This window comes from Pseudoalteromonas sp. JB197, assembly GCF_002332205.1.
GTDB classification, from domain to species: domain Bacteria; phylum Pseudomonadota; class Gammaproteobacteria; order Enterobacterales; family Alteromonadaceae; genus Pseudoalteromonas; species Pseudoalteromonas nigrifaciens.
The window spans coordinates 2,422,204-2,537,546 of record NZ_NRGZ01000001.1 but is presented as its reverse complement, the minus strand read 5'-3'; the positions used below and the strand labels follow the sequence as shown (position 1 = coordinate 2,537,546).

At 40.8% G+C, this 115,343-nt stretch carries 108 protein-coding genes, 4 tRNA genes and 3 rRNA genes (2 of these 115 only partly in view); 79 read left to right on the top strand and 36 right to left on the bottom strand.

Annotated elements, in window-relative coordinates; translation table 11 throughout:
- The 12 genes from gspD to CIK86_RS11980 form a co-directional block, all read left to right on the top strand.
- Positions 1 to 1,453, top strand: partial view of a type II secretion system secretin GspD gene (gspD, locus tag CIK86_RS12035; protein WP_086996702.1) — the 3' portion only. The gene continues 614 nt to the left of window position 1, outside the view; only the last 1,453 of its 2,067 coding nucleotides appear in the window; the start codon falls outside the window, past its left edge; its stop codon occupies positions 1,451 to 1,453.
- Complete coding sequence (gspE, locus tag CIK86_RS12030; RefSeq protein WP_058372373.1) at positions 1,446 to 3,011, top strand: type II secretion system ATPase GspE; 1,566 nt, start codon at positions 1,446 to 1,448, stop codon at positions 3,009 to 3,011. The genes gspD and gspE overlap by 8 nt, the downstream gene beginning before the upstream one ends.
- A gap of 2 nt (positions 3,012 to 3,013) precedes the next feature.
- On the top strand, positions 3,014 to 4,249 hold the full coding sequence (gene gspF / locus CIK86_RS12025; protein WP_086996699.1) for a type II secretion system inner membrane protein GspF: 1,236 nt from the start codon (positions 3,014 to 3,016) through the stop codon (positions 4,247 to 4,249).
- 65 nt (positions 4,250 to 4,314) lie between these two features.
- The gene (gene gspG, locus CIK86_RS12020; protein WP_041454317.1) at positions 4,315 to 4,737 is read left to right on the top strand and encodes a type II secretion system major pseudopilin GspG; all 423 of its coding nucleotides are present in this window, start codon (positions 4,315 to 4,317) and stop codon (positions 4,735 to 4,737) included.
- A 49-nt stretch (positions 4,738 to 4,786) separates the two neighbouring features.
- Positions 4,787 to 5,371, top strand: a complete 585-nt coding sequence (gspH, locus tag CIK86_RS12015) for a type II secretion system minor pseudopilin GspH (RefSeq protein WP_086996697.1) — start codon at positions 4,787 to 4,789, stop codon at positions 5,369 to 5,371.
- Positions 5,371 to 5,748, top strand: coding sequence for a type II secretion system minor pseudopilin GspI (gene gspI, locus CIK86_RS12010; RefSeq protein ID WP_086996694.1), 378 nt, complete (start codon positions 5,371 to 5,373; stop codon positions 5,746 to 5,748). The genes gspH and gspI overlap by 1 nt, the downstream gene beginning before the upstream one ends.
- Positions 5,749 to 6,423: a type II secretion system minor pseudopilin GspJ gene (gene gspJ, locus CIK86_RS12005; protein WP_011326955.1), complete on the top strand. Its 675-nt coding sequence runs from the start codon at positions 5,749 to 5,751 to the stop codon at positions 6,421 to 6,423. It abuts the gene before it with no gap.
- Entirely contained in the window at positions 6,423 to 7,409 is a 987-nt protein-coding gene (gene gspK, locus CIK86_RS12000) for a type II secretion system minor pseudopilin GspK (protein WP_086996691.1), read from the top strand. The genes gspJ and gspK overlap by 1 nt, the downstream gene beginning before the upstream one ends.
- Complete coding sequence (gene gspL, locus CIK86_RS11995) at positions 7,406 to 8,614, top strand: type II secretion system protein GspL (protein WP_011326957.1); 1,209 nt, start codon at positions 7,406 to 7,408, stop codon at positions 8,612 to 8,614. Before gspK ends, gspL begins: the two co-directional genes overlap by 4 nt.
- Positions 8,611 to 9,084 carry a type II secretion system protein M gene (locus CIK86_RS11990; RefSeq protein WP_011326958.1) on the top strand — a complete coding sequence of 158 codons (474 nt, stop codon included), beginning with the start codon at positions 8,611 to 8,613 and terminating at the stop codon, positions 9,082 to 9,084. Before gspL ends, CIK86_RS11990 begins: the two co-directional genes overlap by 4 nt.
- A 3-nt stretch (positions 9,085 to 9,087) precedes the next feature.
- The gene (locus CIK86_RS11985) at positions 9,088 to 9,846 is read left to right on the top strand and encodes a type II secretion system protein N (RefSeq protein ID WP_086996688.1); all 759 of its coding nucleotides are present in this window, start codon (positions 9,088 to 9,090) and stop codon (positions 9,844 to 9,846) included.
- 21 nt (positions 9,847 to 9,867) lie between these two features.
- Positions 9,868 to 10,455 carry a UPF0149 family protein gene (locus CIK86_RS11980; protein ID WP_086996685.1) on the top strand — a complete coding sequence of 196 codons (588 nt, stop codon included), beginning with the start codon at positions 9,868 to 9,870 and terminating at the stop codon, positions 10,453 to 10,455.
- 53 nt (positions 10,456 to 10,508) lie between these two features.
- Here the strand turns inward: CIK86_RS11980 and CIK86_RS11975 are convergent, their stop codons facing one another.
- Both CIK86_RS11975 and CIK86_RS11970 read right to left on the bottom strand, forming a co-directional pair.
- Entirely contained in the window at positions 10,509 to 10,715 is a 207-nt protein-coding gene (locus CIK86_RS11975; protein WP_011326961.1) for a hypothetical protein, read from the bottom strand.
- Positions 10,715 to 11,074, bottom strand: a complete 360-nt coding sequence (locus tag CIK86_RS11970) for a hypothetical protein (protein WP_011326962.1) — start codon at positions 11,072 to 11,074, stop codon at positions 10,715 to 10,717. The genes CIK86_RS11975 and CIK86_RS11970 overlap by 1 nt, the downstream gene beginning before the upstream one ends.
- A 280-nt stretch (positions 11,075 to 11,354) precedes the next feature.
- Between CIK86_RS11970 and ccoG the strand changes: the two genes are divergently transcribed.
- Genes ccoG through CIK86_RS11950 form a run of 4 tightly spaced genes read left to right on the top strand, consistent with a single transcriptional unit; the run spans position 11,355 to position 15,128 of the window.
- The gene (gene ccoG / locus CIK86_RS11965; protein ID WP_011326963.1) at positions 11,355 to 12,785 is read left to right on the top strand and encodes a cytochrome c oxidase accessory protein CcoG; all 1,431 of its coding nucleotides are present in this window, start codon (positions 11,355 to 11,357) and stop codon (positions 12,783 to 12,785) included.
- Between the two features lie 51 nt (positions 12,786 to 12,836).
- Positions 12,837 to 13,811 carry a serine/threonine protein kinase gene (locus CIK86_RS11960; protein WP_086996681.1) on the top strand — a complete coding sequence of 325 codons (975 nt, stop codon included), beginning with the start codon at positions 12,837 to 12,839 and terminating at the stop codon, positions 13,809 to 13,811.
- Positions 13,812 to 13,845: 34 nt separating this feature from the next.
- On the top strand, positions 13,846 to 14,469 hold the full coding sequence (locus CIK86_RS11955) for a thiol:disulfide interchange protein DsbA/DsbL (RefSeq protein ID WP_086996677.1): 624 nt from the start codon (positions 13,846 to 13,848) through the stop codon (positions 14,467 to 14,469).
- Positions 14,470 to 14,489: 20 nt separating this feature from the next.
- Positions 14,490 to 15,128 carry a thiol:disulfide interchange protein DsbA/DsbL gene (locus tag CIK86_RS11950; protein WP_011326966.1) on the top strand — a complete coding sequence of 213 codons (639 nt, stop codon included), beginning with the start codon at positions 14,490 to 14,492 and terminating at the stop codon, positions 15,126 to 15,128.
- Between the two features lie 63 nt (positions 15,129 to 15,191).
- Here CIK86_RS11950 and trmA read toward each other — a convergent pair whose 3' ends face one another.
- Complete coding sequence (gene trmA / locus CIK86_RS11945; RefSeq protein ID WP_086996674.1) at positions 15,192 to 16,295, bottom strand: tRNA (uridine(54)-C5)-methyltransferase TrmA; 1,104 nt, start codon at positions 16,293 to 16,295, stop codon at positions 15,192 to 15,194.
- 167 nt (positions 16,296 to 16,462) lie between these two features.
- Here trmA and CIK86_RS11940 point away from each other — a divergent pair, with 167 nt between their 5' ends.
- Together CIK86_RS11940 and murI are read left to right on the top strand one after the other, a co-directional pair.
- Complete coding sequence (locus CIK86_RS11940; RefSeq protein ID WP_011326968.1) at positions 16,463 to 17,590, top strand: DUF5610 domain-containing protein; 1,128 nt, start codon at positions 16,463 to 16,465, stop codon at positions 17,588 to 17,590.
- Positions 17,591 to 17,667: 77 nt separating this feature from the next.
- Positions 17,668 to 18,465 (top strand): glutamate racemase, encoded by a 798-nt coding sequence (murI, locus tag CIK86_RS11935; protein WP_011326969.1) that lies wholly within the window; start codon positions 17,668 to 17,670, stop codon positions 18,463 to 18,465.
- On the opposite strand, the gene CIK86_RS11930 is transcribed toward murI, so the two are convergent.
- Positions 18,428 to 18,907: an RNA-binding protein gene (locus CIK86_RS11930; RefSeq protein WP_086996671.1), complete on the bottom strand. Its 480-nt coding sequence runs from the start codon at positions 18,905 to 18,907 to the stop codon at positions 18,428 to 18,430. The genes murI and CIK86_RS11930 overlap by 38 nt on opposite strands.
- 634 nt (positions 18,908 to 19,541) lie before the next feature.
- Here CIK86_RS11930 and CIK86_RS11925 point away from each other — a divergent pair.
- From CIK86_RS11925 to rrf, 5 genes are all read left to right on the top strand, one after another.
- Positions 19,542 to 21,077: ribosomal RNA gene (locus CIK86_RS11925) — 16S ribosomal RNA — on the top strand.
- 76 nt (positions 21,078 to 21,153) lie between these two features.
- Positions 21,154 to 21,230: transfer RNA gene (locus CIK86_RS11920), tRNA-Ile, on the top strand.
- A 111-nt stretch (positions 21,231 to 21,341) separates the two neighbouring features.
- Positions 21,342 to 21,417, top strand: a tRNA-Ala gene (locus tag CIK86_RS11915).
- 306 nt (positions 21,418 to 21,723) lie between these two features.
- Positions 21,724 to 24,612: ribosomal RNA gene (locus CIK86_RS11910) — 23S ribosomal RNA — on the top strand.
- Between the two features lie 145 nt (positions 24,613 to 24,757).
- Positions 24,758 to 24,872 (top strand): 5S ribosomal RNA (rrf, locus tag CIK86_RS11905).
- Together the 16S, 23S and 5S rRNA genes with 2 tRNA genes alongside form the textbook arrangement of a ribosomal RNA operon.
- Before the next feature lie 398 nt (positions 24,873 to 25,270).
- Here rrf and rnk read toward each other — a convergent pair.
- From rnk to CIK86_RS11885, 4 genes are all read right to left on the bottom strand, one after another.
- Positions 25,271 to 25,684 carry a nucleoside diphosphate kinase regulator gene (rnk, locus tag CIK86_RS11900; RefSeq protein WP_041454318.1) on the bottom strand — a complete coding sequence of 138 codons (414 nt, stop codon included), beginning with the start codon at positions 25,682 to 25,684 and terminating at the stop codon, positions 25,271 to 25,273.
- A 234-nt stretch (positions 25,685 to 25,918) separates the two neighbouring features.
- Positions 25,919 to 27,562 carry a chaperonin GroEL gene (gene groL, locus CIK86_RS11895; RefSeq protein ID WP_086995379.1) on the bottom strand — a complete coding sequence of 548 codons (1,644 nt, stop codon included), beginning with the start codon at positions 27,560 to 27,562 and terminating at the stop codon, positions 25,919 to 25,921.
- Between the two features lie 48 nt (positions 27,563 to 27,610).
- Entirely contained in the window at positions 27,611 to 27,898 is a 288-nt protein-coding gene (locus tag CIK86_RS11890; protein ID WP_011326973.1) for a co-chaperone GroES, read from the bottom strand.
- A gap of 107 nt (positions 27,899 to 28,005) precedes the next feature.
- The gene (locus CIK86_RS11885; RefSeq protein ID WP_086995376.1) at positions 28,006 to 28,482 is read right to left on the bottom strand and encodes an FxsA family protein; all 477 of its coding nucleotides are present in this window, start codon (positions 28,480 to 28,482) and stop codon (positions 28,006 to 28,008) included.
- A gap of 179 nt (positions 28,483 to 28,661) precedes the next feature.
- Between CIK86_RS11885 and cutA the strand changes: the two genes are divergently transcribed.
- The 5 genes from cutA (at position 28,662) to accC (ending at position 33,346) form a co-directional block, all read left to right on the top strand.
- Complete coding sequence (cutA, locus tag CIK86_RS11880; RefSeq protein WP_011326975.1) at positions 28,662 to 28,982, top strand: divalent-cation tolerance protein CutA; 321 nt, start codon at positions 28,662 to 28,664, stop codon at positions 28,980 to 28,982.
- Positions 28,982 to 30,793, top strand: coding sequence for a protein-disulfide reductase DsbD (locus CIK86_RS11875; protein WP_086995373.1), 1,812 nt, complete (start codon positions 28,982 to 28,984; stop codon positions 30,791 to 30,793). Before cutA ends, CIK86_RS11875 begins: the two co-directional genes overlap by 1 nt.
- 226 nt (positions 30,794 to 31,019) lie before the next feature.
- The gene (gene aroQ, locus CIK86_RS11870) at positions 31,020 to 31,472 is read left to right on the top strand and encodes a type II 3-dehydroquinate dehydratase (protein ID WP_011326977.1); all 453 of its coding nucleotides are present in this window, start codon (positions 31,020 to 31,022) and stop codon (positions 31,470 to 31,472) included.
- A gap of 33 nt (positions 31,473 to 31,505) precedes the next feature.
- On the top strand, positions 31,506 to 31,979 hold the full coding sequence (gene accB / locus CIK86_RS11865; RefSeq protein ID WP_086995371.1) for an acetyl-CoA carboxylase biotin carboxyl carrier protein: 474 nt from the start codon (positions 31,506 to 31,508) through the stop codon (positions 31,977 to 31,979).
- 26 nt (positions 31,980 to 32,005) lie between these two features.
- Positions 32,006 to 33,346 carry an acetyl-CoA carboxylase biotin carboxylase subunit gene (accC, locus tag CIK86_RS11860; protein WP_086995368.1) on the top strand — a complete coding sequence of 447 codons (1,341 nt, stop codon included), beginning with the start codon at positions 32,006 to 32,008 and terminating at the stop codon, positions 33,344 to 33,346.
- 39 nt (positions 33,347 to 33,385) lie between these two features.
- Here accC and CIK86_RS11855 read toward each other — a convergent pair whose 3' ends face one another.
- Positions 33,386 to 34,711, bottom strand: a complete 1,326-nt coding sequence (locus CIK86_RS11855) for an IS4 family transposase (protein WP_096317099.1) — start codon at positions 34,709 to 34,711, stop codon at positions 33,386 to 33,388.
- Between the two features lie 202 nt (positions 34,712 to 34,913).
- Between CIK86_RS11855 and tsaE the strand changes: the two genes are divergently transcribed.
- The 10 genes from tsaE (at position 34,914) to CIK86_RS11805 (ending at position 45,909) form a co-directional block, all read left to right on the top strand.
- Complete coding sequence (tsaE, locus tag CIK86_RS11850; RefSeq protein WP_011326980.1) at positions 34,914 to 35,390, top strand: tRNA (adenosine(37)-N6)-threonylcarbamoyltransferase complex ATPase subunit type 1 TsaE; 477 nt, start codon at positions 34,914 to 34,916, stop codon at positions 35,388 to 35,390.
- 52 nt (positions 35,391 to 35,442) lie between these two features.
- Positions 35,443 to 36,786: an N-acetylmuramoyl-L-alanine amidase gene (locus CIK86_RS11845; protein ID WP_086994868.1), complete on the top strand. Its 1,344-nt coding sequence runs from the start codon at positions 35,443 to 35,445 to the stop codon at positions 36,784 to 36,786.
- Between the two features lie 37 nt (positions 36,787 to 36,823).
- A complete protein-coding gene (gene mutL / locus CIK86_RS11840; protein WP_086994864.1) occupies positions 36,824 to 38,680 on the top strand; it encodes a DNA mismatch repair endonuclease MutL in 1,857 nt (618 codons plus the stop codon).
- A 10-nt stretch (positions 38,681 to 38,690) separates the two neighbouring features.
- Positions 38,691 to 39,608, top strand: a complete 918-nt coding sequence (miaA, locus tag CIK86_RS11835) for a tRNA (adenosine(37)-N6)-dimethylallyltransferase MiaA (protein WP_086994861.1) — start codon at positions 38,691 to 38,693, stop codon at positions 39,606 to 39,608.
- Between the two features lie 81 nt (positions 39,609 to 39,689).
- Positions 39,690 to 39,953, top strand: a complete 264-nt coding sequence (gene hfq, locus CIK86_RS11830) for an RNA chaperone Hfq (protein ID WP_011326984.1) — start codon at positions 39,690 to 39,692, stop codon at positions 39,951 to 39,953.
- Between the two features lie 16 nt (positions 39,954 to 39,969).
- Entirely contained in the window at positions 39,970 to 41,259 is a 1,290-nt protein-coding gene (gene hflX, locus CIK86_RS11825; protein ID WP_086994858.1) for a ribosome rescue GTPase HflX, read from the top strand.
- Between the two features lie 101 nt (positions 41,260 to 41,360).
- Positions 41,361 to 42,530: an FtsH protease activity modulator HflK gene (hflK, locus tag CIK86_RS11820; protein ID WP_086994855.1), complete on the top strand. Its 1,170-nt coding sequence runs from the start codon at positions 41,361 to 41,363 to the stop codon at positions 42,528 to 42,530.
- A 5-nt stretch (positions 42,531 to 42,535) separates the two neighbouring features.
- Complete coding sequence (hflC, locus tag CIK86_RS11815) at positions 42,536 to 43,414, top strand: protease modulator HflC (RefSeq protein WP_011326987.1); 879 nt, start codon at positions 42,536 to 42,538, stop codon at positions 43,412 to 43,414.
- Between the two features lie 211 nt (positions 43,415 to 43,625).
- Entirely contained in the window at positions 43,626 to 44,939 is a 1,314-nt protein-coding gene (locus tag CIK86_RS11810) for an adenylosuccinate synthase (protein WP_011326988.1), read from the top strand.
- Between the two features lie 331 nt (positions 44,940 to 45,270).
- The gene (locus CIK86_RS11805) at positions 45,271 to 45,909 is read left to right on the top strand and encodes an SEL1-like repeat protein (protein ID WP_086994853.1); all 639 of its coding nucleotides are present in this window, start codon (positions 45,271 to 45,273) and stop codon (positions 45,907 to 45,909) included.
- Positions 45,910 to 45,989: 80 nt separating this feature from the next.
- Here CIK86_RS11805 and CIK86_RS11800 read toward each other — a convergent pair whose 3' ends face one another.
- Positions 45,990 to 47,837 carry a sodium:proton antiporter gene (locus CIK86_RS11800; RefSeq protein WP_058372400.1) on the bottom strand — a complete coding sequence of 616 codons (1,848 nt, stop codon included), beginning with the start codon at positions 47,835 to 47,837 and terminating at the stop codon, positions 45,990 to 45,992.
- A gap of 863 nt (positions 47,838 to 48,700) precedes the next feature.
- On the opposite strand from CIK86_RS11800, the gene proB reads away from it, so the two are divergent.
- A complete protein-coding gene (gene proB, locus CIK86_RS11795) occupies positions 48,701 to 49,807 on the top strand; it encodes a glutamate 5-kinase (RefSeq protein WP_086994850.1) in 1,107 nt (368 codons plus the stop codon).
- Positions 49,804 to 51,051, top strand: coding sequence for a glutamate-5-semialdehyde dehydrogenase (locus tag CIK86_RS11790; protein ID WP_086994847.1), 1,248 nt, complete (start codon positions 49,804 to 49,806; stop codon positions 51,049 to 51,051). The genes proB and CIK86_RS11790 overlap by 4 nt, the downstream gene beginning before the upstream one ends.
- A 236-nt stretch (positions 51,052 to 51,287) precedes the next feature.
- Here CIK86_RS11790 and CIK86_RS11785 read toward each other — a convergent pair.
- A tRNA-Ala gene (locus tag CIK86_RS11785) sits at positions 51,288 to 51,363 on the bottom strand.
- Between the two features lie 167 nt (positions 51,364 to 51,530).
- On the opposite strand from CIK86_RS11785, the gene CIK86_RS11780 reads away from it, so the two are divergent.
- Together CIK86_RS11780 and CIK86_RS11775 are read left to right on the top strand one after the other, a co-directional pair.
- On the top strand, positions 51,531 to 51,917 hold the full coding sequence (locus tag CIK86_RS11780; protein WP_086994844.1) for a hypothetical protein: 387 nt from the start codon (positions 51,531 to 51,533) through the stop codon (positions 51,915 to 51,917).
- Position 51,918: 1 nt separating this feature from the next.
- Complete coding sequence (locus CIK86_RS11775) at positions 51,919 to 52,419, top strand: prolyl-tRNA synthetase associated domain-containing protein (protein ID WP_086994841.1); 501 nt, start codon at positions 51,919 to 51,921, stop codon at positions 52,417 to 52,419.
- On the opposite strand, the gene CIK86_RS11770 is transcribed toward CIK86_RS11775, so the two are convergent.
- The gene (locus CIK86_RS11770) at positions 52,386 to 53,534 is read right to left on the bottom strand and encodes an MFS transporter (RefSeq protein WP_086994838.1); all 1,149 of its coding nucleotides are present in this window, start codon (positions 53,532 to 53,534) and stop codon (positions 52,386 to 52,388) included. The two genes, CIK86_RS11775 and CIK86_RS11770, sit on opposite strands and share 34 nt — an antisense overlap.
- Positions 53,535 to 53,798: 264 nt before the next feature.
- Between CIK86_RS11770 and CIK86_RS11765 the strand changes: the two genes are divergently transcribed.
- From CIK86_RS11765 to CIK86_RS11750, 4 genes are all read left to right on the top strand, one after another.
- The gene (locus CIK86_RS11765) at positions 53,799 to 54,338 is read left to right on the top strand and encodes a DUF2058 domain-containing protein (protein ID WP_058372404.1); all 540 of its coding nucleotides are present in this window, start codon (positions 53,799 to 53,801) and stop codon (positions 54,336 to 54,338) included.
- A gap of 175 nt (positions 54,339 to 54,513) precedes the next feature.
- Positions 54,514 to 54,837, top strand: coding sequence for a c-type cytochrome (locus tag CIK86_RS11760; protein WP_011326998.1), 324 nt, complete (start codon positions 54,514 to 54,516; stop codon positions 54,835 to 54,837).
- 142 nt (positions 54,838 to 54,979) lie between these two features.
- A complete protein-coding gene (locus CIK86_RS11755; RefSeq protein WP_011326999.1) occupies positions 54,980 to 55,747 on the top strand; it encodes a class II aldolase/adducin family protein in 768 nt (255 codons plus the stop codon).
- A 27-nt stretch (positions 55,748 to 55,774) separates the two neighbouring features.
- A complete protein-coding gene (locus CIK86_RS11750; protein ID WP_011327000.1) occupies positions 55,775 to 56,950 on the top strand; it encodes a mandelate racemase/muconate lactonizing enzyme family protein in 1,176 nt (391 codons plus the stop codon).
- Between the two features lie 70 nt (positions 56,951 to 57,020).
- Here CIK86_RS11750 and CIK86_RS11745 read toward each other — a convergent pair whose 3' ends face one another.
- The 9 genes from CIK86_RS11745 to zapB all read right to left on the bottom strand — a co-directional run bounded on the left by CIK86_RS11745 (position 57,021) and on the right by zapB (position 64,321).
- The gene (locus CIK86_RS11745) at positions 57,021 to 57,404 is read right to left on the bottom strand and encodes a hypothetical protein (protein WP_011327001.1); all 384 of its coding nucleotides are present in this window, start codon (positions 57,402 to 57,404) and stop codon (positions 57,021 to 57,023) included.
- A 3-nt stretch (positions 57,405 to 57,407) separates the two neighbouring features.
- Positions 57,408 to 58,973: a S41 family peptidase gene (locus CIK86_RS11740; RefSeq protein WP_086994835.1), complete on the bottom strand. Its 1,566-nt coding sequence runs from the start codon at positions 58,971 to 58,973 to the stop codon at positions 57,408 to 57,410.
- 49 nt (positions 58,974 to 59,022) lie between these two features.
- Entirely contained in the window at positions 59,023 to 59,862 is an 840-nt protein-coding gene (locus CIK86_RS11735; RefSeq protein ID WP_086994831.1) for an amidohydrolase family protein, read from the bottom strand.
- Positions 59,859 to 60,587 (bottom strand): SDR family oxidoreductase, encoded by a 729-nt coding sequence (locus CIK86_RS11730; RefSeq protein WP_058372409.1) that lies wholly within the window; start codon positions 60,585 to 60,587, stop codon positions 59,859 to 59,861. The genes CIK86_RS11735 and CIK86_RS11730 overlap by 4 nt, the downstream gene beginning before the upstream one ends.
- Before the next feature lie 31 nt (positions 60,588 to 60,618).
- Positions 60,619 to 61,113 (bottom strand): peptidylprolyl isomerase, encoded by a 495-nt coding sequence (locus CIK86_RS11725; protein WP_086994827.1) that lies wholly within the window; start codon positions 61,111 to 61,113, stop codon positions 60,619 to 60,621.
- Positions 61,114 to 61,183: 70 nt separating this feature from the next.
- The gene (locus CIK86_RS11720; RefSeq protein ID WP_086994824.1) at positions 61,184 to 62,653 is read right to left on the bottom strand and encodes a transglycosylase SLT domain-containing protein; all 1,470 of its coding nucleotides are present in this window, start codon (positions 62,651 to 62,653) and stop codon (positions 61,184 to 61,186) included.
- A gap of 56 nt (positions 62,654 to 62,709) precedes the next feature.
- Positions 62,710 to 63,726: an MBL fold metallo-hydrolase gene (locus CIK86_RS11715; protein ID WP_011327007.1), complete on the bottom strand. Its 1,017-nt coding sequence runs from the start codon at positions 63,724 to 63,726 to the stop codon at positions 62,710 to 62,712.
- Positions 63,727 to 63,785: 59 nt separating this feature from the next.
- Positions 63,786 to 64,091 (bottom strand): cell division protein ZapA, encoded by a 306-nt coding sequence (locus tag CIK86_RS11710; protein ID WP_011327008.1) that lies wholly within the window; start codon positions 64,089 to 64,091, stop codon positions 63,786 to 63,788.
- Complete coding sequence (gene zapB, locus CIK86_RS11705; RefSeq protein WP_011327009.1) at positions 64,091 to 64,321, bottom strand: cell division protein ZapB; 231 nt, start codon at positions 64,319 to 64,321, stop codon at positions 64,091 to 64,093. Before zapB ends, CIK86_RS11710 begins: the two co-directional genes overlap by 1 nt.
- Positions 64,322 to 64,559: 238 nt before the next feature.
- On the opposite strand from zapB, the gene rlmJ reads away from it, so the two are divergent.
- Positions 64,560 to 65,399 (top strand): 23S rRNA (adenine(2030)-N(6))-methyltransferase RlmJ, encoded by an 840-nt coding sequence (gene rlmJ, locus CIK86_RS11700; RefSeq protein WP_086994820.1) that lies wholly within the window; start codon positions 64,560 to 64,562, stop codon positions 65,397 to 65,399.
- A gap of 56 nt (positions 65,400 to 65,455) precedes the next feature.
- Here the strand turns inward: rlmJ and CIK86_RS11695 are convergent, their stop codons facing one another.
- The gene (locus CIK86_RS11695) at positions 65,456 to 66,283 is read right to left on the bottom strand and encodes an META domain-containing protein (protein WP_086994817.1); all 828 of its coding nucleotides are present in this window, start codon (positions 66,281 to 66,283) and stop codon (positions 65,456 to 65,458) included.
- Between the two features lie 147 nt (positions 66,284 to 66,430).
- Positions 66,431 to 66,997 (bottom strand): alkylphosphonate utilization protein, encoded by a 567-nt coding sequence (locus tag CIK86_RS11690; RefSeq protein ID WP_086994814.1) that lies wholly within the window; start codon positions 66,995 to 66,997, stop codon positions 66,431 to 66,433.
- A gap of 241 nt (positions 66,998 to 67,238) precedes the next feature.
- Here CIK86_RS11690 and CIK86_RS11685 point away from each other — a divergent pair, with 241 nt between their 5' ends.
- From CIK86_RS11685 to CIK86_RS11660, 6 genes are all read left to right on the top strand, one after another.
- Positions 67,239 to 67,847 (top strand): paraquat-inducible protein A, encoded by a 609-nt coding sequence (locus CIK86_RS11685; RefSeq protein WP_011327014.1) that lies wholly within the window; start codon positions 67,239 to 67,241, stop codon positions 67,845 to 67,847.
- Between the two features lie 137 nt (positions 67,848 to 67,984).
- Positions 67,985 to 68,356, top strand: coding sequence for a hypothetical protein (locus tag CIK86_RS11680; RefSeq protein ID WP_011327015.1), 372 nt, complete (start codon positions 67,985 to 67,987; stop codon positions 68,354 to 68,356).
- A 91-nt stretch (positions 68,357 to 68,447) separates the two neighbouring features.
- Complete coding sequence (locus CIK86_RS11675) at positions 68,448 to 69,773, top strand: TolC family protein (RefSeq protein ID WP_011327016.1); 1,326 nt, start codon at positions 68,448 to 68,450, stop codon at positions 69,771 to 69,773.
- Entirely contained in the window at positions 69,763 to 71,511 is a 1,749-nt protein-coding gene (locus tag CIK86_RS11670; RefSeq protein WP_086994810.1) for an efflux RND transporter periplasmic adaptor subunit, read from the top strand. The genes CIK86_RS11675 and CIK86_RS11670 overlap by 11 nt, the downstream gene beginning before the upstream one ends.
- 8 nt (positions 71,512 to 71,519) lie before the next feature.
- On the top strand, positions 71,520 to 74,636 hold the full coding sequence (locus CIK86_RS11665) for an efflux RND transporter permease subunit (protein ID WP_086994807.1): 3,117 nt from the start codon (positions 71,520 to 71,522) through the stop codon (positions 74,634 to 74,636).
- A 141-nt stretch (positions 74,637 to 74,777) separates the two neighbouring features.
- A complete protein-coding gene (locus CIK86_RS11660) occupies positions 74,778 to 75,233 on the top strand; it encodes a hypothetical protein (RefSeq protein WP_011327019.1) in 456 nt (151 codons plus the stop codon).
- A gap of 266 nt (positions 75,234 to 75,499) precedes the next feature.
- Here the strand turns inward: CIK86_RS11660 and CIK86_RS11655 are convergent, their stop codons facing one another.
- On the bottom strand, positions 75,500 to 76,006 hold the full coding sequence (locus CIK86_RS11655) for an ACT domain-containing protein (RefSeq protein WP_011327021.1): 507 nt from the start codon (positions 76,004 to 76,006) through the stop codon (positions 75,500 to 75,502).
- Positions 76,007 to 76,363: 357 nt separating this feature from the next.
- On the opposite strand from CIK86_RS11655, the gene CIK86_RS11650 reads away from it, so the two are divergent.
- The 7 genes from CIK86_RS11650 (at position 76,364) to CIK86_RS11620 (ending at position 85,011) form a co-directional block, all read left to right on the top strand.
- The gene (locus tag CIK86_RS11650; RefSeq protein ID WP_086994804.1) at positions 76,364 to 78,598 is read left to right on the top strand and encodes an ABC transporter permease subunit; all 2,235 of its coding nucleotides are present in this window, start codon (positions 76,364 to 76,366) and stop codon (positions 78,596 to 78,598) included.
- A 14-nt stretch (positions 78,599 to 78,612) separates the two neighbouring features.
- The gene (pstA, locus tag CIK86_RS11645; RefSeq protein ID WP_011327023.1) at positions 78,613 to 80,262 is read left to right on the top strand and encodes a phosphate ABC transporter permease PstA; all 1,650 of its coding nucleotides are present in this window, start codon (positions 78,613 to 78,615) and stop codon (positions 80,260 to 80,262) included.
- Positions 80,263 to 80,284: 22 nt separating this feature from the next.
- Positions 80,285 to 81,112: a phosphate ABC transporter ATP-binding protein PstB gene (gene pstB, locus CIK86_RS11640; RefSeq protein ID WP_011327024.1), complete on the top strand. Its 828-nt coding sequence runs from the start codon at positions 80,285 to 80,287 to the stop codon at positions 81,110 to 81,112.
- Between the two features lie 42 nt (positions 81,113 to 81,154).
- Positions 81,155 to 81,856 (top strand): phosphate signaling complex protein PhoU, encoded by a 702-nt coding sequence (gene phoU, locus CIK86_RS11635; protein WP_086994801.1) that lies wholly within the window; start codon positions 81,155 to 81,157, stop codon positions 81,854 to 81,856.
- Between the two features lie 148 nt (positions 81,857 to 82,004).
- Positions 82,005 to 82,682 (top strand): TIGR00153 family protein, encoded by a 678-nt coding sequence (locus tag CIK86_RS11630; protein WP_086994798.1) that lies wholly within the window; start codon positions 82,005 to 82,007, stop codon positions 82,680 to 82,682.
- Positions 82,683 to 82,721: 39 nt separating this feature from the next.
- Entirely contained in the window at positions 82,722 to 83,990 is a 1,269-nt protein-coding gene (locus tag CIK86_RS11625) for an inorganic phosphate transporter (protein WP_041454322.1), read from the top strand.
- A gap of 82 nt (positions 83,991 to 84,072) precedes the next feature.
- The gene (locus CIK86_RS11620; RefSeq protein WP_086994795.1) at positions 84,073 to 85,011 is read left to right on the top strand and encodes a hydrogen peroxide-inducible genes activator; all 939 of its coding nucleotides are present in this window, start codon (positions 84,073 to 84,075) and stop codon (positions 85,009 to 85,011) included.
- Here CIK86_RS11620 and CIK86_RS11615 read toward each other — a convergent pair.
- Entirely contained in the window at positions 85,008 to 85,220 is a 213-nt protein-coding gene (locus CIK86_RS11615) for a hypothetical protein (protein ID WP_011327029.1), read from the bottom strand. The genes CIK86_RS11620 and CIK86_RS11615 overlap by 4 nt on opposite strands.
- A 239-nt stretch (positions 85,221 to 85,459) precedes the next feature.
- Between CIK86_RS11615 and CIK86_RS11610 the strand changes: the two genes are divergently transcribed.
- On the top strand, positions 85,460 to 86,596 hold the full coding sequence (locus tag CIK86_RS11610) for an ISAs1 family transposase (RefSeq protein ID WP_008466968.1): 1,137 nt from the start codon (positions 85,460 to 85,462) through the stop codon (positions 86,594 to 86,596).
- 46 nt (positions 86,597 to 86,642) lie between these two features.
- On the opposite strand, the gene CIK86_RS11605 is transcribed toward CIK86_RS11610, so the two are convergent.
- A complete protein-coding gene (locus tag CIK86_RS11605) occupies positions 86,643 to 89,174 on the bottom strand; it encodes an EAL domain-containing protein (RefSeq protein WP_086995939.1) in 2,532 nt (843 codons plus the stop codon).
- 200 nt (positions 89,175 to 89,374) lie between these two features.
- Between CIK86_RS11605 and queA the strand changes: the two genes are divergently transcribed.
- The 6 genes from queA (at position 89,375) to CIK86_RS11575 (ending at position 96,784) form a co-directional block, all read left to right on the top strand.
- Positions 89,375 to 90,406: a tRNA preQ1(34) S-adenosylmethionine ribosyltransferase-isomerase QueA gene (gene queA / locus CIK86_RS11600; RefSeq protein ID WP_011327031.1), complete on the top strand. Its 1,032-nt coding sequence runs from the start codon at positions 89,375 to 89,377 to the stop codon at positions 90,404 to 90,406.
- Positions 90,407 to 90,556: 150 nt separating this feature from the next.
- On the top strand, positions 90,557 to 91,684 hold the full coding sequence (gene tgt / locus CIK86_RS11595; protein ID WP_011327032.1) for a tRNA guanosine(34) transglycosylase Tgt: 1,128 nt from the start codon (positions 90,557 to 90,559) through the stop codon (positions 91,682 to 91,684).
- A 26-nt stretch (positions 91,685 to 91,710) separates the two neighbouring features.
- Positions 91,711 to 92,046 carry a preprotein translocase subunit YajC gene (gene yajC / locus CIK86_RS11590; RefSeq protein WP_086995936.1) on the top strand — a complete coding sequence of 112 codons (336 nt, stop codon included), beginning with the start codon at positions 91,711 to 91,713 and terminating at the stop codon, positions 92,044 to 92,046.
- 19 nt (positions 92,047 to 92,065) lie between these two features.
- Complete coding sequence (gene secD / locus CIK86_RS11585; protein WP_011327034.1) at positions 92,066 to 93,925, top strand: protein translocase subunit SecD; 1,860 nt, start codon at positions 92,066 to 92,068, stop codon at positions 93,923 to 93,925.
- Positions 93,926 to 93,934: 9 nt separating this feature from the next.
- Positions 93,935 to 94,882 carry a protein translocase subunit SecF gene (gene secF, locus CIK86_RS11580; protein WP_086995933.1) on the top strand — a complete coding sequence of 316 codons (948 nt, stop codon included), beginning with the start codon at positions 93,935 to 93,937 and terminating at the stop codon, positions 94,880 to 94,882.
- A 120-nt stretch (positions 94,883 to 95,002) separates the two neighbouring features.
- A complete protein-coding gene (locus tag CIK86_RS11575) occupies positions 95,003 to 96,784 on the top strand; it encodes a GGDEF domain-containing protein (RefSeq protein WP_086995930.1) in 1,782 nt (593 codons plus the stop codon).
- Positions 96,785 to 96,855: 71 nt separating this feature from the next.
- Here CIK86_RS11575 and suhB read toward each other — a convergent pair whose 3' ends face one another.
- Both suhB and CIK86_RS11565 read right to left on the bottom strand, forming a co-directional pair.
- Positions 96,856 to 97,659: an inositol-1-monophosphatase gene (suhB, locus tag CIK86_RS11570; protein ID WP_011327036.1), complete on the bottom strand. Its 804-nt coding sequence runs from the start codon at positions 97,657 to 97,659 to the stop codon at positions 96,856 to 96,858.
- A gap of 270 nt (positions 97,660 to 97,929) precedes the next feature.
- Positions 97,930 to 98,595, bottom strand: a complete 666-nt coding sequence (locus CIK86_RS11565) for a LiaF domain-containing protein (protein ID WP_086995927.1) — start codon at positions 98,593 to 98,595, stop codon at positions 97,930 to 97,932.
- 314 nt (positions 98,596 to 98,909) lie between these two features.
- On the opposite strand from CIK86_RS11565, the gene CIK86_RS11560 reads away from it, so the two are divergent.
- The 5 genes from CIK86_RS11560 (at position 98,910) to CIK86_RS11540 (ending at position 101,188) form a co-directional block, all read left to right on the top strand.
- On the top strand, positions 98,910 to 99,473 hold the full coding sequence (locus CIK86_RS11560) for a BON domain-containing protein (RefSeq protein ID WP_086995925.1): 564 nt from the start codon (positions 98,910 to 98,912) through the stop codon (positions 99,471 to 99,473).
- Between the two features lie 72 nt (positions 99,474 to 99,545).
- Positions 99,546 to 99,704, top strand: coding sequence for a YqaE/Pmp3 family membrane protein (locus CIK86_RS11555; protein ID WP_011327039.1), 159 nt, complete (start codon positions 99,546 to 99,548; stop codon positions 99,702 to 99,704).
- A 306-nt stretch (positions 99,705 to 100,010) separates the two neighbouring features.
- Positions 100,011 to 100,087 (top strand) — tRNA-Ile (locus tag CIK86_RS11550).
- A 169-nt stretch (positions 100,088 to 100,256) separates the two neighbouring features.
- Positions 100,257 to 100,781, top strand: a complete 525-nt coding sequence (locus CIK86_RS11545) for a hypothetical protein (protein ID WP_096317098.1) — start codon at positions 100,257 to 100,259, stop codon at positions 100,779 to 100,781.
- Positions 100,778 to 101,188, top strand: a complete 411-nt coding sequence (locus tag CIK86_RS11540; RefSeq protein ID WP_086995919.1) for a hypothetical protein — start codon at positions 100,778 to 100,780, stop codon at positions 101,186 to 101,188. Before CIK86_RS11545 ends, CIK86_RS11540 begins: the two co-directional genes overlap by 4 nt.
- A 564-nt stretch (positions 101,189 to 101,752) precedes the next feature.
- Here the strand turns inward: CIK86_RS11540 and CIK86_RS11535 are convergent.
- Complete coding sequence (locus CIK86_RS11535; protein ID WP_011327042.1) at positions 101,753 to 102,082, bottom strand: 5-carboxymethyl-2-hydroxymuconate Delta-isomerase; 330 nt, start codon at positions 102,080 to 102,082, stop codon at positions 101,753 to 101,755.
- A gap of 254 nt (positions 102,083 to 102,336) precedes the next feature.
- Here CIK86_RS11535 and CIK86_RS11525 point away from each other — a divergent pair, with 254 nt between their 5' ends.
- The 6 genes from CIK86_RS11525 to CIK86_RS11500 all read left to right on the top strand — a co-directional run bounded on the left by CIK86_RS11525 (position 102,337) and on the right by CIK86_RS11500 (position 107,002).
- Entirely contained in the window at positions 102,337 to 102,813 is a 477-nt protein-coding gene (locus tag CIK86_RS11525; RefSeq protein WP_083497484.1) for a CreA family protein, read from the top strand.
- 3 nt (positions 102,814 to 102,816) lie between these two features.
- The gene (locus tag CIK86_RS11520) at positions 102,817 to 103,590 is read left to right on the top strand and encodes a hypothetical protein (protein ID WP_086995912.1); all 774 of its coding nucleotides are present in this window, start codon (positions 102,817 to 102,819) and stop codon (positions 103,588 to 103,590) included.
- Positions 103,591 to 103,603: 13 nt separating this feature from the next.
- On the top strand, positions 103,604 to 103,873 hold the full coding sequence (locus tag CIK86_RS11515; RefSeq protein ID WP_086995909.1) for a LysE family transporter: 270 nt from the start codon (positions 103,604 to 103,606) through the stop codon (positions 103,871 to 103,873).
- A 34-nt stretch (positions 103,874 to 103,907) separates the two neighbouring features.
- Entirely contained in the window at positions 103,908 to 104,402 is a 495-nt protein-coding gene (locus CIK86_RS11510; RefSeq protein ID WP_086995906.1) for a gamma-glutamylcyclotransferase family protein, read from the top strand.
- 21 nt (positions 104,403 to 104,423) lie between these two features.
- Positions 104,424 to 105,965 (top strand): serine hydrolase, encoded by a 1,542-nt coding sequence (locus CIK86_RS11505; protein ID WP_086995902.1) that lies wholly within the window; start codon positions 104,424 to 104,426, stop codon positions 105,963 to 105,965.
- Between the two features lie 116 nt (positions 105,966 to 106,081).
- The gene (locus CIK86_RS11500; RefSeq protein ID WP_086995899.1) at positions 106,082 to 107,002 is read left to right on the top strand and encodes a histone deacetylase family protein; all 921 of its coding nucleotides are present in this window, start codon (positions 106,082 to 106,084) and stop codon (positions 107,000 to 107,002) included.
- Here CIK86_RS11500 and CIK86_RS11495 read toward each other — a convergent pair.
- A complete protein-coding gene (locus tag CIK86_RS11495) occupies positions 106,985 to 107,275 on the bottom strand; it encodes a DUF4144 family protein (RefSeq protein ID WP_011327050.1) in 291 nt (96 codons plus the stop codon). The two genes, CIK86_RS11500 and CIK86_RS11495, sit on opposite strands and share 18 nt — an antisense overlap.
- 82 nt (positions 107,276 to 107,357) lie before the next feature.
- Here CIK86_RS11495 and CIK86_RS11490 point away from each other — a divergent pair, with 82 nt between their 5' ends.
- The gene (locus CIK86_RS11490; RefSeq protein WP_086995896.1) at positions 107,358 to 109,886 is read left to right on the top strand and encodes an EAL domain-containing protein; all 2,529 of its coding nucleotides are present in this window, start codon (positions 107,358 to 107,360) and stop codon (positions 109,884 to 109,886) included.
- Here CIK86_RS11490 and CIK86_RS11485 read toward each other — a convergent pair.
- From CIK86_RS11485 to purH, 6 genes are all read right to left on the bottom strand, one after another.
- A complete protein-coding gene (locus CIK86_RS11485) occupies positions 109,883 to 110,692 on the bottom strand; it encodes a DUF2797 domain-containing protein (RefSeq protein ID WP_011327052.1) in 810 nt (269 codons plus the stop codon). The genes CIK86_RS11490 and CIK86_RS11485 overlap by 4 nt on opposite strands.
- Before the next feature lie 22 nt (positions 110,693 to 110,714).
- A complete protein-coding gene (locus CIK86_RS19140; RefSeq protein ID WP_162010629.1) occupies positions 110,715 to 110,888 on the bottom strand; it encodes a hypothetical protein in 174 nt (57 codons plus the stop codon).
- A 55-nt stretch (positions 110,889 to 110,943) separates the two neighbouring features.
- Positions 110,944 to 112,170: an RNA-guided endonuclease TnpB family protein gene (locus tag CIK86_RS11480; RefSeq protein ID WP_096317084.1), complete on the bottom strand. Its 1,227-nt coding sequence runs from the start codon at positions 112,168 to 112,170 to the stop codon at positions 110,944 to 110,946.
- Positions 112,171 to 112,473: 303 nt separating this feature from the next.
- Positions 112,474 to 113,763 (bottom strand): phosphoribosylamine--glycine ligase, encoded by a 1,290-nt coding sequence (purD, locus tag CIK86_RS11475; RefSeq protein WP_086996650.1) that lies wholly within the window; start codon positions 113,761 to 113,763, stop codon positions 112,474 to 112,476.
- Positions 113,764 to 113,779: 16 nt separating this feature from the next.
- Entirely contained in the window at positions 113,780 to 114,604 is an 825-nt protein-coding gene (locus CIK86_RS11470; protein ID WP_086996661.1) for a class I SAM-dependent methyltransferase, read from the bottom strand.
- A 103-nt stretch (positions 114,605 to 114,707) separates the two neighbouring features.
- Positions 114,708 to 115,343, bottom strand: the final stretch of a protein-coding gene (gene purH / locus CIK86_RS11465; RefSeq protein ID WP_086996647.1) for a bifunctional phosphoribosylaminoimidazolecarboxamide formyltransferase/IMP cyclohydrolase. The gene runs 951 nt beyond the window's last position; 636 of the gene's 1,587 nt are visible here — the last part of the coding sequence; its start codon lies beyond the right edge, outside the window; it ends in the stop codon at positions 114,708 to 114,710.

The window sequence follows — 115,343 nt, the reverse complement described above, 5'->3', positions numbered from 1 at the left end:
ATTTGCTACCGCAGATGATGTGGTATCTGTAGTTGATAATATTTATAAAGACAGCGGAAAAGGCAGTATTCCAGAATTTTTAATACCTAAAGTGGTTGCCGATGGCCGTACTAACAGCGTTATTGTTAGTGGCGAAGGCCAAGCACGCACCCGTGCTATTGAGCTTATTAAGCGCTTAGACGGTGAGCTTGAAAGCCAAGGGAACACTAAAGTATTTTATCTAAATTACGCAAAAGCAGAAGATTTAGTTAAAGTATTGCAAGGTGTTAGTAAGTCGCTAACAGATGACACTCAAGGCGGCAGCGCAACCAAAACACGTACTCGCAGTAACAACGACACCAGCATAGAAGCCCACCCCGATTCAAACTCATTAATTATTACAGCACAACCCGATACCATGCGCTCGCTTGAGTCAGTTATAGAGCGTTTAGATATTCGCCGTGCGCAAGTATTGGTTGAAGCAATTATAATTGAGGTAATGGAAGGCGACGGTATTAACTTTGGTTTGCAGTGGATTTCTGAGCAAGGCGGTATGCTGCAGTTTAATAATGGCACAACTGTACCGGTTGGTGCGTTAGCTGTAGCGGCTGAGCAAGCACGCGATACTACCGTATCTAAAAATATAATTGGTACCGAAACCGGCACTGTTACTCAGGTTGATGAAACCACTCAGGGTGATTACGGTCCATTAGCATCATTACTCGGTGGCATTAATGGTTTAGCCATGGGGGTGATAAAAAATGATTGGGGCGCAATTGTTCAAGCCGTTTCGACCGATAGTAATTCAAACATTTTGGCGACCCCCTCTATTACTACTATGGATAATGAAGAAGCATCTATTTTGGTCGGTCAAGAAGTACCTATAATTACTGGCTCGCAAACCGGGAGTAATAACACCAACCCATTTCAAACCGTTGAACGCCAAGAAGTGGGTATAAAGCTTAAAGTAACCCCGCAAATTAACGATGGCTCTGCTGTGCAGTTAACTATTGAGCAAGAAGTGTCGAGTGTAAGTGGTGCTACTGCTGTTGATATTTCAGTTAATAAGCGTTCAATTAAAACCACAGTAATGGCCGATGATGGCGGTATGGTGGTACTTGGTGGCTTAATAGATGAAGACGTACAAGAAAGTGTGTCTAAGGTGCCACTACTAGGCGACATTCCTATTTTAGGTCACTTATTTAAATCAACTAATACCACACGACGTAAGCGTAACCTTATTGTATTTATTCGCCCGACTATTATTCGCGACGGAATTAGTATGAATAAGTTGAGCTTTAATAAATATAATTTTATTCGTGGCGAGCAATTTAAGCAGCGCGAAGATGGTATAGAGTTAATGCCAAGAACCGACACTCCTATTTTACCCGAGTGGAATGATGAGCTAATACTGCCACCTACGTATGAAGAGCATTTACGTAAACAAAATGCACAAGAGCGTAAAGATGACTAAGGCGATTGAAGAGATAAACCAAGATGTGGTTCATCCTAATACGCATCATCCGGACGAGCTATTAACCAGTGACGACTTAGTTGAGTTACCCGCTAAACGTTTGCCTTTTTCATACGCACGGCGAGCCGGTGTACTGCTGAGTAAAAATAAAGAGCAGCGCATAGTGTATTACCGTGGCGAACTTGATATTGACGTACTGTTAGAAGTACGCCGTATTGCAGGGCATGGTTTTACGCTTGAGCAGCTTGCTGATGACAAGTTTGAGCTACTGCTAGAGGCTTCGTATCAGCGAGATAGTTCTGAAACGCAACAAATGATGGAAGACATTGGCAACGAAGTTGACTTGTTTTCATTAGTAGACGAATTGCCACAAACCGAAGATTTATTGGCAGGCGATGATGATGCGCCAATTATTAAACTTATAAATGCGATGCTCAGTGAAGCAATTAAAGAGGGGGCGTCTGATATTCATATTGAAACCTTTGAGCAAGAACTGGTTATTCGCTTTAGGGTTGATGGTGTATTAAAAGAGGTACTTAAACCTAATCGTAAATTAGCATCCTTGCTGGTATCGCGAATAAAGGTAATGGCTAAGCTCGATATTGCCGAAAAACGTATACCACAAGATGGCCGTATTAGTTTGCGTATTGCAGGGCGTGCGGTTGATGTACGGGTATCAACCATGCCATCGAGTTTTGGTGAGCGTGTTGTGCTGCGTTTACTGGATAAAAATAACGCTCACTTAAATCTTGAAGATTTAGGTATGACCGCACAAAACCGTGAATTGTTTGCAAATTTAATTAGTAAACCCCATGGCATTATTTTAGTAACCGGGCCTACAGGCTCTGGTAAAAGTACCACCTTGTACGCAGGTATGAGTCAAATAAACTCTCGCGATCGTAATATTTTAACGGTTGAAGACCCCATTGAATACGAAATACCGGGCATTGGCCAAACGCAAGTGAATACTAAAGTAGGTATGACCTTTGCGCGTGGCTTGCGGGCTATTTTACGTCAAGATCCCGATGTAGTGATGGTTGGTGAAATACGCGACCTAGAAACCGCTCAAATTGGTGTGCAAGCATCATTAACCGGTCACTTGGTAATGTCTACGTTGCATACAAATACTGCTTCTGGCGCTATTACTCGTATGGAAGATATGGGAGTGGAGCCATTTTTACTGTCATCGTCGTTACTCGGTGTGTTATCGCAGCGACTAGTACGCACACTGTGTAAAAGCTGTAAAAAAGAACATGTAGCCGATGAGCGCGAGTGCCAGTTATTAGGCGTACCGTTTGAAAGCAAACCAACAATACACCGTGCAGTGGGGTGTGAGGCATGTAACTTTAATGGTTATAAAGGCCGTACTGGTATTCATGAGTTATTAGTGGTGGACGAAACCATTCGTGAAATGATCCACAATGGCAAGGGCGAGCAAAGCGTTGAAAAATACATTCGCAAGCTCAGTCCAAGTATTCGTCAAGATGGCTGTAGCCGTGTACTTGCAGGTAAAACAACACTTGAAGAAGTATTGCGTGTTACCCGTGAGGAAGGCTAATAATGGCAGCATTTGAATACCGTGCCTTAGATGGCCGAGGCAAAGAAAAAAAAGGCATTTTAGAAGCGGATACAGCAAAACAAATTCGCCAAATATTACGCGATCAAAAATTAACGCCGCTCGAAGTTGTACCCGCGGCGCAAAGTGATAAACAGGTTAAAGGCCAAAAAACGTCATTACTTGGCGGTTTGTTTAAACCTACTATATCAACCTCAGATTTGGCGCTTATAACTCGCCAGTTAGCAACACTCATTCAATCGGCTCTGCCAGTTGAGGGGGCTGTAATGGCTGTGGCTGAGCAATGTGAAAAACCACGTTTAAAACGCATGCTAATGTCGGTACGCTCAAAAGTAGTGGAAGGGTATACCCTTGCCGACGGTATGAGTGAGTTTCCGCATGTGTTTGACGATTTATACCGCGCTATGGTTGCCGCAGGCGAAAAGTCAGGGCATTTAGACCAAGTACTAAACCGGCTTGCCGATTACACCGAACAGCGCCAATATATGCGCAGTCAAATAACGCAAGCTATGGTGTACCCCATTATTTTAGTGGTGTTTGCTATTGCAATTGTGTCGGTTTTATTAGGTACTGTAGTACCTAAAATACTTAAAACGTTTGAGAAAACCAAGCAAGTACTCCCTTGGACCACTGAGTGGGTAATGGCGGGAAGTCATTTTGTACAAAATTATTGGTTTATTAGTTTAATTGTAATAACGGGCCTAGCGATAGGGATTAAGCATGCTTTAAAACAGCCTAAAATTCGTTTTTGGTGGGATGATAAAATATTGCATATGCCCGGTATTGGTAAAGTAGCTAGAGGTATTAATACCGCCCGCTTTGCCCGAACTTTAAGTATTTTATCATCAAGCTCGGTACCGCTACTTGAAGGTATGCGTATTGCGGGTGGAGTGCTGATCAACGAAAAAATTAAAAAAGCAGTTGCCGATGCAGCGGATAGAGTAAGCGAAGGGGCAAGTTTAAGAGCGGCCTTACAGCAAACTAAATTGTTTCCGCCAATGATGCTACATATGATAGCCAGCGGTGAAAAATCTGGCGAGCTGGAGCAAATGTTAGAACGCGCTGCTAATAACCAAGATCGCGAATTTGAAAGTATGGTTAATGTATCGCTAAAACTATTAGAACCCGCAATGATCGCTTTAATGGCGGTTATTGTATTATTTATAGTAATGGCAATTTTACAGCCAATTATGGCAATGAATAAAGCTGTAGGGCTTTAACTTAAAAGTAAATTAATGGTTTAATAAACCATTGTTTAGTGTTTTTAGAATAATGAGGTAATTACGTGAATAAACAATCAGGTTTTTCTTTGCTAGAAGTGATGGTCGTACTGGTTATAATTGGCATGATCATGTCAATTGTGGCACCTAATATTATGGGTCAACAAGAAGAGGCCGCTATCGATAAAGCACACTTAGATATTCAGCAGCTTGAAGATGCAATGAGCCTTTATAAGCTTAAAAATAAAAGCTACCCAAGTACCGAGCAAGGCCTAGAAGCATTGGTTAATAAAACCAGCATAGAGCCAATACCAAAACGTTTTCCAGATGGTGGCTTTATTAGTAAATTACCAGAGGATCCGTGGGGCAATACTTATCAGTTAATTAGCCCAGGAGAAATTGGTAAATTTGATATTTTTTCTTTAGGTCCAGATGGCCAAGCCGGCACCGATGACGACATTGGTAACTGGGACGAAGAAAAACAGTAATGGCCATCAATCGCGCAGTGTATTTATATACTAATACCCAGGGCTTACTATGCAAGTAAGCTCTGAGAGATTGCGTGCAAAAAGCCGCGGCTTTAGTTTAATCGAAATTTTAGTGGTATTAGTGATCATCGCTTTTGCCACAAAAATGGTGGTATATAGCTTAGAAGGCGGCGCTGAGGATGAGTTAGATACTCAAGCGCTTAGGCTGCATACCACCATTAATATGGCATCAGAATTTGCTATTTTAAACCAAGTTGAATTGGGTTTTCATATAGACAACAACGTATTTGAGTTTTTAGTTTTTGATGGTAAAAAGTGGGTAAGCTTTGTCAGAGAAGCATTATTTGAGCCGGTTGAATTTGATCCACGCTTTAAACTAGCGCTTAACCTAGACGACTTAGCTTGGGCGCAAGATAACTTACTCGAGCAAGCAAATTGGCGTGAGCTAATGAGCGGAGACGAAGACAGCTTATTGGAGCTTAAAAAGTTTAAAATTCCGCAAGTGCTAATACTATCTTCGGGCGAAGTAAGTGCATTTCAATTAACACTCGAATTAAAAGAGCAAAGCGAGCCGGTTTACTTTATTGAAGGCGAGTTTACTGCGCCAGTGAATTTACGCCGAGAGCCCGAATAATGCGCCAGTATAATAAAGGTTTTACTTTACTTGAAGTGCTAGTGGCATTGAGTATTTGTGCTATGGCAGGTATTGCAGCAATGCAAGCAACCAGTGAGCACATTCATCATCTATCTAGCATAGAAGAGCAAACTTACGCCTCATGGGTTGCCGAAAACATTATGGTAGAGCAGCGTACCAAAGGCGAACAATGGGAAGGGAAAGACGGCGTGCGCGGTAGTGAAGTTATGGCGGGTGTTGAATGGTTTTGGCGCCAAGATATAGGTAAAACCGCAGATAAAGACTTTGTAAAATTAACCATTAATATATTTAGTGATGAAAAATACGAACACTCAATATATGAGCTGGCAACTTATTTAAATAAAGGCAAAAAATAAGTGAAGCAACGCGGATTTACCTTACTTGAAGTGATGGTAGCCTTGGGGATTTTAGGCTTTGTTATTATGGCCACGCACCAAATACTAGATACCACTACCCGCGCCAAAGAGGCTTCGGATGATAAAATAGCCGAGCTAAATGGTTTGCAAACCACCTTTAGGTTAATGGATCAAGATTTTAGTCAAATGACCAAACGTGCTGTACGCAATGAAGCAGGCGATGTGCAAGAGCAGTATTTGCTAGCCGGACGCTATGTTTTAGATAGCCAATATGATGGCATTGGCTTTGTGCGCGACGGCTGGATAAATCCAATTAATTTATTACCACGCTCAGAATTACAAGCTGTGGGTTATCGCGTAATAAACGACAACTTGGAGCGAGTGTACCGGGTATATGTTGATCAGCTTGACAATATGGAGCCGCGTGTACAGGTTGTTTTAAAAAACATTGAAGAGCTAAAGTTTGAATTTTTAGACGATAAAAACGAATGGCAAGCTAAGTGGCAAATTAAAGCACTTCCTAAAGCGGTTGCTGTTACGCTGCAACAAATTGAGGCGGAGCCAATTAGGCGAGTATTTTTAGTGCCAGGACAAGGTAAAGAAATTCTACCATCGAGCCCATCAACTGATGATGCACTGGCCGATGAAGGTAACCCGCAAGAAGGTGGGCAGTAATGGGGCTGCGTTCTTCTCGTGGAGCCGCACTTGTTATTGTGCTGTTTATTGTTGCATTAGCGGCCATTTTAGCCGTAGAAATGAGTGCTAACTTAATGGTGCAAGTGCAAAAAAGTACTAACTTACAGGGTCATCAACAAGCTAAGTGGTATGCCTATGGTGCAGAAGAGCTTGCCATAAAAGCGCTGATTAAAAGCAAAAGAGACGATCCTGACAAAACCACGTTAGATCAAATATGGGCGCAGCAAGGCGATATACCTTACCCAGTTGATAACGGCACACTAAGCGGAAAAATAACGGATTTACAAGCATGTTTAAACTTAAATGCTATAGCCGTAGAACCAGGTTTAAATAGTGCTAGCAAAACCAATCCAGCGCACAAGGCCTTGTTCGCATTACTTGAAAATATTGAAGATTTACCGGCACAAGAGTCAGAGGAAACCATGGCTGACAGTGTGTTTGATTGGCTAGACGAAAACAGCATTACATACCGTTCAGGAGCAGAAGAAGGGGAATACTTGTCGCGTCAATTTCCGTACATGACCGCCAATAGCTTATTTGCATCAACCTCAGAGCTGCGTTTGGTTAAAGGTTTTAACCCATTAGTAATGGAAAAAGTGCTGCCTTATGTTTGTGTAATACCTGGTAGCACTTTATTGTCTATTAATGTGAATACCTTAGCAGCAGAGCAAGCACTCATTTTGAGTACCCTTATAGATGAGCTAAGTGTATCGGGTGCTGAAGCTGTGATTGCTGCTCGCCCAGATGCAGGCTTTGAAAGTAAAGCTGCCTTTTTTGAACAAGTTCAGCAGCAAGGCGGGCAAAACGTCAAAGCGGTAGAAAAATTGTTTAGTATTAATAGCGAATATTTTAAATTACAAACGCAGGCAAACTTTGTTGATCTGCGTTTTTCGATGACCACATTACTGCACGCCAAAGACGGCGACGTAACGATACTGGCGCGAAAATTTGGAGGCGTACAGTGACAGAAATACTGTTGATCCGCACGGGTCAAACCGAACAAGAGTTACTTAATTGGTTAATATACTCACCACAAGAACAACAAATAATAGCCAGTGGTGAGCTAGTTAATGCCAGTTATTTAAACGAACTGAGCGAAAAATCGCTAGGGCGCGAAGTCGTTGTATTATTGCCTTGTGACCAAGTGCAATTAAAAACGGTAATGCTACCGACTAAATGGAATCGTAAGTTAGAGCAAGCTTTGCCTTATATGCTCGAAGAAGATATAGCGTGCGATATAGATGAGCTATTTATTGCTGTAGGTGAGCCAGTGATGATTGGCGAGCAGCATGCTGTTCGTGTTGCTATGACCGACCGCGAATGGTTTGAGGCGTGGCTAGCGCTATTTGCAGAGCATAATTTATCGGTATATAAAATATTACCCGATGCTTTGTTATTACCCCCAGCAGATGAGGACACAGTAACGGCAATAGCACTTAATAATCAGTGGTTATTTAAACAAGGCCCATGGCGTATAAGTGCAGTAGAGACGAGCTGGTTAAATGGTTACTTAACAGCAATGGGTAATCCAGATGTAAAGCATTTTAGTCCGGCGACTCAGTTTCCTGAAACGGTAAACTTACAGGCTCAAACCAGTGATTACGACCTACCGCTGGCCTTATTTGCTAAGCAACTAGAGCATACTAAGTTTAATCTTCGCCAAGGTATGTATCAGCTTAAAAAGAAAAGCACCTTATGGTGGGGGTACTGGAAAAGTGCTGCCATTATTACCAGCGTTGCCTTAGTAGCGAGTATTACGATTAAAGCTATAGAGTTGCATCAGCTAAATACCCAGTTAGAACTTGCTAAAGCACAGGTAATTGAGCGCTACCAAAAGGCATTTCCGGGAACTAAGGTTCGCCCACACCTTATTAAAAACCAAATTAAAGGTGCACTGGCAAAAATACAAGATACCAGCGACGCTGGATTTTTAGAGTTAACCACAGAATTAGTGGGGGTGTTTTCGCAGGTAAGTAATTTTACCCCTGAAACACTGCGTTATGACAAAAAACGTAATGAATTACGTATGAGAGCACGCGCAAAAGACTTTCAAACCTTTGGTAAAGTTAAAGCCATACTTGAACAGCAAGGGTTAACGGTTGATCAAGGTTCGTTAAGTAACGATGGTGACTTTGTGGTTGGCGAAATTAAACTGCGAGGTGCAGTATGAAGCAGCAGTTAATTAAACATTGGCGCTCACTAAAAGAGCAAGAGCAGCAGTTAATAATCGTTGCGAGTGGTATTTTTATTGTGTTTATTTTAGTGATGGGCATTTTTAGACCCTTAAATAATGCAATAGCAAGTGCTGAGCAATCGCAATTAAAACAGCAAGAGCTACTAGTGTGGGTTGACGAAAGTATTGTAAAGCTCAAGGCCGCTGGTAATACACAAGTGGTTAATAGTCAAAACATTAGCCAAATAGTTAACGCCACCCGCGGACGCTATAAAATAAATATTAGTAAAATGCAGCCAAGTAATAACTCGCTACGTTTAACGCTCGACTCAGTAGAGTTTAATCAATTAATACTGTGGCTTGATGAACTGGTCAATCAACATGGTCTACGGGTCGAAAATTTAGATTTGAGCCGTGACGATAAGTCGGGCTATGTACGTGTTAGCCGTTTGCTATTAGAGAAGTAATGAATGAAAAAAATAATAACCTTATCCATTGTATTTTTACTTAGTTTTATTGTGTTTTGTATTATTAAGTTACCTGCAGCGGTGGCCATTGACCTAGCAAAACCTTATTTTCCTAAGCAACTTGAAGTAGGGCAAAGTGTTGGCACTATTTGGCAAGGGCAAATGATGCAAGTGCGCTACCAAGGTGAGCAATTAAATAATGTACGTTGGGATGTTGCCGGGTGGGCATTATTTACCGGTAAGTTAAATGCCAATGTAAAATTTGGTGACCCACGTGAGCGCAGTGATATATCGGGTTATGCAGATGTGAGCTTTGGTTTATTTAATAAGCAAGTGAAAGTAACCAATGGATTAGTGCGCTCAACAGTTGAAAGAGCGATGCAACGCATACAACTTCCGTTACCTGTAACCGCTAAAGGTCGTGTGATCTTGGAATTGGCAGAGTATACATCGGGCGCACCTTATTGTGAGTCACTGCAAGGCGAGATAGCGAGCCCTAATATTGACGTACAAGGTTTGAACGGTTGGTTTAATATAGGCCCGCTTGGTGGTAACCTAAGCTGTAAATCGGGCGACATAGCCATACTTATCGACCCAGATAACACCTTAGGGCTTGAAGCTGATGCAACCCTAAAAGCTAATTTTGACTTTAAAGTATCAGGCTATGTAAAGCCCGATGCCACGTTGCCAAAAGATGTACATGATGCGGTTAAGTTTTTAGGTCGTCCAGATAATCAAGGCCGTTACCCGCTCAACTTTTAATGTTTAATATAAAGAGTTTTAATGCAATTACCCCAATTTACTGAGCAGCACGCTAAGCAGCTCAGCACATTTTTAGACACCCAGTCTCAAGCGATGACGCTAACGCAAAGCCAAGGTTATTTATTTGGCGTAATTTGCTCTCCTGAGCCTCTAGACGTACATGAGTGGATGGCAGCAATTTTGCCTAATACAGCTAATAATGTAGATGAAGAAATGCTATTTTTATTTATGGCGTTATACCATCAAATTAGTGAGCAAGTATTTGAAGTAGGCTATAAATTACCAGCACAATATAATTACGAATTTTGCAGTAATTGGAGCGCAGGCTTTGTAACTGCAACAACGTCATATACTCAAAAGTTATTAAGCTCAACCACATTAGAGGCAGAATATAAACAAGCCCTCGAAAGCGCTCAAGCCACATTAAGCTTTTTTGCACTTGATGAGCAAACTATTAGCCAAATAGCGTTACAAAACAGTATTGATGAGCAGTTACTTTGCCAGCAGCAGTATGAGCTAATGGGCGACTTTGCGCTAGGCTTTGCAGAGCTCGTGGAAATAGTCGCGCTTAATAGTGGCTTGTATACTGATGAAGGCTGGGAAGAGTAGTTTAGTTTAGGCGCTGTAATGAGTTGAGCTCAAAATATAGCAGTGGAATAAATTTAAGCGCCTAGCTCTAATATAATATCAGTGCAGCCTTGCTTGCACTTAATCAGCCCTTTACCCGGCTCGCTGGTGGCTAAGTCGAGTGTTAAAACCCCATTACATTTTTCGCACTTTAGCGTTTTACCCTGCGTGAGTTTTTTAAGCATATTACGTTGCTGGTGAAATGAGTCGCTGGCTTTTTTATTTAATCCAGAAAAGTCCATTATTTACCTCGCATGTGTTCTAGTGAGCCGGATACTATTTTACATACAGTATTTAACCGCTCATCATAAAAATATAGGTTTAAGTCGCGTTCACGGCAGTAGCGTAAGTGAAATAATCTTATTGAGTCATCGGTAGTAAATGTTTTTTCGGTGTACTCACGCTCAGATTCAGACAGCGTTAACTGCGCACTAATTTTGTTTTTAGTCATACTGGCAGTAGGGCTGCGATTCACTTTGCTTGCATCACTTAAAAAGTCAATACCATCGTTAAATAACCGCTCACGAGGCTCTTTCACCAAAGGGTGATCGACTGTGAAAAAGGCGAGGACTACTATTACCAAAATAATAAATTTTTTCATAGTTGGGTAAACTTTGATCCAAATAACATAAAATGATGCTGCAGTGTAATAAAATGCATTTGAAAAGCAAGTAACTAAAGTGAATAAATTATTAGCGATCTATGCCAGTAATTTTAGCCAATGTTGTTATAATAGCTAACAGCAGTTAGATATTTCTGAAATATCTGAAAGTATTCAAGTCTTGTTATAAATATTATACGTAATAAGTACGTTATTACACTATAAGGTAAACCTTGAATATAGCTGAATTTTTATTTCCAAGCGGTGTTGAGGAACTTCGATGGACAAACAAATTAAAGTAAAAAATATACCAGTTGAAGTAAAGATTCAAAAGCCGGATCTTAGCGGGCAACAGGATCGGTTTAATCCACGTAATCGTATTTACGTGCGTGCTGTTAATGGCTTGCACCAACTTCTTAGGCAGCGAATTGGCTTTTTAGGTCTGTTGGCATTTATGCTGCTACCTTGGATAAATTTTAATGGTGAGCAGGCCGTTTTATTTGATTTAATAGGTCAAAAATACAATATTTTTGGTTTAACTCTGTGGCCGCAAGACTTTACCATACTCGCCTTTATTTTTATGTTGGCCGCATTTGCTTTGTTTTTGGTCACTACATTTTATGGACGAGTGTGGTGTGGTTATACCTGCCCACAAACAGTGTGGACCTTTACCTTTATTTGGTTTGAAGAAAAGTTTGAAGGTACGGCAAACCAACGTAAAAAGCTCGACCAACGAGCAATGGACTTTGATAAGTTTTGGCGCAAAACCGCTAAGCACACCAGTTGGATTTTGTTTTCTTTATATACAGCAATTACATTTGTTGGTTACTTTACCCCTATTCGTGAGCTACTCCCTGACTTTGTTACCTTTAATGCCGGTAGCTATGCCTTAATGAGTATTATCTTTTTTGCTGCTTGTACATACGGTAATGCTGGGTGGATGCGCGAAATTATGTGTTTACATATTTGCCCATACTCACGTTTTCAGTCAGCCATGTTTGATAAAGATACCTATACAGTATCGTATGATGAAAAACGCGGTGAAAGCCGTGGCCCACGCTCGCGCAAAGTGGCACACCAAGATTTAGAAATAGGCGACTGTATTGACTGTAATTTATGCGTGCAAGTATGCCCAACCGGCATAGACATTCGTAATGGCTTACAAGCAGAGTGTATTAACTGTGGCGCTTGTATTGATGCATGTGATGGGGTGATGGATAAAATGAATTATCCACGCGGACTTATTTCTTATACCACTGAGCGAAACTTAGAAACGCCAGAGAATAAAACCAACCCACTGCGGGCAAAAATTATTGGTTATATAGTGATCCTGGTTATTTTAACCAGTGCCTTGGTTGCCAATATTGCGCTGCGTAAAACGATGGAATTTGATATTATTCGCGATCGTAATCAGTTATATAGGGTTGATTTTGAAGGGTTGGTAGAAAACACCTACACCTTAAAAGTGATCAACAAAGCGCAGTATGAGCAAACCTTTACAATTAAAGTGCAAGGGCTCGATAACTTTAAGTACATAGGTAAACAAACGTTTAGAGTTAACGCAGGGCAATCGCACAATGTGCCTTTATCACTGGTTATGGATCCGTATGACTTAAAAGCGCCAATGACAGAATTTAACTTTGTGCTATCGCCGGTAGGCGAGCCCGACAATCAAATATCACAGTCGAGTAACTTTTTTAAAGCGCGGTAAAGTTTAACAAAAAGCGGGGTGTTCCCCGCTTTTATTTTATATAAGAAGTGTATGAGTAAATTTAGCTTTATTGATTTAACCCCAGATCTAATTCTTGATGCCATAGAAAGTGTTGGTATTTATGTTGAGTCTGGTTTATTGGCATTAAATAGTTACGAAAATAGAGTGTATCAATTTGTAGCAGAAGGCGGAAAACGCTACGTTGTTAAGTTTTATCGTCCAGAGCGTTGGAGCGAGGAGCAAATACAAGAAGAGCATGACTTTGCCTTTGAGTTAGCAGAGGCCGAAGTACCGATTGTTGCGCCAATGGAATATAACGGGCAAAGCTTATTTGAACACCAAGGCTATTTATTTACTTTATTTCCAAGTGTTGGCGGGCGTTTATTTGAAGTCGATAACTTAGATCAACTTGATGTACTAGGGCGCTTAATTGGCAGAATGCATCAAGTTGCTAAAACAAAACCATTTACACAAAGGCCCACCCTAACCTGCGAAGAGTACTTACATACAGCAAAAGTTCATCTGCAAAAAAGTAACTTAGTACCTATGGGATTAGAAACTGCTTTTTATACCATTTTAGATTTGGTTATTAAGCAGGCTCAAACACAGTATACCAATGTAAAAACGATACGTTTGCATGGGGATTGCCATGCTGGCAATATATTATGGGCAGGCGATGCGTTAATGTTTGTTGATTTAGATGATAGTCGCCAGGGGCCACCCATTCAGGATCTATGGATGATGCTAAGTGGCGATCGACAAACGCAGCTGTTACAGTTAGATACCTTAGTAACCGCCTATGAAGAATTTTGTGATTTTGATCACTCGCAGCTTAAGTTGATCGAACCACTTCGAGCTATGCGTATCATCCATTATATGGGGTGGGTTGCAAAACGATGGAGCGATCCGGCTTTTGTGCGGAACTTTTCATGGTTTGCAGATGACAAATACTGGGAGCAACAAATTTTAGCACTTAAAGAGCAGCTTGCCGCATTGCAAGAAGCACCGTTAAAATTATTGCCATAACATTTTATTCAAAAATATGTACAACGAGAGACTAATGCTTAAAAAATTAAAACTGAGCCTACTACTTCTTTGTCTACCTTTTGCAGCACTTGCAGCAAACTTTGAAGTAGGTAATCAATATACAGTTATCGATATCGAAAAAAGTACTACACCACAAGTTACCGAATACTTTTCGTTTTATTGCCCGCATTGTTTCAAGTTTGAACCGGTTGCACACGCAATTGAAGAAAACCTACCTACAGGTGCGGTGTTTATAAAAAATCACGTTAACTTTTTAGGCGGCGTGTCGCCACAAACACAAAGTAACTTGAGCCTAGCGTATTTAGTTGCTAAAAAGCACGGGCAAGCTGATACTATTACAGACAAGATTTTTAAAAGTATTCATGTTCAGCGCGCACCACTGACTGAAATTAAAGATTTAAAAAAATTATTAGATATAAATGGCATTAGTAGCGATACGTTTGATCAAGATATTGCCAGTATGCCAATTATTGCAGCTGAACAAGCAATGCAAGATAAACAAAATAAATACTCAAAATTAGGTGCGTTAACAGGCGTTCCTACTTTTATTGTAAACGACAAATATAAAATCAATCTAAATACCATCAAGAGCCAAGAAGAGCTTGATGAGTTAGTTTCATTTTTACTCGCACTATAAATTTTTGGAGCCATATAATAATGATAAAATTAGTTAAAGCAGGTTTGCTTGCTGTATTACTACCTTTTGCTGCAACAAGTTTTGCAGCAACCTTTGAGGAAGGTGTGCATTATGAGGTTGTGTCTGAGCGCGCAACTAAAAAACCAGAAGTGAAAGAGTTTTTCTCATTTTACTGTCCTGCATGTAATAACATGGAGCCACTGGTAGCCGAAATTAAACCAATGCTTGATAAAGGCGTAAAGTTTAAAAAGAGCCACGTTGATTTTGTTGGCGTACGCGATACCGAGCATCAACAAATGATCAGCCAAGCGTTAGCAACGGCTGAAGTGTTACCACAAAAAGATAAAATTATTGCGGCTATCTTTAGCCACATTCATACCAAGCGCGCAAATTTTAATGAGCTAGCCGACGTAAAAGATGTGTTTGTAGCCCAAGGCGTTGATGGCGATAAGTTCGATAAGTTATTTAAAAGCTTTTCGGTACGTACATTAAGCTCAAAAATGAAGCGCGACCAAGACTACTTTAAAGAGAAAGGTGCATTGCGTGGCGTACCTACTTTTATCGTAAATGGTAAGTACAAACTACTTCTAGGCCGCGAATCGGGTATTAGCGAACCAGCAGATATCACTAAATTAATTAACTACTTGGCAAGCAAGTAAAGTTAATCCCATAAAAAAAGCTCCTAAGGAGCTTTTTTTATGGGTAATTTTTAGCTGGTAATTTTAAATATTCTTTTTTTGTAAAAATACACCCGACTCAATATGGTGCGTATAAGGGAATTGATCAAAAATCGCAAAGCGTTTAACTTCATGGGTGCGGGTTAAGTGATCAAGGTCGCGCTCTAGTGTCTCTGGGTTACACGAAATATAAATAATACTTTCGTAATTTGCTACTAAGTCACACGTTAGAGTATCCATACCGGCACGTGGCGGATCAACTAAAATGGTTTGACAATTGTAGCTGTTTAAATCTATACCTTCTAAGCGAGAAAAACTACGCTCGCCATTCATGGCTTGAGTAAACTCTTCGCTCGACATACGAATAATATCTAAATTGGCAACTTTGTTTTGCGCTATATTGTACTGCGCTGAGTGTACCGACGACTTTGATATTTCGGTTGCCAGCACTTTATTAAACGAACCCGCTAACGCAATAGAAAAGTTACCGTTGCCACAATAAAGTTCAAGTAAATCATTTTTAAGTGGCTTACATAAGTCTTGCGCCCACTCTAGCATTTTAATATTTACTTTGGCATTTGGCTGGGTAAAGCTGTTTTCTACCTGCTGATATATTAGTTCTTGGCCATTCACGTTTAAGCGTTCGGTAACGTAGTCATCACCAAGCATTTCTTTTTGTTTGCGGGCACGGCCAATAAAGTCAATTTTATACTTATTGCTTAACTTTTCTTTAAGCGCGTTAATTTCACTCAGCCAATGCTCATCAAGTGGCTTGTGATATAACAGACTCACTAAAATCTCACCGCTTAGCGTAGATAAGTAATCAATCTGAAATAGTTTACGACGCAAAATTTCACACGACTTTAAATTATCAATCATTACTTGCATCACTTCACCTACCAAAGGAGCGGCAGGGTCAAAGCTATCAACGCGAATTTTGTCTTTAGTTTGTTGATCAAACATTATATGAAACAGATCGTCACCATCGTGCCATACTCTAAACTCAGCGCGTTGGCGGTAGCTAATCGGCTCTGAGCTAAATACCTCAAGTTTATCCACACCAAAACGTTGAAATTGGGCAGCAATACGCTGTTCTTTTTCGCTTAACTGCGCATCGTACTGTGAGGTGTCTATTTTAATAACTGCCATTAACGCTATAACCTTATCTTTGAGAGCTGTTTATCGGCGCTATTGTAGGGAGCGAGATGTATTTGTCTAGTTTTGATGAAATATATATTGGTTTTTTTTTGAGCATCTAGCTACAGAAATAACTTACAGTGCCGATAAGTAAGGCAAGCATAGATAGGAGTCGGATCATGAAAATCGGTAACTTTGGCTTTGTTCCAAACCACAATATTAATAAATACGGTAATAAAGGGGCTTTACAGCAACCTACAATACAGTCGCCTCAAGATAACTATCAGCAGCGCGGTAAAGAACTTGCTGCCAAAGTGCTCGGTGACAAAATGGCTCAAGCTCTTGGCTTACCGATAAGTGAGCCGAAAAAAGATAAACCGCTTTTTGATTTTGATGAAATCGTTAAAAATGTTTTAGACTTCGTTACCAGTGCAGTACGTAAAGCAAAAGCCAATGGTGCCGACGATGAAAAACTCAAAGGTATGTTAGGTGATGCTCGAAAAGGTGTGCAAATAGGGATTGATGACGCGGTTGATGAATTAAAAGGCAATGGCGTGTTTAACGACGATATCGCACAGGGTATTAATAAATCTAAAGAAGGCATATTTAATGGCCTGGACAAATTTGAAGACGATTTATTTAATCCTAAACCCGCCAGTGTCTCTGTTAGCCAAGCTCAGTATGCAAGTTTAAGTAACAAAGCAGAATATAAATTTACTACCGCCGAAGGAGACGAAGTGAGTATTAGTTTTGCTGATGCTTATGAGTCACAATCAGCCAGTCGTTATCAGCAAAATGGGAATAGTGAATCTTTTGTAAGTGAGTCGTCGCAGTCTCGTGAGTTGTCATTTTCTATGTCGGTTAATGGCGATTTAAATGAGAATGAACAAAAGGCGATTAATGAGCTAATGGCTGACTTACAAAGTGTAAGTAGCACCTTTTTCAGTGGAGACTTAGACAAAGCATTTGAAGAGGCGCAAGCACTAAGCTTAGGCAACGAACAGCTGGTGGCTTTTTCAATGGATTTACGACAAACCAAAACAGTCGCTACAGTTAAAGGTTACGAAGAGTACAAGCCAGTTCCTGAAAAAGCAGTAGCTGATAAATTAGCGCCGTTTAACGACGACTTAAAAGCTGTGTTTAATAAAGCCACAGAGCTGGGCATACAAAACCAGTTATCGGGTATTGTGCAGTGGTTAAATCAAGATCAAGCAGAAATAGATAAATTGGTAGATTACACCAAAGCTATGTTCGAAAACCTTAATCAATTAAATGCAGCAACGGACGAGCTAGCCAATCAACAATAGTTGTACCACTAAACTACTTTCTTTTATAAAAATCACATGGCAAACTGCCGTTCTTAACTTAGAGTAAGGACAGTAGTTTGTCAGCGCACATAATGGTTTTTGATTCAGGTATTGGTGGTACTACGGTACTTGAACATATTCAGCAAAGTATTCCAGATGCGCAATACAGCTATTTTATGGATAATGCGCTATTGCCATACGGCGCTCAGTCACAGCAAACGATTATTAACCGCTTATGCGCACTCATTCACTTTATTAACCAGCAAGCGCTTAATGTAGATTTAATTGTTATTGCATGTAACACCGCCTCTACTTCTGCGCTTGGGGCAGTGCGCCAAATTACTACTATTCCTATAGTGGGGGTGGTACCGGCGATAAAACCTGCTGCGCAACTTACACAATCTAAACATATCGGCCTACTGGCAACTCCAGCAACTATATCAAGTCCCTATACGCGCACACTCATACAAGAACATACCAACAATATAGCAGTTAGCTTATATAGTAGCGTTGAACTAGTTACTTTAGCCGAGCGTCTGTTTTTTGAACAAAGTTTAGATACAACTAAACTGCACCAAGAACTCGATCGTTTAAACATAGATCAGTCTATAGATGTATTAGTATTAGGCTGTACGCATTTTCCTATTTTGGCAGAGCCGATTAGTCAGTACTTTAATAGGAAAGTGCAGCTACTTGATTCAGGTGCAGCGATTGCTAAGCGAGTTCATTACTTAATTAGCCAGCTTAATTTAACGAATAACAATATTGCAGATACAAAAAAGCCGCTGCAATATTATGCAACGGCTAGTGTGAGTAGTAAGTTAGCTGTAAAGCTAGTTACACTGATTGATCCGGCTCAGAACGAAGAGCGTTAGAATCATCTTCTTGTTTTTGTTTTGCTTCACGTACCTTTAAGGTACGTTGTTGGAACTCGCTATCGTTTAACTGCGCTATTGCATTGTCGGCATCAGCTTGCGCCATTTCAACAAAACCAAAGCCACGACGCTTACCTGTATTTTTGTCCTTTAATAAGCGAACGTTGAACACTTTGCCTTGCTCTTCAAATAAAGCACGTACCACACCTTCGTTTGCACGATAAGGAAGGTTACCAACATAAAGCGTTTTGGTTTTTACTTCGGCTTCTACTACACCGTCAGACGACATCGCAGCAATAACAATACCACCAATGAGCAAACCAACAGCAAATTGTAGTGCAGGGTCTAACTCTAGGCTTTCAAGTGCGAACTTAACTATAACAAAACCAACAACAGCAAGAATAACTGAGAGGATAAAAGATTTTTGATCGGGTAATTTCATTTTGATCTACCAATAAACAGGAAATAAACATTAATTTAACATTGTGAACTTGCTATCTTAACGCCTTAATTCAACATAGCAATAAAATTTATAGTAAATAATATAAAACAGGGTGAAAAAGCATCGTTTTATACATGTTTTTATCATGTTTCACTTGCTATCGATTACATTTTGTTCGAACAGTAAAAAGATCTAAAAAAAGGCTTGATCTGTTTTCGGATCTCCCTATAATGCGACCCCACTGAGAAGGGAAACGCCGAAGCATAGCAAGGCAGCAACTACTCAGAGAGTTAAATAAAACTTCGGTTTTAAATCTTCCAAAAAGAAAGTTTAAAACAAAGTGTTGACTCGAAAAATAAAGGATGTATTATACGCATCCCTTGAGACGCTAAAGCGACTCAAAACGTTCTTTAACAATATAAAGCAATCATCTGTGTGGGCACTCGTACAGATTGAGTTCTAACAGCCAAGCTTAGTTCGCTAAGTAAGGCAAACAAATTAGAGTCTCAATTGAAAACTGAGTGACCAACAGAAGTAACTTATTTATAAGTTGCTTCGGCACAGTCAATTCAATATCGAAAGATATTAAAATAAATTCAGAATTCATTGAGCTGTCGAAAGACATAAAACTTTTTAATTGAAGAGTTTGATCATGGCTCAGATTGAACGCTGGCGGCAGGCCTAACACATGCAAGTCGAGCGGTAACAGAAAGTAGCTTGCTACTTTGCTGACGAGCGGCGGACGGGTGAGTAATGCTTGGGAACATGCCTTGAGGTGGGGGACAACAGTTGGAAACGACTGCTAATACCGCATAATGTCTACGGACCAAAGGGGGCTTCGGCTCTCGCCTTTAGATTGGCCCAAGTGGGATTAGCTAGTTGGTGAGGTAATGGCTCACCAAGGCGACGATCCCTAGCTGGTTTGAGAGGATGATCAGCCACACTGGGACTGAGACACGGCCCAGACTCCTACGGGAGGCAGCAGTGGGGAATATTGCACAATGGGCGCAAGCCTGATGCAGCCATGCCGCGTGTGTGAAGAAGGCCTTCGGGTTGTAAAGCACTTTCAGTCAGGAGGAAAGGTTAGTAGTTAATACCTGCTAGCTGTGACGTTACTGACAGAAGAAGCACCGGCTAACTCCGTGCCAGCAGCCGCGGTAATACGGAGGGTGCGAGCGTTAATCGGAATTACTGGGCGTAAAGCGTACGCAGGCGGTTTGTTAAGCGAGATGTGAAAGCCCCGGGCTCAACCTGGGAACTGCATTTCGAACTGGCAAACTAGAGTGTGATAGAGGGTGGTAGAATTTCAGGTGTAGCGGTGAAATGCGTAGAGATCTGAAGGAATACCGATGGCGAAGGCAGCCACCTGGGTCAACACTGACGCTCATGTACGAAAGCGTGGGGAGCAAACGGGATTAGATACCCCGGTAGTCCACGCCGTAAACGATGTCTACTAGAAGCTCGGAGCCTCGGTTCTGTTTTTCAAAGCTAACGCATTAAGTAGACCGCCTGGGGAGTACGGCCGCAAGGTTAAAACTCAAATGAATTGACGGGGGCCCGCACAAGCGGTGGAGCATGTGGTTTAATTCGATGCAACGCGAAGAACCTTACCTACACTTGACATACAGAGAACTTACCAGAGATGGTTTGGTGCCTTCGGGAACTCTGATACAGGTGCTGCATGGCTGTCGTCAGCTCGTGTTGTGAGATGTTGGGTTAAGTCCCGCAACGAGCGCAACCCCTATCCTTAGTTGCTAGCAGGTAATGCTGAGAACTCTAAGGAGACTGCCGGTGATAAACCGGAGGAAGGTGGGGACGACGTCAAGTCATCATGGCCCTTACGTGTAGGGCTACACACGTGCTACAATGGCGCATACAGAGTGCTGCGAACTCGCGAGAGTAAGCGAATCACTTAAAGTGCGTCGTAGTCCGGATTGGAGTCTGCAACTCGACTCCATGAAGTCGGAATCGCTAGTAATCGCGTATCAGAATGACGCGGTGAATACGTTCCCGGGCCTTGTACACACCGCCCGTCACACCATGGGAGTGGGTTGCTCCAGAAGTAGATAGTCTAACCCTCGGGAGGACGTTTACCACGGAGTGATTCATGACTGGGGTGAAGTCGTAACAAGGTAGCCCTAGGGGAACCTGGGGCTGGATCACCTCCTTATACGATTTAGAACTTATTTGTTCGTAGTGTCCACACAGATGATTGTTAATTGTAAAGAGAACAACACTTATTGTTTGGGTCTGTAGCTCAGCTGGTTAGAGCGCACCCCTGATAAGGGTGAGGTCGGTAGTTCAAATCTACTCAGACCCACCACTTTACTCCCATACATCGTTATGGAATATCTCGTTTAGTAAACTAAACGTCGATTTCCCACGCCTTGTCTGGAAGAAAAGTCGGTATACAAACAGTAAGACCAGCATATGTGGGGCTATAGCTCAGCTGGGAGAGCGCCTGCCTTGCACGCAGGAGGTCAGCAGTTCGATCCTGCTTAGCTCCACCACTTTACTTCTTAAAAATAAATATTCTTTATCGGGTCATAAACGACCTGAGAATGAAGTGTGTTTAATTTTGAGAAGTTTTTATTTCTCTTGCTCTTTAAAAATTTGGAAAAGCTGATAATAAAATTCTGATGAATACATTGTTATTTATCAAGAGTTTTCAAAAGTAAAAAAAGAATGGTAGCAGTACCATTCAGTGCCATTTAATTAACTCTTATGAGTTGATTGATTGGTATCTACTTTAGTATTCAATATTGACTTCTGGCGAAGTTAAACTGTCACACAACAAAGACCCGTTTGGGTTGTATGGTTAAGTGACTAAGCGTACACGGTGGATGCCTTGGCAGTTGGAGGCGATGAAGGACGTATTAACTTGCGATAAGCCTAGTCAAGCTAGTAAAAAGCACTTGAGACTAGGATTTCCGAATGGGGAAACCCACCTGCTTGCAGGTATCGTTAACTGAATACATAGGTTAACGAGGCGAACGCGGAGAACTGAAACATCTAAGTACCCGTAGGAAAAGAAATCAACCGAGATTCCGAAAGTAGCGGCGAGCGAAATCGGAACAGCCCTTAAGCTTATTATGTGTTAATGGAAGGCTGCTGGAAAGCGCCACGATACAGGGTGATAGTCCCGTACATGAAAAGACATTTTAAGTGAAATCGAGTAGGTCGGAGCACGTGAAACTTTGACTGAATATAGGTGGACCATCATCTAAGGCTAAATACTCCCAACTGACCGATAGTGAACCAGTACCGTGAGGGAAAGGCGAAAAGAACCCCTGTGAGGGGAGTGAAATAGAACCTGAAACCGTGTACGTACAAGCAGTAGGAGCCCACTTGTTGGGTGACTGCGTACCTTTTGTATAATGGGTCAGCGACTTATATTTTGTAGCGAGGTTAACCGATTAGGGTAGCCGTAGGGAAACCGAGTCTTAACTGGGCGAATAGTTGCAAGGTATAGACCCGAAACCCGGTGATCTAGCCATGAGCAGGTTGAAGGTTGAGTAACATCAACTGGAGGACCGAACCCACTAACGTTGAAAAGTTAGGGGATGACTTGTGGTTAGGAGTGAAAGGCTAATCAAACCGGGAGATAGCTGGTTCTCCCCGAAATCTATTTAGGTAGAGCCTCGGACGAATACTTACGGGGGTAGAGCACTGTTAAGGCTAGGGGGTCATCCCGACTTACCAACCCTTTGCAAACTCCGAATACCGTAAAGTAATATCCGGGAGACACACGGCGGGTGCTAACGTCCGTCGTGAAGAGGGAAACAACCCAGACCGCCAGCTAAGGTCCCAAAGTCATAGTTAAGTGGGAAACGATGTGGAAAGGCCCAGACAGCCAGGAGGTTGGCTTAGAAGCAGCCATCCTTTAAAGAAAGCGTAATAGCTCACTGGTCGAGTCGGTCTGCGCGGAAGATGTAACGGGGCTAAACTATGCACCGAAGCTGCGGATTCATCTTAGGATGAGTGGTAGGGGAGCGTTCTGTAAGCCGTTGAAGGTGACCCGGGAGGGTTGCTGGAGGTATCAGAAGTGCGAATGCTGACATGAGTAACGATAATGGGAGTGAAAAACTCCCACGCCGGAAGACCAAGGGTTCCTATCCCATGTTAATCAGGGTAGGGTAAGTCGACCCCTAAGGCGAGGCCGAAAGGCGTAGTCGATGGGAAACAGATTAATATTTCTGTACTCGATATAATTGCGATGGGGGGACGGAGCAGGCTAAGCAAGCATGGCGTTGGTAGTCCATGTGAAAGTGAGTAGGGCGTTTGTTTAGGTAAATCCGGACGAACACTAAACCTGAGACACGAGACGAGTCACCACGGTGATGAAGTTGCTGATGCCATACTTCCAGGAAAAGCCTCTAAGCTTCAGATTATATGGAATCGTACCCCAAACCGACACAGGTGGTCAGGTAGAGAATACTAAGGCGCTTGAGAGAACTCGGGTGAAGGAACTAGGCAAAATCGTACCGTAACTTCGGGAGAAGGTACGCTCCTATCTGTGATGAGACTTGCTCTCTAAGCGGACGGGAGCCGCAGTGACCAGGTGGCTGGGACTGTTTATTAAAAACACAGCACTGTGCAAAATCGCAAGATGACGTATACGGTGTGACACCTGCCCGGTGCCGGAAGGTTAATTGATGGGGTTATCCTTAGGGAGAAGCTCTTGATCGAAGCCCCGGTAAACGGCGGCCGTAACTATAACGGTCCTAAGGTAGCGAAATTCCTTGTCGGGTAAGTTCCGACCTGCACGAATGGTGTAACCATGGCCACGCTGTCTCCACCCGAGACTCAGTGAAATTGAAATCGCAGTGAAGATGCTGTGTACCCGCGGCTAGACGGAAAGACCCCGTGAACCTTTACTACAGCTTGGCACTGAACATTGAACCTACATGTGTAGGATAGGTGGGAGACTTTGAAGATGAGACGCTAGTTTTGTTGGAGTCAACCTTGAAATACCACCCTTGTAGTTTTGATGTTCTAACGTTGGCCCCTGAATCGGGGTTACGGACAGTGCCTGGTGGGTAGTTTGACTGGGGCGGTCTCCTCCTAAAGAGTAACGGAGGAGCACGAAGGTTGGCTAAGTACGGTCGGACATCGTACGGTTAGTGTAATGGTAGAAGCCAGCTTAACTGCGAGACAGACACGTCGAGCAGGTACGAAAGTAGGTCATAGTGATCCGGTGGTTCTGAATGGAAGGGCCATCGCTCAACGGATAAAAGGTACTCCGGGGATAACAGGCTGATACCGCCCAAGAGTTCATATCGACGGCGGTGTTTGGCACCTCGATGTCGGCTCATCACATCCTGGGGCTGAAGTCGGTCCCAAGGGTATGGCTGTTCGCCATTTAAAGTGGTACGCGAGCTGGGTTTAGAACGTCGTGAGACAGTTCGGTCCCTATCTGCCGTGGGCGTTTGAGAATTGAGAGGGGTTGCTCCTAGTACGAGAGGACCGGAGTGAACGAACCGCTGGTGTTCGGGTTGTCATGCCAATGGCATTGCCCGGTAGCTACGTTCGGAACTGATAAGCGCTGAAAGCATCTAAGCGCGAAGCAGGCCTCGAGATGATTTCTCACTAGAGCTATAAGCTCTCTGAAGGGCCGTTGGAGACTACAACGTTGATAGGCAAGATGTGGAAGTGCTGTGAGGCATTAAGCTAACTTGTACTAATTACCCGTGAGGCTTAACCATACAACGCCAAACGCGTTTTATGTGACAGTTCAAGCAAGAAGTTAATATTGCTAAAGTAGATATTTACGCAAAGACTTAAAAAATATTATCAGATATTTTCCAAATTCAGTTAATTTGTAGTGATACGAATTAACGCCCTAATTTGCTTGGTAACAATAGCGTTTTGGGCCCACCTGACCCCATGCCGAACTCAGTAGTGAAACGAAACAGCGCCGATGATAGTGTAGCATTTGCTATGTGAAAGTAGGACATTGCCAGGCTCCAAATTGTAGAAAGCCCGACTAGAAATAGTCGGGCTTTTTTACGTCTGCAGAAAAGTGAAGTGTGGGTGAGTAATGTACACAAGTCTCCCGCGTAGGTTGGGCGAGCGTAGCGACACCCCACGATAAAGAGCATCATAAATAGCTAGATTGTTGCTTTTCTACTGCGTAGTGCATCGATAGCAAATGCTATTTATCGGGTTTAGTGGCCTGCACTAATTATAAATTAGAATATTTAATGGGTTGCTGGAATTAACTCCCAGTTATTATCACGCTTAACAGTTAGTAAATTTTTGGAAATGATTTGAGCTAAAATGATAGCGCAAACTAAAAACCCAACATGAGCTGGGTTTTTAATTAATTTAATGCGCTAGGAGCTATTTATTAGCTTCGTTAAATTATCTATGCAGTTCGCCGACTCTTTCAGGTTGGTAGGTTACTTCTTTTATTTTTACTTTTATTAAACCTCCACCAGGCTTAGGCCATTCAATTTCATCTCCTTGTGATAGCCCAAGTAAAGCGCCGCCGATAGGGGCTAAAATTGATATTTTTTGGCCGCTAGCGTCAAGATCTTTCGGGTAGACAAGAGTTAAATTAAATTCTTCTTTTGAAGATTCTACAACAAAATTTACCGTCGAATTCATGGTAACTATAGTTGCTGGAACGTCTTTAGGATCAACTATAGTTGCACGTCCTAACTCTGCTTCAAGTTCTTTTTCACCCGCAAAACTGTTTGCAGGTAATGATTCGATTAAATCGTATAGTCTATCTGCATCTAGTGATGAGATGATAATTTCAGGTCTTTTATTCAACTCAATATCCTTAATAATGTTTATGTAAATAAAACTTACTCTGAGTATGATTCGGCATAAGCTTAATTGCACTAGAATACGTTGAAGTAATTTTTATTTGCAACTCAATAATCAACTATCTTAAGCAATAGTACTTAAGTGACTAAAGAGTATAGTTAGTTTTTTATTTTTTCTATAACATTAAAAACCCAGCCGAGGCTGGGGTTTTTTTAACCGGGAGGTTTAGGAGGGGGTTTACATCATACCGCCCATTCCACCCATACCGCCCATGCCACCCATATCAGGAGCGCTATCATCTTTAGGGATTTCAGCTACCATAGCTTCGGTAGTGATCATTAGACCCGCAATAGACCCTGCAAATTGTAGTGCAGAGCGTGTTACTTTAGTTGGATCTAGGATACCCATTTCAATCATGTCGTTGTATTCGCCAGTAGCTGCGTTGTAACCGTAGTTACCATCGCCGCCTTTAACTGCGTTAATTACAACTGAAGCTTCGTCACCTGCGTTTGTTACGATTTGACGAAGTGGCGCTTCCATTGCACGAAGTGCAACTTTAATACCGTGGTTTTGATCTTCGTTGTCGCCAACTAAATCAACCAGCTTACTTGCTGCACGAACTAGTGCAACGCCGCCGCCAGGTACTACACCTTCTTCAACCGCTGCACGAGTTGCATTTAATGCATCTTCAACGCGGTCTTTTTTCTCTTTCATTTCCATTTCAGTCGCAGCACCAACTTTGATTACTGCAACACCGCCAGCTAGTTTAGCCATGCGCTCTTGTAGTTTTTCTTTATCGTAATCTGATGTTGCTTCTTCGATTTGTGCTTTAATTTGTGAAACACGGCCGTTAATACCTGCTTCTTCGCCAGCACCATCAATGATAGTTGTATCATCTTTAGTGATAATTACGCGCTTAGCTGTACCTAGGTCTTCAACTGTTGCTTTTTCAAGCTCAAGGCCGATTTCTTCTGAAATCACAGTACCGCCAGTTAATACAGCGATATCTTGTAGCATTGCTTTACGACGGTCGCCAAAACCAGGAGCTTTCACTGCTGATACTTTAACAATACCGCGCATGTTATTAACTACTAATGTAGCGAGTGCTTCGCCTTCAAGGTCTTCTGCGATGATTAGTAGTGGCTTGCTTGCTTTAGCAACTGCTTCTAATGTTGGTAATAATTCGCGAATGTTAGATATTTTTTTATCTACAAGTAGAATAAATGGGTTATCTAGTTCAACAGTACCTTTTTCTGGGCTGTTAATAAAGTAAGGAGATAGGTAACCACGGTCAAACTGCATGCCTTCAACAACATCGAGTTCGTTTTCCAGTGATTGACCTTCTTCTACAGTAATAACACCACTGTTACGGCCTACTTTTTCCATTGCTTGTGCAATGATGTCGCCAATCTCTTTATCAGAGTTAGCTGAAATAGTACCTACTTGTGCAATTGCTTTAGTGTCAGAGCATGGAACAGATAACGCTTTAAGCTCTGCAACAGCAGCAATTACTGCTTTGTCGATGCCGCGCTTAAGGTCCATTGGGTTCATGCCTGCTGCAACAGCTTTAAGGCCTTCGTTTACAATAGACTGTGCAAGTACTGTAGCGGTAGTTGTACCATCGCCGGCTGCATCGTTAGCTTTAGATGCAACTTCTTTAACCATTTGTGCGCCCATGTTTTCAAACTTGTCTTCAAGTTCGATTTCTTTTGCTACAGATACACCATCTTTAGTGATAACTGGAGAGCCAAATGATTTATCTAGTACAACGTTACGGCCTTTAGGACCTAATGTAACTTTTACTGCGTTTGCCAGGATGTTTACGCCAGTTAGCATTTTAGCGCGTGCGTCACCTGCAAAAAGTACTTCTTTTGCTGCCATGTTTTAAATTCCTCTAAATTCTTAAATGTTTATAAACGAAAAGTAGGTTTAGCCTACAATGCCTAAAATATTATCTTCACGCATGATCAGGTACTCTTGACCTTCGATCTTTTCAACTTTCTCAACATATGAGCCAAATAACACAGTGTCACCGGCTTTAACTTCTAATGCTCTAACATCACCGCTTTCTAAAATGCGACCATTACCAACGGCAACAACTTCTCCGCGGGTTGATTTTTCAGCTGCAGAGCCAGTTAATACAATACCGCCAGCAGATTTTGTTTCTTCTTCTAGACGCTTAACGATCACGCGATCATGTAAAGGACGAATATTCATTTATTTAGTTCTCCTAACAGTTTCTGCGAAGGGCAGAAAAAAGCTTATATTGGTTGCATTCAATAATGGGGGTGTTACGCCAAAATCCAAGCGTAAAATTAAAAAAATTAATCTTTTCGTTCAAACTCACCATCTATGATGGTCGGTTTGTTCACTTGATGAGGATCTGCTTCAGTTTGACTGTGCTGGGTAAATGGTGAACCACCTTGTTGCATACCTGCACTCATACGTACAGTAGCTTGACTAGCAAGGCCGGCTGCCAGTTTGTTGCGAATTACTGGCGTTAATAATAGTAGCCCAAAAACGTCGGTCATAATGCCAGGCGTTAACAATAATACGCCAGCTATAATAACGCATATACCAGTAAATAATTCTTTCGCAGGCATTTGCCCTTCGGCCATTTGAGTTTGTGCTTTTTGTAGCGCGCTCATACCTTGTTGTTTTACCATTTTTGCGCCTAAAATCGCGGTAATAATTACTAGCGCAATTGTCGAAAAACCACCTATTACCTTGCTTACTTGTATAAGTAAGGCGATTTCAATAATAGGAATAATGATAAACAACACAAATAAAAATCTAAACATAAAGCTCTCTAAATAATGAAACTCAAAAGAGTTGATGAAATATAAGTGAGGGTGGAGCGGTCTAATTTCAAGGATACAGTAAGCGCTATTACTATTTTTTTGCAGTTATAGCACCTACACATTACATACGCTATCAGATACTATGCTTACAGACATTATTAAACACATAAAGGTTCATTATGGCGGCGCAATTTAAACTTATTTTTACTACCTGCAAAGATGAAAATGAAGCAAGAGAGCTGGCAAAAGCATTAGTTGAGAGAAAACTGGCTGCATGTGTGAATATTCTACCAAAGGTAGCTTCTATTTATATATGGGAAGGTGAAGTAGTTGAGGCAACCGAAGCTAAACTATTGATCAAAACAAAGTTAGATAAAATGAACGATGTATTTTTAACTATTAAAGCATTACACAGCTACGAAGTGCCAGAGATCCAGGTTGTTGATGTGGCAACGGGTAACCTAGCTTATTTTAATTGGATGGATGAGGTACTTAATTAATGCGTTTTTTCTTTTTGTTACTGGTTGCATTATTAGCGGCTCCAGCTAAGGCTAATAATATACTTGGTGATTTACTTGCACCTCCACAACAAACCTTTTTACAAGTAGACCAAGCATTTGTATTTGATTTTGATCAGCAAGATAATACTTTATTTATAGGCTGGGATATTGCACCTGAATACTACTTATATAAAAATAAAATAGAGATTATTGCCAAAGGCGCGAATATAGAAGTAGGCGACTTAGGTAATGGAGAAGTTATCGAAGATGAGTTCTTTGGTAAAACAGAAGTTTTTTTTAATGCACTTAGTATTGTTAGTAAGCTCAGTAATGTAACTGAGGGAGCAGTAGTAAAAGTGCGTTACCAAGGTTGTGCTGAAGCTGGGTTATGTTACCCACCTGAAGTTATTAGTATTCCGCTAAACAAAATTGCCGGTGAACAGCTGCAAAATGCTGATGATGCTACGCACAGTGCAACCTCTGCAAACGCATTTACAACATTAAGTCAGGCTAATGCGCCGACAAGCAATGCGCCTAAAAAAGATCTGACCTTTACCGAGCAGTTAGCAAGCCAAGGGCTAATTACTAATTTACTGATATTTTTTGTTGTTGGTGTTGGCCTGGCTTTTACACCGTGTGTATTTCCAATGTTTCCAATTTTGTCGAGCTTAATTGCTGGGCAAAAAAATCTCTCAACTAAAAAAGCCTTCGCGTTATCATTTGTATATATTCAAGGTATGGCAGTGACCTACGCGGCATTAGGTTTGGTTGTGGCCGCACTTGGCGGGCAAGTTCAAGGTTATTTGCAGCACCCTTATGTACTTATTAGCTTTAGTTTATTGTTTGTATTATTAGCAATGTCGATGTTTGGTTGGTACGAAATAAAGCTACCAAGTGGCATGATGAACAAGTTAACCCAAGTAAGTAATAACCAAAAAGGTGGCAACTACGTTGGTGTGTTTTTAATGGGCGTATTATCGGGCTTGATTGCCTCGCCTTGCACCACCGCACCTTTGTCAGCGGCGCTATTGTTTGTAGCACAAAGTGGCGACTATTTAGTGGGGGGATTAACGCTTTATGTACTGAGTTTAGGGATGGGACTGCCATTATTGCTACTCGGTACATCGGGCGGAAAGCTATTGCCTAAAGCCGGTGGCTGGATGGAACAAGTTAAAACCCTATTTGGCTTTATTATGCTAGTTGTGCCACTTATATTACTTGAGCGCCTTTTAGATGCCGATGTTATTTTATTAATGGCGGGAGTATTGGCCTTGGCAACCGCGCTTTACTTGCATCACTGGCAAAGTGGCCAAACACAAGGAAAATTAAAAACAGCACTGTGGTTTGCTGCAACGTTACTCGTTGTTAGTGGCTTTAACTTAACTAAAAATTATTTTTGGCCAGTACACATGCAAACAATGCAAGTAAGTGCGCAAAGTAATGAGTTTAAGCAAGTAGCCAATTTAACTGAGTTAAAAGCAGCCGTTGCTCAAGCTAATGAGCAAGGCCGACTGGTTATGGTCGACTTATATGCTGATTGGTGTATTGCGTGTAAAGAATTTGAGCATTACACCTTTCCCGATGCAAAAGTGCAAAATGAGTTTAGTCACTTTGAGCTTATTCAAGTCGATTTAACCGACAGCGATAACAAAACAATCGAACTAATGGAAGAATATACGGTGTTTGGTTTACCGAGTATTTTGTTTTTTAATGCCCAAGGAGAGGAGCTAAGTGCACAACGTGTTACCGGCTTTTTGAATGCTGAAGATTTTGCTCAGCACCTATCTACAGTACGCGCCAGCGTAAAGTAGCAATATAATAGCCCCCCATAATTTAAAGGTGGGGCTATTACTACTGCCTCAATGCTTGTACCCAATACAGAGATAAGACCAGTATTTTGCTGTTATTTACGTCGAAATCACTATAATAGTTGGTTAACGTGAGAAATTGTTGTTATCTTGTTTTTTATACTCACATTTTTGTAAAAAATTAGCTAACGACTGCTTAACTCATTACTTATAGGATATATCGCGTATTATGGCTGCAAAATTCAAGCTTTTAGTTATAAATGGCCCAAATTTAAATATGCTAGGTAAACGTGAGCCAGATAAATACGGTTCACGTACGCTAAGCGAAATTATGAGCGAACTAACATGTGCCGCTGATAGTTTAAATGTTGAGTTAACGCACTTCCAAAGTAATAGTGAGCAAGCACTGATAGAGCGTATTCACGATACTTGGCAAGCGATTGATTACATAATTATTAATCCTGCTGCATTTACGCATACGAGCGTCGCATTACGTGATGCATTGTTAAGTGTTGATATTCCGTTTTTTGAAGTGCATTTAAGCAACGTGCACGCACGTGAAGCGTTTCGCCATCATTCGTATTTTTCTGATGTGGCGCAAGGCGTAATATGTGGATTAGGTGCAATGGGTTATCACGCAGCGCTTGAAGCTGCAGTAAACCAATTGCAAAACTCAAATTAATTTTAAACACACAAACTAATAGGCGGGCCGTTTATGGATATTCGCAAGATCAAAAAACTTATTGAATTAGTAGAAGAGTCAGGTATTGCTGAGCTAGAAATCACTGAAGGTGAAGAGTCAGTACGTATAAATCGTAATAACATGAGTGCAGGCCCAGGCTATGCTCAGTTTGCGCCACAGCAATATGCACCAGCACCAGTTGCCGCTCCAGTTGCTGCAGCTCCTGCAGCTCCTGCAGCAGCAGTTGAAGCCGCTGCTCCAGCAGCCTCTACAGGTCATCAAGTTAAATCACCTATGGTTGGCTCATTCTACGCTGCAGCTTCACCAGAAGCGCCAGCATACGTAGAAGTTGGTTCTCAAGTTAAAGTTGGCGATACATTATGTATCATCGAAGCAATGAAAATGATGAACCAAATTGAGTCAGACAAAGCTGGTACAGTAAAAGCTATTTTAGCTGAAAATGGCGAGCCAATAGAATTTGATCAACCTTTATTCATCATTGAATAATAGCGCAACCTAAAAGGCCAACTCTAATGTTAGATAAAGTAGTCATTGCAAACCGAGGTGAAATTGCACTTCGTATATTGCGCGCCTGCAAAGAGCTTGGGATCAAAACGGTTGCTGTGCATTCAACGGCAGATCGCGATCTTAAGCATGTATTGCTTGCAGATGAAACCATCTGTATTGGTAAACCAGCAGCAACAGAAAGTTATTTAGATATTCCGCGTATTATTGCCGCGGCTGAAATAACTGACGCTGTAGCGATTCATCCTGGTTATGGTTTTCTTGCAGAAAATGCTGATTTTGCCGATCAAGTTGAGCAAAGTGGTTTTGTATTTATTGGTCCTACTGGCGATACAATTCGTCTTATGGGCGATAAAGTATCTGCAATCACAGCAATGCGTAAAGCAGGTGTTCCGTGTGTACCAGGCTCAGATGGTCCAGTATCAGATGACAAAGAGCGCAATATGCAAATTGCTAAGCGCATTGGTTATCCGGTAATCATTAAAGCCGCCGGTGGCGGTGGTGGTCGTGGTATGCGTGTTGTGCGCAGCGAAGCTGAACTGATTGATTCAATTGCATTAACTCAGCAAGAAGCGAAGCAGTTCTTTGGTAATGGCATGGTTTACATGGAGAAATACCTTGAAAACCCACGTCATATCGAAGTACAAATTTTAGCTGATGGCCAAGGTAATGCTGTGCATTTAGGTGAACGTGATTGTTCTATGCAGCGTCGTCACCAAAAAGTAGTTGAAGAAGCACCCGCTCCAGGAATTACAGCAGAAACACGTAAGTTTATTGGTGAGCGCTGTACGCGTGCCTGTATTGAAATTGGTTATCGTGGAGCTGGTACGTTTGAGTTTTTATACGAAAACGGCGAGTTTTATTTTATCGAAATGAATACCCGTATTCAGGTTGAGCATACAATTACTGAAATGGTTACAGGTATTGATTTAGTTAAAGAACAGCTAAAAATTGCTGCTGGTCAGCCATTGTCGTTCACTCAAGATGATGTTGTTATTCGCGGCCATGCAATTGAATGTCGTATTAACGCAGAAGACCCAGAAACCTTTATTCCGTCACCGGGTAAAATTACACGTTTTCATCCTGCGGGTGGTTTAGGTATTCGTTGGGACAGCCATATTTATGCTGACTACACGGTTCCACCACATTACGATTCAATGATTGGTAAGCTAATTACTTACGGTGAAAACCGTGACGTAGCAATTGCTCGTGCACGTAACGCACTAAATGAATTGGTTATCGACGGTATTAAAACCAATACTCCGCTGCATAAAAGAATTCTTGCAGACGAAAACTTCCAAAATGGTGGGACTAATATCCACTATCTTGAGAAAAAATTGGGACTATAATTCCTCGTTAATAGAAACCGGCGCTTAGCCTAATGCCAGTCAGTTAACACTGACTGGCTTTTTTTTATAGGGATATTTAGATGGTTTCTTTTTCACACATCGTGGAAAGCTGCGCTCATGACGCCTTGTTGGTAACTGAAATAGCGTCAGCGTTTCTAATAAATGCTCATAGTGTTTTGGTAAATTTCCCGGACTTGTCAGTGGGATAGTTAACAGAAATACATTGATATGTCTTGAACAATGAGAAAAACTCAGTTGATTTGGCCATACTTCCAGTAACTCTGCTGCCTCACGCATGGCTATTCTTATAATATTGTAGGCAATTAGTAACCCCCACAATTCTTGCCTTATCATATCCGGCCTTTTTGAGCGTAGGATATAGTTTGAGTGCAACATTGTTTGTTTTATTTCTCGATATCCTATTTCTATTTCCCAGCGATGCATGTACAAATCAGCGATTTCTTTTGATGGGTAACGCATTACATCAAGCATTGATGTAAGAATCTGATACTGCTTATTATTATGCGTGTAAGTAAGCAGCCGAGCTTCTATAAACTCTGGCAAGTCAGTAAACTTTTTTCGCGCTTGGGGCGATGTTTTAAGACGCACTAACTGGTCATTTTTACTCATTTTCTTTATGGTATCAACCGTTAAGCCTTTTCTGACAGGTATCATCCAGTGTCTTTCAGTCCCTGCTTGATGCCAACGATGCAAAAGCCCTAATGAATAATAACCGCGATCAAATAAGGTTAATGAATTATCCGGTGTGCCTTCAATGAGCTCTTCAGCGAGTGTCATTTCCCCTTGATGCTGCCCGTTAAAAGCACAATTAATGAGTTGATGACTCGTTAGCTCCATGTGGCATACCATCCGAATTTGAGGATAGGTATTTTCACCATACTGGGTTGAGCCACACCCAAATACGTCTTTATTCTCTGGCGTATCATGTGTACGAAAAACAACGCCATCAACAGCTAATAGATTTAAGCCACAAAATGTATCGAAGTGGGCATGATTATAATGCCGTGACGCCATCATCTTGAAGACCTGCTCGACAGCATCTTCACCTAAGCGTTGTCTCGCTTGAACCATGGCACTAGGGGCAACTAGTTTCCCTTTACCTGGTAAGGCGATGTCCATTTTAGAGGCTATATCCCAAACAGATTCATGACGAAATAAACTCATACCAATCACAGACCAAACGACAGCATCGAGTGGTAAGCGACGTTTACGAACGGTGGCGACACCCGATTTTTCAAAAGCTTGGTTAAGTAATTCGGGATCTAAGATGCCAGATAAGTTATCAAGCGCTGTAAATTCCTCGGCAGATGAGAAAGTGGTCGAAAGAGCTGTTTGAATATCCATAAAAAATCCGTAATTAGCGAAACTAATTACGGATTATTCACGATCATTTAGATCGGTCAACCGATCAATTAACCTTAACTGATCGGCATTAGGCGCTTAGCCGGTTTTTTTATCTTTAAAAATTGGCTGTATCACCTTAAATAAATAATCTGGTATGATTAACAAATATGCGCTTTAATAAATTTTTGAGGTAAAGGTAATAATGTCACGTAGTTTTAAGTCTCACTTGAGTGATGATATTGCCACGGTAACAATGGGCAATCGAATTGCGGCTATTATAGAGCAAGGTGCGGTAATTTATTTACATGGCGATTTAGGCGCGGGTAAAACCACCTTTACACGTGGCATAGTGCAAGGTTTTGGCCATACAGGTAAGGTTAAAAGTCCAACGTATACCTTAGTAGAGCCATATGAGCTGGAGCGCGCTAATGTTTACCACTTTGATTTATATCGTTTAGGCGATCCAGAAGAACTTGAATATATGGGAATACGCGATTACTTTTCAGCGCAAGCAATTTGTGTGGTTGAATGGCCAGAAAAAGGCGGGGAGTTTATTCCTGTGCCAGATTTAAATATTACCTTAAGCTATGTAGGCGATGAGCGAAATATCGTTATTAATAGTGCCAGTGAGCGTGGTAGCGTAATTATTGAAAAACTAAATAACTTAACCTCAGAGTAATAATATTGGTTATATAACAAATAATAAAATAGTTAAGGCAGTCACTATCAACATGAGTCGCGGTGTAATTAAACTCTTTATTTATCTTGTAGCTATCACTATGAGTTCGTCGCTATGGGCACAAAATACCATTAATAGTGTGCGCGTTTGGCCATCTCCCGATAGCACTCGGGTGGTATTTGATTTAACTGAAAAGCCTGATTTTAGTTATTTTATGCTTAAAAATCCTAGCCGTTTAGTGGTTGATTTAGAGCAAACACGGGAGCTTAAAGTGTTACCCGGTATTCCGCCTGAGCATCAAATTGTTAGTAAGCTTCGTTATTCTAAACCAAAAAATAAACACAGCGTGCGCTTTGTATTTGAATTGAGTGCCCCGGTAAAGCCTGTGGTTTTTGCATTAGCACCAACGGGTCCCTATAAAAACAGGTTGGTTGTTGATCTATATGATAAAAGTGAATCATCCACAGCAGTATCACCAGCGCAAATAGCGGCTAAAAACCGTCAATTAAGCCAAGAGCGCGATATTGTTATTGCGATTGACGCTGGTCACGGTGGTGAAGACCCTGGCTCAATTGGCCCATCGGGTACCTATGAAAAAACGATTACATTACAAATAGCTAAACGCTTAGAGAGGATGATTGACTCTGAGCGCGGGATGATTTCGCGTATGGTGCGCAGCGGCGATTACTTTGTAAAGCTCAATACCCGCACCAATCGTGCTCGTGAGAAAAAAGCTGATTTTTTTGTCTCTATTCATGCTGATGCATTTACGAGCCCAGGTCCAAATGGTGCCTCAGTGTGGGTGTTATCACTGCGCCGTGCTAACTCAGAAATAGGTAAATGGATTGAAGATAAAGAAAAACACTCTGAGCTTTTAGGTGGCGCGGCAGATGTAATAAAAGATGCCGCCAATGAAAAGTACTTAGCGCAAGCACTGCTTGATATGTCGATGGATCATTCGATGAAAACCGGTTTGAGCGTTGCTGATGAAGTAGTAAAAGAGCTGCGTAAGGTGGCAAAGTTACATAAAAAAGACCCTCAACATGCGAGTCTTGCAGTATTAAAGTCACCAGACATTCCTTCTATTTTAATCGAAACAGGGTTTATTTCTAATCCCCGTGAAGAAAAATTGCTAAAAAGTGCTAATCACCAAGAGCGTTTAGCCAAAGCTATATTTACTTCAATTAAAAATTATTATTTAAAAAATCCACCTGACGATTCTTTATTTGCCAAGTTAAAGTCGCAATATCCAACCAAGCATAAAGTTCGCCCGGGGGAGTCGTTAAGCATGTTAGCGAGTCGCTACGGCATAACTATAAACAAGTTAAAGCAGGCGAATAAATTAAGCTCTAATACCTTATTTATTGGCCAAGAACTCGATATACCGCAAAGTTAATTGCTTATCATTAGAGCCATGTTTGTTAGGAAGTTGAATGAGTATTGAAATACTACCCGCACGTTTAGCGAACCAAATTGCTGCAGGTGAAGTGGTCGAGCGCCCCGCGTCGGTGGTAAAAGAATTAGTAGAAAATAGCCTAGATGCTGGTGCTACACGCATTCAAATAGATATTGAGCGAGGTGGGCACAAACTAATTCGTATTCGTGACAATGGTGTGGGTATTGCTCAAGACGAGCTTACATTGGCGCTTTCTCGCCATGCAACCAGTAAATTGAAATCCCTCGATGATTTAGAAAATATTTGCTCACTAGGATTTAGAGGTGAAGCACTGGCGTCAATTAGTTCCGTTTCGCGCTTAACGCTAAGCTCAAAAACTAAACATCAAGAAGCCGCTTGGCAAGCATTTGCACAAGGTCGCGATATGGCTGTGCAAGTAAAACCAGTAGCGCACCCAGATGGCACCACCATAGAAGTAAAAGATTTATTTTTTAATACGCCAGCCCGGCGCAAATTTTTACGTACCGAAAAAACAGAGTTTAGCCATATTGATGAGCTTATAAAGCGCATTGCGCTGAGTCGATTTGATGTATCTATTACCCTTACTCATAATGAAAAAGTAGTCAGGCAGTACCGTGCTAAAACTGATCCTAGCCAAGCAATTGCCCGTGTAGCGCAAGTGGCGGGTAAAGCATTTGCTGAGCAAGGCTTGCATATTCAATCGGGCGAGGGGGGCTTGCAGCTCCATGGCTGGGTATTGCCGGTTGGTTCTGCTAACACCGTGCAGTATACCTATGTAAATAATCGTATGATGCGCGACAAGCTTATACTGCACGCTATTCGCCAAGCATTTGAAGAAGTAAGTGGTGCCCAAGAGTTACCCGGTTTTGTTATTTATATTGATATTGACCCTCGTCAAGTTGATGTAAATGTTCATCCGGCAAAACACGAAGTACGTTTTCATCAAGGGCGTTTAGTACACGACTTTATACTACAAGCAATTAAACAAGTTGTTGTGCCACTGCAAGGTGAGTTTACTAATGAGCCTTTAAATAACCTAGCCGATACGGCATTTAGTCAGACAGACACTGCGCGTTCTCCCACTGGGAATTTTGAGTCGGGTGAGGTATTTGATTATCCTAAATCGCAATTGCAATCATCTCATAGTGTCAGTTCTGGCGGCGCATCGCTAGGTTCGCGTAGTGCGGGAGGGAGTGGCGGCGCCTACAGAGCTGCACCTAGTACTAATCATCATGATATTAATGCTTTTTATCAGGGCGTGAGTGAGCAGCATGCCGCGCATTTTGACCAAGGCGCTCACGTATCTGTTGGGGTTAACCAGTCACACGCTGTGGAGCAGGCAGTTGCTTTAAAAACGGTTGCTATTATCAGCATCAACGAAGGCGTGTGTGTGTTTAGCAGCGAGCAGCAATTGTATTGCTCACATTTTAAATATGCATTAGTTGATGATTGGCATGAGCAAATAAAAGAGCAGGGCAGCTTAGAGGGCAAAGCGCTGTTGTTGCCAGTACGGGTTAATTTATCCAAGCAAGACTGTGAGCTAATAGCAGCGCAACAGTCTTGGTTTACGCTATTAGGTTTTGAGCTAATTATTGAAAAACAGTTTGTGATGGTTAAAAAACTTCCTGCGTGCTTATATTTATTAGACGTTACTAGCGCGGTTGAAAGCCTGCTGGAAGCGTGTAAAGCACCACTTGAAAACATAGAAAGCTGGTTGGCGTGGCAGATGCAGCACACACCAGCGCGTTTTTATTCCAGCAATATCTTTTTAGCGCAGCAAGCCCGCATGCAAAATAATCCGCAAACAATTGAACGTTTGCGTGTAAAAGCAGTTAAAATAGATATAGAGCACTATTTAACGCAATTAGATTAAGGTATTCGTGTTGAGTAATTTACCAGTCATATTTTTAATGGGTCCAACTGCAGCGGGTAAAACGGCGTTGGCAATTTCATTGTGCGAGCATTTAAATACCGAAATAATTAGTGTTGATTCAGCGTTAGTATATAAGGGTATGGATATTGGCACGGCTAAACCCGATGCATCAGAGTTAGCACGTGCTCCGCATCACTTAATTGATTTACTTGACCCAAGTGAAACTTATTCAGTTGCTGATTTTAGACGTGATGCGATAATAAAAATAGATGAATTTCATCAGCAAGGTATGGTGCCGGTATTAGTTGGCGGCACCATGTTGTACTTCAAGGCTCTGATTGATGGTTTATCACCACTGCCAGAAGCTAACGTGGAAATAAGAGTCGAACTTGAAGCGCAAGCTGCGCAATATGGCTGGCCACATTTGTATCAAGAACTGGTAAAAATAGACCCGCAAGCAGCGCAAAAAATGAGTGAAAACGATTCACAAAGAATTAATCGTGCTTTAGAGGTATACAAATTAACAGGTAAAACCATGACCGAGCTGCAAAAGCAAAAACAGCCGGTTTTACCTTATACTTTTCATCAATTTGCTATTGCGCCAACGCAGCGCAGTGAATTACATCAGCGAATTGAAAAAAGGTTTAAAATAATGCTCGAACAGGGGTTTGAAAATGAAGTTTCGACCCTATATCTACGTAAGGATTTACACCCCAATATGCCTTCTATTCGTTGTGTAGGTTATAGACAAATGTGGGATTACCTTGCGGGTGAAATTGACCATGATGAAATGGTATTTCGCGGCATTGCGGCTACACGTCAATTGGCTAAACGCCAATTAACTTGGTTAAGAAGCTGGCCTGATGTTACATGGTTAACAACGGGTGATGAAGAAAACTTGCATCGTGTAGTAAGTTCGCTAAGCTAGTAGTAGTTGAATAAAATTTAGCTTTGTTAAATAAGTTCAGCCACTTAATTATAATAACACCTAGAACGAAGGAATAATAACATGGCAAAAGGCCAATCGTTACAAGACCCATTTTTGAATGCACTACGCCGTGAGCGCATCCCAGTATCAATCTTTTTGGTTAATGGCATAAAATTACAAGGTAAAATTCAGTCATTTGATCAATTTGTTATTTTACTAGAAAACACCGTAAATCAAATGGTGTATAAACATGCAATTTCAACAGTTGTTCCTGCTCGTGCAGTTAATTTCCAAGGTGTTCAAGAAAATGACGACACTGAAGAACCTGAAGCTGGAAACATTTAAATTAGGAGCGTGATGCTTGTTTGACCGCTATAAATCTGGCGAACAGGCAGTTTTAGTTCATATTGACTTTCCTAAAGAGGGGGATCGTGAAGATCTTCACGAATTAGAATTGTTGGTATCTTCTGCTGGTGTTAGTAGTTTGGCGGTTGTGCAAGGCAGCCGTCAAGCACCACATCCGAAACTATTTGTCGGAACTGGTAAAGCAGAAGAAATAGCTGAGACTGTTAAAATCCACAATGCCGATGTCGTTATTTTTAATCATCAACTCAGACCGTCCCAAGAGCGTAACTTAGAACGCATTTTGCAATGTCGTGTGCTTGATAGAACCACCCTTATTCTTGATATATTTGCGCAACGTGCACGTACCCACGAAGGTAAGTTGCAAGTTGAACTGGCGCAATTGCGTCATATGTCCACGCGACTAATTCGTGGTTGGACGCATTTAGAGCGTCAAAAAGGGGGCGTGGGTTTGCGTGGGCCAGGTGAAACACAGCTCGAAACCGATAGACGCTTATTGCACGCCCGCCTGCAAAATATTCGTGCACGCCTAGATAAAGTTGCTGTACAGCGCGAGCAAGGTAGACGAGCTCGTAGCCGTAACGAAATACCAACTGTATCGTTAGTAGGGTATACTAACGCGGGTAAATCAACATTATTTAATCGTATTACAAACTCAGATGTTTATGCTGCGGATCAATTGTTTGCGACGCTTGACCCAACGTTACGAAAGCTTGAGTTAGGCGATGTTGGTCCGGTTATTTTAGCCGATACTGTTGGCTTTATTCGCCATTTGCCGCATGACTTAGTGGCGGCATTTAAAGCGACGCTAACAGAAACGCGAGAAGCCGACTTACAGCTGCATGTTATTGATGTGGCAGATGCACGACTAAAAGAAAATATTGAACAAGTACAGTCAGTACTCAAAGAAATTGAAGCTGATGAAGTACCGCAATTATTGGTTTATAACAAAATTGATGCGCTGGATGATATTACTGCGCGTATTGATCGCGATGATGAAGGCCAACCTATAAGGGTATGGCTTTCTGCTCAAACCGGCGAAGGTTGCGAGTTACTTAGCGAAGCTATTAGCGAATTACTTGCTAAACAAATGCTTAGCGAAACATTATTGCTCGCACCACAATATGGACGGTTAAGATCGTCGTTATTTAGTTTAAGTGCGGTAAGCGACGAGCGCTTTGATGAACAAGGTAACTGGCTGTTAGATGTTAGGTTACCTGTAGTTGAGTGGAATCGTTTAATTAAAGAATTTGGTCCTGAAATTGCTGGTTTTATCGTCTGTGATTAAAAATTGATGTAATTAATGTCGGTTTTTGTATAAGAAACGCAGTAGATTTGTTAGATTTAACTCAATTTCCTTATTTATTTAGATAACAATGGAGTATAGCTATGGCCTGGAATGAACCGGGTAATAATGGCAATGATAAAGATCCGTGGAATAACAAAGGCGGACGAGATCAAGGCCCACCTGATTTAGACGAGGTGCTGCGTAAATTCAGTAACAAGTTTAGTGGCTTATTTGGCGGCAAAAAACCGGGTAATGGTAGCGGCGGTGGACTTGGCGGAGCCGGTATTTCATTTATACTTATAATTGCTGTAATTGTATGGGCACTCAGTGGTATTTATACCGTGAAAGAAGCCGAGCGTGGTGTGGTTCTTCAATTTGGTAAGTATGATCGTATTGCTGATCCTGGTCTGCGTTGGAAAATGACCTTTATTGAAACCATAATACCAGTAGATATTGAAGCTGTTCGTTCATTATCAACGTCTGGCTTTATGTTAACTGAAGACGAAAACGTAGTAAGCGTTGAGTTCCAAGTTCAATATCGTGTTATTGACCCATACTTGTATGAATTTAGTGTAACTAATGCTGATAGTAGCTTAGAAGAAGCACTAGAAAGTGCACTACGTTATGTAGTTGGCCATGCAAAAATGGACCAAGTACTAACAAACGGCCGTGAGGTTGTGCGCCAAAATACATGGGATGAGCTGAACAAGGTTATTGAACCTTATAACTTAGGTTTAATTGTGACTGACGTGAACTTTAAAGATTCTCGTCCACCGGCTGAAGTTAAAGATGCGTTTGATGATGCAATTGCTGCACAAGAAGATGAAGAGCGCTTTATCCGTGAAGCTGAAGCATATGCGCGTGAAATTGAACCTCGTGCTCGTGGTCAAGTTACACGTATGACTCAAGAAGCCGAAGGTTATCAAGAGCGTATTACACTTGAGGCACAAGGTGAAGTTGCTCGTTTTGAAAGGCTATTACCAGAATATCAAGCGGCTAAAACAGTAACTCGTGAACGTTTATACATTGATGCAATGCAAGAAGTATTAGGCAATAGCTCTAAAGTACTTGTTGATGTAAAAGGTGGCAACAACATGATGTACTTACCACTTGATAAAATTATGGAAAAGCAAGGCACAGCAACCCGTGTTGCACTTCCTAGCTCAAGTGATATTCAAGATTTACGTAACAAAGTAAATACGTCACGCAACAGCTCTGTTAATAGTGGAAATGACCGCTTTAACAACGATCGTTTTAATGATGGGAGATAACAATAATGAAAAACTTTAGTTTAGTCATACTATTAGCTGCCATTGTAATGTCTTTCTCGTCAGTTTTTGTTGTACCTGAAGGGCAAAAAGCAATTGTTTTGTTATTCAGTAAAGTACAAAAAGACAGTGATGATCAAGCCATAGTGTACAGCCCAGGCTTACAATTTAAAGTACCATTTTTTAGCCAAGTACGTCGTATTGATGCACGTATTCAAACGCTTGATGGTACACCAGACCGCTTTGTAACGAGCGAGAAAAAAGACTTAATTGTTGACTCGTTTGTAAAATGGCGTGTTAACGACTTTAGTGCTTTTTACTTGCGTGCTCGTGGCGATAAGCAATATGCTGAAACGCTGCTAGAACAAAAAGTAAATAACGGTCTACGTACTAACTTTGGTACGCGTACTATTCGTGAAATAGTGTCGGGTGAGCGTAGCGAGTTAATGGAAGAGGCGTTAGTACAAGCTTCTGAAAGTGCCCGCGAGCTAGGTATTGAAGTACTTGACGTGCGTGTTAAGCAAATAAACTTACCACAAGAAGTAAGCAGCTCGATTTATCAACGTATGCGTGCTGAGCGTACTGCGGTTGCTAAAGAGCATCGTTCAGAGGGTCAAGAAAAAGCCGAAACTATTCGTGCTGGCGTTGATCGTCGTGTAACGGTAATGCTTGCCGATGCTGAGCGTAATTCACGTACAGTACGTGGACAAGGTGATGCAGATGCAGCAGCTATTTATGCTAATGCGTACAATAAAGATCCTGAGTTTTTTAGTTTTGTTCGTTCGTTAGAAGCGTATAAACAAACCTTTAAAAACAAGCAAGACGTAATGGTTCTTTCACCAGATAGCGACTTCTTTAAATATATGAAAGGTGCTACTGCACAATAAAGCTAACCAATATATTTAAATCTTAAAAGCCTCGCGTAAGTGGGGCTTTTTATTGAAACAGATTTAATGCATTAAACCACTGTTATCTATGTGGTTATTAGTTAATATTTATACATATAAATATACGAGCGGAAAATATAAGCTAAACGGGGTGAACTTTGGCTTTGTTTTCTGGTAAAATCTTGTCCTAATTTTTTTAAGTGAAGTTACAATGGGTAAAAACGTTGTTGTATTAGGCACCCAATGGGGTGACGAAGGTAAGGGTAAGGTAGTTGACCTCCTTACAGATAAAGCATCTTTAGTAGTTCGTTATCAAGGTGGGCACAATGCTGGCCATACCTTAGTGATCGACGGTGAAAAGACAGTTCTGCACCTTATTCCATCGGGTGTATTACGTGACAATGTTAAATGTGTGATTGGTAATGGTGTTGTATTATCACCAGAAGCGCTAATGAGAGAGATTGGCATGTTAGAAGCACGTGGCGTACCTGTACGCGAGCGTCTTTTAATCAGTGCTGCATGTCCATTAATTTTGCCTTTCCATGTTGCATTAGATGTAGCCCGTGAAACTGCACGTGGTGATAAGCCAATTGGTACAACTGGCCGTGGTATCGGTCCTGCGTACGAAGATAAAGTGGCACGTCGTGGTTTGCGCGTAGGGGATTTATTTAATCCTGAACTATTCGCAGCAAAACTAGAAGAAGTTCTTGAATACCATAACTTTACTTTAGTTAATTACTATAAAGTAGATGCTGTTGATTTTCAGAAAACCTTTGATGACGCAATGGCCGTTGCTGATATTTTAAAAGCGATGATTGTTGATGTTACTGAGCTTTTAGATCAAACGCGTTTAGCTGGCGACAACATTTTGTTTGAAGGCGCACAAGGTACGTTACTTGATATCGATCATGGTACTTACCCTTATGTAACGTCTTCTAACACTACAGCTGGTGGCGTTGCTACTGGTGCTGGTTTTGGCCCACTACACCTTGATTATGTGCTTGGTATTATTAAAGCATATACTACACGTGTTGGTTCAGGCCCTTTTCCTACAGAGCTTTACGACGGCCTTGATAAGCAAGACCCAGTTGGTAAGCACTTAGGCGATAAAGGCCATGAGTTTGGCGCAACCACTGGTCGACTTCGTCGTACTGGTTGGTTAGATGCCGTAGCAATGCGTCGTGCAGTGCAAATCAATAGTATTTCTGGTTTTTGTTTAACTAAGCTTGATGTTTTAGATGGCTTAGAAACACTTAAAATCTGTACTGGTTATAAGCTTGAAGATGGCACAGTTACTAACGTAACGCCATTAGCAGCTGAAGGTTACGAAAAAGTAACGCCAATATACGAAGAAATGCCTGGTTGGTCAGAAAATACTGTTGGTGTAACTAGCCTTGATGGTTTACCAAAAGCAGCGATTGATTACGTTAAGCGTATTGAAGAGCTCACTGGTGTTCCTGTTGATATTATTTCTACTGGTCCTGATCGTGTAGAAACTATGATACTTCGCAATCCGTTTGCGTAATATCAACTAGACTTGAAAAAAGCTGCTTAATGCAGCTTTTTTTATGTCTAAAAATAACAATAGAGTATAAATAACCTGAGATCCGGATAATAAACTTATCTCAAGCAGCTATTTTCAGCGCTAACTGCGTTGAATTTACTTGCAATAGGCCAGCTATTGACGCGTAAATTCGCCTTGTTTTCACTGAAAACCTCTGGCTAGAGAAAATAAAATTAAATATAACTATGATTCAATACGTTAGTAAATCTCTTAACTAGAGTTCAGGTTAAATATTAATTTTGGAACGATCTTTGTATAGTATTTAATAGGTTTATTTTTATAAGTGATAAAGATGCAGTTACTTTTTAGTCATTCAGTTTTGTTATTACCATTAATGACACTCTCTTTATTGATGAGCAGCAATAGCTTAGCAGAAGAAACGGCAGCAGCAGTGCCACTGTATACTGAGACTGAGTTAATTTCGCTAATTAATAAAAACACCCATTTAGCCCGGGTTAAGGCAGATGATTGCCAGTTAGTACAAGATATAGAAGCGCGAGCCAATAAAATGGCATTACCATCGTATCAGTTTTTATATGGCGATATGCTAGCTTATAACGTATGTGTTGATCGCGATGTAGAGTTAGGTGTGTACTATATGCAAAAAGCGGCTGAGCAGGGCTTAGCAGCGGCTTTAGAGCAGTTAGGGCGTTACTACGACATTGGGCGTTTGGTACAACAAGATAAAGCAATGGCAATCACTTATTTGCGTGAAGCGTCATCGCAGGGAAATTTAAAAGCGCAGTTTCGCTTAGTTAAGTTATTTAACCAAGGCTACGGCAGTCCACGCGACTTTGAAGATATGTATCGTTGGTTATTTAATGCCAAGGTTGCAGATGCCAATACACATAAAAAAATTGCGCGTTTATTAGCTCAGTTAGCCGAAAAAATGCCAGCCAGCGTTGTGGCTCGTGCTCGCCTACCTATGTAAGCATATTGATATACCAAAAATACACTAAAAAGGCCTAACTCTTGCGAGTTAGGCCTTTTTATTAGTTTTTAATAAAAGTGTTAACTTTCTTCTTTAGCTTTTGCTTGTGAATCTTTTAGTAGTGATATTTTAGCCGGTTGCAAAGCAACAATGCGCTCACCTTCTTGCGGTGGTTTTTCCATATCACTGGTAAAGGGTCTAAGTTTAACTGGCGCATCGTCATCGCCATCTTTATCCCCTTTGAGAATAAACAGTGGAATTGCCTCTGGGTTCATTTCTTGATATTGCTCCCAGCTAAACTCATCAGAAATACGGGTAGCACTTACTTTACCGCCTTTCGCTATCACACTGCTTAAGCGTGCATAAGAGCCGTTTTCACCAAATAAAATTTGGCGCGATAAGAAAGTCGCGCTGTCTTTATTCGCTTTAGCATGCGATGAAGATGAGCGTAGCGAAAACACATTTTTATCATTAAGTAAGTGAGAAAAATACTGTACACCTAGCGCATTGTGATGGCGATTTGGTGACAGTGCCAACACACTACGAATAGTTGTTAAAGGCAAGTAACGCTCAGCATGTTCAGATTGCGGATTACCGTAGTAACAAGGCAAGCCATCCATACGGGCCATTTTACAGTTTTCCCATGCAGGGTCAGATAAATGCACAGGAATATTTTGATCTTTTAAGCCACGCGCAATAGCACGCGATACATGGTTTGCACCAATAATTAAAATGGTACTTGGTGATGGTTGACGTACACCAAGCAGTTTAGCTAAAGGGATGGCAGTTAGGCTTTGCAGCACCACGGTAATAATAATAACAGTAAATATGAGCGGCACCATTTTTTCTGCATCAGCAACACCAGCTTCCATCATGCTCAGCGCAAATACAGAACCAACAGCTGCGGCAACAATACCGCGTGGCGCAATCCAAGCGAGTACTAAGCGTGACTTCATTGGTAGGTCAGTACCAAAAGTCGATATTGCAATACACACAGGGCGAGCTATAAATAGCACGATAGCTAAAAATATAAAAACGTCACTATCTAGCATCATTAAATCAGAGAGTTCTAACCTTGCTGCAAGTAAAATAAACAGTGTTGAGATTAAAATCATCGATAGATCTTCTTTAAACTCAAGCACCGAATCAATTTCTAAATCATCTTGGTTTGCAAGCCAAATACCAAATACAGTCACCGCTAATAAACCTGATTCATGGCTTAAGTGATTAGACACTGAAAAACTTATAAGCACTAGGGCTAAAATGCCAAACTTATGCAACTCAAATGGTAGCCACTCTCGGCGCATAAGTTGTGTAGTAAGCCAACCTGCAACAACACCAATTGTTAAGCCTACACCTAAGGTTTTAACTAGCGCGATAATGGTATGGCTAAATATTTGACCTTCGCCAACCAACATCACGGCTTCGAAAACTAATACGGCAAAAAGAGCACCAATAGGGTCTATAACAATGCCTTCCCAGCGTAGTATTCGGTCGATGTCTTGAGTTGGTCGCATAGAGTTTAGCAAAGGGGCAATAACAGTAGGACCCGTTACAACAAGTACAGCGCCGAGCACAGCAGCTACCCGCCAGTTAAGCTCTAATAGCCAATAGGCACTAAAGCTAATAATTATACACGTAGTGAGCATACCAATAGAGCACAGGTTTCTGACTACTTTACTGATGCCTTTTAATTCTCTGAAGTGCAGGGTGAGAGAGCCTTCAAATAAAATAATAGCAACGCTGAGTGACACAACAGGAAAGAGTAAATCGCCTAAAAGCGCGTCAGGATCTAGTACGCCAGTAAATGGCCCTAATAATAGTCCTGTAAGCAATAAAAACAGAATAGCAGGGACTCTAAACGCCCATGCGACCCACTGGGCAAGCACGGAGCAAAGTGCGATACCGGCTATATAAATTGCTGACATAGAATAAGAATTCCTTGTGAATATGATAGATAAAAGTATAACTTATGTTAATTATAATACAGGGGTATACACGGATAAGTTAAATTTTGCTAATAGAATTTTAGCTGTTTATCAGATATTACGGGTTTTAAAGTCTGTTATTTTATCAGTAATTTTAATAAATACCCTACAAAAAGGATTTAACTTTTTGATAATTAATATAAAAACAGTTCGAAAAACAAGCTGCATTTTACTTAGTTTGAATTTTAACCTTGATTTTACCTGCAGTTTTAGCGTATTATGCTTCGTGTTCAAACAATTAGTTGTCTAATTAAGTGGTTATTTTAAAATAATAACTTATTAATATTAGAGTCACATTAAAGCGGTATAATACTGTTTTTTAGTGATTTAAGGGTTTGAGCAGTATAAATATCATTTACCGAACTCTTTGGTATGATTTTGCTAAACAAGTTTATTTAACTATTTAAATAAATAAAGGTTTGAGTTGAATTATTACCTTTCAATATTTAGCCCCCATCGTGGCGGTTAAATCTCGGTCCTTAAGTCATCACCCTATCTGTTGGTGTATCTGACTTAAGAGGCTCTATGTATGTTGTTAATAAAAAAGCCACACACAGCTTTTACAGCGATACATAAACAACACTTTTTAAATTTTTTGTTAGTACTATTCAACACCGTTGAGTTGTTGCTATTTAGTACTTGCGCTTAAATCTATAACAACAGTTTTAGATAGAGTCGCTTTGCGTGTGTAAAAAAGTGTTTTTAAATGATAAACCAAATTCGAAGCTATGTTTTAAACCTAGCTAACTAGTTTTAGCTCATCACATTGTATGAGCGCAAATAAAATGGAAAGTTGAACATTTATGAATAAGTTAAATTGGCGACGTATAGTACTTAAAGTAGGTAGTGCTTTAATTGCACCGGATCAAGATGGCTGCCGTTCACGTTACATATTAACCATTGCACAGTTTATTGTTCGCTGTCGTGCTCGTGGTATTGAAGTTATTTTAGTTTCGTCAGGCTCAGTTGCTGCGGGGGCACATTTGTTCCCATCAGATACAGCACGTTCAGTCGTGATGAAAAAAGCAATGGCTGCCGCAGGTCAAACAGAAATGATAGCAATGTGGGATAGGTTTTTTGACTTTCCATCAGCTCAATTATTATTAACCCACGGTGACTTACGTGATCATGAACGCTATCAAAGTATTCGCGAAACTGTATTTACTTTACTTGAGCACGGCGTGTTACCTATTATTAATGAAAATGATGCAGTAACAACCGATGATCTAAAAGTAGGTGATAACGATAACTTATCTGCTATGGTTGCAGCAGCAGCTGATGCAGACACACTGCTTATATTTTCAGATGTGGATGGGTTATATGATAAAAACCCTAACTTGCATGACGATGCTATTTTACTGCCTGAAATAAAATCAATTGATGACTCTATTTATGCTATGGCAGGATGTGCAACTAGCGCAGTTGGTACAGGCGGTATGAAAACCAAAATTGAAGCGGCTGAAAAAGCAACCTCACATGGGATTTCAACTTATATTATTAACGGCTTTAAAGAAGAGACATTTACGCGTTTACTTGCAGGTGAAAACCCTGGGACTATTTTCTTACCATACGAAAAACCAATGCAAGATTCTGTACATTGGATGACGCACACTGCAAATGAGCAGGGTGAAGTTGTTGTAGATGGCTCGTTTGATAAGTCACTCGAAGGCGAAACAGGCTGTATTCGTGGCGATGAAATAATGGCCGTGCATGGCGAGTTCGCAATTGGTGACACTATTTTAGTACGCAGTGAAGATGGTACGCGTTTAGCCAAAGCAACCGCAAATTATAGTAGCTGTTTGTTGAGCTTTATTGCTGACAACGAACAGAGTGAATTCAGCGAAAAAATGCAGGACTCAATTGGACCTGTTATATCTGAAAAACATATCGCATTATTGGAGAAGTCATGAGTTTAATTACGGATATTTCACGCCAGGCAGCAAAAGCTGCTCATCAGTTAGCGTTACTCGATACCGAGACAAAAAATAAAGTGCTATTGGACATGGCTGCAGCACTACGTGCAGAAAAAGCATTTATTATTAAAGAAAACGAAAGCGATTTAGCCGCGGCACGCGACAATAACTTAGCAGCAGCAATGGTTGACCGTTTAACGCTTAACGATGAACGTGTTGAAGCAATGGCTGAAGGCATCGAAGTGATAGTAAGCTTAGATGATCCGGTTGGTCAGCTACGCGATATTACCGAGCGTCCAAATGGCATTAAAATTCGTAAAATGCGCGTACCACTAGGCGTAGTTTGTATGATTTACGAAGCGCGCCCAAATGTAACCGCAGATGCGGGTGCATTGTGTTTTAAATCGGGTAATAGCGTTATTTTACGCGGCGGTAAAGAAGCACTAAAAAGCTCACAAGCAATTGCTAGCGTAATGCACAGCGTGCTAGCAAAGCATAATTTACCAGAAGCACTTATTTCGGTAATTCCTGACCCCGATCGTGGCTTATTAATGGAATTAATGCAGCAACGTGACAGCATTGATTTAATTATACCGCGTGGTGGTGAAGGGTTAATAAACTTTGTAACCGAAAACAGCACAATTCCAGTGATCCAACACTTTAAAGGTGTATGTCATTTATATGTTGATAAAGACGCCGACCTTGAAGTGGCAATTAACCTACTGCTTAATGGTAAAACGCAACGTACCGGCGTGTGTAATGCTTTAGAGGGCTTAGTTGTACATCAAGATATTGCCGATGAGTTTTTAAACTTGTGTGCGGTAGTGTTACGTCAAGAAGGCGTTAAAATTAATGCCGATAGCCAAGCAGCTACGTATTTTGACAATGCAACAGTACTGGGCGACGATGAATTTGGTGAAGAGTATTTAGATTTAGAAATAGCCATTCGCGTGGTTCCAAGTTTTGCGGCAGCTGTAGAGCACATAGCGCAATTTGGTTCGCATCATACAGAAGTAATTTGTACTAAAAACGCTGCTACGGCAGAGTTATTCCAACGTAGTGTTGATGCTTCGGTAGTAACTGTTAACGCTTCATCGCGTTTTTCAGACGGTTCACAACTGGGCTTAGGTGCCGAGATTGGTATTGCAACGTCTAAGCTACATGCCTACGGACCTATGGGCCTTGAGTCACTAACTACTGAAAAGTATTTAGTTAATGGCGACGGTCAGATCCGCGAATAAACTTAGTTTATTTCAGGACAAAACATATTATGAATTTCAAAAGCCGAGCTGCAGCTCGGCTTTTTTGTGCAATAAACTAACTTAGGCTCTACTTCGCTAGCCAGTAAAATTAAAAAGCGTGCAATAGCGTTAGCTATATGGCGTATATTTTGGGGTTTAAATACAGAGTGAAACTTAAGATAAAATAGCGAATAAATTGATGGCTTTGAGACAATACTAAAGAGGGAGTAGGAAAGTGGTGGAGCTAAGCAGGATCGAACTGCTGACCTCCTGCGTGCAAGGCAGGCGCTCTCCCAGCTGAGCTATAGCCCCACATTCCTAAATTTTACATATTACGTAAAAGCTTGATTGCTGATTCTCAAGCGGGACGAACTTTAAGATTTTTTATAAAATAGGTCAAGTATTTTTTCACTAATTTTACCGTTTAGATGAAATTTTGGTAGACTCAACAACAATATTCAGTAAAAAGACAATTAAAAATGAAAAAGTATGCCTTAGTACTGATGGTTTTGCTTGTTGGCTGTGCTAACTCAAGTGACGAGCAACCTTATGAAATAAATAATAAACAGTTTCATGAAAAACAAGATGAACAAGGAAATAAGCTATTTGCCTACGTAGTATCGGTAAAGGCTAAAAGCCGCCAGAACATTAATTTAGATAAAAAGTTTACCCGCAGTGACTTTGAGCGTTTTGCAGCGCAAGAGCATTTTGAAGAGTCGAGTATTTTAAAATTGCAGTTAGAAGATCAAGCTGTTGAATTGTTAAATAAAGAGCTTGAAACACGCAACTATTGCCCCGTTAAGCATGAAATTAATGAGGTACTGTGGCGTGATTTAAGTGTGCAATTAAGAGGACGTTGTTTGTAGTATGTTAGCTGATAAAACAAAGTTAGCAGCGCTATTAGCGCAGTTAAATATTAATTATGAGGTGATAGAGCACCCACCATTACATGGCAGTTTAGATGCCGATGCCTTTATGGTGGAGCGCCCAGGTACACGACTTAAAAATTTATTTTTACGTGATAATGAAGGTAAGCGGCACTTTTTAGTTATAACCGCCCATGACAAGCAACTTGATTTAAAAGTATTGTCAAAACAACAAGGGTTATCGCGGTTAGGATTTGCCTCAAGCGAGCGTTTAGCGCGCTATTTAAAAGTAGCACCTGGGTGTGTATCTATGCTTAGCCTAATGAACGACAAGCAAAACGAAGTAAGCGTTTGGCTAGATCAAGATATTTGGCAAGGTGAGCTATTTCATTGTCATCCGTTTGAAAACACCCAAACCTGGTTACTTAATAAAGCAGACTTAGAGCAGTTTTTTAACTTTACTGAGCATCAGCCTCGCGTAGTATTTTTACCTTTAAGGTAAGCCCATATAACCAGCATCAAGCCGCATAGGCAAACAGCCAATAAAGCTGCCATAAATGCGGTTTGCCCATGATGCTGGTATATCACCCCTGGTAATAACGACCCAAGTGCACCGCCGCTGTAATAAAACGATACATACCCGCCATTAGTAACACTTGGTGGTGCTTTACTTATTGTATTAACTAAGGGAGCGGCAGTTGAGTGAATCACAAACATAGACCCGCAAAATAATGTAAATGCGGCTAAAAACACTATTAGCTGGTGGCTCATTAACATGACAATGCTAATACTGTAAAACAAAAATATAGCCGTTAATAAATGCCATGCAGAGGGCACTTTTTTAAGTAACCAAGGTGTTGTAATAGACGCTAAAGCGCCGATTAAATAACCACTGTAAACCAAGCCAATGTCGCGAGTATTAGTGATTAAAAAAGTATTTTGCAAAATAAAAGGTAAATAATTAAGTAAAGCGGCAAAGCAAAAAAACATACAAAATACCGCACCATACACTTTTAGCAGCGGCCCTTCACGCAGTTGTTTAATATAGTCTAGTGGTGAAAGTATTGATTTAACGTTATTACTTTTAAAGCGGGTATGGGGAATACTCCACGCAAGCAAAATGAGCATGGTGGCAATAAAATAATAAAAACTTTGCCAGTGCCATATATCGCTAAAAATAGCTGCCAGAACACGCCCAAAATAGCCGCCTACTATGGTGCTGCCAATGTAGATTGTCATATTTTTTTGCAGTGTATCGGCACTAAAATTCATGCCAATATAACTGGTCATGGCTGTTAATGCCGCTGGTAATATTAGGCCTTGTAAAAAGCGTACCAATAACAGCAGCTCAAAGGTGGGGGCGTAAACAAATAATAAACAGCATCCTCCCAATAACAACATAGCAATGCGTAATATAAATAAAGGATTACGTTTAGTTAAAAACAACCCATACACTAAAGGCGCAATAGCCAGTGGTAGCATAGCCGCAGTCATTAAGCTGCCAGCAACGGCGGGGGCAACACCAAACTCAACTGCAAATAGGCCAAGCAGTGGTTGTGGAGCGTAAAGTACAAAAAAAATAAATACAGAGCAAAGCAACAAGTGAGGTAGGCGCATTATATAGCTTGGCGAGTAACTAATAGTTAAGTGGCAGTATATTAAAAATCCCTTGTGTTTGATAATCTAAAAACGAATACTTTAAGCGACTATTTGGTATGCCCATAAACAGTAATAAGTAATTGTTTACTAAAAGAGTCGCTATCTTTGCGCTAAATCATGGTGTTTTTATCGTCGTTTGTTAGATTAATGATGATAGCGCTGTTATTTGCCGGCATTGGTGATTAAAATAGTCTTAATATTAGTTTTTAGTGGAATAGAGCCATGGGGTCACTTCAAGAGCAATTGCTCCAAGCAGGATTAACAACATCGCATAAAGCTAAAGTTGCTAAATCAGAAAAGCGTAAGCAGCAAAAAAAGCAAAAAAAGGGTGCAACCAGTAACCCTAGCGATTTACAAAAGCATATTCAACAAACAAAACTTGAGCAGCAACAAAAAGCAGAAGAGCTTAACCAGGCACGCCAAGGTAGTTTAAAGCAGCGCGAGCAAAGTGCCCGTGTTAAACAAATTTTAGAACACCATAACCAAGAAGCAATACGTGGTGAGCGTACTTTTAACTTTACTTACGAAAACAAAGTAAAGAGCATTGAAGTAAACGAAAGAACGCAAAAAGCGTTATCGGGTGGTCGCTTAGCTATTTGTGTGCTCGAAGGCCGATTTTACGTATTAGAAGACGAACCGGCACGTAAAGTAGCTGAAGTAGATGAACATTATATTGTTTTTCACGTTGAGCCAGAAAGCAAAGAAAAAGACGAAGACGATCCATACGCCGATTTTGAAATACCAGATGATTTAACGTGGTAAATTTTAGTTAAGTGTAGGCTCATTTAATTTTTGCTAAAGTTAACTTAAATGAGCTGTACATGTATTTGTTCTGATTGATCGTCAAATGCTATTAGTTACGTATGCTTTTTATAGTGTTGTTGACTACAATCACCAGAACAGTTTTTTAACCGTCAAAAAAAGAAGAGTAAATACAATGAGCAAAATTAAAACACTTTTATTAGGCGCGGGTATTAGTTTAGCCGCAAGCTTGTCATTTAATGCAGCTGCTGCAGATGGTGCTGCACTTTACACTGCTAAAAACTGCCAAACGTGTCACGGCGCTGAAGGTAAAGCACCTATCATGGGCATGTACCCTAAATTAAATGGTCAAAATAAAGACTATTTAGTTGCACAAATGAAAGACATTAAATCAGGTGCGCGCAGTAATGGTATGTCTATGGCTATGAAAGCTATGGTAGCAACCGTAACAGATGAAGAGTTTGCTGCAATTGCTGATTACCTTGCAAACGTAAAATAATAAACGCAGTTAATTATTTTTATTAAAAAACAGCCACACCTAGTGTGGCTGTTCTATTTCCTGATTGCTATAACCTAAATACTAATTTAGACTTCTAAACATCTATTGCGCAATTGATCTTATGTGTATTTAAAGGCTTATTATGTTTGATTTACCCCAGCTCGATTTAAAAAATAAAGTATCAGCACAAGAATGGCAGCTACGAGTTGATCTAGCCGCCTGTTATAGGTTGGTGGATCATTTTCGTTGGGGCGATTTAATTTACACGCATTTATCGGCGCGGATACCGGGCAGTGATCATTACTTAGTGAACGCCTTTGGTTTAACCTTTGATGAAATCAGCGCTTCTAACTTAGTTAAAGTAGATTTAAGCGGCAATATTATTGACGACACGCCATTTAATATTAATCCAGCTGGCTTTACTATTCATAGCGCAATTCATGAAGTACGCGACGATGCGCATTGTGTGATTCATTTACACACGAAAGAAACCATAGCTGTTGCTACACAAAAAAATGGCTTATTGCCACTAAGTCAGTATTCCATGTTCTCTTTGCCGTCGCTTTCGTATCATGGTTACGAAGGGTTAGCGGTTAACGATGATGAACGAAAACGCTTACAAGATGATTTAGGCAATACTAACCATATGTTGTTAGTTAACCACGGTGGCTTAACAGTGGGGCCAACGGTGGGCGATGCTTTTATGCGCTTTTATGATTTACAGCGCGCCTGTGAAATACAGCTCGCTATTCAAGCCAGTTCGCAGCAGGCTATTAGCGTCCCGCAGCCTATAATCGACAATATTTATAATCAAGCAAATGTAGTGCACAGTGGTAGTACTGGCGGGCAGTTAGCGTGGCCAGCTATGCTGCGCAAAGCGTACCGACTTGATCCTAGTTTTGCAAAATAACCATTTAAAGGTTAATAAGGAATATTCATGAAAGTAAATCGCGTTGAAGTGTTTGATATTCATTGCCCAGATCGTCCTGCTTGGACTCCAGTATTTGTACGTATTCATACTGATGAAGGCATTAGTGGTGTGGGTGAAGCGGGCCTTGCATACGATTTAGGCCACAGCGCTGCTGCCGCTATGATCAAAGAAATGGCCGATGCATTTTTAATTGGCCACGACCCATTTCAAACCGAAAAGCTTTGGTCGCGTATGTTACGTGAAAGCTTTTGGGGTTTAGGTGGTGGGCCTGTTGTATATGCTGCAATGAGTGCGATTGATACTGCTCTGTGGGATATTAAAGGTAAAGCACTGGGTGTACCTGTGTATCAACTGCTTGGTGGTAAGGTTAACGATAAATTACGCACTTATGCATCGCAACTGCAGTTTGACTGGGATAGCGAGTTTAAAGCATTAGTGCAGCCACAAGAATATGCCGAAGCGGCTTTAAAAGCGGTTGCCGAGGGTTACGATGCAGTAAAAGTAGACCCAATTCAGTACGATAAAGACGGCAATACTTACTACGATCGCACTAATATTATTTCCCGCGCTGAAATGAAGTTGTACCGTGCGCGTATGCAAGCGATTCGTGAAGCGGTAGGCGACGAAGTTGATATTATTTTTGAATGCCATAGCTTACCAGGGGTGACTTCAGCAATTCAATTGGGCGAAATAGCGAAAGAATTCGATTGCATGTTTTTTGAAGAACCCGTTAACTATTTAAACCATTCATTACACGCCAAAGTGGCTGATAAAGTGGCCGTGCCAATTGCTGGTGGTGAACGCTTGTATAACCGCTGGGGTGTACGCCCATACTTAGAAGATCAAAGTATTAATGTATTGCAACCCGATATTGGTTTATGTGGTGGTTTTACCGAAACGAAAAAAGTGTGTGACTACGCCGATATTTTTGATGTGCGCATTCAAGCGCATGTATGCGGCGGGCCAGTAGCGACTGCAGCTTCACTGCATTTAGAAACAGCCATTCCTAACTTTTTAATTCATGAGCATCATACTTATGCGATTAAAAAATGGAACCGTGAGTTGTGTCTGCAAGATCCTCAACCTAAAAATGGCTTTTTTCAAGTGTCGGAAGAGCCAGGTATTGGTATTGAATTAAACGATGAGATTGTAATGCGCTCGCAGCGTGTAGAAATTAAATAGTTTTATCATACAGATTAAAAAGCCGCGTAGTGATAGCTCACTACGCGGCTTTTGCTATTTGGCGTTATTGTTATAGCTGATTAATTTTACACTGCACGCCTTTTAACTGCTGCGTTGCTTTGCTATCAAGATGGCGAACAAAGCATTGCTTGCCTTTAATCATTAACTCAAACTGGTCGGGCATATTAAGCTGCTTACCCATAATAGGATTACCCATAGAGTCTTTATGGTTGAGTTTATCGAGCGTCACAGTACTGTTAGTAGTAAATACATCATCGGCTAATTGCACTTGTGAGCTATGCAGCAAGCTGGCAATAGCATTAGCTACTGCTATGCTATTAGGTGTTACTAATAGCGCATGCTGCAGCTTAGGAGTTGGCTCAGCGCTTTGTGCTAAGCAGCCGCTGAGTGCGGTTGTTATAAATGCGATTACTGTAAGTCGGCGTACTTTCATGGTTTATCTCATGTTATCGCTAAGAATAGTATTTTGCTCAAGCAAGGTTTGAATTCGCGTATCTTTTACTTCAGGCGAATCAGTTGTAATAGCAGGTGCAAAACCTTGTTTACTGTTTATGGAGCTTGGCGCAGGGCAGCTACCGGTATTACGATAGTTAAGCGCTGTTTTAAGCAGTGCTTCATTGGCATTACCTAATGGCTGAGAAAAGTCATCGGCAAGCGCACAACCAGTTAATAGTACGGGTTGAAAAGCGTTATCAATAGTGTTTTTTGGCGCAAAGCCATCAGCATACTCGCCAAAACCTTTATTATTTATACCGCTAAACTGAATGGTAAAATAGGTGGTTGCGCAGTTATCGGTAGGATAAAAGCCATAAGGCTTGCCACAGGTACCAGAGCCTATCTGGATCACTTCAATGTCGGCGCCGCGCAGACCATTAATAATGGCTTCGCTTGCTGAACAGGTGCTGCTAGTCGTGAGAACAAATACGCGGCTTAGGTTTAATGTTGGCAGTGCGCTACCGGGCACAGTTGCAGGGTTATCAGCAAATCCCACAAACTGATTAGTAAACGGCATTGGGCTAAGTGTTTGCCCAGTTACCGGGTTGGTATTTGGATTTTTATCGTTAAAAACAGTACGCTCAAACACTTTTCCTTGGGTGTTCGCGCGGCCCGCAATCATATAGGCTACTTGGCTGGCCATTTGTAAAAAGCCGCCGCCGTTATAGCGTACGTCAATCACTAAGTCTTTAATATTACTTGCTGCAAATTGGTTAAATGCATTGTAGAGCTGATCTTCAGCAATCGCATTATGGCTATTAAACTGAAAATAACCCACATCGCCATCGGCTAAGTCGGTACGCACATTGACTACCGGTTGCGAGGTAATATTTTGCGAGGTGAGTGTTACGGTACGGTTTTGGTTAGTATTTATGTCTTTAAATACAAACTCGGTCGTTTTACCTGTTTGCTCAGGAAACAAACTTGCACTAATAAGAGCAACTTCACTGCTGGAAGTCGTATTTACAAAATCAATGCCATCTACTGCAACAAGTTCAAAGCCACGAGCAAGGTTTTGATTACTCGCAGGTGTATTTGGCTCGGTATAGCTAATAACGGCTTGGCGTGGCGCGCTGCTAGCAAGTATTTTTATATTAAAGCCATAGCCATAGGTTACCCCTGATTGACTTTGGCGCTGCCACTCATCGGTAGGTAAGTTAAAGTGGTAGTTATCTTTTTTAGCGCCTGAATCGGTCAGTTCATTGGTTTTTAAGGTATCAAAATAAGCAACTACGCCGCTTGTAAGCGCTGGATCGGTATCTATTATCTCATCGTACCAAAGGTAGGTTTCGTTACTCCACGAACGCAGCCAGTTTTTTTCATTACTTGCTTGGCATTGTCCTTTAAATTGGCTGGCACTGGCAAATACCCCTGCGTTCCAGCTATTGGTATTGCTATTAGGAGTAAGGCCCTCGCTATCGCTACCGCCGCCACACCCAGATAAAACGCTAAGCAGTGCTAAGGAAGCGAGTGTTGTTGTTTTTTTGTCACGAATTTTAGAGTGCATATAAGAAGCTCTATTTTTAAACGATTAATTTAAATATAGCGGCTTTTATTTAGAGTTGATAGCAGTGTTTAGCGTTTTTATAGCTTAATTGCTGCCAAAGTGCTTGGTTACTACATAAGTTAAAGTGTGCCTGCCATAAGTCGTTATATTGGGTATTGATTTGGCAAACGGGGAAGTTACTCGCAAACATTATTCTTTGCTCGCCAAAGTGTTGCAAAATAATATTAAAGCACAGTGCTTGCTGCCCGCTATTGAGCTTAAGTAACTCAAATCCCGAAAACTTAATTGCAATGTTATGGTACTTGGCGAGTAATTTAATGCCTTGCTGCCACGCTGGCATATTGTGGGGTAAACCTGCGTGATTAAGTATAATTTGTAACTGTGGAAACTGTTTGGCGTATTGAGCAATTTGTTTAACTATAATATGGTTTTCAAGCTCAAACTGGGCTTCAAAATGTAATTTTAATTGCTGTAACGTTTCAAAGTTATTGTAGCAATTACTGCTGAGCAAACGTTTGGCGTCATCACCTTGGGTAATATCTCTAATGCCCGCTAAGCTTGGATGGGAAAGGTTACTGAGCGCATGGCTAAATAGCTGATTGCTTTGATCAATCTGGGCAAAACTAACGGCTTTGTAAGTAATGCCAGCCAAGTGCTTGGTGAGCCAGTTAAGCTCGTTTATAGGTGCGCTGTTATCAAACCCCGCTTCAATATGCACTAAGCCTGCAAGTTTAAAGTCGCAATCTTGCATTAATTGCGCAGCACTGATCGGCTGCTTTATTTTGTCTAAGTTAGGCCATGGCGGCGGGTTAGCGCCTTGTAACCAAGTATATTGCCCCTCAAGTAGATTAAAAAAATGCACATGGGGGTCAATAATAGCACTACTCATTGCGCTGTATAACCACCGTCAATACTTTGCAAGCTACCGGTGATAAAGCTTGCATCATCGCTGACTAAAAAATTCACTAAAGCGGCTACTTCATCAGCTTGGCCTAAACGGTTAAGTGGCTGCAATGCCGCCTCTTCGGCTACTGTTTGTGCTTTATTGGCACCACTGTTTTTACAGTAAGCGTCTATGGCGTTATGAAATAACGGTGTTTCTATAGTGCCAGGGCACACGGCATTAGCCCTAATATTAAAACTCGCGTAATCAAGCGCGGTGGTTTTTGCCATAGAAGCAAGGGCGTGTTTAGTCAGGTTATAAGCAAATGAATTTTGTTTACCTATAATTGCCTGATCTGAGGCTATAAGCACAATAGCGCCGTTGTTTTGGGTTTTCATTATTGGTAATACACTTTGCACTGCCGCATACGCGCCTTTTACATTAAGCGCAAATAGTGCATCGAGAGTTTGCTCATCGGTACTTTCTATGTTGGCGCTTAAATGTTTCCCTGCATTAGAAACAAGTACATCAATGCGCTGCGTTTGCTCAACTATGGCATTAATACAACGACGTACAACAGTGACATCGCTTACATCACAATGATGAAACTCACCAAAGTTACTTGGTGTTATATCAAGGTTATGTACTTCATAGCCGCTTGCTAGTAAGCGCTGTACTACCGCTAAACCAATACCTTTGGTGCCGCCGGTAACAATAGCCACTTTTGACATACTTGCTCCTTTATTTGTTATTACTTTTTAATTAGTGAGAGTGACCACATCCGTCTGCTGCATGCACATGGCCGTGCGATACTTCTTCGCTGGTGGCTTCACGTACCGACACTACTTCAACATCAAAAGTCAGTGTTTTACCTGCAAATGGGTGATTTAAATCACAATCTGCATTAAAACGACCCACTTTAATAATCGTTACCTGATGACGACCTTGATCCGAGCTTACCATTGCGGTCATGCCTGGTTTCCATACTTTAACTTTGCTTTGTGTTTGTAAATGCTTTAACGGAATGCGTTGTACTAAGTTATCAACACGTTCGCCGTATGACTCGCTTGGCGCTAATGTAACGCTAAACTTTTCGCCAGCGGCTTTGCCTTCCAGTGCATTTTCTAAACCAGGAAGCATGCCTTCGCTGCCATGAATATAAGTAAGAGGCGCTTCGTTAGTGCTGGTTTCTATTTGCTCACCGGCTTCGCTAAGGGTGTAATGAAATTCAACGGCTGAATTTTTACTAATTTGCATGCTTATCTCTTTAAATTTTGACTGTATTAGTTAGAGCGTAATTTTACGCGAAATATGTTTTTTTAGAAACTTAACGTGGCTGATTTAATGTTTTTTGTAGATCTAACAATAAATCTTTTTTAATTGTTGTTACTTGAGGCTTTTCGGCCTGAGGAATAAATAACACTAATTGAATACCTGGTTTGAGCATACTCGACGCTGACAGTTTATTCCATTTAGCTAGGTCACTGTGCGGCACATTGTAAAGCTGACTAATGCTCCACAAGGTATCGCCTGGTTGCACTTCATAGTCTATTTCGAGTGTTGCAATTACCACTTCTTGATGCTCAAGGTAGGGGCTAATTTTATAATCAACAGTCAATGATTCCGGAAGTGTTTTGGGCTGGCCAACAAGTAATTTTTCACCAATGCCAATTAAGTTGTTTTGTTTATTATTAAGTTGCTTTAAGGCACTTAAAGGCATGCCAAAGCGCCTAGCAATACTGTAAAGCGTATCGTTTTGTTTAACTATGTACTCTCCAGCAAAGTTAGTTTTAAAAAACGAGCTGTTTAATAGTGCCTGTTGCTCAATTGGCAGTAATAACGTATGCGGACCATTGGGTGAACTTTGATTTTTTAAATACCCTTGATTAAGTGCATGTAGCTGCTTAGAGCCTACTCCAGAGAGCTTGGCAATGATTGAAAAATCAAATTGTTGGCCTACATTCATATGGGTGGTCAATGCTTTGTAAGCGAGCTTTGGGCGTTTAAAACCTTGTTGCGGGTGTTTAACTAAGTAGCTTAGTGCCAGTAACTTGGGTACATAATCGGCGGTTTCTTGAGGTAATTTTAGCGACCAGTAATCAGTGCTTTTACCGTGCTTTTTATTTTGTTTAATCGCGCGTTTAACTCGCCCTTCACCGCTATTATAAGCGGCGAGAGCGTGCAGCCAATTGCCATCAAAGCGTTTATATAAGTAACTTAAATACGCCAGTGCTGCGTCGGTGGCGGCAAGTACATCTTGGCGGCCGTCATACCATTGATCAGACTTAACCCCAAAATGATGTGCAGTTGCTCCTACCAGTTGCCATACGCCAACGGCTTGCTGCGATGAGTGTGCAGTGGGTCTAAATCCGCTCTCTACAAAAGGCAGCAGTGCTAACTCTATTGGTAGTTGCTGTTGTTCTACCTTTTTTACAATATGGTATAAATACGGAGCGGCTCGTTTGCTCATAACTTGCAGGTAATCGGGTTGCTGCAAATACCAATTAATACGCTTTTTCAGCGCTTTATTTTGTTCAATAGGAAAATGCAGATTATTAGCGATATGCTGCCATAAGTCAGTTGTTTTGGCCGGTGGCGTTATTATCTTATTTTTTGTATTTTTAGGCGGCGTTATGCGTAAGTTAGTTTTTGTGCTTTGCGGTGTTTTTAATTCACTAGGGGCGCTGTAACTTGGCTTAAAGTGAGTAAATATTTGCGGTGCTTCTATAGGCTCTGGCTTGGTGGTTTCACAGCCAAATAAAAAAACACCTAAACAAGCTAAAACCAAACTGCGCATAACATTCACTTCTATTAAAATCCTTTTACTATTTTAACACAGTCCGTTGTGTTGAGTTATTTTGCGTTTATCGCGCGAATTAATCCTGCTTGTAAAAATAAATTACTCGACTTGGCATTAAGCGACTCTTGCATGTAGGGTTTAATCGCGACATCAGGAAATGACAGCATTAACTGCTCTATTGTTTGCCCACTATTATTAGCTACATGCTCTGTAATGGCGGTTAAAAATGCGTGCGACTGCTGCAGTTGCGACTTATTAGTTAGTTCACCATGACCAGGAATTATAGTTTTTAGCACTGAGTCATTAATATATTGTTGTAGCAGTGCGCGCCAGCTGCTTAGCTCGCCGTGGCCAGGGTAGGGAAGCCAGTCAACAATATCTCCACCAATCAAAGTGCTGCCACTGTTAGTTGTAATGGTTAAATCGCCATTGGTATGTGCTTGGTGGGCGTTTAAAGTAATTTCAAAATTGCCTAAGTCTAATGTTTTATTGGTGTTTATGCTTATTTCAGGTGCATTGAGTTGATATTTTTGCCAGCGGAATAGGCGCTGTTTAGCGCGTTCTAACTTTGTGCGCCACTGCGCTTGCTCATTTTCGGGGAGTGTTGCTAAGCGTTGGTAGCTAAGCTCAATGCTTTTTTCGAATCCCTCTAGCTTATCGTTAAATGCTTGCTGATAAAGGGCAAAGTCAGTTTTTACTTGCTGATGGGTAATTAATTGCGCATCGGGGTAAAAGTGCTGCATTACAGCCATCCCCAGCAAATGATCGTCATGAAAATGAGTGGCCACTAAGTAACACAAAGGTGTTGTTAAGTGCTTTTTTAAATCGCTAGCAAGTTGTTCTACTGCAGCAAAGTTGCCGCTGGTATCTACTAACAGTGCGCATTTACTACCTTCAATTAATACTTGGTTTGAGTCGTAAAAACGTAGTTTATGTTGTTGTTTTAAAAATTGAATATTGGGACTTATTTTCTCCCACGTAACATCGGCGTTAGCATTGGCTGCAAAATAAAAAGAGTTAAGCAGTAGTAGGTACTTACTTAATTTAAATAAACGCAGGGCTGACTTCATATAACGCTCTCTATTATGGTTTAAAAGCTGCGTAATAAATAAAAGCGCTCTAGGCGCTTTTATTTATTATGTTTAGAGTCATTTGATAAGTGCTGACTCAACTTATCAATGAGTTGATCTTGGTGTTGCAGATCAACGGCTTTTATAGTCTTTGCTTCTAGCAATTCGTGGCTTAAATTTAAGGCTGCCATAAGTAGGGCATTTTGCTCATTTTTAACAGTAGAGCGTTGTTTCATTTGCTCAACCAAATCATTGAGATTTTTAGCTGCCGCTTTAAGTGCCTCTTCTTGCCCAGGTGGGCAAGCAAATTGCTGCTCTTTACCAAGCAATTCAACAGTGACTCGCTGGTTTTGCAGCTCAGACATTAGCTAGCCTGTTGTGCGCTTTGTAACTTATCAAGCAGGCCAGATAAAGTAGTGCTGGCATCTTTTTGCTTTTCTTCGTTTTCAAGGGCTTCTAATTGCAAAAGCTCGTTGTCGTCAGCGAGTTTACTATTTTGTTCTTTTAAATTAGAAACATCAGCTTGTAATTGATTATTACGCTGAATTAATTGGTCGATCAGTTGTTCGAGTTGTTGAAGAGTGTTGTTATTCATAAAGGCGCTCATATAACTGTAATTAAGGTAATGCAAATGTAAAGCAAAGTTTGTTTATTTACCAGCATTTACGCTGGTTTTAGCTGATTTTTATTCTCTGTTAAGGGATAATTCAGTGTATTGGCTTTTTCATTCAGAAATGGTTCATTTTAATGGCCGCTTATCAGGGGATAGGTTGTCAAAGTACAGTGCTTATGGTTCACTGTTTTTATTAAATAGCGTATGGCGAAAATAAATAATGCTTAGTTACAGACACTCATTTCATGCCGGAAACCCTGCCGATGTACTTAAACATTTAGTGTTAGCACAAGTGTTAGGTTACCAAACTTTAAAAGATAAGCCACTGGATTATATAGACACTCATTCGGGTGCGGGCTTTTTCGAATTAGCAGCGGCCGATGCACAAAAAACACAAGAGTATCAAGACGGCATTGAAAAACTGTGGCAACACACTAGTAAACACTCAGCTTTAAACGACTACATTGCACTGATCAAATCGTTTAACCAAACAGCCGATTTAGAGTTTTATCCGGGTTCGCCAAAAATTGCGGAACACTTTTTACGCCGCCAAGATAAAGGCTGGTTTTTTGAGCTGCACCCACGTGATTTGTTATTACTAGAGGAGAACATGCAAGGGAAGCGTTCGATTCGAGTACGTGGCGAAAATGGTTTTGCTGGTTTGGTTGGCTTATTACCCCCTGCATCGCGCAGAGCCTGCGTGTTAATAGACCCACCTTATGAAGTCAAAGACGATTACGACACTGTTATTACTACGTTGATGCAAGCGTATCAGCGCTTTGCTACAGGCACATACATGATTTGGTATCCTGTTGTTGACCGCAGCCGCATTGACAACATGGAGCAAGACCTAATTGACTCTGGCATGCGTAATATTCAATTATTTGAGCTAGCTACCAAAGCCGATACCGACGTGCATGGCATGACTGCCTCGGGGATGATAGTAATTAATCCACCGTGGAAATTAAAACAGGTTATGGATGAGGTGTTGCCAGAGCTGGTGAGTATATTGAGTGAATCAAGTGGTTTTTATCGCAGCGAGCAGTTAGTCGCAGAGTAACCCACATAGCAAAATGCCCAGTTAAACTGGGCATTTTAATTATTACTGCAGTTATTTTAGTTAAAGTAAACGGCTTTAAAGGTAGCTAGTTGCTCACCTTTTTCATCTTTTAAGCTCAACGATTCGCCATTAACTTGCCACTGCGCAGCTTTACTTAGCATGCTAGACATTGCAGCTTCTTGATCCATGTTTTCATGACACATTTTTTGCGTTGCCGCTATGTGATCAAAAGTCACCGTTTGCTCATTAACTTCATAACCACCGTTAAAGTTATTGCAGCCTAAAAATCCATGCACTTTGCCATCATTACTAAATTGAATGAAAGGTTCTTTTGTTGTAACCGTAACATTATCGCCAGCTAAAGTGATTGCTTTCCAATATGTATTTGCTAAATCAACATCTGGTTTTTGATCTACTTTTGTAACCACAATTTTGTACGGGCTGGTTTGTGCATCTGCTGCGAATGGGTTGTTATTGCTTGTGCTGGTGTAGAGTAGCTCACCATTATTTTCAATACGTGCACTAACGCTGTAGCTAAGTGTTTTATTAATTTTGTTAGTGTCGTAGGCAAGCTCTACTGTATAAGGAGGACCACCATTTAAATCAATAACCTGCTGGCTAATAACGGTTGCTTTAATATCCATTTTAGATACATCGGCAAGTGTTACTGTTAGCTGTGAATTAGGCGCCAACATGCTGCGATCAAGGTAACTAACTTCAGTTGTTAGCGTTGCTGTTGACTCTGCCTGTGTTGCCTGTGTTGCCTGTGTTGCCTGTGCAGTGTTCTTTGCATCATCACATCCAGATAATACCAATGCGCCACTGGCTAAGAAGCTGATCCCTGCTACCGATTTTAAAATTGAACTTGGCTTACGTTTAAACATCGTTGTTCCTTTAATACTAAATTAGATGATTTTAAATGATGATAGTGCTTAGTTACTTAATCAAGGCTTAATTGAGGAGTAAAAGTTTGGCTTAGTGATTGTTACAACGCGTAAAAAAGGGCGCTTATGCGCCCTAAATAAATATTTTTACTTTTTAACAAACTTGGTCAGAATTACAATACGTTGACCATCAACACGCCCTTCTATATGTTCAGGATTGCTAGTTAAGCCAATATTACGTACCGCAGTACCGCGCTTAGCGGTTAGGCTGCTGCCTTTTACATCTAAATCTTTAATTAGCGTTACGGTATCACCGGCTTTAAGTACTACGCCATTGCTATCAAGATGTTTTAAGTCGTCATCTTCAGCAAGTACTTGTTGAGCCCATGTTAGGGCATCTTCTTCTAGATAAATCATGTCTAGGGCGTCTTGTGCCCAGCCATTGTCGGCAGCTAAGCGGCTCAACATACGATAAGCCACTACCTGAACTGCAGGAGTTTGGCTCCACATGCTGTCGTTTAAACAATGCCAATGGGTAGGGGTTAGCTCAGCGGTGTCTTCAATTTGATCTTTACATACTTGGCAAGTGTAAATGCATTTATCTGAGTGGGCTTCTTTAACTGGCGGAACTTCGTACACAGATAAAGTATCTGTTGCTGCACATAATTCACATTGGTTATTACTACGTTCTACTAAGGCTTGTTCAATGCTCATATAGGAGGCCCTTATGCTGTTTTTACAAAAATATTATGTGGTTATTATACCTCCATCTGGGCTCTTTGTGTACATTTGCACTAAGGATTAGCGCATATCCATATAAAAAGTATGGTTATATCTTGTTTGTAACTGCAAATTACAATAATTAAATACAGCAAACTCGGTTTAGCATTGAGCAAGACGCAGCGTTTAAGTTTGCGTATGATAAGCGCATGATGGTTTATTTTTTTGATATGTTATGCGCTTACTTCTCCCTATAGTTAGTATTTTAATTGCTTTAGTTTTATTGGTTCCCGGTGTTACCCAGCCTGTATTATCCCTAGAGGGGAAAATAGATAAGTCTAAATTAGCGCAAACAGGCATTGAGATGATTGCCGATGAAGGCGACCGCAACACTCGAAACATGCTGATGATGGCATCAAGCATGTTTGGGTTAGATAAACTTGAAGGTGAGATAAGTGCTTATCAAAAAACACGCAGCATTTGGGGAACGGTTAACGAACTGGCTCATAATAAAAATTATTTAGTGGCGGTGTTGGTGGCTTTTTTTTCAATTGTAATACCGACTATTAAGTTACTAATGCAATTAGTCTTTTGCTTATTGCCAGCGAGTAAGTTTAAGCAAAATCTGGGAGTAACTATTTGCGCTTTGAGTAAGTGGAGTATGGTAGATGTGTTTGTTATTGCACTTATTGTTACTTACCTTGCAGGCAATGCCGAGGGTGAAACCGGTGGGCTAATTAAAATGCACGCCGAACTGGGGAATGGCTTTTGGTATTTTACCGGTTATTGCTTATTTGCCATTGCCGCGAGTAGTTTTATTAAAACAGATGCAAAAAATATATAAAGGTTTGTATTAACTATTCAGTTATCATAAACTTCGCTAGAACCTAGAACCTAGAACCTAGAACCTAGAACCTAGAACCTAGAACCTAGAACCTAGAACCTAGAACCTAGAACCTAGAACCTCAATAAGGCAACTTTTTGCAACGCATTTACTCTAGTTTACTGATCATCGCTATGTTACTCACGCTTGTGGGTCAGGCTGTTGCGTCTGTTGCTATGCTATGTGAAATGCCGCACATGAGCCAAACACAGCATGCTGCAACTAATGTTGCAACTGAAAAAGTACATCAGCAAATGTCAGTCAGTATGATGAATATGGACTGTTGCGATGATGCAGCAACCGAGCAAGAATGTAATTGCCCAATTAATGCTTGTTCAGCGTACTCAATGTTGAGTGTTGATGGTTTATTTAGCACCCCACTGATTATTTCTGAAAAAATACAGCTCTATCCCTCACAAAACCAACACCATTTAGTCAGCTCGCTATACCGCCCCCCTATGTCTGCTTAATTGCAGGATAGGTGTACCTAAAATTAGGTCAAGTCGTTTAATTCACCTTTTCTGCCTCTAAGTTAATCTTTTAATTTTAGTGGAGTAAGTGATGAATCACTTTGCAGTATTTAAAGTCAGTTTTTTAGCGCTAATGCTAGGAACTGCAATCTCAGCACACAGCAATGAACTTAGCCTAGATGAGGCGCTTTCGTATGCGCTAAACCATGAGCCTTGGCTAAAGGCAAGCCAGTACCAACAAGCCTCAGAGCAAGCACAAAGTATAGCCGCAGGTAGTTTGCCTGATCCGGTATTAACTTTGGGTTTAATGGGCGTGCCAACCGATGGTTTTGCTTTAGATCAAGAAGGTATGACACAGCTAAGTATTGGTGTAAGCCAAATGTTTAGTCGTGGCGACAGCCTAGCATTAAAACAGCAAGCCTTAGCACAATCTGCGCAGCAACATCCTTGGTTGCGAGCCGATCGCCTTGCACAAGTAAAAACAATTGTTATTGAATCATGGCTTAATGCGTACAGAGCTCAGCGCAGCATTGCGCTTATCGAACAAGATAAAGCCTTATTTTCGCAACTGATTGATATAACCGAATCAAGTTATGCCAGCTCGCTAGGCAAAACTCGTCAGCAAGATATTATTCGCGCTCAGTTAGAGCTCACTCGCCTAGAAGATAAATTAGTAATGCTAGCGCAGCAACTTGAAAGTGCTAAAAAACGGCTGTCGCAATGGTTGCCAATGAGCATGCTAACTCAACCAGTAAGTACTAAAAACACAGCTATTGAGCCGTTAATTAGTTTTACCACGCTGGAATTTGAGGCGCTAATGTCGTTACTTATGGCGCATCCCGCGATTGTTGCTATTGATCAAACAGTAACAGCTAAGCAAACAGAAATAGCGCTCGCAAAGCAAAGTTATAAGCCGCAGTTTGGAGTAAATATGGGCTATAGCCATCGAGGTGATACGCCTATGGGAGACTCACGAGCCGATTTACTCTCTGTTGGGGTAAGTATTGATTTGCCGTTATTTACTAGTAACCGCCAAGATCAGCAAGTTAACGCTGCAATAGCGACAGCTGAAGCAGTTAAAACTCAAAAGTTAATAGCGCTGCAAAAGTTAAAAGGGATGTATTTCAAAGAGTTTAGCCAATTAATGCAGCTACAAAAACGCGATACGCTTTATCAAACTAAGTTATTACCGCAAATGGCAGAGCAAGCCCAAGCCACACTCAATGCATACACGCGGGACGACGGTGATTTTTCAGAAGTTATGCGTGCTCGTATTAGTGAGCTTAATGCCAAAATTGACGGCTTAAATATTCAAATAGACCAACAAATTATTATTGCTCGTCTAAATTATTATGCCAGTAGCCAAGACGCTGCTGTGATGCTTGAACAATTAGGAGAGCAAAATCGTGAATACTAATTTAAAACTATTAATAGCAGCTGTAGTGGGTGGTGGAGTAACGGCATTAGTATTATCGCTTATGCCCGCGAGCAATACTGATATTAAAGCAAGCACAGAAAAACAACCACTGTACTGGGTAGCACCCATGGATAGTAATTATCGACGTGATGAACCCGGGCTTTCGCCAATGGGCATGGACTTAGTGCCTGTTTACGATGAAGCACCAGGCAGTAGTAGCAATTTAGATGGCCCAGGTGCTGTGACTATTTCGCCAGCGGTGGTTAATAATCTCGGGGTAAGAATCGCCAAAGTACAGTACAAAGCGTTACAAAATGAAGTTAAAACGGTTGGCTATGTGCAATATAATCAAGATCAACTTATTCATATTCACCCTCGTGTAGAGGGTTGGTTAGAAACGCTTTATATCAAAGCAGCGGGTGACAGTGTTGAGCAAGGTGAGCCACTTTATACCTTGTACTCACCGCAATTAGTGAATGCCCAAGAAGAGTTTCTATTAGCGCTCAATCGTAACAATCAGGTGCTTATTCGCGCAGCTAAAGCACGCTTAAAGTCACTTAATATATCGGATGATTTTGTAGAGCGGCTGCAAAAAAGTAAGCAAGTAATGCAAAACATTACCTTTTATGCCATTCAAAGTGGCGTAGTTGAAGAGCTAAATGTGCGCGAAGGTTTTTATGTTAACCCCGGCACCACTATGATGAGTATTGGTAAGCTTGATGAGGTATGGGTTGAAGCGCAAGTGTTTGAGCGCCAAGCTGAGCTAATTAAGATTGGCCAGCCAGTAAGCATGACGCTTGATTATTTAAGTGGCCAAAGCTGGCAGGGTAAAGTGGATTATATTTACCCAACACTCGATGCTAAAAACCGGACCTTGCGAGTGCGCCTGCGCTTTAATAACGAAGGCCATAAACTTAAGCCTAATATGTTTGCCCAAGTAAATATTCATACTCAAGCCAATAAAGCGCAATTAGTAGTCCCTAAAGAAGCGGTGATCCGCACCGGTAACCAAAACCGTGTAGTGGTTGCCTTGGGCGAGGGGCGCTTTAAATCTGTGGCTGTAGAAATGGGCAGAAGTGACAGTAAAAACACCGCAATATTATCAGGAATAATGGCAGATGATGACGTGGTGGTTTCGGCGCAATTTATATTAGATTCAGAATCAAGTAAAAGCTCAGACTTTAAACGTATGCAAGCCCCTCAAGCTGTTAGCTCTGTATGGAGCGAGGGCATTGTTAATAGCATTATGGCGGAACATCGTATGGTTAATATTAGCCATGAGCCGATAGCTGAACTTGATTGGCCTAGTATGACAATGGACTTTACGGTTGCTGATGATGTTGACTTTACTGCTTTTGAAAATGGCCAAACATTACATTTTGAGCTGACTAAGCAAGCTGATGGCAGTTATGTATTAACGGCTATTCATATAATGAAAAGCACAGTAACAAATAGCGAAAAAAATACAGCAACTGTTTTGGGCACAATTAACAGTATTGATAAAGCACAGCGCATAGCAAATATTAGCCGTGGTGCAATAGAAAAATGGGGACGCGAACCTGCAAGGCTCGATTTTACCTTTGCAGATGATATAGATTTAACCGCACTTGCAGCGCAGCAACAAATAAACTTTACCTTTAGTTTGCAGCAAGGGGAGTTTGTGATTAGCCACATAAATGGTGAGCACTCTACAAGCGCATCAGGTAATCACACTATGCAATTGCATAACGCGCATTAGGAGGCAATATGATAGCTGCAATTATACGTTGGTCCGTTCTTAATCGCTTTTTTGTGTTGTTACTGACCGTTATTTTAATTGGCGGGGGCTTATTTGCTGTTAAAAATACCCCAGTTGATGCCTTGCCCGACTTATCAGATGTGCAAGTAATTATTAAAACCTCGTATCCGGGGCAAGCACCGCAAGTAGTGCAAGATCAGGTTACTTTTCCACTTACCACCGCAATGTTATCGGTGCCAGGAGCGCAAACAGTAAGGGGCTTTTCATTTTTTGGAGACTCTTACGTATATGTAATATTTGATGAAAAAACCGATTTGTACTGGGCACGTAGCCGAGTACAAGAATATTTAAGCCAAGTAGCGAGCCGCTTGCCAGCTACAGCCAGCGCAGAGCTTGGCCCCGATGCCACCGGTGTTGGTTGGATTTACTTATATGCACTGGTAGATAAAACTAATCAACACGATATTAGCCAATTACGCAGCTTACAAGATTGGTTTTTAAAATTTGAATTACAAACCGTACCTGGCGTATCTGAGGTTGCCTCAGTAGGGGGCATGGTAAAACAGTACCAAGTTACGGTTGACCCCGATAAGTTACGAGCTTATGGCATTCCACTGAGCTTAATTCAAACTGCCATTGCCCAAGGCAATCAAGAAATGGGCGCATCGGTAGTCGAAATGGCCGAGGCTGAATACATGGTTACTAGCACCGGCTATATTAAAAGTGTCGCCGATTTAGAAGCGATTCCTTTAGGTGTAAATACTAATGCCACACCACTGCAATTGCGTGATGTGGCCGATATTCGTCTAGGGCCGCAAATGCGCCGTGGTATTGCCGAACTTAATGGCGAAGGCGAAGTGGCTGGTGGCGTAGTGGTAATGCGCTTCGGTGAAAACGCGCAAAAAACCATTGAGCTGGTAAAAGCAAAGCTCGAATCATTAAAAAAAGGGTTACCAGCGGGAGTTGAAATTGTACCCGTGTACGACCGCTCCAACTTGATTAAAGATGCAGTTGATAACTTAAGCAGTAAATTACTCGAAGAGTTGGTTGTGGTTGCTTTGGTTTGCATTGTATTTTTGTTTCATGTGCGCTCATCTTTAGTAGCGATTATTACTCTACCACTGGGTATTTTAACAGCATTTTTAATTATGTACTGGCAAGGTATTAATGCCAATATTATGTCGCTTGGCGGTATTGCCATTGCAATTGGCGCCATGACCGATGGCGCCATAGTGATGATTGAAAATATGCACAAACATATGGAAAAAACCCCACTAACCGATGAAAACCGCTGGCAAGTGGTGATTGATTCGGCCAGTGAAGTCGGCCCCGCATTATTTTTTAGCTTAATGATAATTACGGTAAGTTTTATGCCGGTATTTATTTTAGAGGCGCAAGAAGGGCGTATGTTTGCCCCGCTGGCGTACACTAAAACCTATGCTATGGCTGCCTCTGCTGGGCTTGCAATTACTTTAGTACCGGTACTTATGGGATACTTTATTCGCGGCAAAGTAATTTCAGAGCAAAAAAATCCGGTTAACCGTATGCTGGTAAATGCTTATAAACCATTACTTAACGCAGTACTTAAGTTTCCTAAAGCAACTTTGGCCTTAGCTACGTTGATTGCAGTGATTGGCTTTTATCCTGTAAATAAAATGGGGAGCGAGTTTATTCCCCCCCTTGATGAGGGCGATTTAATGTATATGCCAACTACTTATCCAGGTATTTCGATTGGTAAAGCGCGGGAGTTGTTACAGCAAACCGATAAATTAATTGCCACTGTGCCAGAGGTACTAACTGTATTTGGTAAAGTAGGGCGAGCAGAAACCGCCACAGATCCAGCGCCGCTTACCATGATAGAAACCTTTATTCAGCTCAAGGCTAAAGATCAATGGCGCGAAGGTATGACCCTAGATAAACTCAAAAAAGAGCTAGATAGTTTAGTGAAGTTTCCTGGGGTAACTAACGCATGGGTTATGCCAATAAAAACCCGTATTGATATGTTAGCAACCGGCATTAAAACCCCGGTGGGGATTAAAGTTGCTGGCCCTAAATTGAGTGAAATTCAAAAAATAGGTCAACAAATTGAAAGCATTTTAAAAGATGTACCGGGTACGGCATCCGTTTATTCTGAGCGAGTTGCTGGTGGGCGTTATATTAAGGTAGATATAAACCGTGAAAAAGCGGCGCGCTATAGTTTAAATATTGCCGATATACAGCAAGTTGTAGCTACTGCTATTGGCGGCACAAATGTCACCCAAACCGTAGAAGGGCAAGAGCGCTATCCGGTAAATCTACGATACCCGCAAGGTTACCGCGATTCACCTGAGGAGCTAATGTTACTTCCTATTGTAACTCCAGCCGGGCAGCGTATAGCTTTAGCCGATGTTGCTAAGGTCTTTATTGAAGATGGCCCAGCCGGAATAAAAAGTGAAAATGCCCGCTTAAATGGTTGGAGCTTTATTGATATAGAAAATATTGATATTGGTACATATGTAGAAAACGCCCAGCAAATTTTGCATGAGCAATTGATACTACCTGCAGGATATTCAATTACCTGGGCTGGGCAATATGAATATATGCAGCGTGCTAAAGATAAGCTTGCTTACGTATTACCACTAACGTTAGCCATTATTGTAGTGCTGCTGTATCTGAACTTTAGAAGCTTTGCGGAGGTATTGATTATTATCGTTACTTTACCGTTGGCGATGATTGGCGGAATATGGCTAATGTACCTAGAAGGCTTTAACTTTTCGGTGGCTGTTGGGGTGGGCTTTATTGCACTTGCAGGGGTGGCCGTAGAAATTGGGGTGATCATGCTGGTGTATTTAAATCAGGCCTACCAAGAAAAAATTACCCAAGCACAACAAACTGGTGTGCCGCTTAATTATGAGCAGCTTAAGCAAGCAATAACAGAGGGCGCAGGGCTAAGAGTACGCCCCGTAATGATGACAGTAGCTACTATAGTGATAGGTTTATTACCGGTACTTTATGGCACTGGCACGGGCAGTGAAATAATGAGCCGCATAGCAGCGCCTATGGTAGGGGGTATGTTTAGTGCGGTTGTTTTAACCTTATTAGTAATACCGGCAACGTATTTATTGTGGCGCAAACGCGACCTATAATATTTACATTGGTTATGTAACTTATACTGAAAAACAGTATTAAGTTACATAGCCTGCAACTTTGCTATTGATATTGCTCACTTTTTTATATGGCACGATTTACGCATTACTATGTTTACTCAGCTTAAGTAAGGAATGCAGATGCAAGTTAAAACAATTCAACAAATGTATGACTGGACTATTTTGTTTCATACACAAATGGCGGCCAACTTTTTTAGTGTGCGGGAACTATTAGGTGAGCATAATACTCAATTAGTTGATTACTGTACTAAATACGAAAAAAAACTCGCTGAAGATTTAATTGGCTTTAAAGCAATCACCACCATAAATACGTTAGATACCTACTGCTATGAGTATTTTGCAGAAAATCCAGAGCTACTGAATTTTACTGATTTAGATCGAAGTACCCAATTAGATGAGCAAGCTATTCAGGGCTATTTGTCTGATCAGCATCAAAAAGTAATAAATGCTTATGAGTACTTAGAGGGAAAAACACAAACTGCAGACGGCAAAGAAAAACTCGGACAAATACTGCAGCTTGAGTACCAAGGATTAAAACAAATGGTACAAAGCATAAACCGACATATAGATATGTAACCTGATCTCCGGATAATAAACTTATCTTAAGCAGCTATTTTCAGCGCTAACTGTGTTGAATTTTCTTGCAATAGGCCAGCTATTGACGCGTAAATTCGCCTTATTTTCACTGAAAATCTCTAGCTAGAGAAAATACAGTTAAATATAATTATGATTCAATACGTTAGTAAATCTCTTAACCAGAGTTCAGGTTATGTAAATTTATATACAGTTAAAACTAATAAAAATAACGGCGCTACACTATGGTGTGTAGCGCCGTTATTTTGTTAAACCTTTTCTACATCAACAATTAAGTCGCTTGTTATCGACTCTAATGCATTAATTACTTCTTCTTTATTCAACCCATTAGGTAGTGTTACTGTAGCAACAGCACTAAAAATAGGCACGCCCCAATTAGGTGCGCTTTGTTGCCTTGAGTTTAAGTGAGTAATATTGGCTCCTTTATGACGAATTACACTTGCAAGCTCTTGCACAATACCCGGGCGATCGTTACCGGTAATAACAAAGTTAAGTTGCTCACGTGTGGCGGGTTCTATTTCTGTATTGCCTGTTTCAATACGTACATCAAGTTTAGGCAGAGCATTGAGCGCATTTTGCAGTGCCTGAAAATGCTCTTCGCTAACTTCAATCTGAATAATACCTGCAAAGTGACCGAGCAAATGGCTCAAGTTGCTGCTTAGCCAGTTGCCATGATTTTCTAAAATAACGGATGAAATGCTCTCTACTAAACCAGGACGATCTTGTCCTAAAATGGTTATAACCAACTGCTTCATAAATAGTTCTCTTCTTTAAAGCCCAAATAAGGTAATGCATAGGCATTAAGTGTTGTTTAACTCTATTCAGAGTTCAGGTTAAATATTATGATTTAGTTGCTAAAGTTAGACCTTTAATCCTACAGTGCAGCCCTTGCAACAAACCATAATTATTAACTAAATGCTTCCTGAGTATTGACCTCGATAAATACTTTGTCCAATAAATATAATATTTAGTTCATCAATACTGCATAAACACGGCTGCTATTTGATCTTAAAGATATTTAAATTACACGGTAAATAATTATTACCGCTGTAACATTACTGTCACTTTGATGAAATATAATCACTGCAACGTTAAGATTAAAGGATGTTTTGATGACTTCCAATCCGAATAAGCCGACTTTTAATACGGATCGAAGCCGTCTATTTAAAGACCGACTTGCCCAGTTTGGCATAACCGTAGGTGGAGTAATGGTATTAATAGCGCTGCTATTAATTTTTTTCTACCTTCTTTATATAGTACAGCCAATTTTTGAATCAGCTAAAGTTGAAAAGCGCGACAGTTTTAATCTTACAAACGCAGAGCAAATAGTGGGAGTAGGCGTTGAGGAACAAACTGAAGTTGCTTATTTATTAAGCCAGCAAGGGAGTGTTGACTTTTATAGTGTTGAAAAAGCTAACTTTGGTAAAAAGCTAAAAACGCTAGAGGTAACCCTGCCTAGCGATGTGAGTAGCTTTGCTACCAGTGCACCGTTTCAGGGGCAATATGCATATGGTTTAGAAAATGGCAGTGTAAAAATTGTTATTCCTAAATTTATGGTGACGTTTCCAAATAACGAACGTAAATTAACTCCACGTTTAGATTATCCGCTAGGCGAACTTGCTTTAGAGGTAGACGAGCAAGGTGCTGCTATAAAGCGTTTTGCATTTAGCCACTTTGAAGACAAAACAGCCGTTGTTGCGCTAACAGCCGACAAGCGCGTTTTATTTAGTAGCTTTGTTGCTGAAGAAAACATGTTTAGCGGCGAAGTAGAATGGCTTGTGGAACGCACCGAGCTAGATGTTGCAGGGCGAGTAGATGAGTTACTTATGTCGCCAGATACTACCCGAGTATTTGTGCGCTCAGCTAATCAAATTTATGTTTACGATACGCGTGACCCAAGCGAAGTAGAGCAAATTCAATTACTGTCTGCCAATGAAGAAAACGCTAATATTGTTGCGGCGCAATTACTTGCGGGCGCTAACTCTCTTATGTTGGCAAACGATAATGGAAAGGTATCGCAGTGGTTTGAAATAAATACCGATAGTGGCCGTGAATATCAAAAAATCCGCTCATTTGAAACAACAAAGCAAAGTAAGTTAAACGTATTTACTGAGTTTTACCGCCGTACCTTTTTTACTACCAGTAGTAATGGTGAGTTAGGCGTTTATTACACCACAAGCCAAGCAAAATTGTGGCAAGGCAAAGTAAGCGAAGGAGCAATTAAAAACTTTGCTATAGCACCGCGTGCAAATGCAGCGCTAATTGTTGCTGACAACAAACTAACCGTATTAGAAGTTCATAACGAACATCCTGAAGTTACTTGGTCTGCACTTTGGCAAGAAGTGTGGTACGAAGGTTACCCAGAGCCAGGTTATATTTGGCAATCAACCTCAGCCAGTGACGACTTTGAGTCTAAGTTTTCGTTAGTGCCTATTTCGTTTGGTACCTTAAAGGCGGCATTTTACGCCATGCTATTTGCCGTACCTATCGCGATTTCTGCTGCTATTTATACCGCTTACTTTATGTCGAGTGAACTGCGTAAAGTGGTTAAGCCAACGGTAGAAATAATGGAAGCACTTCCTACCGTTATTTTGGGGTTTTTAGCGGGCCTATGGTTAGCGCCTTTAATAGAGCAGCACTTACCAGCCATAGTTGGCTTACTGGTGTTATTACCTTTAGGTATTTTGGCTACTGCGCTTGGTTGGACTAAATTACCAGCCAGTATTCGCCATAAAATTCCTGAAGGATCGCATGCCATTATACTTATACCGGTAGTGTTATTTATTGGTTGGTTTTCGTTTGCGATGAGCGAAACTGTTGAGCTGTGGATGTTTGATGGTAACGTGCGCCAATATTTAACTAACGAGCTTGGCATGACCTTCGATCAGCGTAATGCCTTGGTAGTGGGTATTGCGATGGGCTTTGCTGTAATTCCTACTATATTTTCGATTGCGGAAGACGCGGTATTTAGCGTGCCTAAGCATTTGTCTAATGGCTCACTGGCACTGGGTGCAACACAGTGGCAAACACTGATACGCGTGGTATTACTTACCGCCAGCCCTGGAATATTTTCTGCGGTAATGATGGGCCTTGGCCGCGCAGTAGGCGAAACCATGATAGTGCTTATGGCAACCGGTAATACCCCGATTATGGATTGGAGTGTGTTTCAGGGAATGCGTACGCTTGCGGCAAATATTGCGGTTGAAATGCCAGAGTCGGAAGTGGGTAGTTCGCATTACAGAATATTGTTTTTAGCAGCATTTGTATTATTTATATTTACCTTTGTTTTTAACACCATTGCTGAGTTTGTTCGTCAGCAACTGCGTGAAAAATACAGCTCAATGTAAGTGGAGAACACGACATGGTAAAGCAGTGGTTTAGGTCTGGTTCTCCTTGGATTTGGATGACCGGTGGTGCGGTGAGCATCAGCTTAATTTCAGTAATTGGTTTATTAGCTATGATAGCGTGGAAAGGGTTAAGCTTTTTCTGGCCTTCAGAGGTAGTGCAATTTGAGCTGGAAGGCTCAATTGCAAAACAAACTATTATTGGTGAAATTTACGATCGAGAATTGGTACCCAAAGCGCGTTTAGCGGCAACCGGTGTTGATGTTTCGGCATATGATAGGGAAGAATTTGAGCGGTTATTAATTAAAACCGGTAACCGTGAATATGTAGATTTAGATTTTCGTTGGATATTAAACACCGACATAAAAAACCAATCAACGCCTACCACCCTTGCCGTGTTTGAGCGTAGCAAAAATGGTAATTTTTATGGCTACGTAGAAGGCGTAATTGAAGACGGACAACCTGTTACCGGCGATAAGGTAGCCTATTTACATAAGCTGGTTGAACGGGCAGTTGATTTAAACGACGAAGCACTTGATTTACAAAACGGTGATATTGGTCATATTAACTATGAACTGGAACGTCTAAGGCTAAAAGAAAAATCCTACTTACTTGATAATGAACTTACAGACGAACGTGTTGCTGAGCTTGCAGAGGCGCGTGCAGAACTACGTGCCGAGTATGCGGTGCTCGAAAAGCAACTGTTTGCACTGCGTAAACAAGCACAGCGCGACCAAGTTATGGTTAAAGATATGCGCGGCGAAATAGTCACCATTCCATTGTATCAAGTATTAGATGTGTGGTTTCCAAACGACATGAGCTTTTTAACCAAACTGGGCCATTACTTTATCCAATTAGGTAAGTTTGTATCAGATGACCCTCGCGAAGCAAATACCGAAGGTGGCGTATTTCCGGCCATATTTGGTACCGTGTTTATGGTTATGCTAATGGCTGTTATTGTGACGCCATTTGGGGTGGTTGCTGCAATTTACTTGCATGAATACGCGGCTAAAAATGCGGTAACTAAGATGATCCGTATTGCGGTAATTAACCTAGCCGGTGTACCTTCTATTGTATATGGTGTATTTGGCTTAGGCTTTTTTGTTTATATGCTAGGTGGCAGCCTTGACCAATTATTTTATCCTGAGTCATCACCTACTCCGGTATTTGGTACACCAGGTGTTATGTGGTCGGCTTTAACACTGGCAATACTTACCTTGCCTGTGGTTATTGTTTCCACTGAAGAAGGACTATCGCGTATTCCAAGTACGGTACGCCACGGATCATTAGCGCTTGGTGCCACACAAGCAGAAACCTTATGGCGTATTGTTATACCTATGGCAAGCCCAGCAATTATGACAGGTTTAATACTGGCTGTTGCGCGTGCAGCAGGTGAAGTAGCGCCATTAATGCTGGTGGGTGTAGTAAAAATGGCACCTACGTTACCGCTTGATGGTAACTTTCCATACTTTCACTTAGACAGAAAGTTTATGCACTTAGGTTTTCATATTTACGATGTTGGCTTTCAAAGCCCGAATGTTGAAGCGGCCCGACCGCTGGTATATGCAACGGCATTTTTATTAGTGTCGGTAATTATTACCCTCAACATAACCGCTATTGGTATACGTAATCATTTACGTGAAAAATTCAGATCGCTTGAGCTTTAATAAGATTTAATAGGTAACAAACATGATTTCAGTCGCTCCAAAAGTAAATCAAGCCAATACCAGCTTGAAGTTAGACTTAGACAATTTAACCACAGAGCAAACAGCGTTAGAGATTAAAGATCTCGATCTTTACTACGGCGATAAACAAGCGCTGAGTAAAGTGAATATGAATATTCCAAAAGGCCAGGTAACAGCCTTTATTGGCCCGTCGGGGTGTGGTAAATCAACCTTATTACGGTGTATTAACCGCATGAACGACTTAGTTGATATTTGCCGCATAGAAGGTGAAATACTGCTACATGGACAAAACATTTACGATAAAAGCGTTGATGTAGCGGCGCTGCGTCGTAACGTAGGCATGGTATTTCAGCGACCTAACCCTTTTCCTAAATCAATTTATGAAAATGTGGTTTATGGTTTGCGCTTACAAGGTATTAAAGACAAACGTAAATTAGATGAAGTAGTTGAGCAATCATTGCGTGGTGCAGCGCTGTGGGATGAAGTAAAAGACAGGCTACACGACAGCGCTTTTGGGTTGTCGGGGGGACAGCAGCAACGTTTAGTTATTGCGCGCTCAATTGCTATTTCGCCAGAAGTATTACTGCTTGATGAACCTACCTCGGCACTAGACCCTATTTCTACTTTAGTAATAGAGGAGCTAATTAACGATTTAAAGAGCAAGTTTACAGTGGTAATTGTTACCCATAATATGCAACAGGCCGCCAGGGTTTCTGACCAAACGGCGTTTATGTATATGGGGGAGCTAATTGAATACTCAGACACCAATACTTTATTTACAACGCCTAATAAGAAAAAAACAGAAGACTATATAACCGGTCGTTACGGCTAATTCAGCCGATATTATGTGTACAATATTGATAGGATAATAACGATGGAACATAACATTAATAAGCATATTTCTGGCCGTTTTAATCAAGAATTAGAAAACGTACGCAACCTTGTGCTTAATATGGGCGGGCTGGTTGAGCAACAGCTTAACAGTGCGTTAGATGCAGTGAGCCAAAATGATGCTATGCTTGCGCAAAAAGTGCGAGAGAATGATTATAAAGTTAATGCAATGGAAGTAAGTATTGACGAAGAATGTACGCGAATTATTGCCAGGCGTCAGCCTGCTGCAAGCGATTTGCGTTTAGTGGTGGCTATTGCAAAAACCATTGCTGATTTAGAGCGTATAGGCGATGAAGCAAAGCGAATTGCTAAAGTTGCATTAGATTCATTTACTAAAGACCAACAGGCTTTATTAGTAAATATTGAAAATATGGGACGCCAAGTATCAAAAATGTTGCACGATGTACTTGATGCATTTGCACGTATGGACGTACAACGTGCATTTGAAGTACACAAAGAGGATGCTAAAGTTGATAGAGAGTACGAAGCCATTATTCGTCAAATTATGACCTATATGATGGAAGACCCGCGCTCAATCCCAAAAATTATGGATTTAGTGTGGTCAGTTCGTTCATTAGAACGCATTGGTGATCGGTGTCAAAATATTGCTGAATATATTATTTATTTTGTTAATGGAAAAGATATTCGTCATACATCTCAAGAAGATATAGAAAAGTCTTTATAATTTTTTTAATAAGTCCTTTTTATTACAACGACGAATTATAATTTTTTTTTAGTTTGCTGGCGGTTGAGCAATAAAAAGCGTTCACAATCGAGCTTAATACTGTAAAATTCATGCCGCACAGCATACTAAATTGATTTAAGGGTCAGTTATGCAAACTAACGCGTTTCTAGGAGTATTTGCTAAATCTCCTATCAAACCAATGGAAGAACATATTCGAAAGGTTCATCAAGCTAGTAAAGCTTTGATTCCTTTTTTTAATCACGTATTTAAAGAAGAATGGCAACAAGCTGAAGAGCTACGTTTAACCATTCGTAATTTAGAACGTGAAGCCGATGAAATGAAAAGAAATATACGTTTACAACTACCGCGTGGATTATTTATGCCGGTAGAGCGTACAGATCTGCTCGAATTAGTAACCCAGCAAGATAAAATTGCCAATAAAGCAAAAGACATTGCAGGGCGTGTAATTGGTCGTGAGATGATCATACCAAAAGTAATTCAAATCGACTTTTTAGCTTATTTAACACGTTGTGTTGATGCTACTAAACAAGCATCTAATGCAATAAATGAGTTAGAAGAGCTATTAGAAACAGGTTTTAAAGGTCGCGAAGTGGCCTTGGTTGAAAAAATGCTCGTTAAATTGGATGCCATAGAACAAGACACGGATGAAATGCAAATTAAAATACGCCGCCAACTACGCGCAGTAGAAGGTGAGTTAAACCCGGTTGATGTGATGTTTTTATATAAGATCATTGAATGGGTTGGCGAGCTTGCAGATATTGCAGAGCGCGTAGGATCACGTCTTGAGCTGATGTTAGCTCGTTAATTTAAAATCAGTTCAAAAACGATAGATTAAGGTTACACAATGGATATCATTGCATCTTACGGCACGGTATTAATTTTAATTGCCGCAGCAGTTGGCTTTTTTATGGCTTATGGTATTGGCGCAAATGATGTTGCCAATGCAATGGGCACATCAGTAGGCTCTAAAGCGCTAACGATTAAACAAGCGATTTTTATCGCGATGATCTTTGAGTTTGCAGGTGCTTACTTGGCCGGCGGCGAAGTTACATCGACAATTCGTAATGGCATTATTGATTCAACGCCATTTATGGATATTCCTGAATTAATGATATTAGGTATGATTTCTGCGCTTTTTGCAGCAGGCGCCTGGCTATTAATGGCATCATTCTTAGGATGGCCAGTATCAACTACTCACTCTATTATTGGCGCTATTATAGGTTTTGCTTTAGTTGCAGTAGGCAGTGAAGCGATTCATTGGAACAAGGTTGCAGGAATTGTTGGTAGTTGGATAGTAACGCCTGCTATATCGGGTTTTATTGCCTACTTAATATTTATGAGCGCACAAAAGCTTATTTTTGATACGGCTACTCCGCTTAAAAATGCTAAACGTTTCGTGCCAATTTATATGGGCTTAGCTGGCTTTATTATGTCACTTGTGACAATTAAAAAAGGCTTAAAACATATTGGTATTAACTTAGGCACAGTGGAAGGTATTAGTCTATCTATTGCGATTGCAGTAGTAGTAGGCTTTATTGGTAAAATTGCAATTTCACGTTTAAAAATCGACCCTCAGGCCGATAAAAAAATGCAATTTAATAACGTTGAAAAAGTTTTTGCAGTACTTATGGTCTTAACGGCTTGTTGTATGGCATTTGCTCATGGTTCTAACGACGTTGCTAATGCTATTGGTCCTCTTGCGGCTGTGGTAAGTATTGTTGAAAACAACGGTGAAATTGCAAAACAAGCGGCTATTGCTTGGTGGATATTACCACTAGGTGGTTTTGGTATTGTGGCCGGTTTAGCTATTTTAGGTAAAAAAGTAATTAAAACGATTGGCGAAGGGATCACACATTTAACCCCTAGCCGTGGTTTTGCTGCCGAATTAGCTGCTGCTTCAACAGTTGTAATTGCATCTGGCACAGGCTTACCAATTTCAACTACGCAAACCTTAGTGGGTGCGGTGTTGGGTGTAGGTATGGCACGCGGTATTGCCGCACTGAACATGGGTGTTATTAGAAACATTGTAGTTTCTTGGGTAATTACATTGCCAGTGGGCGCAGGCCTTGCTATTGTTATTTTCTATGTACTAAGAACCGCATTTGGGGTTTAATAAAAAAGTACTTAAAGACTTTTAGCTTGAAAAGATCTCAATGCCCTAGGTGTTGGGGTCTTTTTATTTGTGGAAAGACAAAATGACTAATCTTCCGAGTATAAAACAGCTGCAGTATTTACTTGCAGTACATCAATATCAACATTTTGGCCGCGCTGCTAGTGCGTGCTTTATTGGCCAATCAACATTAAGTACAGCCATTCAAAACTTAGAAGAAACATTAGGCTGCCAACTTATTGAACGTGAAAACCGCAGTTTAATGTTTACCACCATTGGTGAGGAAGTAGTTGAACGTTCGCGCAAAATTATTCACGACACAATTAGTTTAAAAGAGCTCACTAAAAGCTTTTTAACGCCGCTGAGTGGTAAGTTAACCGTAGGGGTTATTCCTACTATTGCGAGCTTTATTGCCGCGCCTTTGTATCACTTTTGTAAGCAAGAATTTTGCGATTTAGAACTGGTATTAGTAGAAGATACTAGCGATAAGTTACTCGATAAATTAGAGCATGGTCAGATAGATTTAGCCTTATTAGCACTGCCGTATCAAACCGATAAGTTTCATACTCAGGTGTTAGCTAGAGATCATTTTAGTTTGGTACATCACAAAGACTACACGCCAGCAAAGAACGTGCAAGACTTTAACTTATTACCCGACGCCAGCGTGTTCTTACTAGAACGTGAGCACTGTATGACCGGACACGCGCTTAGTGCATGTCATTTAAACCGTGTCAGCTGCATAAACCCGTTTGAAGCAGCCAGCTTACATACTTTATTGAGCATGGTGGAGTATCAGTTGGGGGTGACCTTTTTACCGCAAATGGCGATTAATGCCGGCATTTTAGATAATAAAAATATGCTAGCAACTCCATCGGCGAATGAGGCATACCGTGAAATTGGTATTTTGTGGCGTAAAACAACCGGACGAATTCGCGACTTTAAATTGTTCAGCCAGCAATTAGAGGTGTTTTTAAAACACCAATGTAGTTTAGACTTTGCTAAAGAGACAGCAACAAGCAGCTAAGATAGCTGCTTGTTTTCATGGTTATGGCTTTCATATGGTTCTAGTTTAGGTAAAAAAAGTAAATAAACCCAAACAACCAGATTAAAGTAAGGCACTAGCCCTAATACAGTAAATACCCGAACCGGATAACCTTTAATGTGTGCATATCGGTAACACTGAAACGCAATTGCAAAATGCATAAGTAGTAATAAAACAACTAGCTGTGTCATATTTACCTCCTTAAACTCTAATAACATCCAACATCCAACAAATTGTCGTCTTATTTGGGCTGATTTATAATGTCATGTTTTTTTGCGCTTATCGTATAAATTGCGCGACATCCGCTGGTTTGTAAGTAAAGTATAGCCGAGAAAGATAATTATGATAGCACGGCAAGATCATTATAAATTGAACTTATAGAGCAAGTAGTGATCAGATCAAGGCATAATAATTACTTGGTCGCATAAATATGAGCACTACTTTTCTGAAACATTTTAATTCAATTACAGATCCTCGCATTGAACGTTGTAAAAAGCATGAACTTATCGATATTCTTCTCCTTGCTATTAGCGCTGTGCTCTCTGGTGCAGAAGGATGGGAAGATATTGAAGACTTTGGGCACCTAAAACTTGATTGGTTAAAAAAATACGGCACGTTCAACGCAGGAATTCCAAAACATGACACGATTGCGCGCGTCATGTGTCGGTTAAAAGCAAATGAAATAGAAAGGGCATTTCAATCTTGGATATCATCACTGATTGAAACCACAGGTGCAGATATCATCGCTATCGATGGCAAAACCGCACGGCGTTCATTTACCACAAAAGACAGAAAAAGTGCCTTACACACGGTCAGTGCATGGAGTTGCCAACACCAGTTAGTGCTTGGGCAGACGGCTGTTGATAATAAAACAAATGAAATCACCGCAATACCAGAATTACTCACCCTGCTCGATATTGAAAACAGTATCATTACGTTAGATGCGATGGGATGCCAACAAGAAATAGCAAAACAAATCATCCAACAAAAAGCAGATTATATTCTTGCACTTAAAGGTAATCATTCAGGCATGCAAAAGGAACTAGAAGCGTGGTGGCACAAGTGCGAGCGTGAAAGGTTAACTAAGCATAATTGTGATGAACATACCGAAATAAGCTCAGGACATGGGCGTGTTGAAACACGTACATGCCAGCAGTTACTTATAGATAAAAGCTGGTTAGGCAAGGATTATCGTTGGCCTGGCTTAACGAGTATTATTAAGGTCAGGGCTGAAGTTCATGATAAGTCGGCAGGGTCGGATACCACTGAAACACGCTGGTATATAAGTTCATTAGACTTAAATGCAGCGCAAGCACTCAATGCGGTACGCAGTCACTGGCAGGTTGAAAGCATGCATTGGATGCTTGATATGAACTTCAGAGAAGATGAATCGAGAATACGCAAACTTCAAGGGCCATTAATGTTTAATGTAATGCGAAAGATAGCCATGGCGCTTTTTAAACAAGATGCATCTAAGTCAGCAAGTATGGCGAGGAAAAAGAAAATGGCAGGGCTAGACGATGATTACCGCTCAACCCTGTTAGAGTCTGGGATTAAAATGCGCTAGCCGTGATTATGATAGTAGTAAAGAGCTTAATTTTGTTTACAGCTGTTTATTTTTTGCTAGGTAGTTGTTGGTAAAACGTTTTATTTTTTAAAATCTTTTCAAGTTCACTTTTAACACCTTTAATAGGCATAGGGCGAGCTATAAAATAGCCTTGGCCGTAGTCAACGCCAATTTCTTTTAATGCAAAAAATACTTCTTCGGTTTCTACATATTCAGCCACAGAGCGCTTATCGAGTGAATGACTAATGTCGTTAATGGCCTTTACTAGTGCTAAATCAATAGGGTCGTTGAGCATATCGCAAACAAACGAGCCATCAATTTTTACATGCTGTGCTGGCAGTTGTTTCAAGTAGTTAAAAGTACTGAAGCCGGTGCCAAAATCGTCAATCGAAAAGTGGCAGCCTAAAATATTGAGTTTTTCAATCATTTTACGCGTAGCTGCTAAGTTGTTAATGCTGGCAGATTCGGTAATTTCAAAAATTATTTGTGTTGGTAAAACCTGATACTTTGCTAAATTTGACTCTATTAATGGCACTAAACGCTCATCTAAAAATGACTGCGCAGAGAGATTTATAGCTACTTGGTTAAGTTCTGGGTAGAGGGCAACATTAGCAATTGTGTTACGAATAACGCATTGATCCATTAAAAAAGTATCGTTTAGCATTTCTAATGAAGGAATAAATTGATTAGGGAAAACTAGTTCATCATTTATTTTTAAGCGCAGCAGCACCTCAAAGTAAGCAACTTCATTGCGCCTAAAATCCCAAATTGGTTGGTAATGCAGTTCAATGCTGTCTTGTTGTAGCGCTTGGCGAATACCATGACCCCACTCTAAACCCGTTTGTAGCGTATTGTTATGGGCATCTTGTTTTGCATAGCAATGTACTAAATTACGACCTAAATTTTTAGCGATATACAGGGCAATATCAGCTTGTTTTAAACATTCGCTCGGGTCGCAATTCTTTTCGGTAATTTGAGTTAAACCAATTGAGCAACTGATTGAGTATATTTGCTCCTCAGACTTAAATTGATTTTGTTCAATTGCGTTACATATACCTTCGGCAATTAAATGCGCGTCAAGCAAGTTGGTATGTTTGAGGATCACAGCAAATTCGTCGCCGCCAACTCTACACACTAAATGCTCGGTACTTATGTTTGTTATAAATAATTGCGCTACTTCTTTTAAAACAATATCGCCTTGTTGATGGCCTTTACTGTCGTTAATTATTTTAAAGTGATCTAAATCGATATAAATAAGCGCGTGTTCAATATCAGAATGGGTGTGCTGAGGTTGGCAAATACGATTCAGCTGTTGGTCAAAGTAATAGCGATTATGCAGGCCAGTAAGCGTATCGTGAAGTGCCAAATGGCGCAGCTGCAGTTCCGCTTGTTTACGTTCATGAATATTGTCGATTGTGGCGGTAATAGTGGCGTTATTATGGCTGTTTTGTATGAGCTGCAGCCGACATTCAACCCAAATTTGGCTGCCATTTTTATGTTGTAGCCTTATTTCAACTTGTTGTTTGTACTCACCACCACAAAGAATGTCGTCTATTGTTGCTTGTAGTTTTACTTGGCATTCAGCAATACAAAAATTAGTTAATTGCTGTTGTAGTGTCGATTTAACACCAAAGCCACTTAATGCTTCCCACGCTGGGTTGATAAAGCGAATAAGCCCTTGCTGATCAAGTTCTAGAACGACAGTATTTAAATGCAATAAAATACGTTGATGCGCAGAAAATAAATCTCGGTATCGCACTTCGCTTATGCTCAGTTGCTCTACTTTGTTAGCAAATTCAGCGTAGCTCACCATAAAGTCTTCGCGGCGCGCTGCATGGTCGCATACTTTATTTAAAAATGGCGTATCGTATGGGGCACGTATAAAGTCGGTGACACCCGAAAGTAAAAGCTGTTCCGCATAATCTGCATCATCACTATCTATAATAGTTACAATTGCTTGCATAGGATTATGTTGTAAAATTTCAGATACTAGCACGCTAGACTCTTCTGCTCTTGCCGCGGTTGCGTCGAGTAAAACAATTGCAAATTGTTGCTGGTTATAAGCATTAAGCGCGGCTTGGCTCGAGGTAACATGGGTGATCGAAAAATTGAGCAGTAACGGCTTGCTGATTTCATTGGCTTTAGTGTTAGTTGGCTCTAACAGTAATAGATTTAAACGGCTGCTTTTTTCTAAATGGTTAGCGAGCACACTTGCCAGCACTTGCGGCAGCATGTCTTGGCGCTCAAAAGGTAATACCGCATCAATACCGTAGCTGCGCGCAGTAGTTTCAGCTATTCGTTCACAATAAATAGGGGGAATAAGTAAGATTGGGGTATTTTTAGGGGTGTTTAATAAGCCCGAGCGAATCATTCTTGAAAAGCGCCAGCCATCAATTTTACCTACATCAAGGCCGGTAATAATTATATTAACGGCTTGTTTTTTTAATATTTTTAAAGCTTGTTGGCTATCAGATACTTCTATAAATTCAAAAACATTTAATTTCTCTAAAGTGGCTCGAATAGTGCCACGCTCAGCACTGCTGGCGTTTAATATTAGCAATTTAAGCTGATTTACCACGTTTAGAGTACCCCTAAAAAATCACGATTATTCAAAAGAGTAAGAGTAATGATATTTACCGCTTAGGACAAGCGTATTTACGGCATGATAATAAATGCAGTAAAACAAGTGTAATTTAATGAGAATTTACCTGATTTCTTGAGCTTCATAAGCGATAGATATACACTTGGCGCGACTTTAAATGATGTGGATTACCAACTATGCGCGTGGCTGATTTTAGCTTTGACCTTCCCGACGAATTAATTGCTCGTTTTCCTAAGCAAGACAGAACAAGTAGCCGCTTATTGAGCCTAGATGGCCCAAGTGGTGTAGTTGAGCACAAAGTATTTAGTGATTTGCTTGAATTAGTTAACGAAAATGACTTGTTGGTGTTTAATAACACGCGAGTAATACCCGCCCGTATGTTTGGTCAAAAAGCGTCAGGCGGAAAAGTTGAAGTATTAGTAGAGCGTGTGCTTGATGAGCATAGAGTGCTGGCACATGTGCGCGCGAGTAAATCGCTAAAGCCAGGCAACGAAGTAATTCTTGAAGGCAAGGCAAAAGCAACCATGGTTGCGCGTCACGATACCTTATTTGAGCTGGAGTTTGAGCATAGCCAAAACGTACTCGATATATTAAATGATATTGGCCATATGCCATTACCGCCGTATATAGATCGCCCCGATAACGAAGCCGATCGTGAGCGTTATCAAACCGTGTACGGCGAAAAGCCTGGAGCGGTTGCGGCTCCTACCGCCGGTTTGCATTTTGACGATAAGTTAATGACCGCGCTAAAAAATAAAGGCGTACAAATGGCTTTTGTTACACTGCATGTGGGAGCAGGGACGTTTCAACCGGTGCGTGTTGCCACGGTAGATGAGCACATTATGCACTCAGAATACATAGAAGTGCCAGATGATGTGGTTGCTGCTGTAGCAAACACTAAAGCCAATGGTGGGCGTGTTATTGCCATAGGTACAACGTCTGTACGCTCTCTAGAATCTGCAGCAAAAGTACACGGTGGTAAGTTAGATACTTACTTTGGTGATACCGATATATTTATTTATCCGGGTTATCAATTTAATGTGGTTGATGCCATGATAACGAACTTTCACTTACCAGAGTCAACGCTTATCATGCTGGTAAGTGCCTTTGCCGGACAAAACAATATTATGGGCGCATATAACACCGCCATAGAGCAGCAGTATCGTTTTTTTAGTTATGGCGATGCGATGTTTTTAACCCGTAAATAAACACCACAAAATTTACTTGTTTAAGCTGGCTATTTGCTTTTAAATCAGCATTGAATTTACCGCAGTTAATAGTATTAACGCAGTAAAAAGGGTAGAATCGAGCGGTTAAATTATAGCTTGTTGGACTGTTTTTCCGACATTGAGGACAATATGAAATTTGAATTAGACACGACAGACGGTAAAGCGCGCCGCGGCCGCTTGATTTTTGACCGTGGTGTAATAGAAACTCCAGCATTTATGCCTGTAGGTACTTACGGTACTGTTAAAGGCATGACACCGGATGAAGTAAAAGCAACAGGCGCGCAAGTTTGTTTAGGTAATACGTTTCACCTAATGCTGCGCCCAGGCACTGAAATCATTAAGCAACACGGTGGTTTACATAAGTTTATGAATTGGGATTTCCCGATTCTAACTGACTCAGGTGGCTTCCAGGTGTTCAGCCTAGGTGCTATGCGTAAAATTACCGAAGAAGGCGTATTATTTAGCTCCCCAGTAAATGGCGAGAAAATTATGATGACGCCAGAATCATCAATGCAAGTACAGCGCGACTTGGGTTCAGATATCGTGATGATTTTTGACGAATGTACACCATACCCTGCTACCGAAAAAGAAGCTAAAGATTCAATGGAATTGTCACTTCGCTGGGCTAAACGCTCAAAAGAAGGCCATGGCGACAACCCATCTGCACTGTTTGGTATTATTCAAGGTGGTATGTACCCAGAGTTACGTGCACAATCGCAAGCCGGACTTGAAGAAATAGGCTTTGATGGCTATGCATTAGGTGGTTTATCGGTAGGTGAGCCGAAAAACGAAATGATCAATATTCTTGATCATTGCGCGTACAAAATGCCAGCAGACAAACCACGTTATTTAATGGGTGTAGGTAAGCCAGAAGACTTAGTTGAGTCGGTACGCCGTGGTATTGATATGTTTGACTGTGTTATGCCAACCCGTAACGCTCGTAATGGTCATTTATTTATAACCACAGGTGTGGTTAAAATACGTAACGCAGTACATAAAACAGATACTGGCCCGCTTGACCCTGAGTGTGATTGCCATACCTGTGGAAACTACTCACGTGCCTATTTACATCACCTTGATAAATGTAACGAAATTTTAGGCGCACGATTAAACACTATTCATAACTTACGTTATTATCAACGTGTTATGGAAGGCTTACGTAACGCAATTAGCGCAGGTAAGTTAGATGAGTTCGTTCAGGATTTTTATGCTCGCCGTGGCCAAGACGTGCCAGAGCTTGCAGATATAACAAATTAAATTTTAAAAATTAAAGAGGAAGTATCATGAGTTTATTTATTTCGAATGCCCACGCAAGTACTGGTTCTGCAGCTGCCGGTGGCGGAATGGAAATGCTAATAATGTTAGCTATTTTCGGTTTAGTTTTTTACTTTTTGATTTATCGCCCGCAAGCGAAGCGTGTTAAAGAGCATAAAAGCTTAATGAGCGCGATGGCTAAAGGTGATGAAGTACTTACCCAAGGCGGTTTAGTGGGTAAAATAGTAAAAATTGCAGATGATAAAGATTTTGTTGTTATCTCATTAAACGAGCAAGCAGAAGTAACAGTACAAAAATCAGCCGTAACTGCGGTATTGCCAAAAGGCACAATGAAGTCGCTATAAAAATAATAAGGACGACCCCGTGTTAAACAAGTTTCCACTTTGGAAGTATTTACTTGTTTTAGCTGTGGTAGCCGTTGGCCTTTTATACGCCTCTCCAAACTTGTATGGTCGCGATCCGGCTATACAAGTTTCTGGCGCTAAAGGTGCTGATGTTGATCTCAGTGTAATAGACAAAGTAAACGCAACCCTCAAAAAACATAACGTTAGTGTTAAATCAACGAAACTCGAAGATGGGCAAATACTCGTTCGCTTTAGAAACGTTGAAGAGCAGCTAAAAGCGCAAGATTTATTGCGTAACTCTCTTAGCGATGATTACATTTCTGCTATAAACATGGCTCCAGCGCAACCAGCTTGGTTAAAAGCGGTTGGCGGCAACCCAATGAAGCTAGGCCTAGACTTAAGTGGTGGTGTGCATTTCACCATGGAAATTGACATGGCGACAGCCGTTGATAACCAGCTTGAGCAAATGGAAGAAGACTTTCGTAGCGACCTACGTGAAGAAAAACTTCGTTATCGCAGTGTTCGCCGTGTAGCGGGCTCTGATCGTATGCGTGTAGAAATGCGCAGCGAAGAAGATAAAGACGCTGCAGAGCGCTTCTTAAAAACGCAGTATCCATTAAATGTATACATAGATGATAGCAGTAACGATAACGCATTTTATGCGACTATGAGTGAGCAAAAACTCAAAGAAATTCGTGATTACGCTATCAAGCAAAACGAAACGATTATTCGTAACCGTATTAACCAAATTGGTGTTGCTGAGCCAAACGTACAGCGCCAAGGTGCTGAGCGAATTATTGTGCAACTACCCGGCATTCAAGATACTGCTCGTGCTAAAGAGATTTTAGGCGCAACGGCCACACTTGAGTTTCGCGAAGTAGAAGAAAATGCCGATATTAGCGCTGCTGCTCAAGGTCGTATCCCACCGGGTACTGAAATGATCATGAGCCGTGACGGTTACCCTGTGGTACTTAAAAAACGTATTATTCTTGAAGGTAGCCATATTACTGGCGCGCAATCAGGTAGCGATGAATACCAACGCCCGCAAGTAAGTATTACGCTAGATAGCAAAGGTGGGGCAAAAATGAATGCCTTTACCAAGCGAGCTATTGGTAAGCGCATGGCCACGGTATTTATTGAATACAAACCATCAGGTAAAAAAGATGCCGACGGTAAAGCGCTTCCGCCTATTAAGGTTGAAGAAGTTATTAACGTAGCAACTATTCAAGCACGCCTTGATCGCTCGTTCCGTATTACCGGTATTGATAACCCAGCAGAAGCACATAACTTAAGCTTATTACTACGTGCAGGTGCACTTGTAGCGCCAATTCAAATAGTTGAAGAGCGCACCGTAGGGCCAAGCTTAGGGCAAGAAAACATTGAAGCAGGTATGACCGCGGTAGCACTTGGTTTTGCATTCGTACTTGCATTTATGCTTATTTACTACAAAGGCTTTGGCATGGTTGCTAACCTTGCGCTTGCTGCTAACTTAGTACTTATTATTGGTGTTATGTCGTTAATTCCAGGCGCAACGCTTACTTTGCCTGGTATTGCCGGTATTGTACTAACTGTAGGTATGGCGGTTGATGCCAACGTACTTATTTTTGAACGTATTCGTGAAGAGCTGGCCGATGGCCGTAGCCCTCAACAAGCCGTTCATTTTGGTTATGACAGTGCATTTAGCACTATTTTCGATGCCAATATTACCACCTTAATTGCTGCCGTTATTTTGTTTGCTGTGGGCACTGGCCCAATTGCAGGCTTTGCGGTTACGTTAGCAATTGGTATTTTAACGTCAATGTTTACAGCTATTGTTGGTACACGTGCGATTATCAACTTATTTATCGGCGGTAAACGTGTTGATAAACTTTCAATTTAAGGAGTAGCCATGCAAATTTTAAAATTGGGTAGCAAAACCCTACGTTTCATGTCTCTTCGTAAAGTGGCAATGGGTTTTTCAACGTTATTAATTTTAGCGGCATTTATATCGGTTTTTACTAAAGGCTTAAACTTTGGTTTAGACTTTACCGGTGGTACTGCCGTTGAAGCTGGCTTTTCGCAACCTGCAGATCTTAAAAAGGTGCGTAATGTACTTGCCGAAAATGGTTTTGCAGATGCATCGGTACAATTGTTTGGTTCAAGCCAAGATATTTTAGTTCGTTTAGCGCCGCGCGGCGATGACGTAAAAGCTGAAGTTATTGGTAACCAAGTTATTGCTGCATTAAAGCTAGCAGACGAAAGCGTAGTAATGCGCCGTATTGAGTTTGTTGGCCCAAGCGTAGGTGAAGACCTAAAAGAGCAGGGTGGCCTGGCCATGTTAACTGCGCTTATTTGTATCTTGATTTATGTAGCGTTTCGCTTTGAATGGCGTTTTGCAGTAGGCGCAGTAAGCGGCTTAATTCACGATGTTATTATTACCGTTGGCTTATTTTCGGTATTAGGTTTAGAGTTCGATTTAACCATATTAGCGGCTATATTAGCGGTAATAGGTTACTCGCTAAACGATACCATTGTAGTATCTGACCGTATTCGTGAAAACTTCCGCAAAGTACGTATTGATGACACGATAGAAATTATCGATATGTCTTTAACACAAACGCTTAATCGTACCTTAGTAACATCAATTACCACAATTTTAGTATTAATTGCTTTGTTTATTTGGGGCGGTCAAACCATTCATGGCTTTGCTACAGCATTGTTATTTGGTGTGGTTATTGGTACTTATTCATCTATTTACGTTGCCAGCTCAGTTGCTATTGCACTTGGCGTAAGTAAAGAAGATTTAATACCAGAAGTGATTGAAAAAGAAGGTGCTGATCTAGACGCTATGCCGTAATAGATTTGTGAGCCGATATTAACCGCCCATCTGGGCGGTTTTTTATTGCCTGCAGATTGCCATAAAAATGTCATATTCGCTTGCTACTTTACCTTGAGTAAATCGTAATAGAGCTTAGCAATAATGAAGCAGCGTAAATTATTAAATGAAATTTTAGAAAATGGCACAATTACCACCTTGTTTCAGCCGCTTTTTGATATTAGCAGGCAGACCATTCTCGGTTATGAAGCACTCAGCAGAGGGCCTAAAAATAGCTGTTTAGAAATGCCTAATACACTGTTTCAGGTGGCTCATCAATATGGTCTTATTTCAGAGCTTGAGCTACTGTGCCGCTCTAAAGCTATTGAGAACTTTGTGCATTTGAAGCTGCAGGGCAAACTATTTTTAAATGTTAGCCCTAAAACGTTACTCGACCCAAGTCATCCTAAAGGCGAAACACTGCATCTCATTAAGCAGTTTGGTTTAGCAGCTCATCGGGTGGTGATAGAGGTAACAGAGCAAGAAAGGGTCGAGGATGAGTTTTTACTACAAAAAACCATGGCACATTACCGCTCTTTAGGCTCCACTATTGCAATTGATGACTTAGGTACGGGGTATTCTGGGTTAAAGCAATGGTCGGAGTTATGCCCAGACTTTGTCAAAATCGATCGTTATTTTATCGATCATTGCGATAAAAGTGTGGTTAAAAAAGAGTTTTTAAAGTTAATAACAGCTCTGGCAAAAGTAACCAATACGACAGTGATTGCAGAGGGAATTGAGCGAGCAGAAGAGCTAACTGTGTTAGAAGGAATGGGTATCAACTATGTGCAAGGGTTTTTACTTGAACGACCAAGTAATAAACCAAGTTATGTGCTTTCAGCAAGGCAAATTCAAGCACTGAGCTTTGCCGCAAATACAAACCAGTTAAATAACTCTATGGCTATTGGTTGGCTTGCAGTAGCGCAGCAAACTATTGATAGCGAAACCAGTTGTAAAGACGCCCATGCGCTATTTGAACGAGATAAATCAATTGCCAGCCTAGTGGTAATTAATTCGCAGTGTCAGCCAATTGGCTTGCTCCACAAAGAGCAACTTAGTGAAGTGTTTGCAGCGGCCTATGGCCATGCTTTGTATGACAAGCGTGCGGCCACTGTAGTAATGGACAGGCAACCGCTAGTAGTAGATGAAAACCAGCTGCTAGATAACGTTAGTCAGCAAATTACCGAATGCGACTTTGATATTCGCCGCCATATAGTGATCACCCGAGGGCAGCAGTATTTAGGCATTGTGCCAGTACGCGACATATTAAAACATATAACAGATGAAAAAATTCGTCATGCGCAGCACGCTAACCCATTAACTATGTTACCCGGTAATCTAGCTCTTAACGATGCCATAGAGCGGCGTTTAGCTACACAAAAGGCGTTTTCATTGGCGTATTTAGATTTGAACCATTTTAAACAGTTTAATGATTTGTTTGGTTATGCTAGCGGCGATAGTGTAATTAAACTATTAGCAAATATTACGATGCAGGCGTGTAGTAATACAAACAGTTTTGTTGGCCATATTGGCGGCGATGACTTTATGGTGCTATTTGATGATAATAATGCTGTCGCAGTGTTCGAGCATATTATTCGCCAATTTGAAATAGAATCACAGGTGTTTTTTAGTTCCGAACATATTAAAAATAAGGGATATTGGAGTGCAAATAGAGAAGGGAAGCCACAATTTGTGCCATTAGTAACACTGGCAATAGGCTTAGTTACTCCCGATTTACACCATTATAAGAATAGCCATCAGGTTGCAGCATTGGCAAGTAATGCTAAAAAATCAGCAAAGCGCTTTGCTCATAGCCATTTGTTTTTATGTCGGCGTAGTAAGCCAAGTAGTGTGGTTGCTAGGTTAGAAAAACAAGCAGTTTAATCGTCATAAATAATTTTTTGCAGACAACAAAAAAGGAGCCTAAGCTCCTTTTTTAAACCATGCAGTTTTTATTAACGAAGTAATGACTCAGTTAATACAGGGCGAATTTCGCGAATTATTGCTTGAGTTAGCTTAGGTGCGCCACAGATAATGTTACCACTATTGTTATAGTTTACGCCGCCAGCAAAATCTACAACCATGCCGCCTGCTTCTTTTACTAATAGCTCGCCTGCAGCAGTATCCCAAGGTTTTAAACCAATTTCGAAAAAGCCATCAACGCGTCCAGCAGCAACATAAGCCATGTCTAGCGCAGCAGAGCCCGCACGACGGATATCAGCAGTATGTATGAATAAAGCTTTAAACGCTTCTGTGTATGCATCTAGGTGTTGTTTTTGCTTGAAAGGGAAGCCAGTAGCTAAGATTGAACCGCCTAAATCAACTGTTTTAGAAACGCGTAAACGTTTGCTATTAAGTTGTGCGCCTTGACCACGAGAGGCAGTGAAAAGCTCACCACGAATTGGATCATAAATAACGGCTTGGTCTAAACGACCTTTTACTTTAAGTGCGATAGAAACCGCAAAATGAGGAATACCCTTGATGAAGTTAGTTGTGCCATCAAGCGGGTCAACAATCCATTGGTAATCTGCATCTTTACCTTTATGCTCGCCTAATTCTTCACCAACAATGCAGTGATCAGGGTAAGAGCGTAAAATGGTGTCGCGAATTATAGCTTCTGCTTCTTTATCAATGTTAGTCACTAAATCGTTAGTGCCTTTTTGTTGAACTTCAACTTTTGATAAATCTTCACTTGCACGAAGTATAATTTTGCCTGCGTTACGCGCAGCGCGAACCGCAATGTTTAACATTGGATGCATGGTATTACCTTTGGGTTGTAAAAGAACGTTTATATATTTTAGCTGGCGTATTTTAGCGACTTTTGCCATAAAGTAAACAACAAAGCCTAAATACTTTTGTTTGTTTTTTGTACTTACTTGATGTGCAGGGCATTTTATACAAATTCAGCATTGATGAATCTGCAAAGCACTTTTTAAATGTGTTCTAGTGCTTTAAAAATTTAGCATGTTTTTTACTCTTTAACCTGGGCCCAAGTTAAAAGCTATGAACATGCTTTTATAGGTAGTTCATCACATTGGAGTACCACTTTTACCACCAAGTTGGGTTTTTAATTGGTTAGCAAAGCTAATAAATTTTTCTTTAATGGTGCGCTTAATCTTTATTTCTACCGAGCCCATAATAGCCTTTCCCTCAATATGGATGGTCGGGCCTTGATGCTTGTTAAGTGCCACTGTTTTATTTTCAACACTACTAATAATGCTAAACATTTTTGATACTACATTAACGTGTTCTGGTACGTATATTTCATCACTGCCAAAAATACAGTTAACATGAATCGTTATCTCTTGGTGGGTAAAAATAGCATCGGTAAAATCAAGTACTACCGAGCCCATAAAGTTAGTCAGGTAAATATTTTTAGGCACAATCCACTGGCCACTTCTTTCATTGGAGCCTAAAATACTGCGTAATGTAAAGTCACTCTGGCTAAATTGCTGAGCGCTGTAATTGGGTGAAAATTGCGAATGTTTTTGGGCATTATATTGCTGATCAGTATTAAGGGTTAAATCCTCAACTAAGCTAACAAGGACTTCATTATTATTTGTAGCCATTGCCTCATCTAAACGCCTTTCAAATGCTTCTACAGAAATAACTCCGTGGCTGTAATTATAAATTAGTTGATCAATCACTTCTTCGCGCACTTGCTCTAGCGGGCGGTCTGTTATTTTTACGCTCATGAGGGTATTCCTTTTATTTTACTGTTGTCACTATATAAGCAAAGCACATACCAAAAATATTATTGTTATTAATCAGCTTGTTATGTTTTTAGCCTATTTATAACTTTGTCATATTAACGATTCATTAACCAAAATAGTAATTATCTAGTTATTTTCACAACTGAGAACTTTTTACCGATAAGTCGGTAAAAAAGTGATGTATACAAAGTGAAGTTATTTTATATTTAACCTTAAGTCTATGATTTTACTTGTTTATTAAAGTTGGCCTAAAGCTGGCATTAGTTAAAGTGTCTTTAATCAAAAGGAGAAAGATTATGAAAACATTTAACAAATCTATCATTGCGGCGTTAGTTTTAGGTACTACGGCTATGGGTGCTCAAGCGAGCAGCTGGGAAAATGAAAGTAAAGATGCTTGGATTGATGGTAAGGCTGAAACAGTGCTTCTTATGAACACTAACCTCAATAACTTTGACATCAACACTGATGTAAAAAATGGCAAAGTTATACTAACAGGTAAAGTTAATAGCGAACTCGACAAAGAGCTAGCAGAAGAACTTGTACTGAGTTTAGATGGCGTAACCGATGTTGATAACCAGCTTACTGTTGTGAAAAGCATGAACAGTAAAAGCCATGACAACATGAAAGATGATGATGGTAGCGGCTTAACCGACGCTAAAATTACCACAGTCATCACAACGCGTTATTTATTTAACTCAGAAGTTGGTGGTACAAACATTGATGTAGATACTGACAAAGGTGTAGTTACTCTTACCGGTACAGTGAACTCAGATGCTGAAAAACAGCTTGCAGTAAAAATTGCTAAAAATGCTGAAGATGTTCGCGACGTAGTAGATAAATTAACGATAGTTGCAAAGTAATATAGTATTTATAAAACCCAGCTTTGCTGGGTTTTTGCTTATAATTTTTTGTTTATAAATAAGGAAGTATTTATGGATATTATACGTATTATTTTTTCAATCTTACTGCCACCACTGGGAGTATTTTTACAGGTGGGTTTAGGCTTACATTTTTGGATAAATATTTTACTTACGTTGTTTGGTTACTTCCCTGGAGTAATACATGCAATCTACATTATCGCAAAAAAATAATTCATTTCTGTTTGTCGCGTAATATAAGCTGTAAGTTGCTTATTTAAAGCCCAATTTTTAAATTACGCGATATACAGCCTTCCATTTCACTTTTACTTAGCTGCCAGTATTAACCCTAAATTCTGCAAATTTTAATATTACACCCATAAAAAGATTACTATTTAAGCAGTTAGACCATTGATTGTTAAAATAAAGACTTTTGCTAGTGACAAGCCCCTAAAAACTTTTTATACTGCACCCCGCTTTAGTCGCTATGTGACTAAACGCTTCTTAAAAAATTAACTGTTTACAGTTATACAAAAAGTTGGCCCCTTAGCTCAGTTGGTTAGAGCACACGACTCATAATCGTTAGGTCCCCAGTTCAAGTCTGGGAGGGGCCACCATTTTTACAAGCTTCCCAAGTAAATATCTACTAACAGAAATTACCCTGTGCTACTTTTTTAAATAGAAAAAGAAAAGCTACTATCAGTTTCTAATCGACAAAATAATTCAAATGTGGAAAGTAATAAAAAATTGATGTACCCTTTTATTTTTACTGAACAAGGGAATGTTATGTCAAATAAAATTATGATCGAACGAAATATCGGTGTTTTGCGCGAAAAAATTAGAAGCGCAGATACAACTACCGTTATGGGGTGTGTTGCGATTGCAACAAGCGCTGATATGCTATCAGGGGCAAAACTATCTAAGTCGCAATATAGCTTTATTGTTAACAGTCGTCAGCGATGTAACTTAATAAAAATAGCTCTGTATAAAGATTTAACTAAGTTAATAGCCGAGAAGGCCATACCTAAAATATTGTCTGCTGCTGATCCAACCTCAGATTTATCGAAAGCTGCTTTTATGGCCGAAGCTACCGCAGACGCTGCTGGTGAGGCTCTTGAGATGAAAACAGGTATACCAGCATTTAAAACAGCTGCTGTTTTAAATGCATTAAGCACTGGTGTCCAGATTAAAGCTATGTGGGACATACAAGCGATCGAGGATGCTTTTGCTCAAACCCCTAAACAGTTTGAAAAATTATTTGCCGATTGGAGAAGCTGGAATATTGAAGAGCGTTATCAGGTGGCCCAATGAAAAAATTATTAATTTTATTACTACCCAGCACATGTTTTGCACAGTTTTCAGACTTATCATTATGTGAAAACAAACAAACTATGCTTGGATTGGATTTTTATACAAATTGTGTGGGTGTAGCAGATGTCTCTGTGCATAAATTAAAGTCTGAGATAACAGCTAAACAGTTATATGACTACATCACTATTGGTATTAAAGACGTTAGTGTTTTAGAAGATCATCTTGCAGATGATTTGATAGGAATTGTACATGCATTAATATCGATTGATCCAAACCCACTTTATTATACTACCGTTGGTAATAATGTTTTAGTCAAGACTAAAGAAGGGCTTAATATTTTTGAAAAGCATGATGGTTATTGGTTACAAAAATTAGTATCAGAGAGATCTAATTCACCTAAGAATTAATATGATACTGAATGTTAGGGGCAGTTGATTTTGCATTGACAGCCCAATCATTGAATAAGCTAGATCCAACAGGCTTTTTTAACTGACGAATTTTATTTCTAATCAACTCACACCACACTCTTGACCAGCCAAATAATAATTATTATTTGGTGGCAATTCAATAAGCTCATCTGCCATCTTACTGTCATGCTTTGTAATAATTAGTACAATCAGCAGTCTATGATTATTAAAGAATAAGTAAATAATATAGGCGTTGTTACCTGACTATGCGTAATAACTTACTCCTATTCTGAATACGCGTTTTTACTATTTTGGTGAGTTTATAATATACCTAAAAGAAAATAGCAGGGCTAGACGATGATTACCACTCAAACTCTGTTAAGAGTCTTGGGTTAAGATGTGCTAGCCGTGAGTAGGTATTAATTTTAACGAAGTTAAATATTATAAAACTGATTAATAGCGCCTCCCGGTCTAATTTTAGTTATGCCCTTTGCGCATTTTAAAAGATGTTTACTATAGTTTTATGCATTAAAAGTTCCGTGAGGGACTTTTGATTTTTTTTAATTAATTTTTACGGTAGATCTCATGTTCAATATCGTAAATATTAACGCTTAAACTGTCTGATGCTCTGCAATAGGTTTTTAAACACTCAAGTAGTTGCTCACTTAACATTTGTTTTTGCTCAATAGAACGCCCCGCCAAAATGTGTACCGCAATATGTATAAACCCCGACCCGCCTGCGCCAAGTAGATATTGCTGATAGGAAATAGCGCGTGTTTTTATGGTTTCTAAATCAAATAAATTACTTTGGAAAGCGGCGTTGTGAATTTTTTCTACAAGTACTTGTGGTAATACAGGGAGGTCTTCTGAGTGTTCAATAATAATGTGCGGCATTTAGGCGTTCCTATTATGAGTTACTACATGTGTGAACCTTATTATACCAAATACCAGGTTACCCGCTAACCCCTACAATGCTGAATTAGCATCTTTTTGTTTTGCACAATTAGCCATTAAGAAGTGGTATGGTGCGGCAAAGGTGAATGTATATAGCGTAATGTTTATTTTTTATAACATGTGTTTTGTAGCTGTAAATACGTTTAGTATAGAAAAATAAACCGTATCCCTCTTTAAGTATGTTGGAGAACACGATGAAGTATTTAAAAGTCAGCTTTTTACTCGCAGGTATGCTTACCTTAACAGCGTGCTCAGATGATGTTGCCTCTGTAAGCCTTGGGTTATTTACCACCAAGGATGTAATTGTAAATTCGCAACAAGACCCTTTAGTCACTGGGGTAACGTGCCATATTAGCCATATAGAAGCTAATTTAGATTTTTCAGACCCTTCTGACATGTCAATTTCGTGTCGGCAAACCGGGGTTATTACCGCAGAGCAATTGCAGCAGATTGATCGGAGTAAATCTGGGGAAGTGGTATTTAAATCATCTAAAAGTATTTTGTTTAAATCATTAAAAGTGCGTCGTATTTACGATGCTAAAGCACATACCTTACTGTATTTGTCGTACTCGACTAAAGAGTCTACGGGGAGTCATCATCATGCGTTATCTACTGTACCATTATACAATACACAAGCATGGCAATGGGCGCTTGGGCAAGAGCGAGAGTAAGCTATGTTAGCGTTATTTAAGCCCAAACCATTACTGGCTGAGCAAGAGCAGCAATGGTTAATTGATACCTTTATATGGGCAGTTGAAAACTTTGATGTTGAGTTTTTTACCCAGCATACGCAAATCACTTTGCCCACGGTTGAGTTCTTTCCCGACTCGGTATCGAGTATTGAAGAAATGGCCACTAAGGTATTTAACCGCGTAAGTAGTTATGCGGGTATGACAGCGTGGCCTATTCAACTAGTTGCACCGCAGCAGCTCACTCCACAGGTTTTTCCACAGTTTAAATTTAGCCAACAACTACGTGGCGAAGGCGCTAAATTAATTGTACCGCCTAGCCAGGCTATTAATATTTCGTTTAATCCAAATCAAGTAAACCAGCCACAAGACTTAGTTGCCAGTTTTGCTGGAACGTTAGCGACTATTTTAATTCATCATGTAGGCGTATTACCACCGGGCGGAAAAGACTACTTAGCGCAAGCTGCTGATGCACTGGCTTGCTTTTTAGGCTTTGGGGTAATGATGAGCAATACGGTATATCAGTTTAAGGGCGGCTGTGGCTCGTGTTATAACCCTTATGCAAATCGCGAAGCGTCGTTGAACGAAACCCATACGGTATTTATGCATGCGTTAGTGAGTTACTTTAAAAATGATAAACGCTCTAAGCAGCATTTAAAACCGCATTTGCGCGGCCAATTTAAAAAAGCGCAAAAAGAAATTAAAGCATTAGTCAATAACTCAGCTAACCCGCTGTTATTAGTGTATATGCCAAACTAAGCAGAGATATTGTGTGACTTACTTAGACGAATTTTTACTGATTGCCGTAGCGCACTTTTTTGCAGTAGCAAGCCCAGGGCCCGATTTTGCTATGGTATTAAAGCAAAGTGTGCAGCAAGGTAGGCGCAATGCTCTTTGGACTAGTGCAGGTGTTGGTGCGGCTATTTTATCAATAGTGCTTTGTAAAACTAAGGTACGTGGCTTTTTCCAGCGCAGTGGTTATTGGTTTGATCGCTGCATTGGCGTTATTTTAATAGCTTTGGCTATTCGTGTTGTAATTTAAAACTAAGTTACATTATTTAATTTTAGGAGTAGGTATGTCGCTTTATAATTTTTCGTTTGGCTCTAACATGTCGTCTCAACGTTTACTGGCGCGTCTACCTAATGCTAAACGTATTGGTACTGCAGTATTACAAGGCTATGAGCTAACCTTTGATATGTATTTTAAAGATGGCTCAGGTAAATGCAGTATTAGCCCAAGTGATGCAGAAGATGCGTTAGTTTATGGGGTTGTTTATCAGATAAGTGACGCCGAAAAAGTCATTTTAGATGGTATAGAAGGTAAAGGTTACGACTGCGTAAATATAACCGTAAAGCTTTTAAGCGGCGAAGACGTTAACGCGCATTGCTATATTGCCAATACCCACGATAGTGAAGCGCTACCCTACGACTGGTACATTAAACACGTTCATCGCGGCGCGCTTGAAGCCGGCGTTCCAAAAGCATACAGTGATGCAATATTAAACCGCGCGCAAAAAAGCGACAGCAACCTAGAACGTGCTGAAATTGAATTTGCAGTACATCAAAAATAATCATAATAAAAAAGGATAACAATGAAGTTAATTAAGTTTGCCACAATTGCTTTATTAGCAGGGGCTACGTTTAGTACCTGGGCACAAGTAGATACCAATAAAATAGAGCAGGTAATTAAAACCTCCATGGCACGTTTTGATGTGCCAGGAATGGCTGTTGCTATTGTTGAAAACGACAAAGTGATATTTGCTAAAGGTTTTGGTGTAACCCATATAAACACCGGCAATAAGGTTAATAAAGACACCTTGTTTGGCATTGCATCTAACACCAAAGCATTTACCAGTGCGGCGCTGGCTAAGTTGGTTGATGAAGGTAAGTTGAGCTGGGACGATAAAGTGATTGATCACCTGCCAGAATTTCAACTATACGATGCATACGTAACCCGCGAAATGCGTATTCGCGATCTGCTAAGCCATCGCAGTGGGTTGGGGCTTGGGCAAGGCGACTTAATGATTTGGCCAAGTACCGACAAGTCGGTTGATGATATTTTAGCCGGCTTAAAATACTTAAAACCGGCCAGCAGCTTTCGCAGCCAATATGCGTATAACAACTTAATGTTTGTTACCGCAGGGGAAGTGGTAGCACGCGTATCTGGGATGAGTTGGAACGATTATATCGAAAAAAACATGTTACAACCGCTAAATATGACTCACTCGCGAGCGGGGTTTTCGCGCATTCCAAGTAGCAATAAAAACTGGGCAACGGGGCATATTCCGATGGATAACCAACTCCATCCATTTTTTGTTAACTACCTAGAAGATTTTAGAGGCGCTGGGGCAATAGCCTCAAGTGCCAGCGATATGAGCCAATGGCTACGTACGCAACTTGCTGGTGGCACAATGCCAAATGGCGAGCAGTTATTTAGCGAAAAACAACAAGCGCAAATGTGGCATCCACATATAACGGCTATGGCGTCTAAAAGCGCGTTTGAGGCGTATCATCAGCAATTTAGAGGTTACGGGCTAGGCTGGAGTATTGAGGACTACCACGGCTTTAAAAAGCTTGGTCACGGTGGCGGTATTTTAGGCATGGTGTCGCAGGTTACATTACTACCTGAGAAAAAACTCGGTATTGTTATTTTAAGTAATCAGCAAGCATTTGGTGCACTAGCGGCAGTAACCCACGAAGTGCTTGAAGATGCGCTTGAGCTTGAAGATAAAGATTGGGTTGAAGACTTAGCTAAAAAGCATTTTGAAAGCAAAGAGAAAGCATACGCTAACGCAAAGCCTGCAGCGCCAGCTGATTATCAACCGCAACTACCTAATATTAATTACACTGGTACATTGCACGATAATTGGTACGGCGATGTAATTATTGAGCAGCTTGATGGCAAATTACATATTGATTTTACGCATACCAAGGGCTTAAAAGGCTCGCTTGAGCATTACACTGGCAATACTTTTATTGTTAAGTGGGATGAAAAGCTACTTGAGGCTGATGCGTTTATTAACTTTAATATGAATACAGAAAACAGAGTGAGTAGCGCTAAAATGCGTGCAGTATCAACGCAAGTAACCGACTTTAGTTTTGACTTTAGAAATTTAAAATTAACAGCAAAATAACTGTTTTTGCTATCCCTAATTTGCTATATCTAGCGTAAAGGGTATACACCAAAGTCGCAAAGCCACCCAAGGGTGGCTTTGTTATATTATGTTTAATGATACAGTTAGGAGCTTTTATGCGTACCGCAATTATTTCTCACCCTCATTGTCGTAAACATAAAATGATTGATGATCACCCAGAGTGCCCAGAGCGGTTAGATGCTATTAACGATCGCTTACTAGCAAGCGGGTTAGATATTGCTATTGAGCAAAAGCAAGCGCCTAAAGCGCAACGAGAGCATTACTTACTTGCGCATGACGAATCATTAGTTAGCTCCGTTGAAAGTAAAATACCTACCCAAGGGCTTGTCGATTTAGACGGTGATACTTGGTTATGTCCCGATTCATTAAAAGCAATTGAGCGTGCAGTAGGAGCCGGTATTTTAGCGGTAGATGAAATACTAGAGGGCAACCTTGATGCTGCATTTTGCTCGGTGCGCCCGCCGGGGCATCATGCAAATCGCACTACCTCATCCGGTTTTTGTGTATTTAACAACCTTGCTATTGCGGTTAAATATGCACAAAGCAAAGGGGTTAAGCGCATTGCTATTGTTGATTTTGATGTACATCATGGTAATGGCACTCAAGATATATTTATAGATGATAAAAACGTCTTGTTTTGCTCTTTATTTCAGCATCCATTTTATCCCAATACAGTGGTTGAAAATAACACCACGTTAGTTAATTCACCTTTGCCAATTGCCAGCGACGGTAACGATTTAAAAGCGGTATTTGAGCAGCAATGGCTGCCTAAACTAAATGCTTTTAAGCCTGACATGTTATTTATTAGCGCAGGATTTGATGCTCACCTCGAAGATGATATGGCTAGTTTAAAGTTTGTAGAGGAAGATTACCGCTGGCTAACCGAGCAATTAGCCCGCTTTAGTGAGCAGCATAATTGCCGCGGTATAGTGTCGTATTTAGAAGGGGGGTATGCGCTTTCTGCATTGGGTCGCAGTGCAATTGCACATGTAAAAGCGTTAGTCGATTATGAGTAACGCAAATGCTTGCTCAGGTGTTAGCTGCTTAATTTTACTTAGGCAACACTGACCTTCTTTTAGCAAATAATCTTTCACTAAATCTGCTAATTCAATGGCACTAATGGCTGTTTTTGGCTCGCCACTTAATGTTGTATAACTATACTTACTATCTAAAATAATAATTCTGCTTTTTTGCAGCTCATCCATCGCATATACAAAATCATCTACTTCATCAGGCTGCTCAGCTAACTCAATTTCATTGTTATAAATAATAATTTTTGGATACGACATGCTTATTTATTGTCCTACATCAAAGGGGGAATATTTGCTCGATTTATACTCGCTTATTAGTGCAAATTTAGGGAGTAGAATAATGCCACACAGTAGCCGTTTTCAAAAAGTAGGTGATATTTTTACTAATAAGGTAATAACCTGTAGCAAGCATACGCCATTAATTGATGCGGTTAAACTAATGCGGGCACATAATATCAGTGCAATATTTATTGCGCAGCAACAACGCATATTAGGTGTTTGGACAGAAACAGACTGTTTAAAACTCGACTTTACCAATCCTGCAGTTACAAGCACTAGCATTAAAGATGTGATGACGAGCCCGGTCTTAAGTGTCCCTAGCCAGCAGTTATTAAGTGATACCGCACTAACTTTTCATCAGCATGGTGTAAGGCATTTACTCGTTACCGATAACAACAACGTACCGTGTGGGGTAATTAGCATTACAGATATTGTGCGCAATCAAGGGCTTGATCATTACTTACAGTTTCGCACTATTAACGACCAGTACACTAAAAACATAACAATTGTACCTAGCTCATTAGCGCTAAATGAAGCGGTGAAATTAATGCGCGAACGCAGCGAAAAAGTTATTTTAGTTTTTAATCAACAGCAAAAAGAACATGGCATTATTACGCAGCGCGATTTATTACACCTGATCACACGCCAGAGCGAGCAGAGTGTGTGCTGGGATTTAGCAAGTCGACCGCTTTATAAAATAACCCCACAAGATAGCCTGTTCGATGCTTACAAATTAATGTTAGATAGCCAAGTACGGCATTTAGTGGTGAGCGACAATGATGAAATTGAAGGCGTGTTGTCACTCGAACATTTAATACATGAAATTGAAAGTGCGTATTGTTCTGAGCTAGAAAAAGTATTAGTGCAACGAGATTTAGCCCTACAGCACTCGCAGCGAAACCTATACTTAGCCAATAAAATAATAGATTCATCGCTAGACGGCATAATGATTGCCCATAGTAATTGCACTATTATGCAAGTAAACCCAGCGTTTACCCAATTGACTGGCTATAAAGAGCATGAAGTTATAGGTAAGTGCCCAAGTATATTGAGCTCTGGGCGGCATGATAAAAGCTTTTATATAAAAATGTGGGATGCAATCAACAAAACGGGCGTGTGGCAGGGAGAAATTTGTAATCGTAAAAAAAATGGCGATATTTATATAGAGTGGTTAACTATAATTGAAATTAAAGAGCCTAATAATTCAGATGCTATTTATGCGGCAATTTTTAGTGATATTACCGAGCGAAAAAATGCTGAAGATAAAATTGTGCAGTTGGCTTATTTTGATGAATTAACGGGCCTACCAAATAGACGTTTGTTTAACGACAGGCTCAAAATGGCTTTGGCTGCAGCTCACCGCGACCAGCATTTATTGGCGGTGATGTTTATCGATCTAGATCGCTTTAAAGAAGTAAACGATAGTTTAGGCCATAGCGCAGGGGATTGTTTATTAACTCTGGTTGCTGCGCGTATCGAGGCTACTTTAAACGAAGGCGATACCTTAGCGCGTTTAGGGGGAGATGAATTTGTAGTGCTGTGCGAAATAAATAAGATTGATGCAGTAGCTAGTTTAGCTGACAAAATACTAAATAACTTAAACTCTCCGTTTCAATTAGACCATGTTGAAGTAGGTGTAACAGCTTCGATTGGCGCGGCTGTTTACCCTGATGATGGCCTAGACAGCGAAACACTGCTAAAGCATGCCGATATTGCTATGTATCGCTCAAAAGATGTGGGGCGTAATTCGTTTCAATTATTTAAACCTTCTATGAATGCTCGCTCGCTAGAGCGCCTAGCCATGATGAGCCGTTTTCAGCATGCGTTAGATAATAACGAATTTGAATTGTATTTTCAGCCAAAACAATGCCTTAAAAGTGAACAGATTATGGGCGTTGAGGCATTATTGCGTTGGCACGACCCCGATTTGGGAATGATATCGCCCGCGCAATTTATTCCGCTTGCTGAAGAGCTAGGGTTGATAGTGCGGTTAGATTTATGGGTTATTAATCAGGCGGGTAAAGTACTAACGCTATGGCAAAAAGAAGGACTGGTGGCTGGGCGCTTAGCAATTAATATATCGGCATGTCATTTAAGCCAAGGCAAGCTGGCAAACAATATTAGCACTATGCTTAAACATTATAATTTACCCGGTAATTTACTTGAAATAGAGCTGACAGAAAGCAGCTTTATTAGCTCATTTACACAGGCTAAAACGCAGTTGCAGCAACTAAAAAAACTGGGCGTGCATATAGCATTAGACGACTTTGGTACCGGGTACTCGGCATTGAGTTATTTAACTAAACTGCCTTTTGATACATTAAAAATAGACGCGAGCTTTATTGCTAAAATCCCTGATGAATACGGCAATAGCCAAATAGTTGCAGCGCTTATTGCACTGGCAAGTAATTTAAACTTAATGGTAGTGGCAGAGGGAGTTGAGCAGCTAGCTCAAAAAAACTACCTTATTAGCTTAGGGTGTAATGTTATACAGGGGTATTACTATTGCCGCCCGTTAACGCAGCGGCAATGGTTTGATTTTTATCGGTTAAACTACTTATCTGCGAGCACTCAACCAACTGGCACTTAGCCTACGGTTACTTCGTAAGAGGTGAATTTTCGAATGTTAATAACGCCTTTTTCAAAAATTAAATATTGACCTTTAATGCCTTGTAAAACACCGCTTACTACCGGGTCTTTATCAAAGTTAAACGAGCTGATTTTGGTTGGGTATTCGCTTACCGGAAAGTTTAAATCAACTACGTCTTCATCTAGCTGTTCAATAGCTGTTGCGCCAAATAGCTCGCTTAGCTCATTTAGCTTTGCACTAATTTGTGGAATAAGCTCAGCGGCTGCAGCTTTTAAATCTAGCGCTTCGTTTTGGCCTTTTAGCATATTGCGCCAATTAGTTTTATCAGCAATAAATTCAGCCAATGCCACTTCTACTAAGCCTGATTGCAACCGTGTTTGCACTTTAAAAATAGGCAATGCTTGGGTAGCGCCTTGATCAACCCAGCGAGTTGGTATTTGCGTGTGGCGAGTAATACCCACTTTTAGTCCTGAGGTATTAGCGAGGTAGACGTAATGCGGGATCATGCAATTTTCTTCTCCCCACTCTGGCTCGCGGCAAGTACCTTGATCGTAATGGCAGGTTTCTGGCTTCATAATACACATATCGCAACTAGCAAGTTTGCGCATGCATACAAAGCAATGGCCTTGAGAATAGCTTTTTTTGGTTTTTTTACCGCAGCTAGAGCATAAAATTGTGCCGCTAAAAGTAAGCGTTAGCTCTTTGCCTATAAATGCATTTAAGTCGACTAAGTGCTCACCCACAGGTAAGTGATATTGTACCGGCTCGGTTAAGCTCGATTTTAATTTACGCAATGTGCCTTGCATCTTTACTTGGCCCTTAAAGATGTTAAAAAGGGGAGTCTAACATTTTTAAATTATATTGGCTGTTTAAGTACTGTAAATAATCGTCATACGCGAGTGGTTTGGCGTAAAGGTATCCTTGTGCGTGATCGGCGTTCATACCTTTAAGTAAGTCGTGAACCTCTTGCGTTTCTACCCCTTCAATAGTAATTGTTGACATCCTCCACCACCTCGCCAAGCGCCTGAACAAGTTCAGGAAAGGAGGGGGATTCCGATTAGTTTAAAACCATCGGGGCCTTATGATCACTCATAAGGCAAGTTCCTGCTTCAACAAGCTGACTAATGTCAATCTCTCCACAGGCTAGAACGCGATGACCTCGCGCTAAAATATTTAATGCGCCAACATGATCCGCATTATCTTGATAACCGCACTTCGCACATTCAAACTTAGACTGCGTTAATCGGTTATCTTTTGATTGATGACCACACGCTGGACACGTTTGACTGGTATGTTTCGGATCAACAAAAATAACCTGACCGCCGAGCCAATCCTGCTTATATTTCAGCATCTCTTTAAACATTCCCCATCCTTGATTGAGAATGACGCGGTTTAAGCCAGATTTTTGTTTCACCATTTTTCCATGCTGCTCACTGTTGCCTTTGCTGTTTTTCGTCATATTTCTAATTTTAAGATCTTCTAGCACGATGATTGCGTGGCTTTTGCTCAACTGTGTTGAGATCTTATGTAATTTGTCATGACGAATATTGGCAACTTTCGTATGAAATGTTGTGATCTTTGCTTTTAATTTTTTCCAGTTACTTGAAAATTTCACTTTTCTAGCAAGTTGCTTCTGTAATCGTTTGATCCTGATTGTCTGTTTACTGGTATCTATCGGCTCCACAAAACTGCCATCAGAAAAGGTAATTAGGCGTTTCACGCCTAAATCTCCGCCAATTATGGCGTTTGATGGGTGCTTAGGTGGTGCTACTTCTTGTTCAACTTGGATTGAAACAAACCAGTGCTTTCCTTTTTGTGAAACAGTGACGTTTTTAGCTTTTCCTAAAATAGCTTGGCTTTTTCTAACATTAACCCAACCGATTTTAGGTAAAAAAATACGTTTCCCATTCTTGTCGATTTTAAAGCCTTGTGGAAAACTAAAGCTATTCACCTCTCCTTTTTTCTTAAAAGTAGGCACCCGTTTGAGTGGTTGGTTTTTATCGAATGCGTCTTTAAAGGCGCGTTCAAGCTGTTTTAATGTTTGTTGGATAGTTTGTGCGGGCGATAGTGTTAAAAAGCCATACTCCTCGCTTTTTTTCCAAAGTTTGGAAAAGAAATCCAACTCTTGGTAGTAGCAAATTTTTTGTTCATTCTGTAACTTAAATAAGTTAATCGCTAAGGCTTTATTCCACAAGAATCGACAATTTCCCGCATATTGCGCCATTTTAGCGTTAATATCGGGTGTTGTTTTTAAACGAAATTTATAAGCTTTGCGAATAATCATACTGTTATTATATACAGTCAATCAAAAAGGAACAACCCACTTAGTCGCTTCGCGACTATTGCCTTATATCACCGACCTAAAGGAGCGGTGTTTTACGGCAAAAGTTGATAAAAAATATTAATATAAGTATCGCTGCGGCTAGCGGATGATAACGTAACGTTTTAAACTTCAAATTATGCTGTGCTTTTTTGAGTCCTTTAAAATAGTGTAGCACTAAAAAAGCGCAGCCAAGCTGCGCTTTTAAAATTTGCACTTAATAGTAATATTAACCAGTAGGTTATATTTAACCTACATTAATGCTATTTAACTATTTTGCTCTCTCGCAATAGCACGATATGCAATATCAGTACGATATTCCATGCCATCCCAGCTGAGTTGCTTTATTAGCTCGTAAGCGCGTTGCTGCGCTTCGGTTACGGTATTACCCAGTGCGGTGGCACATAATACACGTCCGCCCGCAGTTACTACGTCATTACCGTTTTGTTTAGTACCAGCATGAAATACTTTTTCGCCAGCAGGGTAGTCAACCTGTAAACCCGATATAACATCGCCTTTAGGATAATCACCAGGATAGCCTTTAGCGGCCAGTACTACACCAACGGCTGCACGTGGATCAAACGCTATGGTGGTTTTATCCAGTTCAACACGATTAGCCGCTTCAATTAACTCGACTAAGTCTGATTGCAAACGTAGCATCATAGGTTGAGTTTCCGGGTCGCCAAAACGACAGTTATACTCAATTACTTTTGGCGTGCCATCGGTATCTATCATTAAGCCAGCGTATAAAAAGCCTGTGTACGGATGACCCTCGCTCGCCATGCCCTCTACCGTTGGGTAAATCACTTCGTTCATAATACGCTGATGAATTTCATCGGTAACTACTGGCGCAGGTGAATAAGCACCCATACCGCCAGTGTTAGGGCCAGCATCGCCATTGTAAGCGCGTTTATGATCTTGGCTAGTGGCAAATGGTAATACGTTTTTGCCATCTACCATCACAATGAAAGACGCTTCTTCACCTTCTAAAAACTCTTCGATAACTACGCGGCTACCAGCATCACCAAAAGCATTACCCGCAAGCATGTCACGAATAGCATCTTCAGCCTCGGCTTCAGTCATCGCAACAATAACGCCTTTACCTGCGGCTAAACCATCTGCTTTGATTACAATTGGCGCGCCTTTTTCTTTTAAATAAGCAAGGGCAGGGGCAACCTGTTCAAAGGTTTGGTAATCGCCACTAGGGATATTGTGACGCGCTAAAAAGTCTTTAGTAAACGACTTTGAGCCTTCAAGCTGAGCTGCGCCCGCTGTTGGGCCAAATATAGCTAGGCCGTGTTCACGAAACTTATCAACCACACCTAATACTAACGGGATCTCAGGGCCTACAATAGTAAGCTCAACATTATTTTGTTGTGCAAACTGAAGTAAACCGTCTAAGTCGTCAACATTCATTGCAACGTTCTCAAGTTTTGGCTCAAGTGCTGTGCCCGCATTACCAGGGGCTACAAATACTGTGTTTACTTTGGTGTTTTGAGCGGCTTTAAACGCAAGAGCGTGTTCGCGGCCGCCGCTGCCAATGACTAAAACATTCATGGCGAAAAATTCCTATTTAAAGCGGTTTTTTAAATTTCAGCGTCATGCGGTCACTTTCACCAATGGCTTTATATTTATCGGCATCTTGATCGCCTAAACGTAAGCTTGGTGGTAGCGTCCATACCCCTTTAGGGTGATCGGCTGTATCTTTTGGGTTAGCATTTATTTCACTACTAGCAACTAATTCAAACCCAGCTTGTTTAGCTATTTCAATTACGTAGCTTTGCTTCATGTAACCACTGCTTTTTTGATCGTCATCGGCGCGTGCTTCAGGCAATCTATGCTCTACTACACCTAAAGTGCCACCTGGTTTGAGTGCGGTATAAAAAGATTTAAACGCACTAAGTGCGCCGTCTTTATTTTTACCCATATACCAGTTATGCACATTTCTAAAGGTAAGTATCATATCGGCGCTATTTGCAGGGGCAAGTTCGGTGTGAGTAACAGGAGCAAACTCAGTTACTATTACTTTACTAAAGCGTGGGTCTTGCGTTACTTTTTGTTCAAACTCAGAGCGAGAACGCTGATAAAAGCCAGTCGCATCTTTTGGAAAATGCGCGGCGTAAAATTTGCCATTATCTTTGAGTACAGGCGCTAAAATTTCGCTGTACCAACCACCACCGGGCGATATTTCTACCACGCTCATATTCGGCTTTAAGCCAAAAAATGCCAGCGTTTGTGCTGGATGACGAAACTTGTCACGCTCACTGTTTTTAGCAGCGCGCTGCTCATCATTAAGTGCATTAGCAACTAATGAGTTTTCACTGTGGTTATGAGCCAAGCTTGCTGCAGAGCTAAGAGCAATAGTGGCGACAAGTATAGATTTTAAAGCAAATTTCATCATTTTATTCTTCACTGTTAGTTTAATGAACAATCAGAATACGTTAATTGATTGCAAACAAACAGAGCTAAACTCAAACTTCAGTGTTTAGCTCTATAAGTGATTAGTGGCGGAAGTGGCGCATACCAGTAAGTACCATTGCCATGCCAGCTTCGTCTGCTGCGGCAATCACTTCTGCATCACGCATTGAGCCACCTGGCTGAATTACTGCCGTTATGCCAGCGGCTGCAGCTGCGTCAATACCATCACGAAATGGGAAGAATGCATCCGATGCCATAACTGAACCTTTAACTTCAAGGTTTTCATCTGCTGCTTTAATACCGGCAATTTTAGCCGAGTAAACGCGGCTCATTTGGCCCGCGCCTACACCGATTGTCATACCGTCACGGGCATATACAATGGCGTTAGATTTAACAAATTTAGCTACTTTCCAGCAAAATAATAAGTCTTTAAGCTCTTGCTCAGTAGGTTGGCGCTTAGATACAACTTTTAAATCGCCTTGCGTTACCATGCCTAAGTCGCGGTCTTGCACTAAAATACCGCCATTAACGCGTTTAATGTCTTGTCCTGCGGCTTTACCTGTCCACTGTCCACATACTAATAAACGTACGTTTTGTTTAGCCGAAACAATTTTGGCTGCAGCATCAGATACGCTAGGAGCAATAATTACTTCCACAAATTGACGCTCAACAATTGCTTCTGCGGTTGCTGCATCTAACTCTTGGTTAAAGGCAATAAT

Excerpts from the sequence above, each read along its gene's own strand:
- hflC (WP_011326987.1), top strand. The coding sequence starts at position 42,536 with ATGAAAAACTTTAGTTTAGTCATACTATTAGCTGCCATTGTAATGTCT.
- CIK86_RS11800 (WP_058372400.1), bottom strand. The coding sequence starts at position 47,837 with ATGTCAGCAATTTATATAGCCGGTATCGCACTTTGCTCCGTGCTTGCC.
- pstB (WP_011327024.1), top strand. The coding sequence starts at position 80,285 with ATGATTTCAGTCGCTCCAAAAGTAAATCAAGCCAATACCAGCTTGAAG.
- CIK86_RS11750 (WP_011327000.1), top strand. The coding sequence starts at position 55,775 with ATGAAAGTAAATCGCGTTGAAGTGTTTGATATTCATTGCCCAGATCGT.
- CIK86_RS11490 (WP_086995896.1), top strand. The coding sequence starts at position 107,358 with ATGCCACACAGTAGCCGTTTTCAAAAAGTAGGTGATATTTTTACTAAT.
- suhB (WP_011327036.1), bottom strand. The coding sequence starts at position 97,659 with ATGCATCCAATGTTAAACATTGCGGTTCGCGCTGCGCGTAACGCAGGC.
- CIK86_RS11735 (WP_086994831.1), bottom strand. The coding sequence starts at position 59,862 with ATGAGTAGTGCTATTATTGACCCCCATGTGCATTTTTTTAATCTACTT.
- CIK86_RS11535 (WP_011327042.1), bottom strand. The coding sequence starts at position 102,082 with ATGCCGCACATTATTATTGAACACTCAGAAGACCTCCCTGTATTACCA.
- CIK86_RS11885 (WP_086995376.1), bottom strand. The coding sequence starts at position 28,482 with ATGTTTAGATTTTTATTTGTGTTGTTTATCATTATTCCTATTATTGAA.
- CIK86_RS11470 (WP_086996661.1), bottom strand. The coding sequence starts at position 114,604 with ATGAAATTTGCTTTAAAATCTATACTTGTCGCCACTATTGCTCTTAGC.
- pstA (WP_011327023.1), top strand. The coding sequence starts at position 78,613 with ATGGTAAAGCAGTGGTTTAGGTCTGGTTCTCCTTGGATTTGGATGACC.
- CIK86_RS11875 (WP_086995373.1), top strand. The coding sequence starts at position 28,982 with ATGCGTTTTTTCTTTTTGTTACTGGTTGCATTATTAGCGGCTCCAGCT.
- CIK86_RS11760 (WP_011326998.1), top strand. The coding sequence starts at position 54,514 with ATGAGCAAAATTAAAACACTTTTATTAGGCGCGGGTATTAGTTTAGCC.
- CIK86_RS11720 (WP_086994824.1), bottom strand. The coding sequence starts at position 62,653 with ATGCGCAGTTTGGTTTTAGCTTGTTTAGGTGTTTTTTTATTTGGCTGT.
- gspE (WP_058372373.1), top strand. The coding sequence starts at position 1,446 with ATGACTAAGGCGATTGAAGAGATAAACCAAGATGTGGTTCATCCTAAT.
- purD (WP_086996650.1), bottom strand. The coding sequence starts at position 113,763 with ATGAATGTTTTAGTCATTGGCAGCGGCGGCCGCGAACACGCTCTTGCG.
- CIK86_RS11625 (WP_041454322.1), top strand. The coding sequence starts at position 82,722 with ATGGATATCATTGCATCTTACGGCACGGTATTAATTTTAATTGCCGCA.
- zapB (WP_011327009.1), bottom strand. The coding sequence starts at position 64,321 with ATGAATAACAACACTCTTCAACAACTCGAACAACTGATCGACCAATTA.
- CIK86_RS11730 (WP_058372409.1), bottom strand. The coding sequence starts at position 60,587 with ATGTCAAAAGTGGCTATTGTTACCGGCGGCACCAAAGGTATTGGTTTA.
- CIK86_RS11650 (WP_086994804.1), top strand. The coding sequence starts at position 76,364 with ATGACTTCCAATCCGAATAAGCCGACTTTTAATACGGATCGAAGCCGT.
- CIK86_RS11980 (WP_086996685.1), top strand. The coding sequence starts at position 9,868 with ATGCAATTACCCCAATTTACTGAGCAGCACGCTAAGCAGCTCAGCACA.
- CIK86_RS11675 (WP_011327016.1), top strand. The coding sequence starts at position 68,448 with ATGAATCACTTTGCAGTATTTAAAGTCAGTTTTTTAGCGCTAATGCTA.
- CIK86_RS11610 (WP_008466968.1), top strand. The coding sequence starts at position 85,460 with ATGAGCACTACTTTTCTGAAACATTTTAATTCAATTACAGATCCTCGC.
- gspK (WP_086996691.1), top strand. The coding sequence starts at position 6,423 with ATGGGGCTGCGTTCTTCTCGTGGAGCCGCACTTGTTATTGTGCTGTTT.
- CIK86_RS11505 (WP_086995902.1), top strand. The coding sequence starts at position 104,424 with ATGAAGTTAATTAAGTTTGCCACAATTGCTTTATTAGCAGGGGCTACG.
- aroQ (WP_011326977.1), top strand. The coding sequence starts at position 31,020 with ATGGCTGCAAAATTCAAGCTTTTAGTTATAAATGGCCCAAATTTAAAT.
- hflK (WP_086994855.1), top strand. The coding sequence starts at position 41,361 with ATGGCCTGGAATGAACCGGGTAATAATGGCAATGATAAAGATCCGTGG.
- CIK86_RS11615 (WP_011327029.1), bottom strand. The coding sequence starts at position 85,220 with ATGACACAGCTAGTTGTTTTATTACTACTTATGCATTTTGCAATTGCG.
- CIK86_RS11810 (WP_011326988.1), top strand. The coding sequence starts at position 43,626 with ATGGGTAAAAACGTTGTTGTATTAGGCACCCAATGGGGTGACGAAGGT.
- gspI (WP_086996694.1), top strand. The coding sequence starts at position 5,371 with ATGCGCCAGTATAATAAAGGTTTTACTTTACTTGAAGTGCTAGTGGCA.
- CIK86_RS11620 (WP_086994795.1), top strand. The coding sequence starts at position 84,073 with ATGACTAATCTTCCGAGTATAAAACAGCTGCAGTATTTACTTGCAGTA.
- CIK86_RS11660 (WP_011327019.1), top strand. The coding sequence starts at position 74,778 with ATGCAAGTTAAAACAATTCAACAAATGTATGACTGGACTATTTTGTTT.
- CIK86_RS19140 (WP_162010629.1), bottom strand. The coding sequence starts at position 110,888 with ATGTCAACAATTACTATTGAAGGGGTAGAAACGCAAGAGGTTCACGAC.
- CIK86_RS11480 (WP_096317084.1), bottom strand. The coding sequence starts at position 112,170 with ATGATTATTCGCAAAGCTTATAAATTTCGTTTAAAAACAACACCCGAT.
- CIK86_RS11775 (WP_086994841.1), top strand. The coding sequence starts at position 51,919 with ATGTTAGCTGATAAAACAAAGTTAGCAGCGCTATTAGCGCAGTTAAAT.
- gspF (WP_086996699.1), top strand. The coding sequence starts at position 3,014 with ATGGCAGCATTTGAATACCGTGCCTTAGATGGCCGAGGCAAAGAAAAA.
- CIK86_RS11695 (WP_086994817.1), bottom strand. The coding sequence starts at position 66,283 with ATGTTTAAACGTAAGCCAAGTTCAATTTTAAAATCGGTAGCAGGGATC.
- CIK86_RS11940 (WP_011326968.1), top strand. The coding sequence starts at position 16,463 with ATGAAAATCGGTAACTTTGGCTTTGTTCCAAACCACAATATTAATAAA.
- CIK86_RS11755 (WP_011326999.1), top strand. The coding sequence starts at position 54,980 with ATGTTTGATTTACCCCAGCTCGATTTAAAAAATAAAGTATCAGCACAA.
- CIK86_RS11630 (WP_086994798.1), top strand. The coding sequence starts at position 82,005 with ATGCAAACTAACGCGTTTCTAGGAGTATTTGCTAAATCTCCTATCAAA.
- CIK86_RS11655 (WP_011327021.1), bottom strand. The coding sequence starts at position 76,006 with ATGAAGCAGTTGGTTATAACCATTTTAGGACAAGATCGTCCTGGTTTA.
- hfq (WP_011326984.1), top strand. The coding sequence starts at position 39,690 with ATGGCAAAAGGCCAATCGTTACAAGACCCATTTTTGAATGCACTACGC.
- CIK86_RS11715 (WP_011327007.1), bottom strand. The coding sequence starts at position 63,726 with ATGAAGTCAGCCCTGCGTTTATTTAAATTAAGTAAGTACCTACTACTG.
- tsaE (WP_011326980.1), top strand. The coding sequence starts at position 34,914 with ATGTCACGTAGTTTTAAGTCTCACTTGAGTGATGATATTGCCACGGTA.
- CIK86_RS11765 (WP_058372404.1), top strand. The coding sequence starts at position 53,799 with ATGGGGTCACTTCAAGAGCAATTGCTCCAAGCAGGATTAACAACATCG.
- rlmJ (WP_086994820.1), top strand. The coding sequence starts at position 64,560 with ATGCTTAGTTACAGACACTCATTTCATGCCGGAAACCCTGCCGATGTA.
- CIK86_RS11955 (WP_086996677.1), top strand. The coding sequence starts at position 13,846 with ATGCTTAAAAAATTAAAACTGAGCCTACTACTTCTTTGTCTACCTTTT.
- CIK86_RS11495 (WP_011327050.1), bottom strand. The coding sequence starts at position 107,275 with ATGTCGTATCCAAAAATTATTATTTATAACAATGAAATTGAGTTAGCT.
- proB (WP_086994850.1), top strand. The coding sequence starts at position 48,701 with ATGAATAAGTTAAATTGGCGACGTATAGTACTTAAAGTAGGTAGTGCT.
- CIK86_RS11525 (WP_083497484.1), top strand. The coding sequence starts at position 102,337 with ATGAAGTATTTAAAAGTCAGCTTTTTACTCGCAGGTATGCTTACCTTA.
- CIK86_RS11890 (WP_011326973.1), bottom strand. The coding sequence starts at position 27,898 with ATGAATATTCGTCCTTTACATGATCGCGTGATCGTTAAGCGTCTAGAA.
- yajC (WP_086995936.1), top strand. The coding sequence starts at position 91,711 with ATGAGTTTATTTATTTCGAATGCCCACGCAAGTACTGGTTCTGCAGCT.
- CIK86_RS11960 (WP_086996681.1), top strand. The coding sequence starts at position 12,837 with ATGAGTAAATTTAGCTTTATTGATTTAACCCCAGATCTAATTCTTGAT.
- trmA (WP_086996674.1), bottom strand. The coding sequence starts at position 16,295 with ATGGCAGTTATTAAAATAGACACCTCACAGTACGATGCGCAGTTAAGC.
- CIK86_RS11740 (WP_086994835.1), bottom strand. The coding sequence starts at position 58,973 with ATGCACTCTAAAATTCGTGACAAAAAAACAACAACACTCGCTTCCTTA.
- CIK86_RS11790 (WP_086994847.1), top strand. The coding sequence starts at position 49,804 with ATGAGTTTAATTACGGATATTTCACGCCAGGCAGCAAAAGCTGCTCAT.
- ccoG (WP_011326963.1), top strand. The coding sequence starts at position 11,355 with ATGGACAAACAAATTAAAGTAAAAAATATACCAGTTGAAGTAAAGATT.
- CIK86_RS11510 (WP_086995906.1), top strand. The coding sequence starts at position 103,908 with ATGTCGCTTTATAATTTTTCGTTTGGCTCTAACATGTCGTCTCAACGT.
- CIK86_RS11970 (WP_011326962.1), bottom strand. The coding sequence starts at position 11,074 with ATGAAAAAATTTATTATTTTGGTAATAGTAGTCCTCGCCTTTTTCACA.
- CIK86_RS11985 (WP_086996688.1), top strand. The coding sequence starts at position 9,088 with ATGAAAAAAATAATAACCTTATCCATTGTATTTTTACTTAGTTTTATT.
- CIK86_RS11560 (WP_086995925.1), top strand. The coding sequence starts at position 98,910 with ATGAAAACATTTAACAAATCTATCATTGCGGCGTTAGTTTTAGGTACT.
- CIK86_RS11845 (WP_086994868.1), top strand. The coding sequence starts at position 35,443 with ATGAGTCGCGGTGTAATTAAACTCTTTATTTATCTTGTAGCTATCACT.
- CIK86_RS11540 (WP_086995919.1), top strand. The coding sequence starts at position 100,778 with ATGAAAAAATTATTAATTTTATTACTACCCAGCACATGTTTTGCACAG.
- CIK86_RS11485 (WP_011327052.1), bottom strand. The coding sequence starts at position 110,692 with ATGCAAGGCACATTGCGTAAATTAAAATCGAGCTTAACCGAGCCGGTA.
- groL (WP_086995379.1), bottom strand. The coding sequence starts at position 27,562 with ATGGCAGCAAAAGAAGTACTTTTTGCAGGTGACGCACGCGCTAAAATG.
- phoU (WP_086994801.1), top strand. The coding sequence starts at position 81,155 with ATGGAACATAACATTAATAAGCATATTTCTGGCCGTTTTAATCAAGAA.
- CIK86_RS11665 (WP_086994807.1), top strand. The coding sequence starts at position 71,520 with ATGATAGCTGCAATTATACGTTGGTCCGTTCTTAATCGCTTTTTTGTG.
- CIK86_RS11545 (WP_096317098.1), top strand. The coding sequence starts at position 100,257 with ATGTCAAATAAAATTATGATCGAACGAAATATCGGTGTTTTGCGCGAA.
- CIK86_RS11770 (WP_086994838.1), bottom strand. The coding sequence starts at position 53,534 with ATGCGCCTACCTCACTTGTTGCTTTGCTCTGTATTTATTTTTTTTGTA.
- secF (WP_086995933.1), top strand. The coding sequence starts at position 93,935 with ATGCAAATTTTAAAATTGGGTAGCAAAACCCTACGTTTCATGTCTCTT.
- CIK86_RS11520 (WP_086995912.1), top strand. The coding sequence starts at position 102,817 with ATGTTAGCGTTATTTAAGCCCAAACCATTACTGGCTGAGCAAGAGCAG.
- mutL (WP_086994864.1), top strand. The coding sequence starts at position 36,824 with ATGAGTATTGAAATACTACCCGCACGTTTAGCGAACCAAATTGCTGCA.
- CIK86_RS11690 (WP_086994814.1), bottom strand. The coding sequence starts at position 66,997 with ATGAGCATTGAACAAGCCTTAGTAGAACGTAGTAATAACCAATGTGAA.
- CIK86_RS11975 (WP_011326961.1), bottom strand. The coding sequence starts at position 10,715 with ATGGACTTTTCTGGATTAAATAAAAAAGCCAGCGACTCATTTCACCAG.
- accB (WP_086995371.1), top strand. The coding sequence starts at position 31,506 with ATGGATATTCGCAAGATCAAAAAACTTATTGAATTAGTAGAAGAGTCA.
- CIK86_RS11725 (WP_086994827.1), bottom strand. The coding sequence starts at position 61,113 with ATGCAAATTAGTAAAAATTCAGCCGTTGAATTTCATTACACCCTTAGC.
- CIK86_RS11565 (WP_086995927.1), bottom strand. The coding sequence starts at position 98,595 with ATGAGCGTAAAAATAACAGACCGCCCGCTAGAGCAAGTGCGCGAAGAA.
- CIK86_RS11950 (WP_011326966.1), top strand. The coding sequence starts at position 14,490 with ATGATAAAATTAGTTAAAGCAGGTTTGCTTGCTGTATTACTACCTTTT.
- CIK86_RS11500 (WP_086995899.1), top strand. The coding sequence starts at position 106,082 with ATGCGTACCGCAATTATTTCTCACCCTCATTGTCGTAAACATAAAATG.
- accC (WP_086995368.1), top strand. The coding sequence starts at position 32,006 with ATGTTAGATAAAGTAGTCATTGCAAACCGAGGTGAAATTGCACTTCGT.
- cutA (WP_011326975.1), top strand. The coding sequence starts at position 28,662 with ATGGCGGCGCAATTTAAACTTATTTTTACTACCTGCAAAGATGAAAAT.
- CIK86_RS11685 (WP_011327014.1), top strand. The coding sequence starts at position 67,239 with ATGCGCTTACTTCTCCCTATAGTTAGTATTTTAATTGCTTTAGTTTTA.
- CIK86_RS11855 (WP_096317099.1), bottom strand. The coding sequence starts at position 34,711 with ATGGATATTCAAACAGCTCTTTCGACCACTTTCTCATCTGCCGAGGAA.
- tgt (WP_011327032.1), top strand. The coding sequence starts at position 90,557 with ATGAAATTTGAATTAGACACGACAGACGGTAAAGCGCGCCGCGGCCGC.
- CIK86_RS11780 (WP_086994844.1), top strand. The coding sequence starts at position 51,531 with ATGAAAAAGTATGCCTTAGTACTGATGGTTTTGCTTGTTGGCTGTGCT.
- gspH (WP_086996697.1), top strand. The coding sequence starts at position 4,787 with ATGCAAGTAAGCTCTGAGAGATTGCGTGCAAAAAGCCGCGGCTTTAGT.
- CIK86_RS11710 (WP_011327008.1), bottom strand. The coding sequence starts at position 64,091 with ATGTCTGAGCTGCAAAACCAGCGAGTCACTGTTGAATTGCTTGGTAAA.
- queA (WP_011327031.1), top strand. The coding sequence starts at position 89,375 with ATGCGCGTGGCTGATTTTAGCTTTGACCTTCCCGACGAATTAATTGCT.
- CIK86_RS11930 (WP_086996671.1), bottom strand. The coding sequence starts at position 18,907 with ATGAAATTACCCGATCAAAAATCTTTTATCCTCTCAGTTATTCTTGCT.
- CIK86_RS11805 (WP_086994853.1), top strand. The coding sequence starts at position 45,271 with ATGCAGTTACTTTTTAGTCATTCAGTTTTGTTATTACCATTAATGACA.
- CIK86_RS11745 (WP_011327001.1), bottom strand. The coding sequence starts at position 57,404 with ATGAAAGTACGCCGACTTACAGTAATCGCATTTATAACAACCGCACTC.
- CIK86_RS11990 (WP_011326958.1), top strand. The coding sequence starts at position 8,611 with ATGAAGCAGCAGTTAATTAAACATTGGCGCTCACTAAAAGAGCAAGAG.
- CIK86_RS11555 (WP_011327039.1), top strand. The coding sequence starts at position 99,546 with ATGGATATTATACGTATTATTTTTTCAATCTTACTGCCACCACTGGGA.